The 110,200-nt window shown below is 64.1% G+C and carries 110 protein-coding genes and 1 pseudogene (1 of these 111 cut by a window edge); 54 read left to right on the plus strand and 57 right to left on the minus strand.

The annotated features are described in order from the left end of the window. Positions 1-104 precede the first annotated feature (104 nt). Genes LB515_RS22230 through LB515_RS22240 form a run of 3 tightly spaced genes read right to left on the minus strand, consistent with a single transcriptional unit; the run spans position 105 to position 2,580 of the window. Entirely contained in the window at positions 105-521 is a 417-nt protein-coding gene (locus LB515_RS22230; protein ID WP_224610798.1) for a cupin domain-containing protein, read from the minus strand. A 4-nt stretch (positions 522-525) separates the two neighbouring features. After that, positions 526-1,371, minus strand: a complete 846-nt coding sequence (locus LB515_RS22235; RefSeq protein ID WP_224610800.1) for a phosphoenolpyruvate hydrolase family protein — start codon at positions 1,369-1,371, stop codon at positions 526-528. Between the two features lie 12 nt (positions 1,372-1,383). Beyond that, positions 1,384-2,580 (minus strand): Tm-1-like ATP-binding domain-containing protein, encoded by a 1,197-nt coding sequence (locus LB515_RS22240; protein ID WP_224708982.1) that lies wholly within the window; start codon positions 2,578-2,580, stop codon positions 1,384-1,386. A 209-nt stretch (positions 2,581-2,789) separates the two neighbouring features. On the opposite strand from LB515_RS22240, the gene LB515_RS22245 reads away from it, so the two are divergent. The 7 genes from LB515_RS22245 (at position 2,790) to LB515_RS22275 (ending at position 9,504) form a co-directional block, all read left to right on the plus strand. Next, a complete protein-coding gene (locus LB515_RS22245; protein ID WP_224708983.1) occupies positions 2,790-3,485 on the plus strand; it encodes a TetR/AcrR family transcriptional regulator in 696 nt (231 codons plus the stop codon). Positions 3,486-3,835: 350 nt separating this feature from the next. Beyond that, complete coding sequence (locus LB515_RS22250) at positions 3,836-5,152, plus strand: ABC transporter substrate-binding protein (RefSeq protein ID WP_095769194.1); 1,317 nt, start codon at positions 3,836-3,838, stop codon at positions 5,150-5,152. A 64-nt stretch (positions 5,153-5,216) separates the two neighbouring features. Continuing rightward, positions 5,217-6,122, plus strand: coding sequence for a carbohydrate ABC transporter permease (locus tag LB515_RS22255; protein ID WP_095769195.1), 906 nt, complete (start codon positions 5,217-5,219; stop codon positions 6,120-6,122). Position 6,123: 1 nt separating this feature from the next. Then, complete coding sequence (locus tag LB515_RS22260; protein WP_095769196.1) at positions 6,124-7,080, plus strand: carbohydrate ABC transporter permease; 957 nt, start codon at positions 6,124-6,126, stop codon at positions 7,078-7,080. After that, positions 7,077-7,298, plus strand: a complete 222-nt coding sequence (locus LB515_RS22265; protein WP_224708984.1) for a hypothetical protein — start codon at positions 7,077-7,079, stop codon at positions 7,296-7,298. Before LB515_RS22260 ends, LB515_RS22265 begins: the two co-directional genes overlap by 4 nt. Beyond that, positions 7,295-8,401 (plus strand): ABC transporter ATP-binding protein, encoded by a 1,107-nt coding sequence (locus tag LB515_RS22270; RefSeq protein ID WP_224708985.1) that lies wholly within the window; start codon positions 7,295-7,297, stop codon positions 8,399-8,401. Before LB515_RS22265 ends, LB515_RS22270 begins: the two co-directional genes overlap by 4 nt. Further along, positions 8,401-9,504 carry an ABC transporter ATP-binding protein gene (locus tag LB515_RS22275; RefSeq protein WP_095769199.1) on the plus strand — a complete coding sequence of 368 codons (1,104 nt, stop codon included), beginning with the start codon at positions 8,401-8,403 and terminating at the stop codon, positions 9,502-9,504. Before LB515_RS22270 ends, LB515_RS22275 begins: the two co-directional genes overlap by 1 nt. A gap of 134 nt (positions 9,505-9,638) precedes the next feature. On the opposite strand, the gene LB515_RS22280 is transcribed toward LB515_RS22275, so the two are convergent. Beyond that, entirely contained in the window at positions 9,639-9,986 is a 348-nt protein-coding gene (locus tag LB515_RS22280) for a GFA family protein (RefSeq protein WP_224708986.1), read from the minus strand. A 119-nt stretch (positions 9,987-10,105) separates the two neighbouring features. Here LB515_RS22280 and LB515_RS22285 point away from each other — a divergent pair, with 119 nt between their 5' ends. Next, a complete protein-coding gene (locus LB515_RS22285) occupies positions 10,106-11,401 on the plus strand; it encodes an amidase (protein WP_224708987.1) in 1,296 nt (431 codons plus the stop codon). Between the two features lie 80 nt (positions 11,402-11,481). Here LB515_RS22285 and LB515_RS22290 read toward each other — a convergent pair whose 3' ends face one another. The 4 genes from LB515_RS22290 to LB515_RS22305 form a co-directional block, all read right to left on the minus strand. Then, positions 11,482-12,462, minus strand: coding sequence for a hydroxyacid dehydrogenase (locus LB515_RS22290; RefSeq protein ID WP_224708988.1), 981 nt, complete (start codon positions 12,460-12,462; stop codon positions 11,482-11,484). 180 nt (positions 12,463-12,642) lie between these two features. Continuing rightward, positions 12,643-13,359 carry a FadR/GntR family transcriptional regulator gene (locus tag LB515_RS22295; protein ID WP_140545878.1) on the minus strand — a complete coding sequence of 239 codons (717 nt, stop codon included), beginning with the start codon at positions 13,357-13,359 and terminating at the stop codon, positions 12,643-12,645. A 2-nt stretch (positions 13,360-13,361) separates the two neighbouring features. Further along, complete coding sequence (locus LB515_RS22300) at positions 13,362-14,531, minus strand: mandelate racemase/muconate lactonizing enzyme family protein (protein ID WP_095769203.1); 1,170 nt, start codon at positions 14,529-14,531, stop codon at positions 13,362-13,364. A gap of 46 nt (positions 14,532-14,577) precedes the next feature. Beyond that, complete coding sequence (locus LB515_RS22305; RefSeq protein WP_224546195.1) at positions 14,578-15,465, minus strand: sugar phosphate isomerase/epimerase family protein; 888 nt, start codon at positions 15,463-15,465, stop codon at positions 14,578-14,580. A 401-nt stretch (positions 15,466-15,866) separates the two neighbouring features. On the opposite strand from LB515_RS22305, the gene LB515_RS22310 reads away from it, so the two are divergent. The 3 genes from LB515_RS22310 to LB515_RS22320 all read left to right on the plus strand — a co-directional run bounded on the left by LB515_RS22310 (position 15,867) and on the right by LB515_RS22320 (position 19,326). Beyond that, on the plus strand, positions 15,867-16,922 hold the full coding sequence (locus tag LB515_RS22310; protein WP_224639180.1) for a sugar phosphate isomerase/epimerase family protein: 1,056 nt from the start codon (positions 15,867-15,869) through the stop codon (positions 16,920-16,922). Between the two features lie 145 nt (positions 16,923-17,067). Further along, complete coding sequence (locus tag LB515_RS22315) at positions 17,068-18,255, plus strand: Gfo/Idh/MocA family protein (protein WP_224708989.1); 1,188 nt, start codon at positions 17,068-17,070, stop codon at positions 18,253-18,255. 219 nt (positions 18,256-18,474) lie between these two features. Beyond that, on the plus strand, positions 18,475-19,326 hold the full coding sequence (locus tag LB515_RS22320) for a sugar phosphate isomerase/epimerase family protein (protein ID WP_224709039.1): 852 nt from the start codon (positions 18,475-18,477) through the stop codon (positions 19,324-19,326). 295 nt (positions 19,327-19,621) lie between these two features. On the opposite strand, the gene phnE (LB515_RS22325) is transcribed toward LB515_RS22320, so the two are convergent. The 9 genes and pseudogenes from phnE (LB515_RS22325) to LB515_RS22365 all read right to left on the minus strand — a co-directional run. Next, positions 19,622-20,989, minus strand: a complete 1,368-nt coding sequence (phnE, locus tag LB515_RS22325) for a phosphonate ABC transporter, permease protein PhnE (RefSeq protein ID WP_224708990.1) — start codon at positions 20,987-20,989, stop codon at positions 19,622-19,624. A 1-nt stretch (position 20,990) separates the two neighbouring features. Further along, complete coding sequence (gene phnE / locus LB515_RS22330; RefSeq protein ID WP_224630488.1) at positions 20,991-21,944, minus strand: phosphonate ABC transporter, permease protein PhnE; 954 nt, start codon at positions 21,942-21,944, stop codon at positions 20,991-20,993. Between the two features lie 56 nt (positions 21,945-22,000). Beyond that, a complete protein-coding gene (gene phnD, locus LB515_RS22335) occupies positions 22,001-22,909 on the minus strand; it encodes a phosphonate ABC transporter substrate-binding protein (protein WP_095769301.1) in 909 nt (302 codons plus the stop codon). A gap of 141 nt (positions 22,910-23,050) precedes the next feature. After that, the gene (phnC, locus tag LB515_RS22340; protein ID WP_224532074.1) at positions 23,051-23,908 is read right to left on the minus strand and encodes a phosphonate ABC transporter ATP-binding protein; all 858 of its coding nucleotides are present in this window, start codon (positions 23,906-23,908) and stop codon (positions 23,051-23,053) included. A 116-nt stretch (positions 23,909-24,024) separates the two neighbouring features. Further along, the gene (locus LB515_RS22345) at positions 24,025-24,729 is read right to left on the minus strand and encodes a DUF1868 domain-containing protein (protein WP_263490378.1); all 705 of its coding nucleotides are present in this window, start codon (positions 24,727-24,729) and stop codon (positions 24,025-24,027) included. Between the two features lie 529 nt (positions 24,730-25,258). Then, positions 25,259-25,870, minus strand: a complete 612-nt coding sequence (locus LB515_RS22350; protein WP_224532073.1) for a DapH/DapD/GlmU-related protein — start codon at positions 25,868-25,870, stop codon at positions 25,259-25,261. Continuing rightward, positions 25,867-26,574 (minus strand): phosphonate C-P lyase system protein PhnL, encoded by a 708-nt coding sequence (gene phnL, locus LB515_RS22355; protein WP_224708991.1) that lies wholly within the window; start codon positions 26,572-26,574, stop codon positions 25,867-25,869. The genes LB515_RS22350 and phnL overlap by 4 nt, the downstream gene beginning before the upstream one ends. Before the next feature lie 2 nt (positions 26,575-26,576). Further along, on the minus strand, positions 26,577-27,353 hold the full coding sequence (gene phnK, locus LB515_RS22360) for a phosphonate C-P lyase system protein PhnK (RefSeq protein WP_095769211.1): 777 nt from the start codon (positions 27,351-27,353) through the stop codon (positions 26,577-26,579). A 131-nt stretch (positions 27,354-27,484) separates the two neighbouring features. Beyond that, positions 27,485-28,318 (minus strand): annotated as a pseudogene (locus tag LB515_RS22365) (alpha-D-ribose 1-methylphosphonate 5-phosphate C-P-lyase PhnJ); the annotation flags it as partial. A gap of 59 nt (positions 28,319-28,377) precedes the next feature. Between LB515_RS22365 and LB515_RS22370 the strand changes: the two are divergent. Next, complete coding sequence (locus tag LB515_RS22370) at positions 28,378-28,560, plus strand: hypothetical protein (protein WP_224708992.1); 183 nt, start codon at positions 28,378-28,380, stop codon at positions 28,558-28,560. 2 nt (positions 28,561-28,562) lie between these two features. Here the strand turns inward: LB515_RS22370 and LB515_RS22375 are convergent, their stop codons facing one another. From LB515_RS22375 to phnG, 3 genes are read right to left on the minus strand one after another with little or no spacing between them, the layout of a single operon-like run. Continuing rightward, positions 28,563-29,678, minus strand: coding sequence for a carbon-phosphorus lyase complex subunit PhnI (locus LB515_RS22375; protein WP_140845181.1), 1,116 nt, complete (start codon positions 29,676-29,678; stop codon positions 28,563-28,565). Between the two features lies 1 nt (position 29,679). Then, a complete protein-coding gene (gene phnH, locus LB515_RS22380) occupies positions 29,680-30,291 on the minus strand; it encodes a phosphonate C-P lyase system protein PhnH (RefSeq protein WP_224708993.1) in 612 nt (203 codons plus the stop codon). Continuing rightward, positions 30,291-30,752 carry a phosphonate C-P lyase system protein PhnG gene (gene phnG, locus LB515_RS22385; RefSeq protein WP_224708994.1) on the minus strand — a complete coding sequence of 154 codons (462 nt, stop codon included), beginning with the start codon at positions 30,750-30,752 and terminating at the stop codon, positions 30,291-30,293. Before phnG ends, phnH begins: the two co-directional genes overlap by 1 nt. A gap of 139 nt (positions 30,753-30,891) precedes the next feature. Here phnG and phnF point away from each other — a divergent pair, with 139 nt between their 5' ends. Next, positions 30,892-31,635, plus strand: coding sequence for a phosphonate metabolism transcriptional regulator PhnF (phnF, locus tag LB515_RS22390; protein WP_224708995.1), 744 nt, complete (start codon positions 30,892-30,894; stop codon positions 31,633-31,635). 301 nt (positions 31,636-31,936) lie between these two features. Here phnF and LB515_RS22395 read toward each other — a convergent pair whose 3' ends face one another. The 5 genes from LB515_RS22395 to LB515_RS22415 form a co-directional block, all read right to left on the minus strand. Then, a complete protein-coding gene (locus LB515_RS22395) occupies positions 31,937-32,953 on the minus strand; it encodes a zinc-binding alcohol dehydrogenase family protein (RefSeq protein WP_224708996.1) in 1,017 nt (338 codons plus the stop codon). A 68-nt stretch (positions 32,954-33,021) separates the two neighbouring features. After that, positions 33,022-33,987, minus strand: coding sequence for an ABC transporter permease (locus tag LB515_RS22400; protein ID WP_224532065.1), 966 nt, complete (start codon positions 33,985-33,987; stop codon positions 33,022-33,024). Continuing rightward, positions 33,984-35,537 (minus strand): sugar ABC transporter ATP-binding protein, encoded by a 1,554-nt coding sequence (locus LB515_RS22405; protein ID WP_224708997.1) that lies wholly within the window; start codon positions 35,535-35,537, stop codon positions 33,984-33,986. The genes LB515_RS22400 and LB515_RS22405 overlap by 4 nt, the downstream gene beginning before the upstream one ends. A 157-nt stretch (positions 35,538-35,694) precedes the next feature. Continuing rightward, on the minus strand, positions 35,695-36,690 hold the full coding sequence (locus LB515_RS22410; RefSeq protein ID WP_095769220.1) for an ABC transporter substrate-binding protein: 996 nt from the start codon (positions 36,688-36,690) through the stop codon (positions 35,695-35,697). Positions 36,691-37,029: 339 nt separating this feature from the next. Beyond that, positions 37,030-38,535: a UxaA family hydrolase gene (locus tag LB515_RS22415; RefSeq protein WP_224708998.1), complete on the minus strand. Its 1,506-nt coding sequence runs from the start codon at positions 38,533-38,535 to the stop codon at positions 37,030-37,032. A gap of 355 nt (positions 38,536-38,890) precedes the next feature. On the opposite strand from LB515_RS22415, the gene LB515_RS22420 reads away from it, so the two are divergent. From LB515_RS22420 to gndA, 6 genes are all read left to right on the plus strand, one after another. After that, the gene (locus tag LB515_RS22420) at positions 38,891-39,793 is read left to right on the plus strand and encodes a GntR family transcriptional regulator (protein WP_095769222.1); all 903 of its coding nucleotides are present in this window, start codon (positions 38,891-38,893) and stop codon (positions 39,791-39,793) included. Positions 39,794-39,937: 144 nt separating this feature from the next. After that, positions 39,938-40,285, plus strand: a complete 348-nt coding sequence (locus LB515_RS22425) for a hypothetical protein (protein ID WP_224708999.1) — start codon at positions 39,938-39,940, stop codon at positions 40,283-40,285. An 88-nt stretch (positions 40,286-40,373) separates the two neighbouring features. Continuing rightward, positions 40,374-40,928, plus strand: a complete 555-nt coding sequence (locus LB515_RS22430) for a copper chaperone PCu(A)C (protein ID WP_224606825.1) — start codon at positions 40,374-40,376, stop codon at positions 40,926-40,928. Between the two features lie 29 nt (positions 40,929-40,957). Next, positions 40,958-41,476 carry a YcnI family protein gene (locus LB515_RS22435; RefSeq protein WP_224546244.1) on the plus strand — a complete coding sequence of 173 codons (519 nt, stop codon included), beginning with the start codon at positions 40,958-40,960 and terminating at the stop codon, positions 41,474-41,476. Positions 41,477-41,594: 118 nt separating this feature from the next. After that, complete coding sequence (locus tag LB515_RS22440) at positions 41,595-43,157, plus strand: copper resistance CopC/CopD family protein (protein ID WP_411969164.1); 1,563 nt, start codon at positions 41,595-41,597, stop codon at positions 43,155-43,157. 175 nt (positions 43,158-43,332) lie between these two features. Continuing rightward, entirely contained in the window at positions 43,333-44,820 is a 1,488-nt protein-coding gene (gndA, locus tag LB515_RS22445; protein WP_224639389.1) for an NADP-dependent phosphogluconate dehydrogenase, read from the plus strand. A gap of 133 nt (positions 44,821-44,953) precedes the next feature. Here the strand turns inward: gndA and LB515_RS22450 are convergent, their stop codons facing one another. Further along, a complete protein-coding gene (locus tag LB515_RS22450) occupies positions 44,954-46,000 on the minus strand; it encodes a LacI family transcriptional regulator (RefSeq protein ID WP_095769304.1) in 1,047 nt (348 codons plus the stop codon). Positions 46,001-46,384: 384 nt separating this feature from the next. On the opposite strand from LB515_RS22450, the gene LB515_RS22455 reads away from it, so the two are divergent. The 8 genes from LB515_RS22455 to LB515_RS22490 all read left to right on the plus strand — a co-directional run bounded on the left by LB515_RS22455 (position 46,385) and on the right by LB515_RS22490 (position 54,263). Next, positions 46,385-47,623 carry an ABC transporter substrate-binding protein gene (locus tag LB515_RS22455; protein WP_140674079.1) on the plus strand — a complete coding sequence of 413 codons (1,239 nt, stop codon included), beginning with the start codon at positions 46,385-46,387 and terminating at the stop codon, positions 47,621-47,623. 84 nt (positions 47,624-47,707) lie between these two features. After that, entirely contained in the window at positions 47,708-48,601 is an 894-nt protein-coding gene (locus LB515_RS22460) for a carbohydrate ABC transporter permease (RefSeq protein WP_140845205.1), read from the plus strand. Next, complete coding sequence (locus tag LB515_RS22465; RefSeq protein WP_224548178.1) at positions 48,594-49,526, plus strand: carbohydrate ABC transporter permease; 933 nt, start codon at positions 48,594-48,596, stop codon at positions 49,524-49,526. Before LB515_RS22460 ends, LB515_RS22465 begins: the two co-directional genes overlap by 8 nt. A 2-nt stretch (positions 49,527-49,528) precedes the next feature. Beyond that, entirely contained in the window at positions 49,529-50,629 is a 1,101-nt protein-coding gene (locus LB515_RS22470) for an ABC transporter ATP-binding protein (RefSeq protein WP_224548191.1), read from the plus strand. 24 nt (positions 50,630-50,653) lie between these two features. Continuing rightward, positions 50,654-51,406, plus strand: a complete 753-nt coding sequence (locus LB515_RS22475) for a sugar phosphate isomerase/epimerase family protein (RefSeq protein WP_224709001.1) — start codon at positions 50,654-50,656, stop codon at positions 51,404-51,406. 5 nt (positions 51,407-51,411) lie between these two features. Beyond that, on the plus strand, positions 51,412-52,554 hold the full coding sequence (locus tag LB515_RS22480; protein WP_095769230.1) for a Gfo/Idh/MocA family protein: 1,143 nt from the start codon (positions 51,412-51,414) through the stop codon (positions 52,552-52,554). A 112-nt stretch (positions 52,555-52,666) separates the two neighbouring features. Beyond that, positions 52,667-53,713, plus strand: coding sequence for an L-glyceraldehyde 3-phosphate reductase (gene mgrA, locus LB515_RS22485; RefSeq protein WP_224709002.1), 1,047 nt, complete (start codon positions 52,667-52,669; stop codon positions 53,711-53,713). Positions 53,714-53,858: 145 nt separating this feature from the next. Next, entirely contained in the window at positions 53,859-54,263 is a 405-nt protein-coding gene (locus tag LB515_RS22490) for a Fur family transcriptional regulator (RefSeq protein WP_042640862.1), read from the plus strand. Between the two features lie 241 nt (positions 54,264-54,504). On the opposite strand, the gene polA is transcribed toward LB515_RS22490, so the two are convergent. After that, positions 54,505-57,471 (minus strand): DNA polymerase I, encoded by a 2,967-nt coding sequence (gene polA, locus LB515_RS22495; protein ID WP_224709003.1) that lies wholly within the window; start codon positions 57,469-57,471, stop codon positions 54,505-54,507. Between the two features lie 426 nt (positions 57,472-57,897). Between polA and LB515_RS22500 the strand changes: the two genes are divergently transcribed. The 7 genes from LB515_RS22500 (at position 57,898) to LB515_RS22530 (ending at position 65,791) form a co-directional block, all read left to right on the plus strand. Next, a complete protein-coding gene (locus LB515_RS22500; RefSeq protein ID WP_224606843.1) occupies positions 57,898-59,283 on the plus strand; it encodes a M20/M25/M40 family metallo-hydrolase in 1,386 nt (461 codons plus the stop codon). Positions 59,284-59,419: 136 nt separating this feature from the next. Then, the gene (locus tag LB515_RS22505; protein ID WP_095769235.1) at positions 59,420-60,040 is read left to right on the plus strand and encodes a ribonuclease D; all 621 of its coding nucleotides are present in this window, start codon (positions 59,420-59,422) and stop codon (positions 60,038-60,040) included. Positions 60,041-60,079: 39 nt separating this feature from the next. Then, positions 60,080-60,286, plus strand: a complete 207-nt coding sequence (locus tag LB515_RS22510; RefSeq protein WP_224709004.1) for a hypothetical protein — start codon at positions 60,080-60,082, stop codon at positions 60,284-60,286. Positions 60,287-60,346: 60 nt separating this feature from the next. Beyond that, positions 60,347-60,493, plus strand: a complete 147-nt coding sequence (locus LB515_RS22515; RefSeq protein WP_140836137.1) for a hypothetical protein — start codon at positions 60,347-60,349, stop codon at positions 60,491-60,493. 48 nt (positions 60,494-60,541) lie between these two features. Beyond that, positions 60,542-62,509 (plus strand): acyltransferase family protein, encoded by a 1,968-nt coding sequence (locus LB515_RS22520; protein ID WP_224709005.1) that lies wholly within the window; start codon positions 60,542-60,544, stop codon positions 62,507-62,509. 190 nt (positions 62,510-62,699) lie between these two features. After that, on the plus strand, positions 62,700-64,976 hold the full coding sequence (locus LB515_RS22525; protein WP_224709006.1) for a transglycosylase domain-containing protein: 2,277 nt from the start codon (positions 62,700-62,702) through the stop codon (positions 64,974-64,976). A 65-nt stretch (positions 64,977-65,041) separates the two neighbouring features. Further along, positions 65,042-65,791, plus strand: coding sequence for an SDR family NAD(P)-dependent oxidoreductase (locus LB515_RS22530; RefSeq protein ID WP_095769240.1), 750 nt, complete (start codon positions 65,042-65,044; stop codon positions 65,789-65,791). A 9-nt stretch (positions 65,792-65,800) separates the two neighbouring features. Here the strand turns inward: LB515_RS22530 and LB515_RS22535 are convergent, their stop codons facing one another. Further along, the gene (locus tag LB515_RS22535) at positions 65,801-66,718 is read right to left on the minus strand and encodes a zinc-binding dehydrogenase (RefSeq protein ID WP_224709007.1); all 918 of its coding nucleotides are present in this window, start codon (positions 66,716-66,718) and stop codon (positions 65,801-65,803) included. Positions 66,719-66,842: 124 nt separating this feature from the next. Between LB515_RS22535 and LB515_RS22540 the strand changes: the two genes are divergently transcribed. Next, positions 66,843-67,649, plus strand: coding sequence for an AraC family transcriptional regulator (locus LB515_RS22540; protein ID WP_224709008.1), 807 nt, complete (start codon positions 66,843-66,845; stop codon positions 67,647-67,649). A 6-nt stretch (positions 67,650-67,655) separates the two neighbouring features. On the opposite strand, the gene ybaL is transcribed toward LB515_RS22540, so the two are convergent. Together ybaL and LB515_RS22550 are read right to left on the minus strand one after the other, a co-directional pair. Then, positions 67,656-69,455, minus strand: coding sequence for a YbaL family putative K(+) efflux transporter (ybaL, locus tag LB515_RS22545; RefSeq protein WP_224709009.1), 1,800 nt, complete (start codon positions 69,453-69,455; stop codon positions 67,656-67,658). 213 nt (positions 69,456-69,668) lie between these two features. Next, positions 69,669-70,109, minus strand: coding sequence for a host attachment family protein (locus LB515_RS22550; RefSeq protein WP_095769243.1), 441 nt, complete (start codon positions 70,107-70,109; stop codon positions 69,669-69,671). A 416-nt stretch (positions 70,110-70,525) separates the two neighbouring features. Here LB515_RS22550 and cysG point away from each other — a divergent pair, with 416 nt between their 5' ends. The 6 genes from cysG to LB515_RS22580 all read left to right on the plus strand — a co-directional run bounded on the left by cysG (position 70,526) and on the right by LB515_RS22580 (position 76,264). Continuing rightward, positions 70,526-71,974 (plus strand): siroheme synthase CysG, encoded by a 1,449-nt coding sequence (gene cysG, locus LB515_RS22555; protein WP_224709010.1) that lies wholly within the window; start codon positions 70,526-70,528, stop codon positions 71,972-71,974. Further along, positions 71,971-72,276 carry a DUF2849 domain-containing protein gene (locus LB515_RS22560; protein WP_140547052.1) on the plus strand — a complete coding sequence of 102 codons (306 nt, stop codon included), beginning with the start codon at positions 71,971-71,973 and terminating at the stop codon, positions 72,274-72,276. Before cysG ends, LB515_RS22560 begins: the two co-directional genes overlap by 4 nt. 43 nt (positions 72,277-72,319) lie before the next feature. After that, complete coding sequence (locus LB515_RS22565) at positions 72,320-73,990, plus strand: nitrite/sulfite reductase (RefSeq protein WP_095769246.1); 1,671 nt, start codon at positions 72,320-72,322, stop codon at positions 73,988-73,990. Beyond that, on the plus strand, positions 73,965-74,726 hold the full coding sequence (locus LB515_RS22570; RefSeq protein ID WP_095769247.1) for a phosphoadenylyl-sulfate reductase: 762 nt from the start codon (positions 73,965-73,967) through the stop codon (positions 74,724-74,726). Before LB515_RS22565 ends, LB515_RS22570 begins: the two co-directional genes overlap by 26 nt. Positions 74,727-74,897: 171 nt before the next feature. Next, positions 74,898-75,431: a DUF934 domain-containing protein gene (locus tag LB515_RS22575; protein WP_095769248.1), complete on the plus strand. Its 534-nt coding sequence runs from the start codon at positions 74,898-74,900 to the stop codon at positions 75,429-75,431. A 212-nt stretch (positions 75,432-75,643) separates the two neighbouring features. After that, complete coding sequence (locus tag LB515_RS22580) at positions 75,644-76,264, plus strand: DJ-1/PfpI family protein (RefSeq protein WP_224709011.1); 621 nt, start codon at positions 75,644-75,646, stop codon at positions 76,262-76,264. 23 nt (positions 76,265-76,287) lie between these two features. On the opposite strand, the gene LB515_RS22585 is transcribed toward LB515_RS22580, so the two are convergent. After that, positions 76,288-76,488: a hypothetical protein gene (locus LB515_RS22585; RefSeq protein ID WP_140845241.1), complete on the minus strand. Its 201-nt coding sequence runs from the start codon at positions 76,486-76,488 to the stop codon at positions 76,288-76,290. Positions 76,489-76,706: 218 nt separating this feature from the next. Between LB515_RS22585 and grpE the strand changes: the two genes are divergently transcribed. Beyond that, positions 76,707-77,339: a nucleotide exchange factor GrpE gene (grpE, locus tag LB515_RS22590; protein ID WP_095769251.1), complete on the plus strand. Its 633-nt coding sequence runs from the start codon at positions 76,707-76,709 to the stop codon at positions 77,337-77,339. Positions 77,340-77,440: 101 nt separating this feature from the next. Then, positions 77,441-78,073, plus strand: a complete 633-nt coding sequence (locus LB515_RS22595) for a trimeric intracellular cation channel family protein (RefSeq protein ID WP_224606875.1) — start codon at positions 77,441-77,443, stop codon at positions 78,071-78,073. A gap of 100 nt (positions 78,074-78,173) precedes the next feature. Here LB515_RS22595 and LB515_RS22600 read toward each other — a convergent pair whose 3' ends face one another. From LB515_RS22600 to LB515_RS22630, 7 genes are all read right to left on the minus strand, one after another. Further along, positions 78,174-79,061 carry a GNAT family N-acetyltransferase gene (locus tag LB515_RS22600; protein ID WP_095769253.1) on the minus strand — a complete coding sequence of 296 codons (888 nt, stop codon included), beginning with the start codon at positions 79,059-79,061 and terminating at the stop codon, positions 78,174-78,176. Positions 79,062-79,244: 183 nt separating this feature from the next. Further along, complete coding sequence (locus LB515_RS22605; protein ID WP_224709012.1) at positions 79,245-81,527, minus strand: PAS domain-containing hybrid sensor histidine kinase/response regulator; 2,283 nt, start codon at positions 81,525-81,527, stop codon at positions 79,245-79,247. 123 nt (positions 81,528-81,650) lie between these two features. After that, entirely contained in the window at positions 81,651-82,640 is a 990-nt protein-coding gene (locus LB515_RS22610; RefSeq protein WP_224532229.1) for an MDR family oxidoreductase, read from the minus strand. Between the two features lie 55 nt (positions 82,641-82,695). Beyond that, positions 82,696-83,184, minus strand: coding sequence for a signal peptidase II (gene lspA, locus LB515_RS22615; RefSeq protein WP_224709013.1), 489 nt, complete (start codon positions 83,182-83,184; stop codon positions 82,696-82,698). A gap of 10 nt (positions 83,185-83,194) precedes the next feature. Beyond that, complete coding sequence (locus LB515_RS22620; RefSeq protein WP_140710196.1) at positions 83,195-84,055, minus strand: TrmH family RNA methyltransferase; 861 nt, start codon at positions 84,053-84,055, stop codon at positions 83,195-83,197. Continuing rightward, positions 84,056-85,138, minus strand: coding sequence for a class I SAM-dependent rRNA methyltransferase (locus LB515_RS22625; protein WP_224709014.1), 1,083 nt, complete (start codon positions 85,136-85,138; stop codon positions 84,056-84,058). It abuts the gene before it with no gap. Positions 85,139-85,226: 88 nt separating this feature from the next. Continuing rightward, the gene (locus LB515_RS22630; protein WP_224709015.1) at positions 85,227-85,712 is read right to left on the minus strand and encodes a DUF1772 domain-containing protein; all 486 of its coding nucleotides are present in this window, start codon (positions 85,710-85,712) and stop codon (positions 85,227-85,229) included. Positions 85,713-85,813: 101 nt separating this feature from the next. On the opposite strand from LB515_RS22630, the gene LB515_RS22635 reads away from it, so the two are divergent. Then, positions 85,814-86,524, plus strand: coding sequence for a helix-turn-helix transcriptional regulator (locus tag LB515_RS22635; protein WP_224709016.1), 711 nt, complete (start codon positions 85,814-85,816; stop codon positions 86,522-86,524). A 70-nt stretch (positions 86,525-86,594) separates the two neighbouring features. Beyond that, positions 86,595-86,966 carry a VOC family protein gene (locus LB515_RS22640; RefSeq protein WP_224709017.1) on the plus strand — a complete coding sequence of 124 codons (372 nt, stop codon included), beginning with the start codon at positions 86,595-86,597 and terminating at the stop codon, positions 86,964-86,966. Between the two features lie 52 nt (positions 86,967-87,018). On the opposite strand, the gene LB515_RS22645 is transcribed toward LB515_RS22640, so the two are convergent. The 4 genes from LB515_RS22645 to sppA form a co-directional block, all read right to left on the minus strand. Next, the gene (locus tag LB515_RS22645) at positions 87,019-87,981 is read right to left on the minus strand and encodes an ornithine cyclodeaminase family protein (protein WP_224709018.1); all 963 of its coding nucleotides are present in this window, start codon (positions 87,979-87,981) and stop codon (positions 87,019-87,021) included. A 189-nt stretch (positions 87,982-88,170) separates the two neighbouring features. Then, positions 88,171-88,503 (minus strand): LapA family protein, encoded by a 333-nt coding sequence (locus LB515_RS22650; protein ID WP_224709019.1) that lies wholly within the window; start codon positions 88,501-88,503, stop codon positions 88,171-88,173. A 119-nt stretch (positions 88,504-88,622) separates the two neighbouring features. Next, positions 88,623-88,907, minus strand: coding sequence for an integration host factor subunit beta (locus LB515_RS22655; RefSeq protein WP_027165368.1), 285 nt, complete (start codon positions 88,905-88,907; stop codon positions 88,623-88,625). A gap of 77 nt (positions 88,908-88,984) precedes the next feature. Beyond that, the gene (gene sppA, locus LB515_RS22660; RefSeq protein ID WP_224709020.1) at positions 88,985-89,941 is read right to left on the minus strand and encodes a signal peptide peptidase SppA; all 957 of its coding nucleotides are present in this window, start codon (positions 89,939-89,941) and stop codon (positions 88,985-88,987) included. Between the two features lie 393 nt (positions 89,942-90,334). Here sppA and lptC point away from each other — a divergent pair, with 393 nt between their 5' ends. From lptC to ptsN, 6 genes are all read left to right on the plus strand, one after another. After that, entirely contained in the window at positions 90,335-91,048 is a 714-nt protein-coding gene (lptC, locus tag LB515_RS22665) for an LPS export ABC transporter periplasmic protein LptC (RefSeq protein ID WP_140710212.1), read from the plus strand. After that, entirely contained in the window at positions 91,035-91,625 is a 591-nt protein-coding gene (locus LB515_RS22670) for an LptA/OstA family protein (protein WP_224532219.1), read from the plus strand. Before lptC ends, LB515_RS22670 begins: the two co-directional genes overlap by 14 nt. Further along, positions 91,625-92,443 carry an LPS export ABC transporter ATP-binding protein gene (gene lptB, locus LB515_RS22675; RefSeq protein WP_095769266.1) on the plus strand — a complete coding sequence of 273 codons (819 nt, stop codon included), beginning with the start codon at positions 91,625-91,627 and terminating at the stop codon, positions 92,441-92,443. The genes LB515_RS22670 and lptB overlap by 1 nt, the downstream gene beginning before the upstream one ends. Before the next feature lie 175 nt (positions 92,444-92,618). Continuing rightward, entirely contained in the window at positions 92,619-94,148 is a 1,530-nt protein-coding gene (gene rpoN, locus LB515_RS22680) for an RNA polymerase factor sigma-54 (protein WP_224709021.1), read from the plus strand. A gap of 305 nt (positions 94,149-94,453) precedes the next feature. Further along, complete coding sequence (gene hpf, locus LB515_RS22685) at positions 94,454-95,041, plus strand: ribosome hibernation-promoting factor, HPF/YfiA family (protein WP_224630319.1); 588 nt, start codon at positions 94,454-94,456, stop codon at positions 95,039-95,041. Positions 95,042-95,102: 61 nt separating this feature from the next. Next, positions 95,103-95,567, plus strand: a complete 465-nt coding sequence (gene ptsN, locus LB515_RS22690) for a PTS IIA-like nitrogen regulatory protein PtsN (protein ID WP_042641064.1) — start codon at positions 95,103-95,105, stop codon at positions 95,565-95,567. A gap of 89 nt (positions 95,568-95,656) precedes the next feature. On the opposite strand, the gene LB515_RS22695 is transcribed toward ptsN, so the two are convergent. Together LB515_RS22695 and LB515_RS22700 are read right to left on the minus strand one after the other, a co-directional pair. Beyond that, positions 95,657-95,914 (minus strand): DUF1150 family protein, encoded by a 258-nt coding sequence (locus LB515_RS22695; protein ID WP_036257920.1) that lies wholly within the window; start codon positions 95,912-95,914, stop codon positions 95,657-95,659. Between the two features lie 63 nt (positions 95,915-95,977). Then, positions 95,978-96,403 (minus strand): Hsp20 family protein, encoded by a 426-nt coding sequence (locus LB515_RS22700; protein WP_095769269.1) that lies wholly within the window; start codon positions 96,401-96,403, stop codon positions 95,978-95,980. Positions 96,404-96,645: 242 nt separating this feature from the next. Between LB515_RS22700 and LB515_RS22705 the strand changes: the two genes are divergently transcribed. After that, positions 96,646-97,587 carry a nucleoside hydrolase gene (locus LB515_RS22705; RefSeq protein ID WP_224709022.1) on the plus strand — a complete coding sequence of 314 codons (942 nt, stop codon included), beginning with the start codon at positions 96,646-96,648 and terminating at the stop codon, positions 97,585-97,587. A gap of 164 nt (positions 97,588-97,751) precedes the next feature. Here LB515_RS22705 and LB515_RS22710 read toward each other — a convergent pair whose 3' ends face one another. From LB515_RS22710 to LB515_RS22750, 9 genes are all read right to left on the minus strand, one after another. Continuing rightward, a complete protein-coding gene (locus LB515_RS22710; RefSeq protein WP_224709023.1) occupies positions 97,752-98,366 on the minus strand; it encodes a LysE family translocator in 615 nt (204 codons plus the stop codon). A 94-nt stretch (positions 98,367-98,460) separates the two neighbouring features. Further along, the gene (locus tag LB515_RS22715; protein WP_224709024.1) at positions 98,461-99,912 is read right to left on the minus strand and encodes an amidase; all 1,452 of its coding nucleotides are present in this window, start codon (positions 99,910-99,912) and stop codon (positions 98,461-98,463) included. Between the two features lie 3 nt (positions 99,913-99,915). Beyond that, entirely contained in the window at positions 99,916-100,821 is a 906-nt protein-coding gene (locus LB515_RS22720; protein WP_224709025.1) for a ribokinase, read from the minus strand. Positions 100,822-101,017: 196 nt separating this feature from the next. Then, positions 101,018-101,500 (minus strand): hypothetical protein, encoded by a 483-nt coding sequence (locus tag LB515_RS22725; RefSeq protein ID WP_095769274.1) that lies wholly within the window; start codon positions 101,498-101,500, stop codon positions 101,018-101,020. After that, positions 101,475-102,026 (minus strand): hypothetical protein, encoded by a 552-nt coding sequence (locus tag LB515_RS22730; protein WP_224709026.1) that lies wholly within the window; start codon positions 102,024-102,026, stop codon positions 101,475-101,477. The genes LB515_RS22725 and LB515_RS22730 overlap by 26 nt, the downstream gene beginning before the upstream one ends. Beyond that, positions 101,993-102,385, minus strand: a complete 393-nt coding sequence (locus LB515_RS22735) for a hypothetical protein (RefSeq protein ID WP_095769276.1) — start codon at positions 102,383-102,385, stop codon at positions 101,993-101,995. Before LB515_RS22735 ends, LB515_RS22730 begins: the two co-directional genes overlap by 34 nt. A gap of 23 nt (positions 102,386-102,408) precedes the next feature. Next, positions 102,409-102,882: a hypothetical protein gene (locus LB515_RS22740; RefSeq protein ID WP_224548052.1), complete on the minus strand. Its 474-nt coding sequence runs from the start codon at positions 102,880-102,882 to the stop codon at positions 102,409-102,411. A gap of 237 nt (positions 102,883-103,119) precedes the next feature. After that, positions 103,120-104,025 (minus strand): methylated-DNA--[protein]-cysteine S-methyltransferase, encoded by a 906-nt coding sequence (locus LB515_RS22745; RefSeq protein WP_224709027.1) that lies wholly within the window; start codon positions 104,023-104,025, stop codon positions 103,120-103,122. 327 nt (positions 104,026-104,352) lie between these two features. Next, positions 104,353-104,847: a DUF2244 domain-containing protein gene (locus LB515_RS22750; protein WP_140846281.1), complete on the minus strand. Its 495-nt coding sequence runs from the start codon at positions 104,845-104,847 to the stop codon at positions 104,353-104,355. Positions 104,848-104,869: 22 nt separating this feature from the next. Here LB515_RS22750 and nth point away from each other — a divergent pair, with 22 nt between their 5' ends. After that, positions 104,870-105,679 carry an endonuclease III gene (nth, locus tag LB515_RS22755; RefSeq protein WP_224709028.1) on the plus strand — a complete coding sequence of 270 codons (810 nt, stop codon included), beginning with the start codon at positions 104,870-104,872 and terminating at the stop codon, positions 105,677-105,679. A 12-nt stretch (positions 105,680-105,691) separates the two neighbouring features. On the opposite strand, the gene LB515_RS22760 is transcribed toward nth, so the two are convergent. Beyond that, complete coding sequence (locus tag LB515_RS22760) at positions 105,692-106,147, minus strand: DUF2214 family protein (protein WP_224709029.1); 456 nt, start codon at positions 106,145-106,147, stop codon at positions 105,692-105,694. 188 nt (positions 106,148-106,335) lie between these two features. On the opposite strand from LB515_RS22760, the gene LB515_RS22765 reads away from it, so the two are divergent. Next, positions 106,336-106,896, plus strand: coding sequence for a GNAT family N-acetyltransferase (locus LB515_RS22765; protein WP_095769310.1), 561 nt, complete (start codon positions 106,336-106,338; stop codon positions 106,894-106,896). Here LB515_RS22765 and LB515_RS22770 read toward each other — a convergent pair. The 3 genes from LB515_RS22770 to LB515_RS22780 all read right to left on the minus strand — a co-directional run. Then, entirely contained in the window at positions 106,893-109,370 is a 2,478-nt protein-coding gene (locus tag LB515_RS22770; RefSeq protein WP_224709030.1) for an EAL domain-containing protein, read from the minus strand. The genes LB515_RS22765 and LB515_RS22770 overlap by 4 nt on opposite strands. Before the next feature lie 300 nt (positions 109,371-109,670). Further along, on the minus strand, positions 109,671-110,069 hold the full coding sequence (locus LB515_RS22775; protein ID WP_224532207.1) for a DUF1801 domain-containing protein: 399 nt from the start codon (positions 110,067-110,069) through the stop codon (positions 109,671-109,673). A 78-nt stretch (positions 110,070-110,147) separates the two neighbouring features. Continuing rightward, positions 110,148-110,200: the 3' end of a DUF1801 domain-containing protein gene (locus LB515_RS22780; RefSeq protein ID WP_224709031.1), read on the minus strand. The gene runs 391 nt beyond the window's last position; only the last 53 of its 444 coding nucleotides appear in the window; its start codon lies off the right edge, out of view; the stop codon is at positions 110,148-110,150.

Below are 110,200 nucleotides of genomic sequence, written 5' to 3' on the forward strand. Positions count from 1 at the left end.
CTTGGCGCCTTTCCTCTCCCCCGTCGATCGGGGGAGAGGTGGCTCGGCGAAGCCGAGACGGAGTGGGGGTCGACCAGCGCTGGAACGGGGAAAAGGAAACATCATCATTTGCCAGCCGGCAGCAGCCTGAAATCAGGCAGGTCGCGCAGCGCCAGCTCCGGTCCGGCGGGCGAATAGACGACGAAGAGCTGCATCGGCTGGTCGCCAGTGTTGAGCGTCGAGTGGAAGCGGCTTTCCGGCACATAGATGGTGCAGCCGGGGCCGACCTTCGCTACTACCGGATTGCCTTTCTCATCCTCGACCATCTGCTCGCCATTGCCGGAGATGACGAAGATGATCTCTTCGGCGCCCGGATGGTTGTGGCGGGTGTGGCCTTTGCCCGGCGGCAAGTCGACGACACCGCCGGAAAAGCGCTCGGCGCCGTTCACTTCCGGCGCGACGGTCAGCGACAGCTTGCCCCAGTCGAAGCCGAAGGCGCTGACATCCTTCGGGTAGACGAACACCTTGCTCCTGTCGGCCATTGCCTCATCCCTTCTTTTTCGTGATCGCGACCGTCTTGAAATCCGCTGTCTGCCTGGCGATCGCCGCTTCCGCCGGTAGCCGTTCCATCGAGCTTGCGCCGTAAAAGCCATGCAAGCCCTCGCAGCGTTCGAGAATGTAGCGCGCGTCGTCGGGCATCGAGATCGGTCCGCCATGGCAAAGCAGGATGACGTCCTTGCGCACCGAGCGCGCGGCATCGGCAATGGCGTCGATTTCCTTGACGCAGGCGTCGAGCGTTTTCGCCGAAGTGGCGCCGATCGAGCCGCCGGTGGTGACGCCCATATGGGCGACGACGATATCGGCGCCGGCACGTGCCATGGCGCGCGCCTCGTCGGGGTTGAAGACGTAGGGCGTGGTGAGCAAGTCGAGCTTGCGCGCCTCGGCGATCATGTCGACCTCGAGGCCAAAACCCATGCCGGTCTCCTCGAAACTCTGGCGCATGGTGCCGTCGAACAGGCCGACGGTCGGAAAATTCTGCACGCCGGAAAAGCCCATCGTCTTCAGCTCTGCGAGCAGCAGCGGCATGATGACAAAGGGGTCGGTGCCGTTGACGCCGGCCAGCACCGGCGTCTTCTTGACCACCGGCAGCACCTCATAGGCCATTTCCTTGACGATCTCGTTGGCGTTGCCGTAGGCAAGCAGGCCGGCGGCCGAGCCGCGGCCGGCCATGCGATAGCGGCCGGAATTGTAGATGATGATCAGGTCGATGCCGCCGGCTTCCTCGGCCTTGGCCGACAGGCCGGTCCCGGCGCCGCCGCCGATGATCGGCACGCCGTCGGCGATCATCTTGCGGAATTTTTCCAGGATCGTTTTGCGCGGAATGGCAGCCATGCTTGTCTTGTCTCACTTCTTGGCGATGTCGAGGAAGGCCTCCGCCGCGGCCTTGGCGAAGGCGGGGTCGTTGATGTGCAGCGGCAGGCGCGTCACGGTGCGGTTCCTGGTCGGTTCGATCGTGCGCTCGATGGCCTCAAACAGCACGGCGTCGGCTTCCGGATCGAAGAAGGCGCCGCCTTCGATATCGAGCGCCGATACGCCCTTTTCCGGGATCAGGAAGCGGACCGGACCGTCGCATCGGGCAAGGCGGCCGCCGATCCATTCGCCGATCTTGCGGCATTCCTCGGCCGTGGTGCGCATCAGCGTGACATTGGGATTGTGCTCGTAGAAGAGCCGCCCATGATATTTTTCCGGAATGGTCGGCGGCGCCCAGAAGTTCACCATGTCGAGCGCGCCGACCGAGCCGACATAGGGCAATTTCGTGCGCGCAATCGCGCCGAAGCGATCCTCGGTCGCCGGCAGCACCCCGCCGAACAGGAAATCGCACACCTCGGTCGTGGTGATGTCGATGACGCCGGCCAGCAGACCGCTGTCGGCGAGCTTCTCCATCGAGCGACCACCAGTGCCGGTGGCGTGGAAGACCATACAGTCATAGTCGGGGCGCAATCGGTCGACGATCGCCGTCACACAGGGCGTGGTGACGCCGAACATGGTGAGTCCCAGCGCCGGCTTGCCGGCGGCGGCCGAGGCGGGCTTCGCGGCCATGCCGGCGATCGCCTGGGCGGCATTGTGCAGCACAATGCGGGAGAGTCTGTTCAGTCCCGCCATGTCGGTGACCGACGGCATCATGATGATGTCGGAGATGTCGACGTAAGGCGCGGTATCGCCGGAGGCCAATGTCGAGACCATGATCTTCGGCAGGCCGAGCGGCAGTGCCCGCATGCCGGCGGTGATGATCGAGGTGCCGCCGCCGCCGCCGATGCCGATCACCCCGGCGATGTCGTCACGTGACTGGATGAAATTGGCAAAGGCCGCGCCCATGCCGGCAACGGCGGTGCCGCGATCGTCGATGCCGAGAACAGCGCCGGCTCCCTTGGGATGATGCGCGGCGACCTCGCTGGCAGGGATATCCACCGGGACGGTCGCGCCTCGCGTGCCGATATCGACAAGGACGACCGCGCCGCCGGCCTTGGCGACGGCATCGGCCAGGAAGGCGAGTTCCTCGCCTTTGGTGTCGGCGGTGCCGATCACATAGATGCGCTTCATCCGCGGTTCCCCGTCCGGCATGGCCGGCTCTGCCGCCGGCCTTTTTTGCCCCATCCTTAAGCTCCTCGGCTAAAGCCTCGTCGCTGGTGGGGGCCCGATTTTTTGCCCCACCCTTAAGCTCCTCGGCTAAAGCCTCGTCGCTGGTGGGGACCCGTTATTGACCGGCATTGCGCCATTGCAAATTTTTGAGACGCGCGTATCATATTGATATGAATATCTCACGTCAACAAGCCGCCTCCATCGATGACGCCGCACAGGCGCCGGCCGCCGAGAAGGGGCCGCGCGCCCGCACAAAGCGGCTGATGCTGGAAACGGCGACGAGGCTGATGCAATCAGGCATGACCCCTTCGGTCAGCGAGGTCGCGGAGGCGGCGGAGGTGTCGCGCGCCACCGCCTACCGGTATTTCCCGAGCCAGGCGGCGCTGGTGCAGGCCGTGGTCGATGAAGGGCTCGGCCCTATCCTTACCTGGAAGTCGACATCCGACGATGCCGAGCGGCGCGTGGCAGATCTGTTCGCGACCGCGATGCCGCGCATCGAAGCCTTCGAGGCGACCTTCAAAGCGGCGCTGAAACTGTCCCTCGACCAATGGGCGCGGCGCCAGGCGGGCACGCTCGGGTCCGAGCCGGCCTTCATTCGCGGTCATCGCGTCGACCTGTTGAAGGATGCGATCGCGCCGCTCAAGGGACGCCTGAAGCCGCGCCAGCTCACGCGCCTTGCCCAGGCGCTGTCGCTGATGTTCGGCGTCGAGGTGGTCACGGTGCTGAAGGATATCTGGGGGCTGAACAGCGCCGAGATGGTGTCGGTGGCGCAATGGGCGGCGGGCGCGCTGGTGCGCGCCGCAATGGCGGAATCGGAGGCGAAATCGGCAGGAATGGCTGCGGCGCCTGGGGCGACGATCGGGTAAATCTGGTTCGACCAGATTGTGAGGACGATTTTGAATGTTAAATGGGGTGAGCTGGCCCTTACAAGGGATCGGCGTATCAAGGAGTAGGAAAAACAAGGGAAAACAGGCAGATGCCATAATGGTGGCCTCGTTCGTCTGCGCCTAGCCTCCCAAGAAAGCGCTTGACGTCAAGCGGGAATTGGTAATACCAGATTTAGGACCGATAAAGCGGATCAAAGTGAAGGCTGCGATCCATTTCCGACAGGGTGGGAGGCCTGGACCGGAGAGGTGCCATCACAGGAGGAACTACCAAGGCCGGCTTCGCCGCCGGCTCGCATGAGACGGTAGAATGCGCACAAGGGAGGAAAACTATGCGCAAGATTATGACCAGCGTGATTGCTGGTATTGGGCTGGCGCTTGCCTGCGGGACATCCGTCCGCGCGCAGGATAAAGAACTCACCATCTTCTGGGCGGAATGGGACCCGGCGAACTATCTGCAGGAACTCGTCAACGACTACACGGCCGAAACCGGCGTGAAGGTCACCGTTCAGACGACGCCGTGGCCCGACTTCCAGACCAAGGCCTTCACCGAGTTCAACGCGCATGGCGATGCCTACGACATGGTCGTCGGCGACTCGCAATGGCTGGGCGCCGGTTCGACGCAAGGCCACTATGTCGACCTGACCGACTTCTTCAACCAGCACAAGCTTGGCGACGTGATGGCGCCCGCGACCATCAAGTATTACGCCGAGTATCCGGGCGGTTCCGGCAAATACTGGGCGATCCCGCTGGAAGGCGACGCGATCGGCTGGTCCTATCGCAAGGACTGGTTCGAGGACCCGAAGGAGAAGGAAGCCTTCAAGGCCAAATACGGCTACGACCTCGCGGTGCCGACGACCTATGCGCAGCTGCGCGACATCGCCGAGTTCTTCCACCGTCCGGACCAGAAGCGGTACGGCGTGGCCATCTACACCGACAATTCCTATGACGCGATGGCGATGGGCGTCGAAAGCGCCATCTTCAGCTATGGCGGCGATCTCGGCGACTACGCGACCTACAAGGTCGACGGCATCACCAACTCCAAGGAAGCCGCCGCCGGCCTCGACATGTACAAGCAACTCTACAAGTTCACGCCTCCGGGCTGGGGCAAGACCTTCTTCGTGGAAGACAACCAGGCGATCACCGGCGGCCTGGCAGCGATGAGCATGAACTTCTTCGCCTTCTTCCCGCCGCTGGTGAACAAGGCCACCAACCCCTATGCCGACGTCACCGGCTTCTTCGCCAATCCGGCCGGCCCGGACGGCAAGCGCTTCGCCGCGCTCGGCGGCCAGGGCATCTCGGTCGTCTCGTATTCGAAGAACAAGGACGAGGCGATGAAATTCCTCGAGTGGTTCATCAAGGACGAGACCCAGAAGAAGTGGGCCGAGCTCGGCGGCTACACCTGCAGCCAGGCCGTGCTGAAGTCCGAAGCCTTCCAGAACGCGACGCCTTACAACAAGGCGTTCTACGACACGATGTTCATGGTCAAGGACTTCTGGGCAACGCCTGAATACGCCGAAGTGCTCGATCAGCTGAACCAGAACATCTATCCGTTCGTGGTCGGCGGCAAGGGCACCGCCCAGGAGGCGCTCGACAAGACGGCCGCCGACTGGAAGGCGACCTTCACCAAATACAATCGTTACAAGTAAGTATCGCAGTCAGAATGCCGGAGGAGGTTTCCCCCTCCGGCATTCCTGTTTTCAGGAGACAAAGTTGGCTTCGGTAGCCCTTACCAATCTTGATCCAGCGTCCAGGGCCGCCGCTCGCGGCTGGTCCGATCTGACCATCCGCAACCTGTTCATCATCCCGACGCTGGTCTTTCTGATCGTCTTCAACATTTTCCCGCTGATCTATTCGCTCGGCTATTCCTTTACGAACTTCGCCGCGAACCGCAGCGAACCCTGGCAGTTCGTCGGCTTGCAGAACTATCGTGAGCTGCTGAGCGACGATCACATCTGGTCGAACTTCGTCATCACCGCCAAATACGTGATCGTTTCGGTGGCTGGGCAGATGATCGTCGGCTTCGGCCTTGCGCTTCTGCTCAACCGCAGCTTTCCGATGAAGGGCCTGATCACCACGCTGCTGCTGCTGCCGATGATGATGTCGGCGGCGGTCGTCGGCCTGTTCTGGCAATTGCTCTACAGCCCGTCCTGGGGACCGATCAACTATGTCTTCGGCCTTGGCGACTTCGCCTGGCTCTCCAATCCCGACAGCGCGCTCTACGCGGTCGCGATCACCGATATCTGGATGTGGTCGCCTTTCGTCATGCTGCTGTCGCTCGCCGGTCTCTCGGCCGTGCCGCAGCATCTCTACGAGGCGGCCGCGATTGACCGCGCCGGGTGGTGGTACACCTTCACTCGTATCACCTTGCCGCTGGTTTCGCCGATCCTTCTGATCGCGCTGATCTTCCGCACCATGGAAGCCTTCAAGACCTTCGACATTGCCTACACCATGACCACCCAGCCGACCGCCGAGCTGATCGCGATCCGGCTCTACAAGCAGGCCTTCCAGCAGTGGGATACGGGCAAGTCCTGCGCGCTGGCCTACATCGTGCTGATCATGGTGCTGGCGATCACCAACCTCTACGTGAAGTATCTCAACAAGGTGAAGGAGCGCTGACATGGCCGCCGTCCGCACTTCTTCCGAGGTCGCCTTCAACCGCATCGCCATCGCCGCGGTGCTGATCGCGACGCTGATCTTCCTGGCACCGATCTACTGGATCGCCTCGACGGCCTTCAAGCCGAAGGAGCTCGCCGTCAGCGTCCCGCCCACCGTGCTGTTCGAGCCTGAGGTGACGCCGTTCGTGCGGCTCTTCACCAAGCGCGTGCAGATGCAGAAGCCCGTGGATCCGCAAGTCTACGATGCCGCGCCCTGGTGGGAAAAACGCATCTATGACGGCGGCGAGCGGGTGCTGAAGGTCGGCAAGGACGTGCAGCTTTCGCAATATCCCGACCGGTTCATGAACAGCCTGATCGTGGCTGTGATCAGCACGGTGCTGGCTGTGGGCATGGGAACCTTCACCGCCTATGGCTTCTCACGCTTCAAGATCGCGGGCGAGGCGGACCTGCTCTTCTTCATCCTGTCGACCCGCATGCTGCCGCCAGTGGTGGTCGCGATCCCAATGTTCCTGATGTACCGGATGGTCGGCCTCAACGATTCGCATATCGGCCTGATCATCCTCTACGTTGCCTTTAACCTGTCCTTCTCGGTCTGGCTGATGAAGGGCTTCATGGACGAGATCCCGAAGGAGTATGAGGAAGCAGCACTCGTCGACGGCTACACGCGCATGCAGGCCTTCTTCAAGATCGTGCTGCCCGAGGCCGCGACCGGCATCGCGGCGACTGCCGTGTTCTGCTTCATCACTGCCTGGAACGAATACGCCTTTGCGCTGATCATGACCAACCGGCGCGCCCAGACGGCGCCGCCCTTCATCCCCTCGCAGATCGGCTCCGGCCTGCCGGACTGGACGACGATCGCGGCGGGTACCTTCCTGTTCCTGTTGCCGGTCGCAATCTTCACCTTCCTGCTGCGCAACCATCTGCTTCGCGGCGTGACGTTCGGAGCAATCCGCAAATGAGTTTTCGCTCCACCAACGAGAAGTACCTGCTGCCGGCCTCGCAAATCCTAATGGTGCTGGGCATCGTAGCGCTCTGCCAACCATGGAGCCTCAGCCTGCATTCATACGGTGTGACGATCATCCTGATCGGGCTGATCGGCTTCAACATCACGTCCAAGATCGCACCGGAGCAGAGCGAGGAAACCGGCGCCGCGACGCATGAGGGAGCCCGCCAGTGACGCAGATCGAACTTCGCGGCATCGAGAAATTCTTCGGTGCCGTCCAGGTCATCCATAATCTGAACCTGGCCATCGCCGACAACGAGTTCATCGTGCTGCTCGGCCAGTCGGGCTGCGGCAAGACCACGACGCTGCGCGCCGTGGCAGGGCTGGAGACGATCGACCAGGGCGACATCCTGATCGACGGTAAGCCGGTGCAGCACCTCAAGGCGGCGGACCGCGACATCGCCATGGTGTTCCAGTCCTTCTCGCTCTACCCGCATATGACGGTGTTCGAGAACGTCGCCTTTCCGCTGCGTGCAATGCGCATGAGCAGCGGCGAAGTCGACAAGTCCGTGCGCGAGGTCGCCCGGGTCCTGCGCATCACCGATCTGCTCGACAAGAGGCCGTCGGCGCTCTCGGGCGGCGACATGCAGCGCGTGGCCATCGGTCGTGCGCTGGTGCGGCGCCCGAAGGCGATGCTGATGGACGAGCCGATCGGCGCGCTCGACGCCAAGCTGCGCGAGGAGATGCGCGCCGAGATCAAGCGCCTGCACGTCAAGCAAGGGTCGACCACGATCTATGTCACGCACGACCAGATCGAGGCGATGAGCCTCGCCGACCGTATCGTCATCATGCATGAAGGCTTCATCCAGCAGGTCGGCACGCCGGACGATGTCTATTCGCATCCGGCAAACCTGTTCGTGGCGCAGTTCGTCGGCAGCCCGGTGATGAACATTGCCGAGGTCAATGTCGCGGATCAGGCGGGCACTGCCTCCGTAACCGTCGGCGATGCGCCGGCTGGCTTCGAGTTCCCGCGCCAGCTCCTGTCCAGACTCAACGGGCATGCAGCCAATGGCGGCCTGACGCTCGGCATCCGCCCGGAGGGCGTACTCGTGCGGCACGATGCGGCGCCCGGCTACATGCCAGTCGAGGCGAGCATCATCGAGCCGCTCGGGTCCTTCGACATTGTCGATCTCAGGCTCGGCTCCACGATGCTGCGCGCCCGCACCAAGGCGGGCTACGTCTCGGGCCCCGGTGAGAAAGTCCATGTCCGCATCGATCCCGAGCAGGCGCACTTTTTCGACACGGCAAGCGGCAAGTCGCTGGGAGTAAGGCTGTAATGGCCCATATCGAACTGAAGAACATCACCAAGAAATACGGCAGCCACACCGCGCTGACGGGTCTGAACCTCGACATAGCCGACGGCGAGTTCTTCGTGCTGCTTGGCGAGACCGGCGCCGGCAAGACGACGACGCTACGCCTGATCGCCGGACTGGATAAGCCGACCGAGGGCCAGGTTCTCATCGACGGCGTCGACGTCGCCGACTGGGGCGCGGCCGAGCGCGACGTCGCGCTGGTGCTGCAGCAATATTCGCTTTATCCGCGCTACACTGTGCGGCAGAACCTCGAATTTCCGCTGAAGCCGAAGATCCGCCGGCTGCCGGATGCCGAGATCAAGGACCGCGTCGCGCGCGCCGCCCGCACGCTCAGGATCGAACACCTGCTCGACCGCAAGACCGACCGGCTTTCCGGCGGCGAGATGCAGCGCGTCTCGATCGGCCGAGCGATCGTGCGCAAGCCGCGCGTGTTCCTGATGGACGAGCCGCTCTCGGCGCTCGACGCCAAGCTGCGCGAGGCGCTGCGCACGGAGTTGAAGAACCTTCAGATGCAACTCGGCGCCACGTTCCTGTTCGTCACACACGACCAGATCGAGGCCATGTCGATGGGCGACAAGGTCGGCGTGCTCAACCATGGCCGCATCGTGCAGACGGGCACGCCGCATGAGATCTACAACAATCCGCGCGACACCTATGTCGCGAGCTTCGTCGGCTCGCCGCCGATGAACCTCATCGACGGTAGGCTGGTCAACGACCGCGCGGTGATGGCGCCGGTGAATTTCGAACTGCCGCTCACAATTGGCGCCAAGAGCTTTGGCGGGGGCAGGACGAGCGGCGCGGCCGACGGTCGCCCGCTCGTCTTCGGCATCCGTCCGGAGGACGTCTATCTGGAGAGCGGGGCTCCGGTCGAGGCACGCGTGCACGATGTCGAGAACCATGGCGTGGAAAAGATCCTGACGCTCAGGGTCGGCGACACGATGCTGCGGGCCACGGTGCCGGCCAGGACCGACGTGGCTATCGAAGAGCCGGTGCGCTTTGCCTGGAACCCCGACAAGGTGGTGATGTTCGATAAAGGCAGCGGTGTGAGCCTGCGGCACGCCGGATAGAAGTCGGACTTAGCCGGCGACCTTGCTGGCGGCCTTCCTGATGGGGCCCAAGCCGGCCGCCGAATAGGCCAGTCCGCTCGCCCTTGCGAGCATCGGCCCGGCGGCTCTCAGGAGCGTCGGGTCGTTAATTGGCTTCAAGCCGAGCGGCCGTCGAACTCGAACACCTCGATTGCGGTGATATCAACATCGTCGAGGCAGTTGATGTTGATATAGGCGGACCGTTCGTTGCCCTGGCCGACGTCCTCGGCAAAGGGGTGCATGCCGCATGTGCGGCAGAAGCGATGCGCGATCTGGGCCTTGCCGAAAGTATAGCGGCCGAGGTCGTCGCCCCAGGCGACCAGATTGAGCTTCTCATGCGGCACGGCCCACAAAAGCGCGCCCTTGCGCCGGCAGATCGAGCAGTTGCAGCGCACCGCGCCGCCGATCTCACCCTTGACCTCGAACGCCACCTTGCCGCAGTGGCAGCTGCCTTTGTACAGCATCAGCATCTTTCCATCGCTGGCAGGGTGCAAAGGCACACTTGCCGGGTTATCTCTTCGCCGGCCAAGACCAGGCCGCACGGTTAAAAGACGTTGCAATTTTGCAAGGCCCGACATCGAAAATGCAATCCATCCGCGACCGTCTTGAAATCATCCTGTCACGTCTTGCCAATCGGGCGGGGGATGAGAAGGTCTATACGAAGCTCTATGCCGAGGCCGCGCGGGCAGCAGCCGATGCGTCCGATGCCCGCCGCAAGGCCGGCGTCAGCCTTGGGCCGCTCGACGGGCGCATCGTTTCGATCAAGGATCTGTTCGACGTCGCCGGGGAGCCGACGACGGCCGGATCGCTGATCCGCGCCAGCGCCGAACCGGCGGCGCGGGACGCGGCGATCGTGCAGAGGCTGCGCCAGGCGGGCGCGGTCATCCTCGGCAAGACCAACATGACCGAGTTCGCTTTCACCGCGATCGGCGACAATCCGCATTACGGCACACCAGGCAACGCTGCCGATGCCGGCCTGATCCCGGGCGGCTCGTCATCTGGAGCCGGCGTTGCGATCGGCGAGGGCACAAGCGACATCTCGATCGGTTCGGACACCGGCGGCTCGGTGCGCATCCCCGCCTCGCTCAACGGCGTTGTCGGCTTCAAGCCGACGGCGCGGCGCGTGCCTTTGACGGGAGCCTTTCCGCTGTCGATGACGCTGGATTCGATCGGTCCGCTTGCCCGCAGCGTCGCCGATTGCACGATCGCCGATGCGATCATGGCGGGACAAGAGCCCGCCGGTCCTCAGCCGGGCTCGCTCGCCGGCCTGCGCGTCGGCATTCCACGCGGCGTCTTGTTCGGCGAAACGCAGGCGAAGGTCGCCGAAGCTTTCGAGGCTTGCATCGACAAGATCGGACGAGCCGGCGCCCGCGCCGCCGATTTGTCCATCGACGATCTTATCGCCGAGATGCGCGCGGCAACCAGGCGCGGGACGATCGCGTCCATGGAAGGTGCGGAGGTGCATGCCGATTGGCTGGCGGGCGGCGCCTCTGTGCCGGTCGATCCGCATGTCACCGGGCCATTGGCGCGCGCGCTGGCTGTCCCTGCCTCGGCCTACATCCGGACGATCCGCCGGCGCGCCGAGCTTGTGGCGGCCATGGCGGAACGGCTGGAGACGGTCGATGTTCTGGCATTGCCGACCGTGCCGATGGTCGCGCCGTCCATCGCCGCCATGGCCGGCGACGAAGCTCTGCGCGACAAGACGGAAGGACTGCTCTTGCGCAACACGCAGGTCGCCAACCAGTTCGACCTTTGCGCGATCTCGCTGCTGATGCCCGGCACGAAGCTGCCGGCCGGATTGATGCTGGTGGGCAAGCACGGGCATGACAGTCATCTGCTGCGCATTGCCGCCGCGGTCGAGGCTTTGCTTGGCCAGTGACTGCGCAGGCCATCAGGATGCAAGTCCGGAAAGGCTGGCCCGCATCTCAGGTCTACACCGTCGCGATGCTCGCCGCGGAACTATTCGCCGACCGGAAAACGCCGGCGATAGTGCTCGATAACTTCCGGATTGCGCAGATTGACGGGCAGCTTGCCGGCGAGCACCAGCAAGGCCTCGCCGGCGGCGCCGACACCCATGCGCATCATCGATTCCTCGGTGATGCCGGCCATATGCGGGGTGACGATGACGTTGTCGAAGCCGAAATAGGGATGGTTCGGCGGCAGCGGTTGGGTCGCAAAAACGTCGAGCGCAGCGCCGCCGATGCGGCCGGCACGCAGGGCTTCGATCAGCGCCTCATCATCCACCACCGGGCCGCGCGAGACATTGATCAGCAGCGTGGTGGGTTTCATGCGGGCAATGCGCTCTCGACTGATGAGGCCGCTCGTTTCCTGCGTCAGCGGGCAGCAGAGCACGATGATGTCGCTCTGCTCGACCAGCGCATCGATCGACAGGAAGCCGACACGCTCGGGCGCGGGGCGCAGGCTGCGCGTCGTCGCCACGACATTGAGGTCGAAGCCGTGCGCGGCGATGTGGCCGACAGCCTGGCCGACCGCGCCGAGGCCGACGATGCCGATGGTCTTGCCGGCCAGCTCGCTGGTCGAGTTGGCGTGCTCGCGGCCGGCAAGCCAGCCCTTGGCGCGCAGGTCGCGGTCCATCACGCGGAAGCGCCGCAGCAGCGCAAGGGCGGTGAACATCACATGCTCGGCGACCGAGCGGGCGTTGACGGCGGGCACGTTCGCCACCAGCACGCCGGCGGCGGTCGCGGCCTCGACCGGGATCATGTCCAGTCCGGCGCCGTGGCGGATCGCGGCACGCAGGCTCGAAGCACCCGCAAACAGCTCCGGGGGCAGCGGCGCGCGCACGATGATGATGTCGGCGTCGCGGGCCTCAGCGGTCAGCGTCTTGGGATCGAGCGCGGAAGCGATCGCAAGCCGCCCGGCGCCAGCCAGCATCGCCGTGGCGCGTGGGTGCAGCGGATGCGTCGACAGGATCTTGCGCATGGGGTTCCATTTCCGCATTTGTGCGATGCCAAGCTAAACGTCTGGCTGCAAAATGCTCAAGGGCATTTCGCCGTTTCACGGAAACGGAGAACTGCCCTGTTCCTGTGGGTTGACGCAGTTTCGGACGAAAGGCTACGGCAAAGGTGCCGAACCTGACCGTCCACACTTTCCTGGAATTGCTCAAGCCTTTTCGAGCGCCGCGCTTTTCGGCTCCATTCCGCGGCCTTCGATGATCCCCTTCCAGTAGCTCTCGGCGCCCTGCAAATGAGCATTCATCAGGGCCTGGGCGAGGTTGCCGTCGCGGCGCAGCAGCGCTTCGTAGATCTGGATATGCTCGGCATGCGAACGCACCGAGCGTTCGGGATCGTTGAAATAGATCGGCAGGCGCTGCTCGCCCATCAGGTAATAGACGCTGCAGATATTGTGGAAGACGCTGTTCTTGGTCGCGCGCACGATCTCGAGGTGAAACTCGCGGTCTTCCTTGGCGAGGCCTTCGCCGGCGGCGATGCGCTCTTCGGAAGCCTTCAGGATTTCGCGCAGGCGCTCGAAGTTCTCCTCGGTGGCGCGTGAGCAGGCAAGCTCGGCCGCCTTGATCTCGTGGATCTTGCGCAGCTCGACGGTCTCGTAGATCTGCACCGGATCGAGCGGCAGGCCGGCGCGGGCGAACAGCGCCAGCGCTTCCACGCTCGCCTGCTTGGTGTCGATATAGATGCCGGATTTGGCGCGCCGCTCGACGATACGCATGGCCTCGAGGATGGCCAGCGCCTCGCGGATCTGGCCGCGGCTGACGCCGAAATGTTCCGCCAGCTCTCGCTCGGAGGGCGTGCGGCCGGACTCCTTGTCCGAGTTGGAAAAGAGATAGGCGGCGAGTTCCGCGAGAAGGTTCTTTTCTTTCATCGTCAAATACGTTGCGCGTGCGCCTCCAGGAATCGCTCGGAGATGGTGAATCCCAATCCAGGCTTTTCAGGGATCGCTATCATACCGTCCTTCGCCTCGACAGTCTCCTCGACGAGGTCGTGGATCATCGGGTTGGCGCCGAGCGAATATTCAATGGTGAAGCTGGCGGGCGAGGCGGCACACACATGCAGCCCGGCAAAGAAGCAGGGCGCGCCGGCCCATAGATGCGGCGCGAAGCGCAGGTTGAAGGCGCTGGCGATGGTGCCGATCTTCATCGCCTCGCTGATGCCGCCGCAGAAGGCGGGATCCGGCTGGAAGATGTCGGCCGACTTCAGCACAGCCAGATCGCGGAAAGCATAGCGCGTCGCCTCGCTTTCGCCGGTGGCGATCGGCGTCGATCCCGAGGCGCGCACGTCGGCCATGCCCGGCTTATCGTCGGCGGTCACCGGTTCCTCGAACCAGGCAAGGTCGAGATCGGCGGTGAGGTTGATGAAGCGCTTGGCCTCGGCGACGGTATAGGTGCCGTGCGCGTCGACCATCAGATCGACATCCGGCCCGATCGCCTGCCTTGCGGCGCGCACGCGCGCGGCCGAGACATGTGGGGCGCCGTCCATGGCGCCGATGCGCATCTTCAGCGCCTTGAAGCCGCCCTTGGCGATGTAGGACTGCAACTGCTCGCCGATGGCGTCGGCTGAGGCCCAGCCGCCCGAGGCATAGGCCTGCATGCGCTCGACCTTGCGGCCGCCGAGCAGCCGCCACACTGGCTGCCCCAGCGACTTGCCCAGGATGTCCCAGAGCGCGATGTCGACGGCGCTGATCGCCGCCACACTCATGCCGCGCCGCGCCAGCTGCGGCATGGCATGGCCGGCATGCGCCGCCGTCTCATGCCGCACGCCGTTATAGAGCATTTCCCAGATGATGCCGATGTCGGCCGGATCGCAACCGATCAGCTGCGGGCCGATCTCGTGGTTGAGCATGTGGACGAGCGCGCCATAGCTGCCGGCGCTGCCGGCGGCGTTCTTGCCCTCGCCCCAGCCGACAAGGCCGTCAGCGGTCTCGATGCGCAGAATGGCGGCGTCGAACGTCGTCACCTGACCGAAGTCGCTGCGATGCTGCTTCGCGACTTCGATCGGGATACGAACCCACCAGGCCTGGACGCTCTTGATGCGCATGTTTTCCCTTCGGCCCCTCCGCCCGCCGGGTGGAAGGGACAGGTTTCTACTTGATCAGCGGCAGCAGCGTTTCGGCGGTGATGCGCATCTGGTCGGTGTAGAATTTTTCCGTGAGCACGCTGGAGCCGTGGTCCTGGATGAATTTGAGCTGCTCGGGCGAGATGTCGACCGGATTGCGCTCGACCATCTCCGGATAGGGCGCCGCCGGGGTGCGGTCGACGGGCGCGACGAACTCGTTGGTCAGCGCGCCGTCATAGCCGACTTCCTTCAACGTGCGCACAATCTTCGGCCAGTCGATCTGGCCAAGGCCGGCTGCGAAGCGGTTGTTGTCAGCGACATGGAAATCGAACAGGCGCTTTCCGACCTGACGGATCGCGTCATAGACGTTAAATTCCTCCATGTGGATATGGTAGGCGTCGAGGCAGACGCCGCATTCGGGGCTCACCGCATCGGCGAGTGCCAGCGCCTGGGCGCCGCGGTTGAAGAGGTAGGTCTCGAAGCGGTTGAGCGGCTCGACGGCGATCCTGACGCCGACCTTCTTGGCATGGCTGAAACATTCGCGCGTGGCATCGACCACCCAGCCCCATTCCTCCGCCTCGGTGCCGTCCGGCACGACCTTGCCGACGGTCGCCGGCACCAGCGTGATGATCTCGCCATCGAGCTCGCTGACCATGGTGAGCACGTCCTTGACGTATTGGACGGACCGCTCGCGCTGGCCCTGGTCCCTGGCGGCGAGATTGCGCTCGCCGAGCATCAGAGTCACCGAGCCCCAGCAGCGGATGCCGTGCTCCTTCAGGAGCGCGCGCGTCTCCTTGGTCTTGTACTGCTCGGGTTCGCCGGAAATCTCGATCGATTCGTAGCCGAATTTCTTGATGCGCTTGAGCGTCACCTCCAGCGGTTCCGCCCGCATCCAATTGTGAGTCGAAAGATGCATGGTCTATCCTTCCCAGAATTCGCCTGTCACATTCTACCCCGCGACGCCTCCAGCAGAGGCGGGCGTATGATTCCTCCCCAAGGCGTTGCCAGCATTTTCCTCGAAACTGGTTCGACCAATTGGGCCCTCCATGACCTCTACAGCAAATTTTGATGCACGGCAACAAGTGGGCGGCTGAAGCTCTATCAGCCGAGCAATAGTCTGATTTTACGTGGTAATTCCACTGATCTGTTTGCAAGCTCGGCTCGCCTCCGCGGTTTTCGGCCGCTTGACCGAATTCCGGGATTTGGTAATACCAGAATGGCGCAATGCATAGACGCCGACAGGGTTGACCAAACAGGCTGGCCCTCATTTCAATAGGCGCTATGCTTGGTCGCGAAAACAAACGAGGGAGGATGCCGATGCCGACGACGATGAAGGGCCCCGGCCTGTTTCTGGCGCAGTTCGCGGGCGACGCTGCGCCGTTCAATTCGCTGGGTTCCATCACCAAATGGGCAGCGGGGCTGGGTTACAAAGGCGTGCAGATCCCGACCTGGGACGCGCGCCTGTTCGACCTCGAGAAGGCGGCGTCGTCGAAGGCCTATTGCGACGAGGTGAAAGGCGTCTGCGCGGATGCCGGCGTCGAGATCACCGAATTGTCGACGCATCTGCAGGGGCAACTGGTCGCGGTGCATCCCGCCTATGACGCGCAGATGGATGGATTTGCGCCGCCATCCGTGCACAACAATCCCACGGCACGGCAAAAATGGGCTGTCGAGCAGATGAAGTTCGGCGCCAAGGCATCGCGCAATCTCGGGCTGAACGCCTCGGTGTCGTTCACCGGCTCGCTGGCTTTCCCTTACCTTTATCCGTTCCCGCAGCGCCCGGCCGGCCTCATCGAGGAAGCCTTCGGCGAACTCGGCAAGCGCTGGAAGCCGATCCTCGACGTCTATGAAGACAATGGGGTCGATGTCGGCTACGAGATCCATCCTTCAGAGGACGTGTTCGACGGCGCCACCTTCGAGATGTTCCTCGACGCGGTCGGCGGCCACAAGCGCTGCAACATCAACTACGACCCGTCGCATTTCCTCTTGCAGCAGCTCGACTATCTCGAGTTCATCGACATCTATCACGAGCGGATCAAGGCGTTCCACGTCAAGGATGCCGAGTTCAACCCGACCGGGCGGCAAGGCGTCTATTCCGGCTACCAGGGCTGGGTGAACCGTGCAGGGCGCTTTCGCTCGCTGGGCGACGGGCAGGTGGATTTCAGCGGCATCTTCTCCAAGCTCACCCAGTACAATTACGATTCCTGGGCGGTGCTGGAATGGGAGTGCTGCCTGAAACATCCCGAGGACGGCGCCGCAGAAGGCGCGCCTTTCATCCAGCACCACATCATCCGGGTGACCGAGAAGGCCTTCGACGATTTCGCCGCCGGCACGACCGATAAAAAGCTGCTGCGGGTGATGATGGGGATTTGACTGCAGCTCCCTTGAGGAGGTTCGGACCGCAGGTTCGGGTGGGGTTGAATCCCAAGTCGCAGCGGACTCTTACACCCCACCCCGACGCTGCGCATCGACCCTCCCTACAAGGCGGAGGGTGATGAACTAAAGAGAGAGGACAAGAATGGTCGGCGCATCGAAATCGGAAGCGGGAGGCGGCCCGATCCGCTATGGCATGGTCGGCGGCGGGCAGGGCGCCTTCATCGGCGCTGTGCATCGCATCGCGGCGCGCATGGACAACGACTTCGTGCTGGTGGCCGGCGCGCTGTCGTCGGATCCGGCGCGGGCCAAGGCATCGGCCGAAGAACTCGGGCTCGATCCCGCGCGCAGCTACGGCTCCTATGCCGAGATGGCCAAGGCCGAAGCCAAGCGTCCCGACGGCATCGAGGCGGTGGCGATCGTGACGCCGAACAACGTGCATGTGCCGGCGGCGAAAGCCTTTCTAGAGGCGGGCATCCATGTCATCTGCGACAAGCCGCTGGCGACCTCGCTGGCCGAGGCGAAGAAGCTTGCCGCCCTGGTCGAAAAGACCGGCAAGGTGTTCGTGCTGACCCATAATTACACCGCCTATCCGATGATCCGGCAGGCACGCGAGATGGTGGCCAAGGGCATGCTCGGCGATATCCGCATCGTGCAGTCGGAATATCCGCAGGACTGGCTGACCGAGGACCTTGCCGCCACCGGCCAGAAGCAGGCCTCCTGGCGCTCCGACCCCAAGCAGGCCGGCGCCGGCGGCGCGCTCGGCGACATCGGCACGCATGCCTATAACCTGGCTCGCTTCGTCTCGGGACTTGAGCTCGATACGCTGTCAGCCGATCTCGACGCCTTCGTGCCGGGGCGCCAGCTCGACGACAATGTCAACGTGATGCTGCGCTTCAAGCCGGTCGGCAACAAGCATCCGGCCAAGGGCATGATCTGGGCAAGCCAGGTAGCGCCCGGCCACGAGAACGGGCTGAAGCTGCGCATCTACGGCACCAAGGGCGGGCTGGAATGGGTGCAGGCCGACCCGAACTATCTCTGGTACACGCCGTTCGGCCAGCCGAAGCAACTGCTCACCCGCGCCGGCGCTGGAGCAATGCCCGTGGCGGCGCGCGTCAGCCGCGTGCCGTCTGGTCATCCGGAGGGCTATCTCGAAGGTTTTGCCAACATCTACCAGGAAGCGGCCCGCGCCATCCGGGCGGCGTGCCGGAAGGGCGGCAAGCCGGCTAAGGATGTGGTCTTCCCGACTGTCGCCGACGGCGTCGAAGGCATGGCCTTCATCGAGGCCTGCGTGAAGTCGTCGAAGAAAAACGGGGCCTGGACGAAGCTGTAGGGACGGCTGCGTCGTCCAAGCGAGTCCCCCGGATTGCCAGCCGAATTGCGAAGAGCAATTCGGGGCAATCCGACCTCTCCCCAAGGGGAGAGGAGACAAGCAACGCCGGCGCCGACCTCTTCTCCCCTCGAGGAGAAGGTGGCCGCGGAGCGGCCGGATGAGGGGGAGTGTGGCCCGCCAACGCAAATGGCTGGCCGCAAGTTGGGGAGGGGGATGTCGATGAAAATCGGCATGTGCATGTTCTTGTGGACCACCAGCGTCTCGAAGAAGCACGAGGCGCTGCTGAAGGACATCAAGGCGACCGGTTTCCACGGCGTCGAGATACCGGTCTTCGCGGGCGCGCCCGACGACTACAAGAAGTTGGGCGAGATGCTCGACCGCATCGGGCTGGAGCGTACCGCGGTCTCGGCCATGGGCGATCCGGCGATGAACCTGATCTCGCCGGACGCCGCGACGCGCAAGGCCGGCATCGACTACATGAAATGGGCGATCGACTGCAGCGCCGCGCTCGGCGCGGACACGCTCAGCGGCCCGCTGCATTCGACGCTCGGCGCCTTTTCCGGCAGCGGGCCGACTATCGCCGAAAAGAAGCGCTCGGTCGCCTCGCAACGCGCGATCGGCGACTATGCCGGCAAGAAGGGCGTGACCATCGGGCTCGAAGCGCTCAACCGCTTCGAATGCTATCTCGTCAACACCATGGCCGACCTGTGCGAACACATCGACGCGATCGACCGGCCGCACATCAAGGCGATGTACGACACGTTCCATGCCAATATAGAGGAGGCCGACCCGATCGGCGCCTATACAAAGCATCGCCGGAACGTTGTCCATATCCACATTTCGGAGAATGATCGTGGCGTGCCGGGGCGCGGCAACATCCCGTGGAAGGAGACGTTCTCCGCCATCCGCAAGAGCGGCTATGACGACTGGCTGACGATCGAATCGTTCGGGCGCTCACTGAAGGATCTGGCTGCGGCGACCAAGGTGTGGCGGGATTTCGCGGAAAGCCCGGAGGCGGTTTATCGCGAGGGGTACAGGCATATCAGGGACCGGTGGAAGAAGGCGGCTTAGGGGCCCTGCGCCTGATCCATTTTCTATTTGCCGTGGCAGCGGTTGCCAGGTGGTTCCCCCACTCCGTCTCGGCTTCGCCGAGCCACCTCTCCCCCCTCCGGAGGGAGAGGAAAGGGAGCCTGGTGGCGCCGGGAGAGGAAAAAAGCCTCGGCCTTCGACGACAGGCGCGGATCGGACAGCTTGGCGCCTTTCCTCTACCCCGTCGATCGGGGGAGAGGTGTCGAGCGAAGCTCGACGGAGTGGGGGTCGACCTTTGGCGCAGGCGAGACGATGCTTGCGCTTCTGCGCCACAAGGTTACCCCTGCGTAGCCTGCAGCCGATTGTAATCGTGCAGCGTGCGGCTCAGCCTGCGGCGCAGGAAGTTCGAGATATTGTCGAAGATGAAGACGACGAGCAGCGTCAGCAGCACCATGTAGAAGACGTTGGCCCAGTTCGAATTGGTGCGCATCGCTTCCCATAGTTTCAGGCCGATGCCGCCGGCGCCGACGGCGCCGATGATGGTGGCGCCTCGGGTGTTCGATTCCCACTGGTAGAGCGTCTGGCTGATGAAGACCGGCACCACTTCCGGCAGCACGCCGTAGCGCTGCACCAGCAAGCCGTTGGCGCCGGTCGAAAGCACGCCCTCGCGCGGCTTGTCGTCTATGTTCTCCAGCGCCTCGGAATAGGTTTTGCCGAGCGTACCGATTTCGGTGAAGAAGATCGCGGCGCTGCCGGCCAGCGGCCCGGGGCCGAAAGCGCGAGTGAAGAACAGCGCCCAGATCAGCATGTCGACCGAGCGCATGAAATCGAAGAAGCGCTTCAGCACCTGGCTGAGCAGCCCGCTCGGCGTGATGTTGCGGGCGGCGAAGAAGGCAAGCGGGAAGGCGACGATGCCGCCAAGCAGCGTGCCGAGGAAGGCCATGACGATGGTCTGCAACAGCTTCGTCCAGACATCGCCATGCTGCCACTGCGCGTTGTTCCAGATGTTTTCTGCGGCCAAGGCGAGGTTCGAGGTGCCTGGCTTGACCTCTGGCCCGGAGGCGATGAGCGAGATGACCTCGCCGGCCGATTTGCCGAAGAAGGGCGAGCGGGTGTCGAAGACGAAATTGGCCCAGCCGAGGAAGCGCTTGCGCACCTTGACGCGGTCGACGGTGACGCGCACCTCGCCGACAAAGCCCATCTTGGCGACGATCTCGTCGTCGTGTACGGTCACCCAGTCGGGCACCGGACCTGTCACCACCGGCTTGCCGCCGGTGAGCGACACCGGCACCGTCTGGCCGTTGGCGACGATCGTTGCCCTTGTCTTGTCGAAGGTGACGGACTTGTCCCGGCCGTCGATCAGGACGGTGAAGGTGCCGTCCGGATTCTTGATCACCCAGTCGGGATCAGGATGCTCGCCGAGCGCCGAGAAGCGCGGATATTTCGGCGTGATCTCGGGCTGGTCGAGCCGGAATTCCGGCTGCAGGTCGTAGCTGATCCATTGCGACAGGAAGAGCGGCAGGCGCTCCCAATGCGACTCGCGCAGCACCTGCGGCAGGCTGAAGAACCACAAGGCATAGGCGAGATAGAGCACGGTGCCGGCGATCAGCAGCAGCGGCCAGAAACGCTTATAGGCCGGCCGCTGGAATATCTGCGGATGGCGGTCTTCTATGGTCCTGATTTCTTCGGCAGTCATGGCGGCCATTTCAAGCGCTCATCAGGAAAGCCTGCTCGCCGACGAGCTTGCGGCGCAGCCAGGCGGAGAACTGGTCGACGAGGAAGATGGTGACGAAGAGCAAGAGCACCAGCGCCAGCGTCTTGGCGCCGAAGCCGCGCGAGATCGAAAGTTTCAATTCCTCGCCGATGCCGCCGCCGCCGACCGCGCCCATGATGGTCGAGATGCGCACGTTGATCTCGATCCTGAGCAGCGTATAGGACATGAAATTGGGCAACACCTGCGGCAGGTCGGCGAAGCGCACGCGTTCGAACCAGTTGGCGCCGACAGCACGCAGGCCCTCTTCCGCGCGCATATCGATGTTCTCGTTGATCTCGTAGAACAGCTTGCCCAGCGCGCCGATCGAATGCAGGCCGATAGCGATGATGGCGGCGACCGGGCCGATCGAGACGATGGCTGCGAACAGGCCGGCAATGACGATTTCGGGGAAGGCGCGCAGCAATTCCATGAAGCGCTTGACGATGAGCCGCAGGACCGGGCTCGGCGTCAGGTTGCGCGCGGCGATGAAGGAGAAGGGAACGGCGAAGACGAAGCCGATGAAGGTCGAGACCAGCGCCACGTTCACCGTGGTCAGCATCAGCTCGAAATATTCAGGGATGTAGAAGCCGCCCCAGATGTAGACGCGGCCAAGCGGGAAATTGAATTCCTGCGTGCCCTTGTCGTTGGGCGAGGCGATGTCGAACAGGGCGCGCCAGACATCGTTCCAGTCCTTCGGGACCAGCCAGCTCAGGAAATCGAGGATGTGTGGCAGCCGGTCGAAGAAATGGCCGGCATTGGCCTCGTCGGCGAACCACATGGTCGCGCACATGGCGACAAGCAGCAGGCCGACGCCAAGCGCGGTGTAGAAACGGCGCAGCGATGTCTGGCGCCGCCAGGCATCGGCCTGCTGGCGGGTGGCGTCGGAATGGAGTGTCGCTGATGTCATGATCGGGACATGCAAAAAGGGCGGCGTTTCGAACGCCGCCCTTTTTCCTGATGCCTTTAACCGCCGATGGCGGCTTTGCGGGCTTCGACGATGACGCTGTAGAAGTCAGGCTTCACCGGGACGTAGCCGGTGAAATCACCACCCTCGACGCCTTCGAAGCAGGCCTTGTCCTTGGCCGGCAGCGCGGTGAAGAAAGCGGTGAGCTTGGCGGTCATCTCGTCGCCGAGCGCGGTGCGGACAACCAGCGGGCCGTTCGGGATCAGGCCCGAGCGCCACACTTCGACGAAGTCGTTCGGGTCGACGGCGCCCTTGGCGACTTCCTTGTGGAAGGTGCCGGAGGTGTAGCCGTTCTTGAAATCGCCGATGCCGGAGGAATCGTCCACCGCCACGTCGACCTTGCCGTCGCGCACGGCCAGCACGTTGTTCTCATGGCCGCCGTTGAACTGGGTCGAGGCGAAGTAGGTTTCGTTGGAAGCGCCGGTGTCCTTCGGAATCTGGGTCAGCGGGATCAGATAGCCGGAGGTCGAATCCGGATCGGCATAGCCGAGCTTCTTGCCCTTGGCCGACTTGATGTCGGTGATGCCGGAAGACTTCAGCGCCAGGCCGATCGAGTAGTAGCCGGTCGAGCCGTCGGTCTGCTTGGTGGTGAGGATCGGCGTGACCGCCTTCGGGTCCTTGAGATAGACGCTTGCGTAACCGGACGCGCCGAGCTCGGCGAAGTCGAGCGTGCCGCCGAGCAGGCCCTGGATAACGCCGTCATAGTCGGCGGCCGGGAACAGCGACACCTTTTCGAAGCCGAATTCCGACTTCAGGTGATCGGCGAGGCACTGGTAGTTGCGCAGGCGGTCGGTCTCGTTCTCACCGCCGAGGATGCCGACGCGGAATTCCTTGATATCAGCGGCATGCGCGGCGCTGGCCGCCATGGCGAGCAGCGAAACCGCCCCAAAAACCATCTTCCTGAACATTTTGTCTCTCTCCTGTTGCTCCGGCTGCGCGCCGGCGGCGTTCTGATTTTTCAAGTCTTGCCTTTGACGCTGGCGGGCGATCCGGGTTGCTCTGCTGAAGTCCACGATTTGCCCGCACCGGCTGGGGCCGGGACGGTGGATTCAGTAGCCAGGAAAGGCTGGTTCGAGCGGTCCGGCGGATGCGGTGATCTTCGGCTTGATGGTCACGGCGGTCGACGTGATGGCTTCCGAGATCTCGGCGCCGCTGGCATCGGCGCCATAGACCGTGCGCACGGCATCGCGGTCGAGGTCTTCCGGAGCGCCGTCGAAGACGACCTTGCCGGCGGCCATGCCGATGATACGGCTGCAATAGGCGCGCGCCGTGTCCAGCGTGTGCAGGTTGGTGACGACGGTGATGCCTTCGCGCAGATTGATGTCGCGCAGCGAATCCATCACCACCTTGGCGTTGAGCGGGTCGAGCGAGGCGATCGGCTCGTCTGCCAGAATCACCTTCGGCTGCTGCATCATGGCGCGGGCGATCGCCACGCGCTGCTGCTGACCGCCCGACAGCGTGCCGGCCGGCTGCAGCGCGGTGCGGGCGATGTCGAGGCGCTCGAGCGCTGCCACGGCCTCGGCGCATTCGGTGCGCGTGAACATGCCGAGCAGATTGGAAACCGTCGAGCGATGATTGAGGCGGCCGAGCAGCACGTTGGTCAGCACGTCGAGGCGCGGCACGAGGTTGAACTGCTGGAAGATCATGGCGCAGTCGCGCTGCCAGCGCCGCAGCGGCGATCCCTGCAGGCTGGAAACCTCGGCGCCTTCAAAAAAAATCGATCCTTGGCTCGGATCGATGAGACGATTGATCATGCGCAAAAGCGTCGACTTGCCGGCGCCGGAACGGCCGATGATGCCGACCATCTGGCCGCGCGGGATCGAGATGTTGATATCGCTGACGGCGGTGTTCTTGCCAAATCGTCGGGTTACGCCGCGGATCTCAAGCGTGGCCGATGATGCTGACATACCAAAACTCCAGTCCGTCGCGTTTTTGCAGGTCTGTTAACCTTCGCTAGCGCAGGCCGATGAAGCTGGGGTGTCGGATTGATGTCAGTTTTGTTACGTCCCACAGGCTTGGAGATTCAACCAAGCACCAGCAATTCCTCGAAATGCTTCATGTCCTTGAAGCTGCAGAAGGCCGGAGGCTTGAGCTCGACCACAGGAGCCTCGCGTTCGAGGAACGACAGGCAATCATCGAACAGATCCTGCCAGGCCGCGGCTCGCTCGTCGGCTAGACGGCGGATCTGATAGGCGAAGGTGATGTGGAAGACATAAGCATCGTGGTCCGGATGGCGGTAGCCGAACGGCACCGACAGCGCGTTGCGCCACAGGCGCAGGATGCGCTCGTCCTCAGCGGAAGCACCGGCAACCGTAAGGCCGTTCGGCGTGATGCCGACGGTCTTGATACGAAACGGAGGGCAGGCCTCAAAGCCCTCCAGGCGCTGCAGATAGAGGCGGGTCATGTCGTCGATGCTGGTGTCGAGCGGCACGTCGGAGGGCCAGTAGGGGAGCCGGCGCCGGTATTCGATGATGCCCTGGAACAGTGTCATGTGCAGGCTTGAGACCGGCGTGAAGGCGAGGCGGTCCGCGTCCGGCATGGCGCGGATGCACTCGCGCACCTCGATGATCGCAGCTTGCGAAGGCGAGCCGCCGACGAGGTGACTGACGACCGTGTTGCCGGGCTCGGGGAGGAAGTTGCCCGAGGTATCGTAACGGGTGCCGAGATGCACCGGCGCCGTCGGGTTGGTGCCTTCGAAAAATCCGGCGAGCGAGGGTCTGACGATCATGGCAATCTCCTTTGGGAGAGATGCCTCCTGTCCGAGTCACATGTCAGGGATGTGAATGGTGCCTGCACGAGTATCGTGCCGAACAGATGAGTAGGAGCCAGTCTCGCTGAGGACTGGCACAATCCCAAGATAATCAGCATGGCCGTGGAAACGGCGTCTGACCGTCCCCTTCGCCTAACCTGACGTTCCACGGTCCAGAGACCATCGCCAGCCCGCGCAACAGTATGATGGAAACGATCTCTGGCTTACAGGAAGGCTGCTAGCCTGGCTTTCCGGTAAGGTTGGCGAGGAACCATAAAATATAGAGTGGTACTAATCCTGTCGCCGATAATCCCAGGCCTACCACTATCATAATGATTGAGGAGACTACGTCAGACTGGCCCCAGCGACTAATCTCACGCTTCACTGCCAAAATTCCCAGTACCAACAGGGCCATTCCAACGCAAAAAAGTATTAAGACAATAAAGCCCATACCTGCTCTGTGCCGCTGAGTTTTTCTAAACGATACTTTGGCAAAACATCAATGGCGTCAACCGTATTTCTCCAAAAACGCCTCCGCCGACAGCTCGCGGAAATCGTCGAGCGCAGCGCGCAGCCTTGCATGATCCCAATCCCACCAAGCTAAAGCCTGGTAGCGCTCGGCGGTGCGGCGGTCGAAGCGCTCGCGGATCGGCTTCGCCGGCACGCCGCCGACGATTGTGTAGGGCGCGACATCCTTCGACACCACGGCGCCCGCGCCGACGGCCGCGCCATCGCCGACGGTGACGCCGGGCAGGATGGTCGAGCCATGGCCGAGCCAGGTGTCGTGGCCGATCGTGACGCGTTTGGCGCGGCGCTCGGCGAAGAACGCGCTTTCATGCTCGGCGTCGTCCCAATAGTCCGATGCGCGGTAGGTGAAGTGGTGCAGCGTCGGCCGCCATGTCGGGTGATTGGTGGCGTTGATGCGCACGCTTGCCGCGATGTTGGAGAACTTGCCGATGGTCGCGCACCACACGGCGCAGTCCTGCATCATGTAGGAATAGTCGCCGAGCTCGCATTCGGCGACGCGGCTGCGCTCGGCGATCTCGGTCCAGCGGCCGAGCGTCGAGTTCTCGACCTGCGCCGTTGGATGGATCAGCGGCGCCTCCGAAAGCTTCTTCATGCGGCGATCTTTCCGGCGGCGAAGGCGGTTACGTCGATGACGCGGTCGGCGACAGCCTCACGCACGTCGAGGTCGTGAAAGATGCCGAGCAGGGCAACGCCCGCCGCCTTCTTGGCGGCGATGAGCTCGACCACGACATCGCGGTTCTTCGCGTCGAGCGAGGCCGTCGGCTCGTCGAGCAGCAGGATCGGATGCTCGGTGATGAAGCCGCGCGCGATGTTGACGCGCTGCTGCTCGCCGCCGGAGAAGGTCGCGGGCGGCAAGGCCCAGAGCCGTTCCGGCAGGTTGAGCTGCGCCAACAGGGCACGCGCTCTCGCCCGCGCGCTTTCCCTGTCCTCGCCGCGCTCGACCAGCGGCTCGGCGACGACGTCGAGCGCGGAGACACGCGGCACGGTACGCAGGAACTGGCTGACATAGCCGATGGTATGGCGGCGCACGGAAAGCACGGTGCGCGGGCTGGCCGAGGCGAGGTCGATCAGCCCGCCGCCATGCTGGACGATGATCTGACCTTCATCGACGGCGTAGTTGCCGTAAAGCATCTTCAGGATCGAGCTTTTTCCGGCGCCGGACGGGCCGCCGAGCACGGCGCATTCGCCGGCGCGGATCGAGAAGGAGACACCCGTCACCACCGGCAGCGTGACGCCGTCGCGCAGATGCATGGTGAAGCTTTTGGCGACATCGGAGACAACGAGAGGAGTGGCCATCATCACACCTGCAGGATGGAAGAAACGAGAAGCTGGGTATAAGGCGCGCGCGGATCGTCGAGCACGCGGTCGGTGAGGCCGCTTTCGACGACGCGGCCGTCCTTCATCACCATCATGCGCTGCGACAGAAGCCGCGCCACGGCGAGGTCGTGGGTGACGACGATCGCGGCCAGGCCGAGGTCGGTGACCAGCCCGCGCAACAGGTCGAGCAGGCGCGCCTGCACCGAGACGTCGAGGCCGCCGGTCGGCTCGTCCATGAACACCAGCCGCGGCCCAGTCACCAGGTTGCGGGCGATCTGCAGGCGCTGGCGCATGCCGCCGGAAAAGGCGCGCGGCTCGTCGTCGATGCGGTCCTCGTCGATCTCGACGCGGGACAGCCAGTCGACGGCGGTGGCGCGGATTTTGCCGTAGTGACGGTCGCCGACCGCCATCAACCGCTCGCCGACATTGGCGCCGGCCGACACCGTCATGCGCAGCCCGTCCGCCGGGTTCTGGTGGACGAAGCCCCAGTCGGTGCGCATCAGGAAGCGGCGCTCGGCCTCGCTCATGCGGTAGAGCTCGCGCCATTGGCCATCGCGCATGCGGTAGCTGGCCGTGCCGGAAGAGGGCAGCAGGCGGGTCGACAGGCAGTTGAGCAGCGTGGTCTTGCCGGAGCCGGATTCGCCGACCACCGCCAGAACCTCGCCCGGCCAGAGGTCGAAGGTGACGTTCTCGCAGCCGATGCGCGAGCCGTAGAATTTGGACAGCGCCGAGACGCGGAGCAGCGGTTCGTCGGTCATTCGGCCTCCTTACCCTCCCCCTTGTGGGGAGGATCGGCGCGCAGCGCCGGGGTGGGGATTGAAGAAAGAGAAGATTGGCCGTTTTCCCCACCGGCGCCTTCGGCGCGACCTCCCCACGAGGGGGAGGTAGAGTCGGCGCGGCGCTTCTCGCAATGGTCGGTATCGGAGCAGACGAACATGTGGCCGCCATGGTCGTCGAGGATGACCTCGTCGAGATAGACATTCCCGGCGCCGCAGAGCGCGCAGGGCTGGTCGAAGGTCTGCACCTCGAAGGGATGGTCCTCGAAGTCGAGGCTGACGACGTCGGTGAAGGGCGGCACCGCATAGATGCGTTTCTCGCGGCCGGCGCCGAACAATTGCAAGGCGGGCGAGCGGTGCATCTTCGGATTGTCGAATTTCGGCGTCGGCGAAGGATCCATCACGTAGCGGCCCTCGACCTTGACCGGATAGGCGTAGGTGGTGGCGATGCGGCCGTGCCTGGCAATGTCCTCATAGAGCTTCACATGCATGAGGCCGTATTCCTCCAGCGCGTGCATCTTGCGCGTCTCGGTCTCGCGCGGCTCGAGGAAGCGCAGCGGCTCTGGGATCGGCACCTGGAAGACCAGCACCTGTCCTGCCGTCAGCGGATGCTCGGGGATGCGGTGCCGGGTCTGGATGATGGTGGCGGTTGCCGTGTCGGTGGTGACAGCGACATTGGCGACTTTCCTGAAGAAAGCGCGGATCGAAACGGCGTTGGTGGTGTCGTCGGCGCCCTGGTCGATGACTTTCAGCACGTCATCCGGGCCGATGATCGAAGCGGTGACCTGCACGCCGCCGGTGCCCCAGCCATAAGGCATCGGCATCTCGCGCGAGGCAAAGGGCACCTGATAGCCGGGAATGGCGATGCCCTTCAGGATGGCGCGCCGGATCATCCGCTTGGTCTGCTCATCGAGATAGGCGAAGTTGTAGGTGGCGATGTCGGTCATGGCGATCACGTCCGCTCTCTGCTATGAAATTGGCGCCCAAGACGCGGAAGGACGCCCGAATGGACTCTACCGGTTGGTTGCATCTTGGCGTGCTGCTGCTGGTGTTCGCCGGCTTCGCGACCTTTGCGCTGCGGAAAATGGTTCTCACCGCGCCAAGGGAACCTCCGTACGGCGAGTCCTTCGGTGGCGGCGACTATACTGGCGGCTTCGACGGCGGCGGGCATTCCGGTAGCGGACACTGAAGTCATTCCGCCGCCTCGCGCTTCTCCTCGGCGGCCTTGTCCTCGTTTTCCCGCGCTTCGTATTCGGCGCGCATGCGGCGAACCAGGCCGAGCTCGGCCTGGAAGTCGACATAATGCGGCAGCTTCAGATGCTCGACGAAACCGGTCGCCTGGACATTGTCGGAATGCGAGATGACGAATTCCTCGTCCTGCGCGGCGGCGACGACATCCTCGCCAAGCTCGGTGGCGCGCAGCGCCCGGTCGCACAGCGCCATCGCCATCGCCTTGCGCTCGCTCTGGCCGAAGACCAGGCCGTAGCCGCGCGTGAACTGCGGCGGCGCCTTGGCCGAGCCCTTGAACTGGTTGACCATCTGGCATTCGGTGACGCGGATGGAGCCGAGCGGCACGGCGAAGGGCAGCTCCGGCACGTCGAGCTCCAGCTCGACCTCGCCGATGCGTATCTCGCCGACAAAGGGATGGTTGCGGGCGTAGCCGCGCTGCGTCGAATAGCCGAGCGCCAGCAGAAAACCTTCGTCGCCGCGCGACAACGCCTGCAGGCGGATGTCGCGCGCCATCGGGAATTGCAGCGGCTCGCGCGTGATGTCGCCGGGCACGTGGTCAAGCGGCATCTCGCCATCGGCCTCGATCAGGCCTTCATGGGCGAGGATCGCCGAAACGCGCGGCATGGCCTCCGGCTCGGCCGGACGCTGCGCCGGCATCTCGACCTTGGCGCCGGCGGCAAGCTCGGGATCGAGCAGGCGGTGCGTATAGTCGAAGGTCGGGCCGAGCACCTGGCCGCCCGGCAGGTCCTTGTAGGTGGCCGAGACACGACGCTCGACCTGCATGGCGCCGGTGTCGACCGGATTGGTGTAGCCGAAGCGCGGCAGCGTGGTGCGGTAGGCGCGCACCAGAAAGATCGCCTCGATCATATCGCCGCGCGCCTGGGTAACGGCGAGAGCCGCGAGCTCGCGATCATAGAGCGAGCCTTCGCTCATCACCCGGTCGACGCCGAGCGCCAGCTGCTCGACAATCTGGTCGAGGCGCAGCGCCGGCACCGAACGGTCGCCGCGGCGGCGGTCGGCAAGCAGGCGATGCGCATTGGCAATGGCGGCTTCGCCGCCTTTCACCGCGACATACATGTCATGCCTCCATCGATTTGACGCGGGTGGTGCGCGGCAGGCAGGCAAGGTGGCCGGGCGCCGCCAGGATGATGTCGACGCCGCGCGGGAAACGCTGGTTGTTCTGCTTCCACTGCTCGACGAAATGGCGCGGCATGCCGGGAGGCGCGATCATCGACGTCTTTTCGATCCCCGGACCTTCGAGCAGCAGCGATGGGCCCGAGGCAAGATCGTCGACCAAGAGGATCAGCGTCGTCGAGCGGTCGGGATATTCTTGCGTGCCTTGCGCAAAACCATCGAGCGCCGCCATCTCCTTCGGATTGGCGATCAGGGCGAAATGTGCGTCGGCCGGCGTGTTTGCCGAGGGCGCGCCGGTGTGGAAGCCGAGCCAGGCCTTGACCGCGGCTTCCGCCTGCAGCGGCTGGTCGAGCCAGACCGGCGTGTCGTTGTCGCAGAGCGAGAGCGCCACGGCGCCGGCCGTCGCCGACAGCGGCGCCGGCGGGCGGGCGAGCTGCGGCAGCGGCTGGACGGTGCCGGGGCGGGCCATCGCGTCCATGATGGCGCGGAACACCGCCTGGGCGTTGAAGACCGGCTCTGCGAAGCCGCCGTCGATCGATTGCGTGGCGATATCCATCAGTCCTCTCCGCGCACCATGGTGAAGAAATCCACTTTCGTGGCCGCTGTTTCGACTCGCTTTGTCTCGCGCGCCGCATCGAGCGCCGCGCGCAAGGGCGCGGCGAGCTTTGTCTCGACCGCTTCGCGGTGCGCCGGGTCCTGCCACAGCGCGTCCGCGATCGCCGCTAGCTTGGCTTGTCCCTTGTCGCGGCCAAGCGCATAGGAGTGGCCGACCTGGCCGGAGGGCAGCCGCACCGTGGCGCGGGTGACCGTCGCCTCGCCGACATTGAACGGCGCGCCGCCGCCGCCGATCCGTCCGCGCACCGTCACCAGTCCGGTTTCGGGGCCGCGCAAAAGCTCGGCCTCGGAGGGCAGGCCCGACTCGTTCCACAGGCGAGCGATGTCATCGGCCGCGGCATGCGCCAGCGTCGCCATCAAGGCTTTCCGCCCGGCCTGCTCGCGCGCTTCCTGTCCTCGCATGGTATCGCTCCTTGCATAAAGAAATTTGTCTATTGATATAGACAACTATACAAATTATACTCACTTGGTAACGGGAGTCCATGACGGGTGGATGACAACGGGTGCAAAAGTTTAGGGTGATGACGTTGGGGGCGGTGAAATGACCGGGCTGGCAAGCAGCATCGAGAGGCGCAATGGCGTATCGCTATGGCGGCAGATCGCCGACAGGATCCTGCAGGCGATCGCCAATGGCGATTTCGCCGAAAATGCCGCGCTGCCGCCTGAAGTCGCGCTGGCCGAGCGCTACGGCGTCAACCGCCACACGGTGCGCAGCGCCATTGCAGCACTGGTGCAGGAAGGCGTGCTGAAGGCCGAGCAGGGCCGCGGCACCTTCGTGTTGTCGCGCAAGCGGCTGTCCTATCCGATCGGCGCGCGCACGCGCTTCTCGACCGGGCTGCAGGGGCAGACGAGCGAGCGGCATATCGCGCTGCTGTCGTCATCCACCGAGCCGGCCGGCCGGCGCATCGCCGAGGCGCTGGGCATCGCCAAAGGCGCGGCCGTCATCCGCCTGGAGACGCGCGGCGAGGCCGACGGTCATGCGGTGTCGCGCGCGACGACCTGGTTCGATGCCAAGCGCTTCGCCGGAATCGAGGGGGCAATGGCGGAGACGGGATCGATCACCGCCTCACTGAAGCGCTTCGGCATCAACGATTATCTGAGGCATTCGACCGTGCTGTCGGCGCGCCATGCCGACGCAGACGATCTTGCAGCCCTCGATCTGCAGCCCGGCGCCATCGTGCTGGTCACAATTGCAATCAACGTGACGCTCGACGGTGAGCCAATCCAGTTCGCGGAGTCGCGCTTTCCGGCAGAGCGGGTGGAGCTGAAGTTGTCGGTGTTGTAGGGAGTGCCGGTTTTATACGAGACCCGTGATTTATCGACCCACGCTGATGTCAGCTCAGCTCGGTCGCTTAATTGTCAGCGGCTTCGCGTTTGAGGAGCGCCTTCCCCCACTCCGTCGCCGCTTCGCGGCGCCACCTCTCCCCCTCCGGAGGGAGAGGAAGGGTGCCAGCTGGGATCGCCTCGTGCCTTTCCTCTCCCCCGTCGACCGGGGGAGAGGTGGCTCGGCGAAGCCGAGACGGAGTGGGGGGTCGACCTGTGCGGCGCTCCGTCAATTCGGGCTGAGTTCACCGCCTGTCATGTTATCACCCGACCTCAATGACCGCCTTGATCAGTCCCGACTTCTCGTGCGTCCATCGGGCAAGGTCGCGCGGCGTTCCGGCGAGCGTGGTGCGATGGGTGACGAGCTTGTTCAACGGCACAGCGCCGCTGCGGATCGAATCTGCGACATGGTCGAAATCGGCCTTCAGCGCGTTGCGGCTGCCGACCAGCATCATCTCGCGCTTGTGGAATTCAGGGTCGGAGAAGGTGATGTCGTCCTTGACGACGCTGACCAGCACCAGCGTGCCGCCATGCGCGACGTGGGCGAAGGCCGACTGCACGGACTGGGTGTTGCCAGTCGCGTCGAACACGAGGTCGAACCCTTCGCCGGCTGTTGCCTGTTGGACCAGCTCGGCAGCCGGCGCCTTCGAGCTGTCCAGCGGGGCAAAGCCGAGCTGCTTCTCGGCGAATCCGAGACGTTCGGCGCTCATGTCGAGCAGGCTGACATCCAGCCCGGCGATGCGCGCGAAGATCGCCGTGCCGAGGCCGATCGGGCCGGCGCCGATGACCAGCGTGCGCTGGCCGGGCAGCCCGAGCGATCGGCGCACGGCATGCGCGCCGATGGCCAGGAATTCGACCGCCGCGGCGTCGGCCAGCGACAGGCCGTTCGTCGGGTAGAGGTTCTGCGCCGGCACCAGGATTTCGTCGCACATGGCGCCGTCGCGATGGACGCCCAGCACCTCGATCTTCACGCAGCAGTTCGGCTTGCCGCGCCGGCAGGCAATGCATTTGCCGCATGAAAGATAGGGGTTGATGACGACCGGTTCGCCGACGCTGATCTCGACGCCTTCGCCCTTCTCGACGATCGTGCCGGCAACCTCATGGCCCATGATGCGCGGATAGGCCAGAAACGGGTGCTTGCCTTCGAAGATGTGGTAGTCGGTTCCGCAGATGCCGACATGGCTGACCGCAACGCGCGCCCAGCCGGGCGGCGGTGCGCCGGGCCCGGCGCGGTCTTCGAGGACAAGCTCGCCGGGCGAACGGCAGACAACGGCTTTCATATCGCAAATCCAGGCAAAGAGCGCCGGCGCCGCTCGAGCGGGGCCGGCGCGTTAGTTTCACGTAGGAGTCATTTGCCGCGACGGCGCAGGCCGTCGAAGTAGACGATCACGATGATCAGCAGGCCGGTGATGACGCGCTGCCAGAAGGTGTTGACGTTGAGCAGGTTGGCGCCGTTGTTGATCGTCGAAAGGATGAAGGAGCCGATCAGCGGTCCATGCACGGACCCGATGGCGCCGAACAGCGAGGTGCCGCCGATCACCGACGAGGCGATGGCCTGCAGCTCATAGGTGTCGCCCTGCGTCGGGTTGCCGATGCCGATGCGCGAGGCCAGGAGCACGCCGACAATGGCCGCCAGAAGACCGGACAGGATATAGGCCATGAAGATGGTGCGCGGCACGTTGACGCCGGACAGGCGCGCGGCCTCGGCGTTGGAGCCGACCGAGAACAGGTAGCGGCCCCAGCGCGTGTGGTGCAGGAACACGTAGGACGGAATGGCGACCAGGATCACCATCCAGAACAGGTAGGGAATGCCCGCGAGCGAGCCGCGCGAGAAAGCCTGGAACGAGTCGCTGTTGATGGAGATCGAGTTGCCGTTCGTCATCAGGAGGCCGATGCCGCGCAGCGAGGTCATGGTGGCCAAGGTGATGATGAAGGGCGGCAGGCCCATCTTGACGATGCCGAAGCCGTGGAAGAGGCCGATGGCGACGCCCACCAGCAGCGTGATCAGCACCGCGGCCCAGATCGGCCAGCCGGCGTTGATCAAAAGCGCGACAATGACGGTGGTGAAGCCGACCACCGCGCCGACCGACAGATCGATGCCGCCGGTGATGATGACGAAGGTCTGGCCGACGGCGAGGATGGCGATCAGCGATCCCTGACGCAGAAGGTTGGTGATGTTGAGCGTCGTGGCGAAGGACGGCGTGGCGACGGCCAACACGATCCACATCAGGAGCAGAAGGCCAAGCAGCGTCAGGCCGAACAGGGCGTTGAAATTGCGCTTGGGTTTTTCGGCGGGGATCGCCTCGGTGCTCATTTTTGTCCTCCCGACTTTTCTTGTTTCTCGGCCAGTGCCTGACCCAAAATATCCTCGTGGCTGGCGGTCCGGAAACCATGGGTCGCGACCAGCTTGCCGCGCCGGAACACGTGCAGCGTATCGGCAAGCTCATAGACTTCCGGCAGATAGGACGAGATCAGGATGATGCCGGCGCCCTTGGACAGAAGCGTCGAGAACAGGCGATAGATCTCGGCCTTGGTGCCGACATCGACGCCCACCGTCGGCTCGTCGAAGATGAACAGCTTGGCGCCATGCGCCAGCCATTTGCCGATGACGATCTTCTGCTGGTTGCCGCCCGACAGGCTGGAGGCGAGCGCATTGCGCGTCGGCGTCTTGATGCGCAGGTCGGCGATCTGGCGGTCGGCCTCGGCCTTCTCCTTGGCGCCGGAAATCAGAAAATTGCTGGAGATGCGCTTGTAGATCGGCAGGTTGAGGTTCGTGCCGACCGGCAAATTGAGGCACAGGCCCTGGTCGCGGCGGCTTTCCGGAGCCAGCGCCATGCCGAGCCGGATCGCGTCGTGCTCGGAGTTGACCTGGACCTCCTTGCCTTGCCAGAGAATCTGGCCGGCCGACTTCCTGTGGCGGCCGTAAAGCGTGGTGACGAACTCGCTGCGGCCGGCGCCGATCAGGCCGTAGAGGCCGACGATCTCGCCGGCGCGGACGGTCACCGAGACATTCTCGAAGCCTTTGCCCGAAAGGTTCTTCGTCTCGACAATGGTGGCGCCGGGGGTGAAATGTTCCTTGTGGTAGATCTGCTCGATCGAGCGGTTGATCATCAGCTTGACCAGTTCGGGCTCGTCGGTCTCGGCGATGTTGCGGGTGCCGACCAGAGTGCCGTCGCGCAGCACGGAAACGCGGTCGGCGAGCTCGAACACTTCCTCCATGCGGTGGCTGATATAAATAATGGTGACGCCTTCGCCTTTGAGCCGGCGGATCAGCTTAAAGAGCTGGTCGGCCTCCTTGCGGGTGAGGTAAGCGGTCGGTTCGTCGAAGATCAGAAATTTCGTGCCGCGCACCGTAGCGCGGGCGGCGGCGATCAGCTGCTGCTGGCCGATGGTGAGATCGCCGAGCATGACATGCGCCGGCAAGTCGAAGCCCAGCCCGTCAATGATCTTCTGCGCGTCCTTGATCATGGCGCGCTGCTGCAGGAGGCCGAAGCGTGACTCCTCCTCGCCGAGGAACATGTTGGCGGCGACGGTGAGATGGCGGCAGAGCACCACCTCCTGGTGGACGGCGTTGATGCCCAGCGCCATCGCCTCATGCGGCGTGGCCAAGGCGGTCGGCTTGCCTTCCCAGATCACCTCGCCGGAGGTGCGCGGCATGACGCCGGTCAGGAGTTTTATCAGGGTCGACTTGCCGGCGCCGTTCTCGCCGACGATCGCGTGGATCTCGCCTGCCTTGAAGGCAAGATGCACAGGTTTCAGCGCATGCGTGCCGGGGTAGCGCTTTTCCAGGCCGTTGAGCTCGAGGATCGTCCTGCCCGGTTCCAGCGTGGGGGCCGGATGCAATTCCTGCGCCGTCGACGTCATGACAATCCTCCCAGATTGGCCTCAACCATTGGGTACGCAGCGATGCGTCTGGCGCGCATCTTGAAGGCGGAGCCTAAATCGGGCCGGCGAATTTCCAAATCGCCCCGATGGATGTTTCCGGGGCGCGAGGCCCCGGAAACGACTGTCGCGATGCTGCTCACTTGAGCTTCGGGTTGAGCAGCGCGTCGATCTTGGGATCCTTCATGTTGTCTTTGGTGACGAGGTTCGCGCCGGTGTCGACATTGGCCTCGACCTTCTCGCCCTTCGAGGCGGCCAAGGCGGTCTTGATGCCGTCATAGCCCATCCGGTACGGATCCTGGACGACCAGGCCCGAGATGACGCCGTCATTGAGGAACTTGATCAGCTTTTCGTCGCTGTCGAAGCCGATCAGCGCCACCTTGCCGCCGAGATTGTTTTCGGCGATCGCCTGGCCGACGCCCTGCGCCATGATCAGGTTCGAGGCGAAGATGCCCTTGAGGTCCGGATTGGCGGTGATCAGGTCGGTCGCGATGTTGAGGCCGGTGGTGGCCTGGCCGTCGGCATATTTGTCGGCGACAAGCTCGAGGCCCGGATACTTGGCCTTGATCTGTTCGATGAAGCCTTGCTTGCGCTGCTCGAGCGAGCCGGCGCCGGGAAGTGCCGTGATCAGCGCGACTTTGCCTTCCACCTTGCCGCCGTTGGCGGCGCCGATTGCGGCGGCGAGGCCGTCAGCGGCGACGCGGCCGCCCTGCACGTTGTCGGTGGTCAGGAAGGAGGTGAAGGCCTTGGAATCGGCGCCGGAGTCGATGCCGATGACCTTGACCTTGGAGGCAGCCTCGTCGATCGGCTTGCCGAGCGCCTTGAACTCGGTCGGCGAGATGACGACGGCCGCCGGGTTGCTGGCGACGGCGTTTTCCAGGATCGAGATCTGGCCGTTGACGTCGGTTTCGGCCTGGGCGCCGAGTTCCGGCACGTTGACGCCGAGATCCTTGCCGGCCTTGCGGGCGCCGGCCAGAACGATCTGCCAGTAGAAGGATGTGGTATCCTTGACGATGATCGGAATGGTCACGTCGGCCGCCGAGGCGGGCGCGGAATGCATCGCGCCGGCGAGCATCGAAGCGGCGGCCAAAGCCACGAAGGCGCGGCGGTTGAGAAGGCTGGTCACGAATTTCATTAGGTTCCTCCCTAAGTCGCCTGGTGAAGGTTGCGGAAGCTCCATCTGGATAGGCGCGGCCCAAACAGAACTTTATCAATAAAAAACAGATACCGTTTTTTGATAGAGCATTGCCGTGACCGATGCAAGCGATGTCTGCTGCCGTGCGCGATGCGGGCTAGGGTCCGTTCGGCTCGTCCCTGGGCAGTGCTCGGATGCTCCCGTTCCTCCTTATCGGCATGGAACAATAATTTCATAATTCTGTCAACATGGAATATTTATTCCATAGAAAAAGCCTGCACGGTAGTGAAGGTCGCCTCCTGTTGTCGGTGGCGCTTCCGACGCGATAACGGCCTTTGATTAAAGCGTCGCGCCGAGATGCCACGGCACGAATTCGTTGTCGCCGTAGCCGAACGCCTCGCTCTTGGTCTTGCGGCCGGACGCCGTCTCGATGATCAGCTCGAAGATCTCGCGGCCCATGCCGGCGATGGTCTTCTCGCCCGAGGCGATAACCCCGCAATTGACGTCCATGTCCTCTTCCATCTGGTGATACATGGTCGAATTGGTGGCGACCTTGATCGACGGCGTCGGCCGGCAGCCAAAGCAGGAGCCGCGGCCGGTGGTGAAGACGATGACATTGGCGCCGCCGGCGACCTGGCCGGTGGCCGAAACCGGATCGTAGCCGGGCGTGTCCATGAACACCAGGCCGCTGCCCGAGACTTTCTCGGCATAGCCGAAAACGCCGTTGAGCGGCGTCTGGCCGCCCTTGGCGACCGCGCCCAGTGATTTCTCGAGGATCGTGGTCAGGCCACCGCGCTTGTTGCCGGGCGAGGGATTGTTGTCGATCGAGGCGCCGTGCTTGGCGGTATGGTCCTCCCACCACTTCACAAAGCCGTCAAGCTTGGCGGCGATCTCGGGCGAGGCGGCGCGGTAGGCCAGCAGATGCTCGGCGCCATAGATCTCGGTGGTCTCCGACAAGATGCCGATGCCGCCGCAGTCTGCCAGGATATCGACGGCGGCGCCCAATGCCGGATTTGCCGTGATGCCGGACATGCCGTCCGAGCCGCCGCATTGCAGCCCGACGACGATCTCCGAGACCGGGATCGGCTCACGCTGCAGCTGGCCCACTTCCTCGGCGATCTCGGCCAGAACGCCCATCGCGCGCTCGACCGATTTGCGCGAGCCGCCGGCTTCCTGGATGTTGAAATGCCGCTTTCCCGCGGCCACGCCCTTCTGGCCGTAAAGCGTGAGTTGGTTGACCTCGCAGCCCAGGCCCACCATTAGCACGCCGCCGAAATTCGGATGGCGCGCATAGCCGGCTAAAGTGCGGTGCAGAACCATCATGCCGTCGCCGGTGGCGCTCATGCCGCAGCCCTGGCCGTGCACGATCGGCACGAAGCCATCGATGCCGGGATATTTCGGCAGAAGCGTGCGGTTGGCTTCGTCCGCAATGGCATGGCAGACGGTCGACGAGCAATTGACACTGGCGATGATGCCGATGAAGTTGCGCGTGCCGGCGCGGCCGTCGGCGCGGCGGTAGCCCATGAAGGTGCGCTTGCGGTCGGCCTCGGTGGCATGCTCGGCCTCGCTCGGCGGCACCACCGGCAAGCGGCCGCTCTCGAAAACCAGATTGTGCGAATGAACATGCTCGCCGGGCGCGATGTCTTGCGTGGCGCGGCCGATCGCCTGCGCGTATTTCACAACCGCTTCGCCCGCCGGGATCGGTTTGATCGCCACCTTGTGGCCCGGCTCGATCACGGCAGCCGCGGTTGCGCCGCCCGGCAATGGCGTTCCAATCTCGATGCGCCCGTTGGCAACGGCGACATTATCGGAGGGTGAGAGAAGGATGGTGTTTGCAACGTTCACGGGCGGCTGTCCTGGGTGATCCTGGGAATGCGGGCGGATTGACTTGCGCCCGTTTAAAGGTAATGTCTTTTATCGGGAAAAAACAATTTTGCGTCAATTGTTTTTTCGCTCGGTTGGCGCTCGTCTTTTGGACGCCCGCGCCGCCCGTTTGGCAAGCCGGCGAAAAGCGTTCCGCTTTTCGGAGGCTTGCGCCAGAGCAATTCCAGGAAAAGGGCGTAGCGGCTTTCCGTCCGGAATTGCGCAGAAACAAAGATTTAGCGCAGTTCGGCGATTCCGAGAAACGCTGAACTGCTCTAGGAACACCGATCATATCGCGTTTCCGGCAGGCCGCCGCAAGCGTTGGGGGATACGGGGCATGTCGAAAAGCAACAATGTCTACAAGGACGCCTTCAACCGCTGCCTCAGGTTGCTCGACGAGACCAAGAGCCTGCCGTCGGAGCCTGAGCTCGGCACGCTGCTCGGCGTCAGCCGCACCACGGTGCGCAGCATCCTTGCGCGCATGGAAGAAACCGGGCTTATCGACTGGAACAAGCGTAATAAGACCGTGCTCAGGGCGCCGCGGTCCGAGGACTTCTTCCCCGAGGAGGAGACCGACTCGCTGGCCGAGATCATCGAGCGCTCTTTCATGCGGCGTCTGCTTGCGGGAGGCGCCGAAGCCGGCATGCAGATCAACGAGCTGGAGCTGGCGCGCGAGATCGGCGTCGGCACTACCAGCGTGCGCGAATTCCTGATCCGCTTCTCGCGCTTCGGCCTGATCGAGAAGCGGCGCAACAGCCATTGGGTGCTGAAGGGTTTCACGCGCGCCTTCGCGCTGGAGCTGACCGAGATCCGCGAGATTTTCGAGCTGCGTTCGGCGGCGGCTTTCGCCGCCCTGCCGGAAGATAGCGCGGTATGGGCCGATCTTGACCGGCTGGAACTCGAGCATCGCCAGCTCGCCAGCGAGATCGCCACGCGCTTCAACGAATTCTCCGAGCTCGACGAGCGCTTCCACCGGCTGATCCACCGCGCCTCGCACAATCGCTTCATCGTCGACTTCTACGATGTCATCGCGATGATCTTCCATTACCACTATCAGTGGAACAAGGCTGAGGAGCGCCAGCGCAACGAGGTCGCTATTCAGGAGCATCTCGCCTACATCGCGGCGCTGAAATCGCGCGATCCCGGCAAGGTGGACGCCGCCTGTCGCAAGCACCTGAAGTCGGCGCGCCAGACGCTGCTGACCTCAATTCCCGAAGGGCGGCAGATGCAGCCCGCCTGACAGGCCGGCCGCGATCCACGACGAGTTATCGCGCCGCGTTGCCGCAGCGCGGTTTTGCCGATTTCCCGCGCGCATTCCCCGTGCTACCGTCGACGCGTTTCCGGGAGAGGCTTTGCGTTGGGTATCCGGCTGAGACGATGGAGCATGCCGGCCGCGTTCGTCGCGGCGCTGCTTCTATTGCTGCAGTCCTCTCTCGGCGCTTTCGCCTTCGGCGCGCCTTCGCAGGTCGACGCCTTCGGCAACGTCATCTGCACGCATGAAGGCGCTGTAAAACTCCCCGGCGGCGATCCCCACCAACAACATCTGCCGGCCTGCTGCTCGCTCGGCTGCAACATGGTTTCGGCGGCGCATATGCCGCCGCCGGAGGCCGTCGCCCTGGCCAGGACCCAGCTTTTCGAGGCCGTCGCCTTCCAGCCTCCGGCCTTCCAGCACCAGGATTTCGCCCGCGACCGCTCTCCGGCCAATCCGCGCGCGCCGCCGGCGATGGTCTGATCCGCGGAACCTTCCGCAGGCCTATTCATCCAAAGATCAGACTGTTCGCGGCCGCATTCCGGCGCGATCCCGTACTCATGGAGCAACCATGTCCAATCTTCTTCCCAAAGCGCAAGCCTTCGCCCTTCGCGGCGCGCCGCCGTTTCACCTCCCGCTGCGCGTTGGCCTTGCCGTGCTCAGCCTTTTCTTTCTCTTGGCCTGCATTCCCGCCGCCCTAGCGCATGAGTTCAAGGTCGGCGATCTCGAGATCGAGCATCCCTGGTCGCGGGCGACGCCGCCGGGCGCCAAGGTGGGCGGCGGCTATTTCACCGTGATCAACAAGGGCAGCGCGCCGGACCGGCTGCTGTCGATCTCCTCCGACATCTCCGAAAAGGCCGAACTGCATGAGATGGGCGTCAAGGACGGCGTCATGACCATGCGGCCGGTCGAGGGCGGGCTGGAGATCCCGGCCGGCGGCAAGGTCGCGCTGAAGCCGGGCGCCTATCACCTGATGTTCACCGGCTTGAAGCGGCAGCCGAAGCAGGGCGAGAAATTCTCCGCGACGCTGACCTTCGAGAAGGCGGGCAGCGTCACCGTCGAGTTCGCCGTCGAAGGCATGGGCGAGACGGGCACCGGCGATATGGACATGGATCACGCCGACTAACCCGTCAATTCGAAATCGAGGCACAATTCATGAAGAAGTATGTTTTGGCGGCGGGCGCGCTTTGCGCGCTCGGGACCAATGCCGCGCTCGCCCACATCACGCTCGAAACGCAGGAAGCGGCCGTCGGCTCGACCTACAAGGCCGTCTTGCGCGTGCCGCATGGCTGCGAGGGCAAGGCAACGACCGCGGTGCGTGTGCAGATACCCGAAGGCGCCATCGCGGTGAAGCCGATGCCCAAGCCCGGCTGGACGCTGCAGGTCAAGAAGGGCAAATACGAGAAATCCTACCAGCTCTATGGCGAGACCTTGACCACCGGCGTGAAGGAAATCGACTGGAGCGGCGGCAATCTGCCGGACGAATTCTATGACGAATTCGTCTTCCGCGCTTCGCTGGCGGCCGATCTGCCGGCCGGCCAGATGCTCTATTTCCCGGTGGTGCAGGAATGCGGCGACGCCGCCGAGCGCTGGATCGAGATCCCGGCGGCCGGCCAGGACGAGGACGCCTTGGAAACGCCCGCGCCCGGCATCAAATTGCTGCCGAAGAAATGATCTCTGTTGGCGCGCTCCCTCGGGATGCGCCAACATTTCCAGTTATGACGGCATGAACGCAGCACTGCCTTCCTCGATGAACTGCATGCTTGCCGGCTCGCTTGTCTGGCTGGCGGCAATGCTCGTGACGATGGCGCTGCTCGTCGTGCCCGGCCGCGCTTTGGCGCATGCCGCGCTGGTCGCGACCGACCCGGCTGACGGCGCCGTGCTGACGCAAAGTCCCGGCAAATTCTCGCTGACCTTCAGCGAGCCCGTCTCGCCGCTGGTGCTGACGCTTGTGCGGCCGGACGGCTCACAGCTTGCGCTGACATCCTTCCGCCTCAAGGACCAGACCGTCGAGATCGACAATCCCGAAGCGCTCAAATCCGGCACGCATGTGCTGAGTTGGCGAGTCGTTTCGGTCGATGGTCATCCGGTCGGCGGCTCGGCGCTGTTTTCTATGGGCGCGCCAAGCGCGGCACCAGTGGCGGGTGAGGCCATCGACTGGACGCTGCGGGCAGCGATCTGGCTCGGCAAGCTGTTTCTCTATGCCGGACTTTTTCTCGGCATCGGCGGCGCGTTCGCACTTGCCTGGCTCGCCGAGGACCGGCGCCGCGGCCGACGCTTCGTCATCGCGGCGCTTCTTATCGGTCTCGTCGGAGCGCCGCTTTCGCTCGGCCTGCAGGGGCTGGATGCGCTCGGCGCGCCGCTCGCCCGGTTTGCGACACCGGCTGTCTGGAAGACCGCGCTCGAGACGAGCTTCGTCTGGACGATGCTGCTCGGCCTGATCGCGCTCGGCTTGGCTTTGCTTTCTCTTGCCGGACCGTCGGGCTTGCGCAAGCTGGCGGCGTCCGTATCACTGCTCGGTGTTGGCGCGGCCCTTGCTGCGAGCGGTCACGCCAGCGCCGCCGAACCGCAATGGCTGACGCGGCCGCTGGTGTTCCTGCACGGCACCGCGATCGCCTTCTGGGCCGGCGCGCTGGCGCCGCTCGGCCTCGCGCTGCGGCAGCAGCCGGCGGAAGCGAAGGTCTTTCTGCGGCGCTTCTCGCGCGCGATCCTGCCGGTCGTGGCTGTCCTTGCCGCCAGCGGCATCGTGCTGGCGATCATCCAAGTGCAGCAGCCGGCGGCGCTGATCCATACCGCTTATGGCCGGCTGCTGCTGCTCAAGCTCACGCTGCTGCTCTTCCTGTTCACGTTGGCCGCCATCAACCGCTGGACGTTGACCGCGCCCGCCGAGGCCGGCGACACCGAGGTGCAGCGGCGGATGGCGCGCTCGATCGGCATCGAGGTGGTCATCGTGCTTGCCATTTTCGGCGTCGCCGCCGGCTGGCGCTTCACCCCGCCGCCACGCGCGCTGGCGATCGCCGCCGCGCAGCCGGTGTCGATCCACGTCCATGCGCTGAAGGCGATGGCCGATCTCAGCATCACGCCAGGCCATGCCGGCGAGGTCGCCGCTTCGATTATGATCATGACCGGCGATTTCGGGCCTCTCGACGCCAAGGCGGTGACGCTGGTGCTGTCGAAGCCGGATTCCGGCATCGAGCCGATCAAGTGGCCGGCGAGAAAACCCGGCGACGGCACCTGGCGTATCGACAATCTCGCTATCCCGCTTCCCGGCCGCTGGAACGCCCGGCTCGATATCCTCGTTTCGGACTTCGAGGTGGTGAAGGTCGAGGCGCCAATTAATATTCGCGCAGAGTGAAATTGAGAGTGAATGGTGAATAGCAGGCGATTTTCGTTTCCGCGTCGCGACGACGTTCGCCTGTCCATTTCACTATTCACCATTCACCATTTCGCCCTCAGTCTTCACCCTTGGTCTCACCGACCTCGACACAATTCTGCGAGACGGTTGACGCCGCCGCCAAGGCCCGTCATTCATCTGGGAAAGGCGTTCTCCAGGACGCAGCCTACAAGAAGCATCCGAACGCAGGGAAGAAACGATGGAAAAAGCCGAAATCGGCCTGATCGGCCTTGGCACGATGGGTTCCAACCTGGCGCTCAACATCGCCGAGCACGGGCACCGCATCGCAGTCTTCAACCGCACGCCGTCGCGCACCGACGCCTTTGTCGAGAGTGCCGGTTCGCTGAAGGACATGGTCGTTCCCTGCTACAGCCTGGAGGAGCTCGCCGCCGCGATCCGGCCTCCGCGGCCGATCATCATCATGGTGCTGGCCGGCAAGCCGGTCGACGAGCAGATCGCGGCGCTGCGCGGCGTGCTGTCGGCCAACGACATCGTGATCGATGCCGGCAACGCCAATTTCCGCGACACGATGCGCCGCTTCTCGGAGCTGTCCGGCTCGGGCCTGACCTTTATCGGCATGGGCGTGTCGGGCGGCGAGGAGGGCGCGCGGCACGGCCCCTCGATCATGGTCGGCGGCACTGAGGAGTCCTGGAAGCGCGTCGAGAAAGTGCTGACGGCGATCTCGGCCAAGTTCAAGGGCGAGCCCTGCGCCGCCTGGCTCGGCACCGACGGCGCCGGCCATTTCGTCAAGACCATCCACAACGGCATCGAATATGCCGACATGCAGATGATCGCCGAGATCTACGGCATCTTGCGCGACGGCCTCGGCATGGCGCCGAAGGAGATCGGCAAGGTCTTCGAAGAATGGAACAAGGGCCGGCTCAATTCCTACCTGATCGAGATCACCGCAAAAGTTCTCGCCGCCGACGATCCCAAGACCGGCAAGCCGGTTGCCGACATCATCCTCGACCGCGCCGGGCAGAAGGGCACCGGCAAATGGTCGGTCATCGAAGCGCAGCAGCTCGGCATTCCGGCGACGGCGATCGAGGCGGCGGTCGCGGCGCGCGTGCTGTCCTCGATCAAGGATGAGCGGCAGGCGGCGGAAAAGGCCTATGGCAATATCGGCGTCGAAAAGATTTCCGGCGACAGCGGCGCGCTGCTCAAGGACCTGGAGTTGGCATTGTTCGCCGGCAAGATCGCGGCTTACGCGCAAGGTTTCGCGGTGATGAGCGGCGCCTCCAAGGAATTCAACTGGAATCTGCCCATGCCGACCATCGCCAAGATCTGGCGCGCCGGCTGCATCATCCGCTCGCAGATGCTGGACACGATGGCCGAGGCCTTCGGCTCAGGCAGCGCTTCCACCAATCTGCTGATGGCGCCGGCCTTCATCGCCATGATGAAGGAGGCGCATCCGTCGCTGAGGCGCATCGTGGCGCGCGCCTCCGAGGCCGGCTCGCCGGTGCCGGCGCTGTCGTCGGCGCTCGCCTATTTCGACAGCTACCGCCAAGGACGCGGCACCTCGAACCTGATCCAGGCGCAGCGCGACTTCTTCGGCGCGCACGGCTTCGAGCGCATCGGGGAAGAGGGGGCGTTTCATGGCCCATGGGGGAGTGGGGCCGCCTAGGGCCAGGTGAGGCCGGCCTGCAAATGGCGGCTTCCTGCGCTTCCGGTGCTCACGTACTTTAAGTACGCTCCGCTCCGGTTCTCGGAAGCCACCATTTTCGACTCGGCCTGACCTGCCCCTCAAGTCGCGCCAGTCAGCCGCGATAGGGCAAAACCTCGCTCGGCGTGCTGAGCGATTGCAGCGTGCCTGGATCGGCGCCGCCGATCCAGCCGAGGACGGCGCGGGCGAGCTCGGAGCCGGCGAGCCGGAAATTCTCGTTGACGACGAGCAGCTCTCGCCGGAACAGATGCAGCAATTCCGACGATTGTTTCGACACCACGTCGACGTCGCGGCCGAGCTTCAGCCCGGCGTCCTCTATGCCGGCCACGATGGCGAGCGTCGCGGCGGCGGCGCTGCTGACGAAGCCGTCCGGACGGTCCTTGCGCCGCATCAATTGCGCGGTCCGCATCCTGATCTGCTCGATCGACTGATCGATGGAGACGGTGTTGAACGGCACCTCGCTGGCACCCACCTCGCTCAGCGCATCGGCAAAGCCGGCGACCGTATGGCCGTGATAGGTGAGGCCGACCGGAGGCGTCACCAGGGCAAGCCGGTTGCGGCCCCTGCCGGCGAGGTAGCGGACGGCTTCGCCGGCAAAGGCATAATTGTCGAAGTCGTGATAGGGATGCACCAGCCCCATGTCGGTGCGACCATGCGTGGCGAAGGGAATGCCGCGCTCCAGCATATAGCGCGCCCGTGGATCGTTGGGCTGGGTGCGCGAGATGATGACGCCGTCGGCCGAGCCCGTCTCGACCAGATAGCGCACCGGGTCCAGCGGATCCTGCGAGCGCGAATAGGGCGTGACGATCAGATGGTAGGGCGTGTCGGCGATCACCTCGGTGACGCCGTAGATGATGTCCGAGACGAAGCTCATGAGCTCGTGCTCGGTGTTCAGCACAAGCGATATCACGTTGGTCTTGCCGGTCCGCAAACGTACGCCGGCGCGGTTGGGGCGGTAGCCGATCTGCTTGGCGACGAGTTGGACGCGACGCCTGGTCTCGGCGCCGATCTCGGGCGCATCCTTCAGCGCGCGCGAGACTGTCGTGACGCCCAGCCCGGTCATGAAGGCAAGCGTCTTCAGCGTCGGCCGTTCCTTGCCCGACGTGTCGTCGTCGCCCTTCTTCGTTATCCGTCTATCCATCGTCCCGCCCGTCAGGCGCATAGCAGTCGCGGGGCCGACCGGCAATCGTGCGGCGGTGACATTTGCGCGACCTTCAGTTTGCGGCTCGGCTCAATATACTGAAACGTTACAGATTGCCAATCTTCGTGATCAACCGGCAAGGTCGCGCCGTCGGCATCGTGGATGCGGAGAGGAGCCGAAAGTCGCTGGAATCACAAAGAAATATCGGTCTGGGCCTACTTTTGGCACCAATCGACTGATCTGACACCGACATTGCCGCCTCGGGAGAAAGATTTTGTTCGCGTCACGAAAAAATCTTGACCGGCTTCAAGGCGAGGGGTTGCCTAGGCGGATCATTTGCCGTATCGAAAATCTGTAACGTTTCAGATTCCGGGAGGAGCCGAAATGCGATACAAATTCCTGACTGCTGCCTTTGCCGCGACAGTTGCGCTCAATTTCGCCGGTCCGGCGGCCGCGACCGACCTGGAAGTCACCCATTGGTGGACTTCCGGCGGCGAGGCGGCAGCGGTGGCCGAGCTTGCCAAGGCTTTCGACGCGACGGGCAACCACTGGGTCGACGGCGCCATTGCAGGCTCCGGCGGCACGGCGCGGCCGATCATGATCAGCCGCATCACCGGCGGCGATCCAATGGGCGCCACCCAGTTCAACCACGGCCGCCAGGCGGAGGAACTGGTGCAGGCCGGGCTGATGCGCGACCTCACCGATATCGCCACCAAGGACAAGTGGACGGAGATCGTGCGGCCGAAGAGCCTGCTCGATAGTTGCACCATCGACGGCAAGATCTATTGTGTGCCGGTTAATATCCATTCCTGGCAGTGGCTGTGGCTGTCCAACGAGGCCTTCCAGAAGGCCGGCCTGCCTGTGCCGAAGGACTGGAATGAATTCGTGGCGGATGCGCCGGCGCTGGAAAAGGCGGGCATCATTCCGCTCGCGGTCGGCGGACAGGCTTGGCAAGCCTCGGGCGCCTTCGACGTGCTGATGGCCGCGACCGGGGGCACCGACACGTTCCTCAAGGTCTACAAGGACAAGGACGCCACCTTCGCGGCAGGCCCGGAGATCGCCAAGGTGTTCAAGGCGGCGGACGACGCCCGCAAGATGGCCAAGAACACCAATGTGCAGGACTGGAACCAGGCCACCAATCTGGTCATCACCGGCAAGGCCGCCGGCCAGATCATGGGCGACTGGGCGCAGGGCGAGTTCCAGGTTGCCGGCAAGACGGCCGGCAAGGACTATACCTGCTTGCCCGGCCTCGGCCTGAACGAAGTCATCGCCACCGGCGGCGACGCCTTCTACTTCCCGCTGCTCAAGGATGAGGCAAAGACGAAGGCGCAGGCGGTGCTCGCCGAGACCTTGCTCGATCCGAAGACCCAGGTCGCCTTCAACCTCAAGAAGGGCTCGCTGCCGGTGCGTGGCGACGTCGACCTCAACGCGGCGAACGACTGCATGAAGAAGGGCCTCGCCATCCTCGCCAAGGGCGCCGTCATGCCGTGGACGGACCAACTGCTTTCGCAGGACAGCCAGAAGCAGAAGGAGGACCTGTTCTCCGAGTTCTTCGCCAAGCCGGACATGACGGTCGAAGAGGCGCAGAAGCGCTTCGCCGCCATCATCGCTTCGGCCGATTGATCTACCGGCGCCCCGCCAGCTCCCGGTCCCTGCTAACGGGGGTCGGGAGCATGATGTCCTCATTGCCCCAGCCCGGCTGTCGAGATGAGCAATAGCGAACGTCCCAACCAGCTTTTCCGTAACCTCAATGCGAAGATCGCATCGATTCCGATGGTGCTCACCGCGCTTGTGGTGTTCGTCGGTGGCACGGCGTGGACGGTCCTCTACTCCTTCACCAATTCGAAGCTGCTGCCACGGCTCAACTTCGTCGGCCTCGACCAGTATTATCGGTTGTGGGCGACGCCGCGCTGGCTGATCTCGATCGAGAACCTCCTGATCTATGGCGTGATCTCGCTGGTGTTCTCGCTGGTGATCGGCTTCGTCCTGGCGGCGCTCCTCGACCAGAAGATCCGCTTCGAGGATACGTTCCGCACCATCTTCCTCTATCCCTTCGCGCTCTCCTTCATCGTCACCGGGCTGGTCTGGCAATGGCTGCTCAACCCGGATTTCGGCATCCAGCGCGTCGTGCGCGACCTCGGCTGGACGGGCTTCAGCTTCGACCCGCTCTATAATTCCAGCATCGTCATCTACGGCATTTCCATCGCCGCGCTCTGGCAGGGCACGGGGCTGATCATGTGCCTGATGCTTGCCGGCCTGCGCGGCATCGACGAAGACATATGGAAGGCGGCGCGAGTGGACGGCATCCCGATGTGGAAGACCTACCTGTTCATCGTCATCCCGATGATGCGGCCGGTCTTCATCACCACGCTGGTCATAATCGCTGCCGGCATCGTCAAGGTCTATGATCTCGTCGTGGCGCAGACCAGCGGCGGGCCGGGCATCGCCTCCGAAGTGCCGGCAAAATACGTCTACGACTACATGTTCTTCGCCCAGAATCTCGGCCAGGGTTTCGCCGCCTCGACCATGATGCTGCTCTCGGTGATGATCGTCATCGTGCCATGGGCCTATCTCGAATTCGGAGGCCGCCGGCGTGGTTGATGTCGCTGCCTCCCCATCTGATGCGGGCGTCCTTCGGCGCGACGAAGCTGGGCCTGCCGGCGCGAAGCCGCGGCATGCGCTCTCGCGCCGCAACATCTTTCTCTACGGCACGCTGATCGTCGTGGCGCTCTATTACCTTTTGCCGCTCTACGTGATGATCGTCACGTCGCTGAAGGGCATGCCGGAAATCCGCCTCGGCAACATCTTCTCGCCGCCGGTGGAAATCACCTTCGAGCCCTGGGTGAAAGCCTGGGCGACCGCCTGCACCGGCCTCAACTGCGACGGGCTCTCGCGCGGTTTCTGGAATTCGGTGCGTATCACCGTGCCGTCGGTGCTGCTGTCGATCGCGATTGCCTCGGTGAACGGCTATGCCTTGGCCAACTGGCGCTTCAAGGGCGCCGACACCTTCTTCATCATCCTGATCGTCGGCGCCTTCATTCCCTACCAGGTGATGATCTATCCGATCGTCATCATCCTGCGCGAGATCGGCATATACGGCACCCTGACCGGCCTTGTGATCGTGCATTCGATCTTCGGCATGCCGATCCTGACCCTCTTGTTCCGCAACTATTTCACGTCGATGCCGGAGGAACTGTTCCGCGCGGCGCGCGTCGACGGCGCCGGCTTCTGGGGCATTTATCTGCGCATCATGCTGCCGATGTCGCTGCCGATCTTCGTCGTCGCCATCATCCTGCAGGTCACCGGCATCTGGAACGACTTCCTGTTCGGCGTCGTCTACACGCGCCCCGACACCTATCCGATGACGGTGCAGCTCAACAACATCGTCAATTCGGTGCAGGGCGTGAAGGAATACAACGTCAACATGGCCGCGACGATCCTCACCGGGCTCGTTCCGCTGATCGTCTATTTCATTTCCGGCAAGCTCTTCGTGCGCGGCATCGCGGCTGGCGCAGTGAAAGGATGATGATGGCAGCGGCAATCGCCAATCCCAGCGTTTCGATCCAGGACCTGTCGCTCAATTTCGGTGTGATGTCGGTGCTGAAAACGCTCAATCTCGACGTCGCCGAGGGCGAGTTCATCGTGCTTCTGGGACCGTCCGGCTGCGGCAAATCCACCTTGCTCAACTGCATCGCCGGCCTGCTCGACATTTCGGAAGGCCGCATCTTCATCAAGGGCAAGAACGTCACCTGGGAGGAGCCTAAGGACCGCGGCATCGGCATGGTGTTCCAGTCGTACGCGCTCTATCCGCAGATGACGGTGGAGAAGAACCTGTCCTTCGGTCTGCGCGTTGCCGGCCTGGCCAAGGACGAGATCGCCAAGCGCATCGCACGCGCCGCCGAGATCCTGCAGATCGAGCCGCTGTTGCAGCGCAAGCCCTCGGCGCTCTCCGGCGGCCAGCGCCAGCGCGTGGCGATCGGGCGGGCACTGGTGCGCGACGTCGACGTCTTCCTGTTCGACGAGCCGCTCTCCAATCTCGATGCCAAGCTGCGGGCGGAACTGCGCGTCGAGATCAAGCTGCTGCACCGCAAGCTCGAAAACACCATGATCTACGTCACCCACGACCAGATCGAGGCAATGACGCTCGCCGACCGCATTGCCGTGATGAAGGGCGGCGTCATCCAGCAGCTCGACGCGCCGCAGACCATCTACAACCGTCCGGTCAATCGCTTCGTTGCCGGCTTCCTCGGCTCGCCGGCGATGAACTTTGTCGACGGCCATTTGGAAAACGCGGATGGCGGCTGGCATTTTCTTGCCGATGGTCTGAAGATTCCACTCAGTACCTATGATTTCGATCGGCAGCCGGAACCCGGACCAGCCGTGTTCGGCATCAGGCCCGAACATGTGAGTCTGAACAGCGGCGCCGGCTGGCCATTCTCGGCGGCCAGCAAAGTCGAAGTGGTGGAACCGATGGGCTCCGACACGCTGGTCTGGCTGCAGCTCGCTCAACAGAAATTCAGCGTCCGGGTTACCTCGGAGCGTACGCCCCGGAATGATGAGGCGGTGACTGTCGGCTTCGATCCGATGCGCGCTTCGCTCTTCGACGCCCAGACCGGCAACCGCCTTTAACCTCCCAAGCAGAACGGACAGGACATGAACTGGTCATTCCAACTCTACAGCGCTCGCAATTTTCAACCATGGAACGACGTGGTGAAAATGCTCGGCGAGCTCGGCTACAGCCAGGTCGAAGGCTTTGGCGGCGTCTATGACGACCCGAAGGCGTTTCGCGCCGAGCTCGACAAGAACGGGCTTGCGATGCCGACCGGGCATTTCTCGATCGAGGCGCTGGAGAACGATTTCGACGGCGTGCGCAAGATCGCCGACGCGCTCGGCATCAGGCTGCTGATCTGCCCCTATCTGATGCCCGATCAGCGCCCGTCCGACGCCGCCGGCTGGCGCGGCTTCGGCGAGCGCCTCGCCAAGGTGGGCGAGGTGGCAAAAAAGGCTGGCTACGGCTTTGCCTGGCATAACCACGATTTCGAGTTCAAGGCGCTTGCGGACGGCTCGCTGCCGCAGGACCACATCCTGTCCGCGGCACCGGACATCGGCTGGGAGATGGACGTCGCCTGGGTGGTGCGCGGCGGCGCCGATCCGCTGCCCTGGATCGAGAAGCATGGCAAGCGGATCGTTGCCGTCCACGTCAAGGATATGGCGAAGCCGGGCGAGGGGCTGGACGAGGACGGCTGGTCCGATGTCGGGCACGGCACGATCGACTGGGCGGGCCTGTTCAAGACGTTGCGCGCCAAGAGCGCCGCGCAGTATTTCGTCATGGAGCAGGACAACCCCAACGACATCGAGCGCTATGCCCGCCGCTCAATCGCAGCAGCCAAGAGCTGGCAGGAGTAATCGAAATGGCAGAGAAACTTGGCATCGGCGTCATCGGCTGCGGCAACATCTCGAAGGCGTATTTCTCGCTGGCGCCGCTGTTCCGCGGCATCAAGATGCGCGCCTGCGCGGATATCAACATGGAGGCCGCGAAAGCGCGGGCGAAGGAGTTCAAGCTGCGCGCCGAGACGGTCAACGACCTGCTCAAGGACGACGAGATCGACATCATCGTCAACCTGACGGTTCCGGCGGTGCACTATGAAATCTCCAAAGCGGTGCTCGATGCCGGCAAGCATGTCTATTCGGAAAAGCCGTTCGTCTTGTCGATCGAGGAAGGGCTCGATCTCAAGAAACGGGCCGAGAAGAAGGGCCTGCGCATCGGTTCGGCGCCGGACACGTTCCTCGGCGGCGCGCACCAACTGGTCCGCGATCTCATCGACAGCGGCAAGCTCGGCGCGATCACCAGCGGCACCTGCCATGTGATGGGCCACGGCATGGAGCACTGGCACCCCAACCCGGATTTCTTCTTCCAGCCGGGCGCCGGCCCGGTGCTCGACATCGGGCCATACTATGTCACCAACCTGATCCAGTTGATCGGGCCGGTGAAGCAGGTGGCCGCCTTCGCAACAACGCCGGCCAAGGAGCGCACCATCAGCTCCAAACCGCGGGCGGGCGAGAAGATCCCGGTGAACACTCCGACCACCATCCATGCGCTGCTCGAGTTCGCGAATGGCGCGGTGATCACGCTCAACACCAGCTGGGACGTCTGGAGCCATGGCCACGCGCCGATGGAGCTCTACGGCGAATTGGGCACCGTCTTCGTGCCGGATCCGAATTTCTTCGGCGGCGATGTACGCTTCACCGACTCGGCCAAGCCGGTGAAGAGGCTGCCCAAGTGGAACCATCCGTTCGGCGTGCCGAACGAGATGCACGGCCAGGGCATGATGGCTAATTACCGCACCGCCGGCCTTGCCGACATGGCAATCGCGATTGGCGAAGGGCGGCCGCACCGCTGCTCGATGGAGCTGGCGCTGCACGCCGTCGATGTCATGACCGGCATCCTGCGCTCGGGCGAAAGCGGCAAATATGTCGCCATGCAGACGACCTGCGAGCGGCCGGCCGCGCTCGGCGTCAAGGACGCGAAGGCGTTGCTGGCGAAGAAAAAGTAGGTGGCAACCCCTCTCCCCGTTCCGGCGGGGAGAGGGTAAGGGTTAGGGGCAAGCATCGATTCAAATCAGGTTGGCGGTGGTCGCCACGCCGTTTCGATCCCGAAGGTTCCCCATGTCCTATGTCGCCGCCGAAAACCGCTACGAGAAGATGATCTATAATCGCTGCGGTCGGTCCGGCCTGAAGCTGCCGGCGATCTCGCTCGGGCTATGGCACAATTTCGGCAGCGACACGCCGCACAGGACCAAGCAGGCGATCGTGCGCAAGGCCTTCGACCTCGGCATCACGCATTTCGACCTCGCCAACAATTACGGCCCGCCGCCCGGCTCGGCGGAAATCGCGTTCGGCGAGATACTGCGCACCGATTTCGCTGCCTATCGCGATGAGATGATCATCTCGACCAAGGCTGGCTACGAGATGTGGGCCGGTCCGTATGGCGAATGGGGCAGCCGCAAATATGTGCTCGCCAGCCTCGACCAGAGCCTCAAGCGCATGGGGCTCGACTATGTCGACATCTTCTATTCGCACCGTTTCGATCCCGAGACGCCGCTCGAAGAAACGATGGGCGCGCTCGACTACGCGGTGCGCTCGGGCAAGGCGCTCTATGCTGGCATCTCGTCCTACAATTCGCAGCGCACGCGCGAGGCGGCCGACATTCTGCGCCAGCTCGGCACTCCTTGCCTCATCCACCAGCCGAGCTATTCGATGCTCAACCGCTGGGTCGAGGAGGATGGGCTGCTCGACACGCTGGAGGGGCTCGGCATCGGCTCGATCGTGTTCTCGCCGCTGGCGCAGGGCATGCTGACCGACAAATATCTCGGCGGCATCCCCGAGGGCAGCCGCGCATCCCAGGGCAAGTCGTTGCGACCGGCCTTCATCAACGACAAGTCGATCGCTAATATCAAGGCGCTCAACGCCATTGCCGGCCGCCGCGGCCAGACCTTGGCGCAGATGGCGCTGGCCTGGGTGCTGCGCAAAGGCCGCGTGACCACGGCGCTGATCGGGGCCAGCCGGCCGGAACAGGTCGAGGATTGCGTCGGCTCGCTCAAGGCGCTCGAGTTCTCCGACGCCGAGCTCGCCGAGATCGACAGCCACGCCCGCGAGTCCGACATCAACCTCTGGGCGGCTTCGGCCGAACGCAAGGGACCGCCGCGCAAGTAGCGATCAGCTGGAGAACCATCTCGTCGGGGCGCGTACCAGAAGGGATGTGCTGCGGAAACAGTGGCAAAATCGCTTGTTCGTCGTTATCTCAGGGGAATTGAAGTCGTTCGCGAGATCTGCCGCGAGCGTCGATTGGGCGAACAAGATGACGGCAAGAGATGCGCTGACCAAGAACCAGCTCTGCGTGCTCGAGAAGCTCGAGGCATCCAGCGGACCGCTCAGCGCCTATACTTTGCTCGACCAGCTGCGCGAGCGCGGTTTCCGCGCGCCGCTGCAGGTCTACCGGGCGCTCGACACGCTGGTGAAGTCCGGCTTCGTGCACCGGCTCGAAAGCCTAAACTCCTTCGTTGCCTGCGCCGAGCCGCACGACCACAGCCATTCGATGACGGCCTTCGCCATTTGCGACAATTGCGGCCAGGTGACCGAGATGTCCGACCACGATGTCGGCCACCGGCTGGACGAATGGGTGCGCTCGACGGGATTTGCCGCCAAGAAGGCGGTGATCGAGTTTCGCGGTGTGTGCGCCAAGTGCAGGGCCGAAGCGGCGTAAGCCTTCACTTCGTCATACTAGGGCGGAGCAAGGAGCGAAGCGACGCGCGCAGACCCCTAGTATCCATTCCGTGACATACACGCACCGCCACGGTGCAGAATCTGCATTGACAAGCGGCGTGCTCGGCAAGCTATCCACAACCGCCGCGCACTACGGCGCGCGTCGCGGCATGGATCCTCGGGTCTGCGCGCGTCGCTTCGCTCCTTGCTCCGCCCGTGGATGACGAACGAACGTGAGACGCCTAATGCGCCTCGTCCCAGTTGTCGGCGGCCCGCGCATCGACATGCAGCGGCACCGACATCGAGACCGCCGGCATCGGCGCATTCTCCATCACCTTGCGCACCACGGGGATCGTCGCCTCGACCTCCGCTTCCACCGTCTCGAAGATCAGCTCGTCATGCACCTGCAACAGCATGCGGGCGGAGAGCTTCGCCTTCTCCAGCGCTTCTTCCATATGCACCATGGCGCGGCGGATAATGTCGGCGGCGGTGCCCTGGAGCCTGGCGTTGATTGAGGCGCGCTCGTTGAAGGCGCGCACCGACGGGTTGGAAGCCCTTATCTCCGGATAGTGGATGCGGCGGCCGAAGATCGTCTCGACGAAACCGTTCTCCCGCGCATAGGCCTTGGTCTCCTCGATATAGTCCCGGATGCCCGGAAAACGCTCGAAATAGCGTTTGATGTAGGCGCCCGCCTCCTCGCGCGGGATCGACAGCTGGTTGGCGAGGCCGAAGGCCGAGATGCCGTAGATGATGCCGAAATTGATCGCCTTGGCGCGCCGGCGCACCTCCGAAGGCATGCCTTCGACCGGCACATTGAACATTTCCGACGCGGTGATGGCATGAATGTCGGCGCCGTCGGCGAAGGCCTGTTTGAGCTGCGGGATTTCGGCGACATGCGCAAGCACGCGCAATTCGATCTGGCTGTAGTCGGCCGAGACCAGCTTGTGGCCTTTCTCCGCAATAAAGGCGGTCCTGATCTTGCGGCCTTCCGCCGTTCGCACCGGGATGTTCTGCAAATTGGGATCGGAGGACGACAGGCGCCCGGTCGTGGTTGCTGCCAGCGCATAGGAAGTGTGGACGCGGTTGGTGCCGGGGTTGATGAAACCGGGCAGCGCGTCGGTATAGGTCGATTTCAGCTTGGTAAGCTGGCGCCAGTCGACGATCTTGCGCGGCAGCTCGTGGCCCTCGGCGGCGAGATCTTCCAGCAACTGTGCCGAGGTCGACCATTGGCCGGTCTTGGTCTTCGAGCCGCCCGGCAGCCCCATCTTGCCGAACAATATGTCGCCGAGCTGCTTCGGCGAGCCGATGTTGATGCGCTCGCCGACGATCCCGTAGATCTCTTCCTCGACGCGAGCCGCGCCTTGAGCCAGCTCGCCGGAAAGCCGCGACAGGATCTGGCGGTCGACCGAGATGCCGCGCTGCTCCATGCGGGCAAGCACGGGCACAAGCGGCCTTTCCAGACGCTCATAGACGGAAACGAGGCCCTTGGCGGCAAGCCTCGGCTTCAGCACCCGCCAGAGCTGCAGCGCCAGATCGGCCTGCTCGCCGGCATAGGCAGTCGCGCGTTCGATATCGACCTGATCGAAGCCGATGGCGCTCTTGCCCGAGCCGGCGAGTTCCTTCTTCGAGGCAGGCGCGTGGCCGAGCCATTTCTCCGACAGCGAGACGAGGTCGTGACCGCCGGATGTGCCGGCATCGAGCACGTAGGAGATCAGCATTGTGTCGTCGAACGGACCGATCTCGATGCCGTGCCGGCTCATCACGACAATGTCGTATTTCATATCCTGGACGATCTTGAGGACCGATCGGTCCTCAAGCAGCGGCTTCAGCAGCGCCAGCGCCTTGCGGACCGGGATCTGGTTCTCCAGCATGCCGCCGCCGAGCAGGTCGCCATTGCCGCTCTTGTGGGCAAGCGGCACATAGACGGCGCGGCCAGGCGCGAGCGCCATGGACAGGCCGATCAGGTCCGCCCGCATCGGGTCGGACGAGCTGGTCTCGGCGTCGAACGCAAGGACACCGGCCTCGCGGGCTTCGGCTATCCAGGCCTCGAGCGCGGCCGTGTCGCGAATGGGCGCATAGGCCGAAGGGTCGATCTTGCGGGCGGCTGCCTGCTCCAGCCGCAGGGCAGAGAGGAGCGATGGGGTATCGCCTTGCGGCGGCGCGTCCTCGCCCCTGACCGGCGCAGCCGGTTTTATGGCGTCGCCCTGTGTGGACGCGATCGGCCTTGGCACCGGCGGGGCGCCGGCGCCGACATCGGGGCCATGCGCGGTATCGGCGCGCTCGATGGTGACGGCGGTGGCCTGGACGTCGCCAATGTCGGTTGCGGTCGCTTCGGCGACGCGTCGGGTCAGTGTGGTGAACTCCATCGTCTTCAGGAAGCCGATCAGCTTCGGGCCATCCGGCGCATGCAGGACAAGATCGTCCAGCCCTTCCTTCAGCGGCACGTCGTTCTTCAACGTCACCAACTCGCGCGAGATGCGCGCCTTATCGGCATTGGCGATGATGGTCTCGCGCCGTTTCTCCTGCTTTATCTCCGAAGCGCGCGCCAGCAGCCCGTCAAGGTCGCCGAACTGTTCCAGCAATTGCGCCGCGGTCTTCGGGCCGATGCCCGGCACGCCCGGAACATTGTCGACCGAGTCGCCGGTCAGCGCCTGCAGGTCGATCATCTTTTCGGGCGGCACGCCCCATTTCTCGATCACCTCGGGAATGCCGATCTGGCGATCCTTCATCGGGTCGTACATGCCGACCGTCGGACCGACCAACTGCATCAGATCCTTGTCGGAGGAGATGATGGTGGTATCAGCGCCGGCTTCGCAAGCCAGCCGGCAATAAGTCGCGATGATATCGTCGGCTTCAAAACCCTCCGTCTCTATGCAAGGGACATTGAAGGCTGCGGTCGCCTGGCGGATCAGGCCGAATTGCGGGATCAGGTCTTCCGGCGGCGCAGAGCGGTTGGCCTTGTATTCGGGGTAGAGATCGCTGCGGAAGGTTTTCGACGAATAGTCGAAGATGACGGCGAAATGCGTCGGCACCACGCCGACATCGGTGTTGCGGGCGTCCTGCATCAGCTTCCACACCATGTTGCAGAAGCCGAGCACGGCGCTGGTCGGCAGGCCGTCGGATTTGCGGTTGAGCGGCGGCAGCGCGTGATAGGCGCGGAAAATGTAGCCGGAGCCGTCGACGAGGAAGAGGTGATCGCCTTTTTTCATGCCGGCAGGGATAGCGCGGCCCGGCTTCGCGGTCCATGGCTAAGGCTGTGGAACCCACCGGTTCGGGCAACACCCCTGACACATCCTGTCCGGCTGGAAATTTGCCGCTCACGGGTATGTTACAAAAGTGTAATTTTCGTGCCCTTGAATCGCCATGTTCACAGACCCAAATACACGTCATCGGCAGTTTTTCGCCGAAGTCCGGAGTAAGGCCCGTCCCCCGCCTATCCCGGGCAAACTGCGGCAGCCTATCCCCCCTCTCCGGGCTGCCGCAACGTTTCGAGTAGAGACCGCCGTGGTTCCCCCTCCACCACGGCGGTTCTTTTTTGCCTTCAGGCAAGCCTTTGCCGCTTGGTCCAATGATCGCGGGCTTTTCGTTTTCGGCATGGCCCTTTAGGGTCTGCCCAAAATCGAAAGGCAAAAAGCATGTCCAGAATTTCCCCCGTCCTCGACCGTCTCGACCAGAATCTCGACCAGAGCCTGGAGCGGCTGTTCGGCCTGCTCGGCATCAAGTCAATCTCCACCGATCCGGCCTTTGCCGCCGATTGCCGCGCGGGCGCCGAATGGCTGGTCGCCGAGCTCAAGCTGATCGGCTTCGACGCCAGTGTGCGCGATACGCCCGGACATCCGATGGTGGTGGCGCATCACGAGGGACCGGCGGGCGCGCCGCATGTGCTGTTCTATGGCCACTATGACGTCCAGCCGGTCGATCCGATCGAATTGTGGGAAACCGATCCGTTTGCGCCTTCGATCAAGGAGATCGAGCCCGGCCGCAAAGTGATCACCGGGCGCGGCTCGGCCGACGACAAGGGGCAGCTGATGACCTTCGTCGAGGCCTGCCGCGCGTGGAAGCAGGTGCATGGCAACCTGCCTTGCCGCGTCACCATCCTGTTCGAAGGCGAGGAGGAATCCGGCTCGCCGTCGCTGAAGCCGTTCCTGGAAGCCAACGCGGCCGAGCTGAAGGCGGATTTCGCGCTGGTCTGCGACACCAGCATGTGGAACCGCGAGACGCCGTCGATCTGCGTGTCGCTGCGCGGCATGGTCGGCGAGGAGGTCACCGTCAAGGCGGCCAACCGCGACCTGCATTCGGGCCTCTATGGCGGCCCGGCCGCCAATCCGATCCGCATCCTGGCCAAGGTGCTGGCGGATATTCACGACAAGGACGGCCGCGTCACCATTGCGGGCTTCTATGACGGCGTCGAGGAGACGCCCTCGCAGGTGCTGAAATCCTGGGAGGGACTTGGCGAGACGGCCGAGACCTTCCTCGGACCGGTCGGCCTTTCCATTCCCGCCGGCGAGAAGGGCCGCTCGGTGCTCGAGCTCACCTGGGCGCGGCCGACCGCGGAATTCAACGGCATCATCGGCGGTTATACCGGCAAGGGTTTCAAGACGGTAATCGCGGCGCAAGCGTCGGCAAAAGTGTCGTTCCGGCTCGTTCACAAGCAGGATCCAAAGAAGATCCGCGCCGCCTTCCAGGCTTTCGTGCGCGAACGCATTCCCGGCGACTGCTCGGTCGAATTCCACCCGCATGGCGGCTCGCCGGCGATCCAGCTCTCCTACGACTCGCCGTTCCTGGCCAAGGCCAAGGATGCACTGTCCGACGAATGGGAGAAGCAGGCGGTCACCACCGGCGGCGGCGGCTCCATTCCCGTGGTCGGCGATTTCCAGACCTATCTCGGCATGGAATCGCTGCTGGTCGGCTTCGGCCTCGACGACGACCGCATTCATTCGCCGAACGAGAAGTATGAGCTGACCTCGTTCCACAAGGGGCAGCGGTCCTGGGCGCGCATTCTCGACGCGCTGACCCGCTGAGCGAAGATCACGAAAGCCTTGAGGTTCAACTTTCTGTTGATTTTTCTCCGGATCGCGGCGAGGACGAATTAGCTAACGCGAAGTGCTGCGGCGTTGCGAGGATGCGCAACGCCGCAGGCGCGACCCGGAGAAGAGAATGACCGATATCCGTTTCCACAAAAACGATCTACCCGACCTGTCGCGATACAATGTCGGGGCGGTGGCCATCGACACGGAAACGCTGGGGCTCAACCCGCATCGCGACCGGCTCTGCGTGGTGCAGATCTCGCCCGGCGACGGCAGCGCCGATGTCATCCAGATCGCACCAGGCCAGAAGGAGGCGCCGAACCTCGCCAGCCTGCTGAGAAACAACACGATCACCAAGCTGTTTCACTACGGCCGCTTCGACATCGCCGTGCTCTACCATGCCTTCGGCGTGATGGCCGAGCCGGTGTTTTGCACCAAGATCGCCTCACGGCTCACCCGCACCTATACCGACCGCCACGGGCTGAAGGATCTCTGCGGCGAACTGCTCGGCATCGGCCTGTCCAAGGTGCAGCAATCCTCCGACTGGGCGGCCGAGACGCTCTCGCCCGAACAGCTCGAATATGCCGCCTCGGACGTGCTCTACCTGCACAGGTTGCGCGAGGTGCTGGGCGCGCGCCTGGCGCGCGAGAACCGCACCAAGGAGGCGGACGCCTGCTTCCGTTTCCTGCCGACGCGCGCCAAGCTCGACCTGATGGGCTGGGCGGAGGAAGATATTTTCGCGCATAGTTGAGGGACGAAGGTCCGTCGACCCAGCCCGTGGAGAAGTGAAATGGCAGAGCGCAAACCGATCGCGAGCGCGCCCAAGGACGGCTCCAAAGTCACGATCATGTGGAAGGACCGCGACGGCGTCGTCAACGAATCCGTCGGGCAATATCGCGACGGCGGCTGGTGGGTCTACACCGACAGCGACACGCAGAAGAAAGTCGAACCGACGAGCTGGCGGCCGGCAACCGATGATGGGGACGATGACCAGTAGGTGATCCTCACCTGACAATTTCAGGGCGGGCGCGAGGCTTGGCCGCAACAAGGGGGCGCAATGAGACAGAACACGCTCTATCTCATCATCGGGGCGCTGGTCGCGGTTGTCATCGCGCTCGGCATCTATGTCTATCGCGAGCAGACCAAGCCGAAAGGCGTCGAGCTCAAGATCGACGACAAGGGCATTTCGATCCAGCAGAATTGACCATGGTGACCAGCCGGGAAACCGGCGCGGTGAGGGGCTAGACCGGCTTTGCGAGACGACATTGCGCCGGGGGGATTTCGGCCGGAGATACAGGGGCTGCGCGGGCTTGCCGTCGCCTTTGTGGTGATTTTCCACATCTGGCCGGCAGCGCTTCCCGGCGGCTATGTCGGGGTCGACATCTTCTTCGTCATCTCCGGCTTCCTGATCACCGGCCTGCTCACCCGCATGGCGCTCAGCGAAGACGGCATCTCGCTGGTCGGCTTTTACACGCGTCGGGTCAGGCGGCTGCTGCCGGCGGCGATCGTCGCGCTCCTGGTCACGCTCGCTGGAACGCTGCTGTTCGTGTCGGACGCATGGTGGGAAGAAACCGCCAAACAGGTGATCGCAAGCGCGCTCTACATGCAGAACTGGCGGCTTGCCGAACAGGCCGTGGATTATCTCGGCGCCGAGGACGCGCCGAGCCCCGTGCAGCATTTCTGGTCGCTGTCGATCGAGGAGCAGTTTTACATCGTCTGGCCGCTGCTGATGATGGCGGCGCTGTGGTGGGCCAGGCGTCGCGGACATTCGCCGATGCAGACGCTCGTCTTCGTGCTCGGCGTGGTCATGGCGGGCTCGCTCGCGGCTTCCGTCGCTCTCACCCGATCCGATCCGGCATGGGCCTATTTTGTCACCCACACGCGGGTCTGGGAGCTGGCCCTCGGCGGGCTCTTGGCGCTGACCCTGGACCGGTTCAAGCCGAACGGGCGCGCACGGACAGCAATGGCTGTCGCCGGCATGCTGGCGGCGCTTTCGTCGGCCATGCTGTTTTCAAGGTCGACCGATTTTCCGGGCTTCAAGGCGCTGCTGCCGACACTCGGCGCGGCCTTGATCATTGCGGCCGGCAGCGTACGCATGGGCCGCTTCCGCGGCCTCGACATCGCCATGCTGCGCTATACCGGCGATCGGTCCTATTCGATCTACCTGTGGCATTGGCCGCTGATCATTTTTTATGCCGCGCAACGCGGCGCCATCGGCCTTGCCGATGGTGTTCTGCTGATCGTCGCCACCCTAGTGGTTTCCGAACTCTCCTATCGCTTCGTCGAACAACCCTATCGCCATTGGCGCTCGTCCCTGGCATGGCGGCCGCTGATCGACGGCACGGCGGCGGTGGGGTTGTGCGTGGCGGTGGCCGGCGGACTCGTCTACGCGATCGACCGGCAGCCCATCGACACCGGACTGATCGGAACGCCGAATTATCCGGGACCTGCTGCCTTGCTGGCGAACGCTGCCGTTCCCGACGGTGTCAAGCCCTTGCCGCCCTTGAGCAAGATCGGCAGCGACGTGCCCGTCATCTACAGGATGAGGTGTCATCAGCAGCAGAAGGGAACCGACGCGACCGGTTGCCAGCTCGGCGACCCGGCGGGGACGAGGACCATTGTCGTGATGGGCGATTCCCACGCGGCGCAATGGGTGCCGGCAGTCGAAAAAATCGCCGAAGACAGAAAATGGAGGCTCGTCACCTTCACCAAGGCGGCATGCCCGGTAACCCGGGTCACCATCCTTGACGACGGCAAGCCGTATCAGCAATGCGCGCTGTGGCGGGAGAAAGTTCTCGCTGAAATCGCCAAATTGAAGCCCGATTTCGTGATCACCAGCCAGAGCAACTATACCAGCGTTGCCCAGGGTGCGATGATTGAGGGATTGCGCAGCGTCTGGGGCGAGCTCACAAGTCAGGGCGTGCGCGTCGTCGCCATCCGCAACACACCTTTCAGCCTGTTCGACCCGCGCACCTGCCTGGGCACGGACCCGGCCAAATGCATCAATCCGCGCGCCGAGGTCGAACGGGAAAACATCTACGCGCTCGCCGCCCGGTCAATGGCCGGGGTGACCTTGGTCGACATGAACGATGCGCTATGCAGCAAGGACAGCTGCCCGGCGGTGGTCGGCAACATCGTCGTGCTGCGCGACAACCATCATCTCACGGCAACCTACGCGCTGGCGCTGGCGCCCTATCTGGCCAAGGCAGCGGGATTTTGAGCAACGTCGCAATGAGACTGCCGCAGGGCCGTCGACCTGGCTGCGAACGACACCGCGAGACCGTTGGATTCAGAAAATCCTAAGGGTTTTCAAAAGGCTGCATAAACCCTGCTTTAACCCGCCTTTAAACCGCCGCATCTAATCTCAACCCGAACGCCATCGGCACCCGGGGGCAGGCTAGCAAGAGCGCATGGCGAACCGCAGAGACAGTCGCATCGAACCGAGCTTCGAGGAGGCGCCGCGCGCGAAATCCTCCGAAGGCTTTTCGGTGAGCGAGGAGGATCGCGTCGTGCCGCGCAGCCGTAAATCCACTGCAAAGGGCAGATCCGCAAAGAAATCACGCGGTCGCGGCCGCGACCGCAGCCGGCGGGGCTTGCTTGGCATCGCCACCCGCCTGGTCTACTGGTGCTTCGTGTTCTGTATCTGGGGCGGCATCGCGGCTGCCGGCATCGTCGTCTATTACGGCGCCAAGATGCCGGCGGCGACCACCTGGTCGATCCCCGACCGCGCGCCCAACATCAAGATCGTGTCGGTCGATGGCGGGCTGATCGCCAATCGCGGCATGTCGGGCGGCGAGGCCGTCGGCCTGCACGAAATGTCGCCTTATATCCCCGAGGCGGTCGTCGCCATCGAGGACCGCCGCTTCTATTCGCATTTCGGCATCGATCCGATCGGGCTTTCACGCGCCATGGTCACCAACGTTCTCGGCGGCCATTTCTCGCAGGGCGGCTCGACGCTGACGCAGCAGCTGGCCAAGAACCTGTTCCTGACGCCGGACCGCACGCTGGAGCGCAAGGTGCAGGAAGTGCTGCTCGCACTCTGGCTCGAACACAAGCACAGCAAGGACCAGATCCTCGAAATGTATCTCAACCGGGTCTATTTCGGATCCGGAGCCTATGGCGTGGAAGCGGCTTCGCGGCGCTATTTCGGCAAGAGCGCGCGCGACGTGAGCCTTTCCGAGGCAGCACTGCTGGCCGGGCTGCTCAAGGCACCGTCCAAGCTTTCGCCGGCGCGCGACCCGAGGGCGGCCGAGGAGCGGGCGCAGCTCGTGCTCGCGGCCATGCGCGCGGAAGGCAAGATCAGCGACAAGGAATACAAGGTGGCGCTGAGCGCGCCGGCGACGCGCGCGCCGTCCTACTGGACCGGCTCCGAGAACTATGTCGCCGACACGGTGATGGAGGAGCTTCCCGATCTCATCGGCGAGGTGCGCGGCGACATCATCGTCGACACCACTGTCGACTTGACTCTGCAGAAGCTTGCCGAACAGTCGATCCGCCGGCTGATCGACGAAAGCGGCAAGAAGCTCAACGTCAGCCAAGGCGCGCTGGTGTCGATCGACGATTCCGGCGCGGTGCGCGCCATGGTCGGTGGCTATGATTATTCGACCAGCCAGTTCGACCGCGCCTCGGAAGCGCGCCGGCAGCCGGGCTCGGCCTTCAAGCCGTTCGTCTACATGGCGGCGCTGGAGGCCGGCCGCACGCCGGACAGCGTGCGCAACGACGCGCCGATCAAAATCGGCAAATGGACGCCGGACAATTACGGCGGCAAATACTACGGCAAGGTGACGCTGGCGACGGCGCTGGCCAAGTCGCTGAACTCGGTGGCGGCGCAGCTCACCATGGAAGTCGGGCCCGACGCGGTGGTGGAAGCCGCGCATCGCATGGGCATCCAGTCTGATCTGCAGGCCAACACCTCGATCGCGCTCGGCACCTCGGAGGTGACGCCGCTGGAGCTGACTTCCGCCTACGTCCCGTTCGCCAATGGCGGCTACAAGCCGGACGTCCATTTCATCCGCCGCATCACCACGGGCGAGGGCAAGGTGCTTTACGAGAACAGCGGCGGCAGCGCGCCGCGCGTGGTCAAGGCCGACACCGTCGGCATGATGAATTCGATGATGACCGGCACGGTCGAGATCGGCACCGCCAAGAAGGCGGCCTTCAATTGGCCGTCGGCCGGCAAGACCGGCACCAGCCAGAACTCGCGCGACGCCTGGTTCGTCGGCTACACCGCCAATCTCACCACCGGCGTGTGGTTCGGCAATGACGACGGCAGCCCGATGAAGAAGGTCACCGGCGGCGCCCTGCCGGCGCAGGCCTGGCACGAATTCATGGTGGCCGCGCATGAGGGCGTGCCGGTGCGGCCGCTGCCCGGCACCTGGAAGTCGACGCCATCCGACACGATCGTGCCGGACGAGATCCCGTCGGCGGACGCCTCGCAGCCGCCGCCTGCGCCGCCGGCGGCCGTCGGCCAGTCACAGCCTGCTGCTCGATCGCAGCCTGTCGCCCAGGCGCCCGCACGCCCAGTGCGGACCGCGCGACCTGCCGAGACGGTCGATGCCGCCGGCTTCGATATGCCGAGCGACAGCGGCGAAACCGCCTCGATCAAGCATCCGGTGCCGCCGGGCAATGTCGGCGGCCCGACGAAAAAGCGCCAGACTTCGATCCTCGATATTCTGGGCGGCGGTTAGAGCGGCAACTTCGCCTCTCGCAATGGCAAGCGCCTTCGGCTACATGTCCGGCCGGAGACAAAACCATGGCCGAGACCGACAGCAGAAAAACCATCGTGCTCACCGGCGCCAGCCGCGGCATCGGCCATGCGACGGTGAAGCGCTTTTCGCGCGAGGGCTGGCGCGTCATCACCTGCTCGCGCCAGGCCTTCGCCGAGGATTGCCCGTGGCCGGCCGGCCCCGAGGACCACATCAAGGTCGACCTCGCCGACCAGGAAGATGTCGGCATCGCCGTTTCGGAAATCCGTCATCGGCTTGAGGCGCATGGCGGACAGCTGCACGCCCTGGTCAACAATGCCGGTATCTCGCCGAAGCTGAAAGACGGCAGGCGCATGGACTCGATCGAGACGCCGATGCATGTCTGGCGCGACGTGTTCCAGGTCAATTTCTTCGCGCCGATCATGCTGGCAAGGGGGCTGTTCAAGGAACTCGCCGCTGCCAAGGGCTCGATCGTCAACGTCACCTCGATTGCCGGCACCAGAGTGCATCCGTTCGCCGGCACGGCCTATGCGACGTCGAAAGCGGCGCTGGGCTCGCTGACGCGCGAGATGGCGCATGACTTCGGCCCGCACGGCATCCGCGTCAACGCCATCGCGCCGGGCGAGATCGACACGGCGATCCTTTCGCCCGGCACCGACAGAATAGTCGAGACGATCCCGCTGAGACGGCTGGGCGCCACTTCGGAAGTGGCCGACATCATCTTCTTCCTGTGCTCGGGTCAGGCGTCCTACGTGACCGGCTCGGAAATCCACATCAATGGCGGCCAGCACGTTTGATGGCTGACTTCAGATCATGGTGACAACGGCCTTGCCGCTGAAGCTGCGTTGCCGCAGCGCGTCCAGGGCCCGGCCGATCTCCGTCCACGGCACGGTCATGGCCACGCGCGTTTCGAGCCTGCCGGCCGCGACAAGATCGAGCAGCGCGGCGATGTCGGCGCCGATGGCTGAACCGGACGTGTAATAGGCGAAGGTCTGAAGCCTCGCGCCTTCGTGGCCCGGAACGAACTGACGGAAACCGGTCGGCGTGAGCTCGCCGCTGCTCGAACCGAACATGACGATGGTCCCGCCAGGCGCGATGCGTTCGATCGCATCGGCGAGGCTTTTGCCGCCGACCGACTCGGTGATCAGCGAAAAGGATCCCTCGGCCAGTTCGATCGACTCGACGACCTGCCCGGCGCCCAGATCGCGAAGATCATCGTGGTGCCGGGCCGAAGCGACCGCTGTCACCGAAGCGCCTTGCTCGCGGGCGATCTGGATCTGGAAGCGGCCGACCGCGCCGCTTGCGCCGGTGATCAGGACCCGCTGTCCGGCGAGATTGCCGCCATGGCGCAAGGTCCTGAGCGCCGTCGTGCCGGCCACCGGAAGCGTGGCTGCGGACGCGAAGCTGACCGCGTCCGGCACGACGGCAAGACGATCGGTCGGAATCGCGACCCGTTCAGCCCAGCCGGCCTGGTCGACCAAGGCGGCAACGCGCGTGCCCGCGGTCGGGCCTGAGCCATCGGCCGCCGCGCGCTCGACAATGCCGACGATGTCCTGGCCAGGTATCCACCCGTCAGGTCGGATGCCGAGCAGGCGCAGCTCGCCACGATTCAACGATGTTGCATGAACGGCCACCAATGCTTCATTTCTATTGCAGTTTGGGTGATCGACCTCGGTGAGCTTCAGCCGGTCGGAGCTGTCGGAAGAGATGGCGAGAGCGAGCATGGGCCCGTCCTTTGAAATTGGCGTTTGGGAGTCGCGATCGATTGACGAAGTGGCTGGAGCCTATCGACTTTCGTGGTCGAAGAATCTAGAGATAAAGCCAGATGATCGCTGAAAGCAGTCAAGAATGAGACAGCCGCTTCGCTGGCCCTGGCTGGATTTCGATGTCGACGATGTGGCTGCGCCGGCGATGGCCGTTGGCGTCGATGTCACCGAGACCAGGGCCGAGGTGCGCGAGCATTGGCACCGCAAGGGGCAGCTCGTCTTCGCGCTCGGCGGCGGCGTCACCTGCCGCGTTCCGAGCGGGCTTTGGATGGTGCCGCCGCATTGCGGGGTGTGGGTGCCGAGCCGCATGGAACACAGCAACATCGCGACGGCGAATGCGCGGATTTTCTTCGTCTATATCGAGCCCGGCGCCGCCGACCTGCCGGACCGGTGCTGCACGCTTTCGATCTCGCCGCTGCTGCGCGAGTTGATCATCGAACTGTCGGAGTGCGCGCCGAACGATGCGCGCGGCAACTTCCTGGGAAGGGTGCTGCTCGCGGAACTGCCGCGTATGCCTGTGCAGCAATTGCATTTGCCGATCTCGGCCGAGCCGCGGTTGCGGCGGATCGCCGAAGCGCTGGCCGACGACCCCTCCGATCGCAGCACGTTGGCGCAATGGGCAGACCATGTCGCGCTCAGCGAGAGCAGCCTGGCGCGGCTCGTTGTGAAGGAGACGGGTTTGAGTTTCGGACGTTGGCGCCAGCAGTTGCATCTGATCGTGGCGCTCAGGGAACTGTCCGCCGGCGCCAGCGTACAGCAGGTGTCGGGCGATCTCGGCTATGAATCCGTGACCGCTTTCATCACCATGTTCAAAAAGGCGCTGGGCAAGCCGCCGGCGAAATATCTCAGCGACGTCGCGCAGAATGGCGGCTCCGCGTTCCTGGCCTGAGATCCGTCAAGCGGGCTGCGGGTTGATCTCCATGACAGGTGCGGCCGGATCCGTGGTCTTGCCGGTCACCACCTCGACGATGGTGCGGGCGATCTCGCGCTCGCCCATGATCACGATGTCGGCGCCGAGCCCTTTGAGATGCTCGACCTCGGCGTCGGAATGAGCGCGGGCGATGACGCTGATCGCCGGATTGGCGGCTCGAGCCCGAAGCACGATCTGGCCGGCCTCGAAGGCATTGGGGATGGCGAGGATCAGTCGCTTGGCGCCTTCCGGGTTGGCGGCTGCGAAGACGTCCGCATTGGCAGCGTTGCCGGCGACGGTCTCGACGCCGTCGTCGCGCAGCTTGGCCAGCGTCTTGTCGGCGTCCTCGATCACCAGGAAGGGCAGGGCGGCTTCTTTCAGCGCAGCGCCCACAAGGCTGCCGACCCGACCATAGCCGATGAGGATGGAATGGCCGGCGAGGGTCGTCTTCGGCGGCGGGCCGTCTTCCTTTTCTGGAGCCGCCGACACCGAAGCGACCTGGCCGGGCTCGGTCGCTGGGCCGATAGGCCTTTGCTCTTCGGCGGGCGCGGCCTTGCCGGCGCGCTTTTCCAGCCACGGCTTCATCCAGTCGACAACGAGGAACATCAGCGGATTGAGCAGGATCGAGAGGATGGCGCCAGCGAGGATCAGGTCGCGGCCCTGCTCGGGCAACAGTTTCAGGCCGACGCCAAGCTCGGCCAGGATGAAGGAGAATTCGCCGATCTGGGCAAGGCTCGCCGAAATCATCAGCGCGGTCGCGATCGGATAGCGGAAGGCGATGACGATAACGAAAGCGGCGATCGACTTGCCGATAATGATGATGGCCAAGGTGGCGAGGATCGGCAGGCCGTTGCTGATCAGGCTGAACGGGTCGAACAGCATGCCGACCGAGACGAAGAACAGCACCGAGAAGGCGTCGCGCAGCGGCAGCGATTCTTCCGCCGCGCGGTGGCTGAGCTCGGATTCGCTCATGATCATGCCGGCGAAGAAGGCGCCGAGCGCCAGCGAGACGCCGAACAGCTTCGCCGCGCCGAAGGCGACGCCGAGCGCGATGGCCAACACCGCGAGCCGGAACAATTCCCGGGAGCCGGTATGGGCGACGTAATGCAGGATCCACGGAATGACCCTGCGGCCGACCACCAGCATGACCACGACGAAGGCGGCGACCTTGGCGAGCGTGACGCCGACCACGCCCCAAATGCCGTAGCTGGCGGGCAGCGAAAGCAGGCTCGCATGGTCGTCGACCTGGGGCTGGCCCCCGAGCACGCCGGCGAGCGCCGGCAAGAGCACCAGCGCCAGCACCATGGCGAGATCCTCGACGATCAGCCAGCCGACGGCGATGCGGCCGCGCTCGGTCTCGATCAGCCGCCGCTCCTGCATGGCGCGCAAAAGCACCACGGTCGAGGCGACCGAAAGCGCCAGGCCAAAGACCAGGCCGGCGCCAAGCGACCAGCCGAGCAGCCAGGCAAGTCCGACGCCGAGCAGGGTCGCAAAGCCGATCTGCACGATGGCGCCCGGCACCGCGATGGCGCGGACGGACAGAAGGTCCTTCAGCGAAAAATGCAGGCCGACGCCGAACATCAAAAGGATGACGCCGATTTCCGCGAGCTCGTTGGCGAGGCTGGCGTCGGCGACGAAGCCGGGCGTGTTCGGACCGACAAGGACGCCAGCGACAAGATAGCCGACGAGCGGCGGGATGCGGAAACGGTTGGTTAACGCCCCGAAGACGAATGCAAGCCCCAGACCGGCGACGATGGTGGCGATAAGGGGCGTGTCATGCGGCATTGTCTTTTGCGCGCCTTTCGAAAATTCACGATGTCGGATGGGCGCCCGCCGAGGCCGTCGCCTTCGGCAATATGATGGACGCAGCGGCGATGATGCAACCGCCGCCGCGCAGAATTCGACGCTGAAGTCGGCGCGCACCGGAAATCGGCGCCGCGCCGACAAGAGACGGCTTCGGGACGCGACCCAGCCTCGAAGCCGCTTTTTTTCGGCGCTTTATGCCGCTTGCAACAGGTTCTCGATGTCGGGAATCGTATGGTTCGTGAGTGTCTTCGGGATTTCCGCCTGCACCTTCTCGCAAACCTCCTTGTGCAGCTTCTGGCGCATCTCGCCAAGCACCTGCGGCGGCGCAATCAGCACGACCGCGTCGAACGCGCCGCGGTGCGCCAGCTTGTAGAGCCGGTCGGCAATCTCGACGGCGAAACGCTCCTTGCCGAGACGGTGCCAGTCGGTTTCCTCGACGGCGCTGCGGGGACCCTCGTTGCTCTGGCGGCCCGGCTTGTCGCTGCCTTGCTCACGCGTGGCGGGGTTCTCCTGCTCCATCTCCTGCACCACTTCGAGGTTCGGGAACTTGGCGTCGCCCTGGTTGCGCAGGAAAAGCGCCTTTTCGCCATCAGCCACGATGACCCACAGTCCGTGTTTCAGCTTGATGCTCATGGCGTTCCTCCTTGCTTGCTGCTTGCCGATAGATGGAGCTTGGGATCCGCAAATGGATTGCTAGGCAAACGAGCCGCGAGGCATGATTGTTCCGATCCGGCGATGGCGTCTCGATCGCTTCCGGCAGACTCGGTCGAGCGCCTATCCCGCAGGGTCAGCTTTAATCTACTAACTTAGTAGAATTTAGAATAAACTGTTTTGCGGCTTTCTCGGTCAGGCGCTAAAAATTACGACAGATCAAGGCTGTTTCTTATGCCGCTCCGGCCGTCTCACCGTCAAAGTAGAATTTTTTTCTCTTGGCCTTCGCAGTTGCGAAAAAGCGATTGCCTGCCGTTCGGCGACGCGCGAGTGCTTGCCTTCTGATTTTGGGCGTGGCCGCGTAAAACTGCCAAACTATTCCAATATTGCTCATTGCCATGTCGCCAGCCAACGCCAAGCTCAATGCCTTTCCCGTCTTCATGCGGGTCGACGGCGAAGCCGTAGCCATCGTCGGCAATGGCGAGGAGGCGCTCGCCAAGGTGCGGCTGCTTTCGCAATCGAGCGCGGTGTTGCGCATCGTTGCCGACAATGCCAGCGACGGCCTGCTGGATTTCATCGCGTCGGCCGGCGCTGTTCACATTAACGCAGCCTATGAGGCCGCGCATCTCCAAGGTGCCGCCCTGGTGTTCGCCGCCAGCGGCGACGAGGCGCTCGATCGCCGCGTCGTCGAGGACGCGCGGCGGCTGGGCATTGCGGTCAACGCCGTGGATCGTCCGGAGCTGTGCGATTTCTTCACGCCCGCATTGGTCAACCGGGCGCCGGTGGCGATCGCCATCGGCACAGAGGGCGCCGGACCGATTCTGGCGCAGATGCTGCGCGGGCGCATCGACCGCATGCTGTCGCCGTCGCTCGGCCGGCTGGCTTCACTTGCTGCGTCCTTCCGCGCCGCCGCCGAGACGCTGCCGAAGGGCAATCGCCGCCGCCGCTTCTGGAGCGATTTCTTCGCCGGTTCGCCGGCCAAGGCTATCGAAGCAGGCGACCTCGCCGAGGCGCATGGCGCGGCGCTCGAGCTTTTGGCTCACGATGCTTCGGTCGAGGGACATATCGCGCTGGTCGGCGCCGGTCCGGGTGCGGAGGACCTTTTGACCTTGCGCGCGCATCGCCTGCTGTTGGAGGCCGACGCCATTGTCTACGACGCGCTGGTGCCGGAGGCGATCGTCGCCATGGGCCGCCGCGACGCCGAGCGCCTGCCGGTGGGAAAACGCAAGGGTTGCCATTCCAAGAGCCAGGAAGAGATCAACGCGCTGCTCATCGAGCTGGGCCGCGCCGGCAAGCGCGTGGTGCGGCTGAAGTCCGGCGATCCGCTGGTGTTCGGCCGTGCCGGCGAAGAGATGGCGGCGCTGCGCGAGGCCGGGATCGCCTATGAAGTGGTTCCGGGCGTCACCGCCGCCTTCGCCGCCGCCGCCGATTTCGAGCTGCCGCTGACGCTGCGCGGCGTTTCGTCGTCTATGGTGTTCACCACCGGCCACGATCTCAAGGGCAACTCGCTGCCCGACTGGGCCAAGCTTGCCATTTCGGGCGCGACCGTTGCCGTCTATATGGGCCGTTCGGTGGCGGCGGAAGTCGCCGGCCGGCTGATCGAAGCGGGACTGTCGCCGGATACTGCCGTTGCCGTCGTCGAGAATGCCAGCCTCGGCAACCGTCGCCGTTTCCACGGCACGCTTGCCGACCTGCCGTCGCTGGAGGAGCGCGCCGATCTCACCGGACCGGTGATGACGATCATCGGCGACGCCGTCGCCGGCGCCAATTTTGAACAATCCGAGCCGCTCGCGGCACATAAGCATGAAGGCGCGGCTTCAGCCGTGGCCGAAGGAGTTGAGCAATGAAGGTTCTCACCGCGAACAGGCTCTCCGACGGCATCGCCGTCTGGTACGCCGACGGCGGCTGGGCGGAGACGGTTGGTCACGCCGATATCGCGCATGACAAGACGGCGGAGGACCGGCTGGAAGCGATCGGCGCCGCGGCTGGCGCCAACAATGAGGTGGTCGACGTCAACCTGATCGACGTCACGGTAGTCGATGGCCTGGTCGAGCCGGTGCGGCTGCGCGAAAAGATCCGCGCCGCGGGCCCGACCATCCGCACCGATCTCGGCAAGCAGGCGAGCCCGGAAGCGGCACGCGCGGCTTAAACCCAAGAATAGCAGCGGGCGGACGCGCCCTGAAAGACGAAGCATGTACCGTTACGACGAGTTCGACCAGGATTTCGTTCACGCCCGTGTCGCCGAGTTCAGCGACCAGGTGCAGCGCCGGCTTGCCGGCGAGATCACCGAGGATCAGTTCCGGCCGCTCAGGCTGATGAACGGCGTCTATCTGCAGCTGCACGCCTATATGCTGCGCATCGCCGTGCCCTACGGCACGTTGAACAGCAGGCAATTGCGCATGCTCGGCCACATCGCGCGCAAATACGACAAGGGCTACGGCCATTTCACCACGCGCCAGAACATCCAGTTCAACTGGCCGGCGCTGTCCGACATCCCGGCGATCCTCGCCGATCTGGCGAGCGTCGAGATGCACGCCATCCAGACCAGCGGCAACTGCATCCGCAACGTCACCGCCGACCATTTTGCGGGAGCCGCCGCCGACGAGGTCGCCGATCCGCGTCCCTATGCGGAAATCCTGCGCCAATGGTCGTCGGTGCATCCCGAGTTCTCGTACCTGCCGCGCAAGTTCAAGATCGCGGTGACCGGTGCCGAGCGCGACCGCGCCGCCATCCAGACGCATGACATCGGCCTGCATCTGAAGAAGAACGCGGCCGGCGAGCTGGGCTTTGCCGTCTACATAGGCGGCGGCCAGGGCCGCACGCCGATGGTGGCGAGAAAGATCCGCGACTTCCTGCCGGAGGCGGAGTTGCTGTCCTACTGCACGGCCATCCTGCGCGTGTACAACCTCTACGGCCGTCGCGACAACAAGTTCAAGGCGCGTATCAAGATCCTGGTGCACGAGACCGGCGTGGAGGAGATCACCCGCCAGGTCGAGGCCGAGTGGCAGGAGCTGAGGGACGCCGAGCTCAAGCTGCCGGAAGCCGATATCCAGGCGATCAACGCCTATTTCGCGCCGCCGGCGCTGGTTTCCCGACCGGAAGGCGATGACGCGGTGAAACAGGCCAGGCTCGATTCCAAGAGCTTTTCGGAATGGCTCGACCAGAATGTCGTGACGCATCGCCACCCCGATTACGCGGCGGTGACCATCTCGCTCAAGGGCATCGGCGAGGTGCCCGGCGACGCAACGGACAGCCAGATGGAAGCGGTTGCCGACATCGCCGAGAAATACGCCTTTGACGAATTGCGCGTCAGCCACGAACAGAACCTGATCCTGCCGCATGTAGCGCGCGCCGACCTCAAGGCGGTCTACGACGCGCTGGTCGAGATCGGCCTGGCGACAGCCAATTCCAATCTGATCAGCGACATCATCTCGTGCCCGGGCCTCGATTATTGCGCGCTGGCCACGGCGCGCTCGATCCCAGTAGCGCAGGAAATCTCGCGCCGCTTCGCCTCGCTGGAGCGGCAGCGCGAAATCGGCGAGTTGAAGCTGAAGATCTCCGGCTGCATCAATGCCTGCGGCCACCACCATGTCGGCCATATCGGCATTCTGGGCGTGGAGAAGAAAGGCACCGAGCTCTATCAGGTGACGCTCGGCGGTTCGGCCGACGAAAACACATCCGTCGGCGAGATCATCGGCCGCGGCTTCTCCTCGGATGAGATCACCGATGCCATCGAGCAGATCGTCGATACCTATCTCGGCCTTCGGCTCAGTCCTGACGAACGTTTCATCGACGCCTACCGCCGTGTCGGTCCCGCGCCGTTCAAGGAGGCGCTCTATGCTGGCGAAACCAAGGCCGCTTGACCGGACAGGCGAAGTCGAGACCGGCGTTGCCGCCGAGGCAGCGGGGCTCGACGCGCTGTTGGGCCATCTGAAGCCGATCGAGATCATCGAACGATCGGCGCACGAATTCCGCGGCGCGGTCGCCGCGGTGTCTTCCTTCGGCGCGGACTCTGCCGTGCTGCTGCACATGATTTCGGAGATCGACCGCGCGCTGCCGGTCATCTTCCTCGACACCGGCAAGCATTTCGAGGAGACGCTCGGCTATCGCGACGCGCTGGTCGCCGATTTCGGCCTCACCGACATCAGGGTGATCAAGCCGGAAGAGACCGCGCTCCAACGCGTCGACCCGACCGGCAGGCTGCACGAGACCGACACCGATTCCTGCTGCAATGTGCGCAAGGTCGAGCCGCTGGCGCGCGGCGTCGAACCGTTCCGCGCCTGGTTCACGGGGCGCAAGCGCTTCCAGGCTTCGACGCGCACGGCTTTGCCCGTCTTCGAGGCCGTCGGCTCACGCATCCGCATCAATCCGCTGGCGCATTGGACGACATCGGACCAGGCCGACTATATGCGGGCGCATGCGCTGCGCGAAAATCCGCTGGTCGCCTATGGCTATCTCTCGATCGGCTGCTTCCCCTGCACGCAGCCGGTGCAGCCGGGCGAGGATGCGCGCAGCGGCCGCTGGGCGGGGCACGCCAAGACCGAGTGCGGCATTCATTTGTCGGGGCTGGAAAAGTCGCTGACCGACGCCTCACTTTAGGATACGCCGATATTCAGGTGATGCCGGCCTGCAAATGGCGACTTCCTGCGCTTCCGGTGCTCACGTACTTCAAGTACGCTCCGCTCCGGTTCTCGGAAGCCACCATTTTCGGCTCGGCCTGACCTGAATCTCGACATATCCTTGGGACTCTTTGGAACTTTAGGAATTTTGATGACTGGATCGACGACAGCGGGGACCCGCCTCTGGACCCGTGACGGTTTTCGCGAGGATGAGTGGACCCACGCCGAAAGCGCCGAGGCGCTTGCCGGCAACGGCCGTTTCATCCTGCCTCTGCAGGCTTTTCTCGGGCTGGATGAAGACGTTCGCAAATCGGCCAAGGAGCGTCTCGGCGTCCTGCTGCAGCCCGGCGACGAGCTGGACAAGATAACTGGCCTGCTCGACCAGCTGTCGCTGGTAGCGCTGGCCTTCCCGGCCTTCAATGACGGCCGCTCTTTTTCCAAGGGCGAATTGCTGCGCGCCCGGCATCAATTCAAGGGCGCGGTGCGCGCGACCGGGCAGGTGCTGGTCGACCAGCTGCCGCATATGCTGCGGCTCGGCTTCGACGAGTTTGAGGTCTCCAATCCGGTGCTCTTGAAGCGGCTGGAGGAAGGCCGCACCGGCGGCTTGCCGCTTTACTATCAGCCGGCGGTCGAACCGGAGGCCAAGGGTCCAAAATATTCCTGGCGGCGCAAGCGTCCCAGCTGACGCGGCATTTCATTGGGCGAATGAAATCGCTGTGGTCCGACCAGCGTCACGCATTTTGTTGTCAGCCCAGCTCAAGATAGGTTTGGAAAGCGCGCTGCGCTGGTCTGGTCAGACCACATTGGCGATTCGGGCTTCCGCTTCGGCCGACCTGCCCTTAGAATAGGCCATTACTTCGTACCACGAAATAATGGCCAGCTAAGGGAGGAAGCAGCATGGCAGGCAAGAAGATATTGATGCTCGTTGGCGAGTTCAGCGAGGAATACGAGATTTTCGTCTTTGAGCAGGCCATGCACGCGGTCGGCCACACCGTCCATGTCGTGTGCCCGGACAAGAAGGCCGGCGACGTGCTCAAGACCTCATTGCACGACTTCGAGGGCCACCAGACCTATACCGAAAAACCCGGTCACGATTACATCCTCAACAAGACCTTCGCCGAGGTGAGCCCAGCCGACTACGATGCTGTCTATGCGGCGGGCGGCCGCGGGCCGGAATATATCCGCATCGACAAGCGCGTGCAGGCGCTGGTCAGGCATTTCCATGAAACCGGCAAGCCGATCTTCACCATCTGTCACGGCGCGCAGATCCTGATCGCGGTCGACGGCGTGGTGCGCGGCAAGGAAGTGGCGGCGCTGCATTATTGCGAGCCGGAAGTGACGCTTGCCGGCGGCATCTATATCGATGTCGCGCCGACCGGCGCCCATGTCGACGGCAATCTGGTTTCAGCCAAGGGCTGGCCGGGCCTAGCCGCCTTCATGCGGGAATGCCTGAAGGTGCTCGGCACCGAGATCCGTCACGGCGAAGTGCTGATGCGCGACGACAGGAAGGCGGCCTGAAACTTGTCAGTTGCGGCGCGCGGCTACTGACGCCGCGGGTCGTCCGCGTTCTCCGCCTCGGCGCCGTCGAGGCGGTCAAGCAGGTCGGTCAACTGCCGGGGCATCTCCCTTTCCAGGCGAAATACCGGCAAGGTGCGCAGAAAGCGCTTCGTCGCTTCGCTGCCCGCCTGCCGCCTGATATCGTTGGCCAATTCGGCGCGCCTGTTGCCGTTGTTGCCGTTCATCGTCCCAAAATCCTGTGTCGGCTTCGAAACTCCCGCGGGCGGTTCATGGTTCCCGTGGCAGTGCTCGAGAGCAAGCAAAGCTGCGTGATACGGTAAAGTTTGAATTAATTTGGAACGGCAGCCTGCCGCCGGCCGCCTGCGCTTGCCCCTTGATTTTTGCCCTCCAAACCTCGATATCGGGCGCAAATCCAGAGCAATTCGAAATGACGGGAAACGCGATGAGCGACCAGGCAAAAGACGAACGCACGCCCGAAGAGATCGAAGCCGCCGAGGCTTCCGGCGAGCGTGCGGAGGGCGGCGTCGACGGCGACTACGAAGCGTTGGTGCGGCTGCTGAAGGAAAACGAGGAACTGAAGGACCGTGCACTGCGCGCGGCGGCCGAAATGGAGAATTTGCGGCGGCGCACCGCGCGCGACGTCCAGGACGCCCGCGCCTATGCCGTCGCCAATTTCGCGCGCGACATGCTGTCGGTGTCCGACAATCTGCGCCGCGCGCTGGACGCGATTCCCGCCGAGGCGAAGGCCAGCGGCGACGCCGGCTTCAAATCGCTGATCGAAGGGGTTGACCTTACCGAGCGCGCCATGCTTTCGGCGCTGGAGCGCCACGGCGTGAAGAGACTCGCGCCCGAAGGCGAGAAGTTCGATCCGAACTTCCACCAGGCGATGTTCGAGGTCCCCAATCCGGATGTTCCCGCAGGCACTGTCGTCCAGGTGGTGCAGCCGGGCTATTCGATCGGCGAGCGCGTGCTGCGGCCAGCGATGGTCGGTGTCGCCAAGGGCGGCCCGAAGGCGGCCGCCGAGGCCAAGGTCGAGCCGGGCCCGGTGAACGAGCAGGCCGAGAAGGATGCGTGAGAGGGAGTAGCGAATAGGGAGTAGTGAGTAGGGGCTGATATTTATCCGCGGCTTCGTGCTATTTCCCTACTCACTATTCGCTACTCACTACTCGCTCGCCCATGAATCCCATCGCGTTGCTCGACTATGCCGGCGTCGCCGTGTTCGCGGCGACGGGTGCGCTTGCCGCATCGCGCAAAGAACTCGACATCATCGGCTTTCTGTTCCTGGCCAGCGTCACCGGCATCGGCGGCGGGACGCTGCGCGACGTCATCCTCAACCTGCCGGTGTTCTGGGTCGCCAACAGCGGCTATGTGCTGATCTGCGCCGTCGTCGCGGTGCTGGTCTTCTTCAGCGCCCACCGGTTCGAATCCCGCTACAAGCTGCTGCTGTGGCTCGATGCCGTCGGCCTTGCCGCTTTTTCCGTGATGGGCGCGGCCAAGGGGCTGGCGATCACCGGCTCGCCCGTCGTGTCGGTCATCACCGGCGTCTTGACGGCGACCTTCGGCGGCATTCTGCGCGACCTGCTTGCCGGCGAGCCATCGGTGCTGCTCAGGCCCGAGATCTATGTCACGGCCGCGCTTGCCGGCGCCGCCATCTTCACCCTTGGCGATCTTGCCGGCCTGCCGGCGCTGGCGTCCAGCCTGCTCGGCTTCGCGGGCGCATTCGCGGTGCGCGGCGGAGCGCTTAAATTCGGCTGGTCGTTTCCGGCCTATAAGAGCCGGCCGGGGCGAAGGCCGGAGGATATTCCCTGAGGGAGCGAGGAGCGAATAGGGAGTTGCGAATAGGGGTTGAACGGAACAGATCCCGCCACTTTCTTCTATTCGCTATTCGCTATTCGCTATTCGCTATTCGCTATGCCGCGAAACGCTGCCCTTCGCCGCCATAGTAGTTGACATAGCGGGCGCCGATCTCCTTGACCGGCATGACGACGAAGACGTCGACGGTCGAGAATTCGTGGTCGATGACGCAGCCGTCGCCGATGCGGGCACCGACACGCAGATAGCCCTTGACCAGCGGCGGCATGGCGGCGATCGCCGCCTTGGCGTTCACCGCCTCGATCGGCATCAGGTCCATCGAACAGTAGCGTCCCGGAACCGCGCGAACATCCCAGGCGGAGTTGGTGCGGCAATGATGGGCGAGATAGGTCAGCGCCTCGGCATGCGCCGCCGGCACGATGCCATGGAACGAGGCGCAGCCGGTCATCACGCCGATGTCGTAGTGGTTGATATAGGCCCAGATGCCTTGCCAGAGCGCCTCGATGGTGCGTTTGGAGCGGTATTCCGGCAGAACGCAGGAACGGCCGAGTTCGAGGAAGCGCTGGCCGGGATGCCGCGCAATCAGCTTGGTAAGCTCGAACTCGCCCTCGGAATAGAAGCCGCCGGCCGTTGCGGCGATTTCCTGCCGCAGCAGGCGGTAGGTGCCGACGATGCGGCGGTGCTCAGGGCCGGGAAGGGAATTGTCCAACACCAGAAGGTGATCGCAGAGCGGGTCGAACCGGTCGGCGTCGCGCCGGTCCTGCGCCTGGAACAGGTCCTTCCTCGCGCCAAGCTCGTCGTAGAATACCCGGTAGCGCACTTCCTGGGCGGCGGCGATCTCGGCCTCGTTGCGGGCGAGCCGCACTTCGAGATTGCCGATGCGGCCCAGCGGAGCGCCGCTTGCGACGGCGTCGGCGGTACGGGCGGCGAGCAGGGCGCCGCCGGCATTCGGCCGAGTGTCACATTCAGGCACGACTGTATGCACGAGTGATTCTCCTTCGAGCCATCCCTCTTGGCACGGGGATACGGTGTAGGTGCAACAGGATTGTGACAGTACCGTGATACGACGTGGCGGGCAATACTTTGTCGGCTGGGCAATACACTCAACCGGCTATCTTGTGATCGCGAAAGCCAAGCAAGCCAAGGCGTTCAACGGTTAGAAATTTCCTCAGGCGGCAACCTGGCCCTCGACCGCCTGGACGAGCGCGTCCGGGTCGAGCGGCTTGGTCACGAAACCGCTGGCGCCATGGGCAAGCACGGCATGCCGGGTCTTTTCCTGGCTGTCGGCCGAAAGCACCATGATCGGAATCGGGGGCATGGCCAGGGACTCTTCGTGGCGACGGATGGCGGCGATCGCGTCCAGCCCGTCCATGACAGGCATATGCAGGTCCATCAGCACCACATCGAAGCGGAACTTGAGGCCGGCATCGGTAACGGCATCGACCGCGGCCTTGCCGTTGCCGACGATCTTGACGCGGTGTCCGGCCTTGAGCAGCGTGGCGCGGGCGAGCATGGCGTTGATGTCATTGTCTTCCGCGATCAGCACCGACAGGCCCTGGTCGCGCTTGCGTACCGAGGGGGCACCGCGCGGCTTCGGCAGCGGCTTGGCTAGCGCCGAGCCATGGCTGGTCAACAGCACACGCAGCAGGGTCTCGCCCCGCACCGGCCGGGCCAGGAAGGTGGCATAGCCGCTGGCCCGGAATTCGCCGAGCATGCCGCGATCCGTCGGCGCAATCAGGGTGATGGCCTCGCAGTCGGCAAAGCCAGAATCGCGCAGCCGCTTGAGCAGCCTCCCGTCGCTGTTTTCGAGCGCGGCATCGATCAGAAGGACGTTGCAGCCCGCAGCGAAGGGGGCGGCCTGGCCCGGTGTCGCGGCAACCTCGACGATGCCGCCATGGGCCCTGATCGCGCGGGCGATGGCATCGGCCTCGATGGCGTTTTTCGACACGATCACCGCCCGCCGGTCGGCAAGGATGTTGTGGCGATGCGGCGGCGGCTCGGTCGCGGCGACCGCCGGAAGCTCCAGGACGAATTCGGATCCCTCGCCGAGCCGGCTCGAGACCGAGATCGAGCCGCCCATCGCCGTCGCCAGCCGCTTCGAGATGGCAAGCCCGAGGCCGGCGCCGCCATGCACCCTGGTCGAGGTGCCGTCGGACTGCTCGAATTCCTCGAAAATGCGCTCCATGTCCTCTTCCCGCAGGCCCGGGCCGGTGTCGGCGATGGTGAAGCAGATACGGTCGGTGGTTTCGCTGCGGGCGCGTGCCACGCTCAGCAGCACCCCGCCCGTGTCGGTGAACTTCACCGCATTGCCGATGAGGTTGAGCAGCACCTGGCGCACGCGGCCGGGATCGGCGGTGATCATCTGCGGCACATCGGGCTCGACATGGCAGCCGAGGCCTATGTTCTTGGCGAAGGCCTTTGCGGCCAGAAGTTCGATGATGTTGTCGGCGATCTCACGCAGCGAGATCGGCTGGGGCTCGGGTTCGAAGCGGCCGGCCTCGATCTTGGAATAGTCGAGCAGGTCCTCGATGAGCGCGAGCAGCGCGCTGGCCGAGGTGGAAACGGCGCCGACATAGGTGCGCTGTTCGGGCGAGAGGTCGGTATCGGCAAGCAGCTTCGCCATGCCCATGATGCCGTTCATCGGCGTGCGGATCTCATGGCTGACGGTGGCGAGGAAGCGTGACTTGGCCTGGCTGGCATATTCGGCCCGTTCGCGCGCGGTGATCAGCGAGGATTCGGCGCGCTTGCGGGCGGTGATGTCGCGGGCGATCGCCCGGTGCGAGACCGCGCCCGTGTCCTTGTCGCGCACCGACAATTCGATCCAGGAGAACCAGCGTGGTCCGTTCGGGGTGCGGATCGCGACATCCGTCGAGCTCAGGCATTCATGATCGGAGAAGGCGGCGTCGGGAACGATGCCGACATCGATGCCAAGCTCGGACAAGGTCTTGCCGGCAAGATCGCGCGCATCGAACTCGACAAGCGAGGCAAAGACGCTGTTGGCATAAACGATATGGCCGTCGCGGTCGCGATGGACGACGAGGTCGCCAAGCGCGTCGATCAGACCGCGGAAGCGCTCCTCGCTCTCCTGCATCTCCCACATGCGGTCGGCGAGAGTCTCGATCTCGGCGCGGCTGCGCGCGGCGGTCTCGTCGAGAAGCGCTGCGGTGCGCCGCTCGTCGCGACGGCTGCGCAGATGCATGGCAAGGCCGGCAAAGGCTATGGCGGCGAGGCCGGCCGTGATGATGAGCGGCGCTCCGGTGAGATGCGCGAGCCCCGCCATGATGGCGATGGCGGCAACGATCGTCAGGAAGGGCAGGCCGTCGTGGCTGGCCCCCGGCAGGTCGGGAGCCAGCGGCGGCGCGACGAGCACCTGCCGCTTCGGCGCATCGGGGATGAGCCTGTGAGCGCCAGCGGCTTTACTGTCCTGTCTGATGTCGGAGTCCGCGACCATGCGCAGATCATGCCAGACAGAAATTATGGAAGGCTGGGAGGGATCGTTCGAATTTTAGCTATTTGAGCGGATCCGGCTGTCCGCATGCGCGGGCGAAACCGAGCTTCGCGAGGTCGTTGCGAGCTACATATCGACAACGACACGACCCCTGACCTTGCCTTCGACGATATCGCGCGCGGCGGCGACAATGCCGTCGAAACCGATCGTGCGGGACAATGTCGACAGCTTCTTGGAGTCCAGGTCGGTGCCGATGCGGCGCCACGCTTCCAGGCGTACCGGCTTCGGCGCCATCACCGAATCGATGCCGAGCAGCGAGACGCCGCGCAGAATGAAGGGCGCGACGCTTCCCGGCAGGTCCATGCCGCCGGCCAGGCCGCAGGCGGCGATCGCGCCGCCATAGGAGGTCATCGACAGCACATTGGCCAAGGTATGGCTGCCGACCGAGTCGACGCCGCCTGCCCAGCGCTCCTTGGCGAGCGGTTTCGCGGGCTGGCTGAGCTCTTCGCGCGAGATCACCTCGGCCGCACCAAGGTCGATCAGATAGGGGCTCTCGGCGTTGCGGCCGGTCGAGGCGATGACATGGTAGCCGAGGCTCGACAGGATCGAGATGGCGACCGAGCCGACGCCGCCGGCAGCGCCCGTCACCACCACGGGACCGCGGTCCGGCACGATTCCGTGCCGCTCCAGCGCCATGACCGAGAGCATTGCCGTGTAGCCCGCCGTGCCGACAGCCATCGCATCATGCGCGCTCATGCCCTCGGGCAGCGGCACCAGCCAGTCGCCCTTGACGCGGGCGCGGCCGGCATAGGCGCCGTAATGCGTCTCGCCGACGCCCCAGCCGTTGAGGATTACCTTGTCTCCCTTGCGCCAGTCGGCATGCGAGGAGGAGATCACGGTGCCGGCGAAATCGATGCCTGGAACCAGCGGCCAGCGGCGCACGACCGGGGCCTTGCCGGTGATGGCGAGCCCGTCCTTGTAGTTCACCGTCGTCGCCTCGACGGCGACAGTGACATCGCCTTCCATCAGGTCGGCCTCGGCGAGGTCGACGACATCGACGGACTGCTTCTTGTCCGCATCGCGCGAGACGAGGATGGCTTTGAAGGTGTCGGGCATGATTTTCTCCTCGCCTCTGGCTGATGAGGAAGTCTGCGGTTTCAACAGCGTGAGGTCAATTGCCAAGGTCCTGGGACTTGGCTTCGCGCCGCCAGCCGATCAGTTCGTCGAAGACGACAAGCGCTGCGCCGACCGAGATGAAGGTGTCGGCGAGATTGAAGACCGCGAAGGACCAGACGGGCGTGTGGAACAGGATGTAGTCGATGACGTGACCGTAGACGGCGCGGTCGATGAGGTTGCCGAGCGCGCCGCCGATGATCAGCGCAAAGCCGATACGAGCGACGACATGGTCGGCCGACGTGCGCGTGGCGAGATAGAGCACGAAGGCGACGACGAGCACGGCGATGACTACCAGGCCGGTATCGCCGAAGGACTCGAACATCGAGAAGGCGATGCCGGTGTTGTAGGTGCGAAACAGCGCCAGGAAGGGCAGGAGGTCGACCTTCTCCTGAAAGGCGAGACCGTTCTCGACCAGCTGCTTGACCCACTGGTCGAGCGCAATGGCGATGACGACCAGCACGACGTAAGGCGACCAGGATTTCATTTGGCGGTCCTCATCGGATGTCATTGGCAGGCTCGAGCTTCAACGCGCCGCGCCGGATCTCGAACAACATCACGCCGGTGGCGACCGCCAGATTGAGCGAATCGGCCCGGCCTGCCTGGGGAATTCTGAGCAGCCGGTCGCAGCTTTCGGCGAGACTGTCCGGCAGGCCCTGCTGCTCGTTGCCCATCAGCAGCAGGACCGGTCCCCTGGAGAAATCGACCGAGCGATAGTCGACCGCGCCCTTGAGATGGGTTCCGGCGACAAGGCCGGAGAAATCGCGGCGCCAGGCGAGGAAGGCCTGCTCGGTCGCCCTGGCGACCGGCACGGCGAAGATCGAGCCCATGGTGGCGCGCACCGTCTCCAGCGAGAACGGGTCGGTGGTGTCGCCGACCAGGATGACGCCCTTGGCGCCGACGGCGTCGACGGTGCGGATCACGGTGCCGAGATTGCCGGGGTCGCGCACCCGGTCGAGCGCCACCCAGACATCGCCGTCCCTGGCGCGGATGTCCTTCAGCGGCACCGTCTGCTGCGCGAAGACGCCGACCACCATTTGCGGGTTCTCACGGCGGGTGATGGCAGCGAGCACCTTTTCGGAAACTTCGAGCACCATGCCGCCGGCGGCAACGGTCCGCGCGGCGACTTTTTCGACGGCCGGGTTGCCGCGTCCGGCCTTGGCGAAGACCAAGGTCCTGATCGACCAGCCGAGGTCGAGGGCATCGATGACCAGCTTCAGGCCCTCGGCCATGAAGGCGTTCTGCTGGTCGCGGAATTTTTTGAGCGCCAGCGCCTTGATGTCCTTGACCAGGGGATTGGCAAGGCTGGTGACTTCCTTGACCTGCCCGACAGGGCGAGCGCCGTCATGTGCCGTCATTCAAGCCACCCAGCGCGAGAACAGCGAGGTCGACAGCGCGCGGCCGGCGGATTTCTCGCGAATGATCAGCTCGCCGGATTCGACCGTGCCGCCCATACCGGCGAAGGTATCGCGCATCAGCGCATGGATGGCGAAGAAGGAAGCGCGGATCGAATAGGCGGTGAGGACGACGGCGAGCGGTTTCGGCGTCAGGATCGAGCGGCAAAGCTCGGTGAGGCCCGGCAGGTCCTCGAACAATTGCCAGACCTCGCCCTTGGGTCCGCGGCCATAGGCCGGCGGATCGAACAGCACGATGTCGTAGCGGCTGCCGCGGCGTTCCTCGCGCTCGGCGAATTTCATCGCGTCCTCGACGATCCAGCGGATCGGCTTGTCGGCAAGGCCGGCCATCTCCTGGTTCTCGCGCGCCCAGCCGATCGCCTTCTTCGAGGCATCGACATGGGTGACCTCGGCGCCGGCGCGGGCCGCCACCAGCGAGGCGAGGCCGGTATAGCCGAACAGGTTAAGCACCTTGACCGGGCGTCTCGCCGACGCGATCAGTCCCGCCATATGGTCCCAATGCGAGGCCTGCTCCGGAAAGACGCCGACATGGCGAAACGAGGTGAAGCGGCCGAGATAATCGATGCCGTCATGCTTCATCGGCCAGGTTTCGCCGAGCGGCGTTTTGGGAAACCGCCAGCGGCCGATGCCTTCTTCGTCGGTGTCGCCGGTAAAGATGGCGTCGGCGCGCTCCCAGTCCTTCGCCGGCAGGGCCCGCTGCCAGATTGCCTGGCCCTCGGGGCGCACGATGCGGTAGGGGCCGTATTGCTCGAGCTTCTCGCCGGCGCCGCTGTCAAGCAGGGCGTAATCGGCGTTTGGCGCGACTTCGAGGATCAACGGCAGGCGCTCGGCAGGCAACGCGCCTTCGCGGCGCGCAAGCACGCGCGGCGCCGGCTTGGCTTCCTGCCGCTCCGCCGGCTTTGTTTCACGGCGCTCGGCAGGTGCGGCCTGCTGCCGTCCGGCCGCGAACGCATCACGCGGGCGGGGCTGTTCCGCCCTTGCGGGATGCGGGCGGCCATCGCGGCGTTTGTCGCGAAAAGATTTCAAAAAGGGTCATCTCCGGCGGTTCGGCCCGCTTCTGCCACAGCTCAGCCCACCGGCGCAACAAAGCCTGCCTCATTCAATGGTGCTGTCATCAACCATGCCGGATGCCGAGCAGGCCGAAACAAAGCGAAACGAAGCCAAGCGCCTTCGCCGCGGCCACCGCCATGTGGCCGGTCTCCCAACGCAGCCGGACGGCCTCGAAATTGTCCGGGATCGGTCCGGGCGCCCAGGTCGCAAGAATGTCGTTGGCCGGCTTGACCAGTCCGAACCAGAGCGCCAGCGAGACGGCATAAAGCAGTGTGGCGGCGAGCACGAGCCAGAAGGCTGTCGCTTGGCCGCGCAGCATCCAGGCAAGCAGCGCCGGGCAGAGGATCGCAGCGATATCGAGCGGCGCTCCAATGACGGCAAAGAGCAGGAACTGACCGTTGAAGACCGTCGCCTCTCGCCAGAGCGCCGGCGACCATTTCGTCAGCCTGGGCAGCGATTCCAGCACGTGGGCAAAGGACGGCCCAAGGCTGAGCGCCGCGACGAAAACGGTCAGCACCGACCAGAACAGCAGGATCCCGCGCATCTCCATTGTGGGGAGAACGGGAACGGGACGCGGGCGTTCCGTGGCAGAAGGTCGCTTGCCGCGATGTGCAGGCCAGCCCTATTGTCCGGCACGCCGGTTAGCCATTCATGTCCCGTTCAGCCCGCCTGCTCGACCTCGTCCAGATCCTTCGCCGCCATCGCCGGCCGGTGAGCGGCCGCACGCTTGCGGACGCAATCGGCGTATCGATCCGCACCCTCTATCGCGACATCGCGACGCTGCAGGGGCAGGGCGCGCCAATCGAAGGCGAGGCGGGGCTTGGCTATGTGCTGAAGCCCGGCTTCATGCTGCCGCCGCTGATGTTCAGCGACGAGGAGATCGAGGCGATCGTGCTCGGCTCGCGCTGGGTGGCTAAGCAGCCGGACAAAAGGCTGGCGGCCGCCGCGGCGGATGCGCTGGCCAAGATCGCGGCGGTGCTGCCGGATGATCTGCGCGACGATCTCGACGCGACGACACTGCTCGTCGGGCCGGGCTCGGAAAATGCCGAAGCGATCGACCTCGGCATCGTGCGGCAGGCGATCCGTGACGAGCGCAAGCTTGGCTTCCTTTATCGCGACGCCGGGGGAGCGGCATCGAAGCGTCTGGTCTGGCCGTTCGCGCTCGCCTTCTTCGACAAGGTACGGGTGATGGTGGCGTGGTGCGAAACGCGCCAGGATTTCCGGCATTTCCGCGCCGACCGGATGTCCGGCCTGACAGCGACAGACATCCGCTATCCGCGCCGCCGCCAGGCGATGCTGAAGGAGTGGCGGGCGGGCCTTGACGCGCCCGGCCGGAACGGCGCGAAAGACGCTTCCGGCTGATCGCTGCTGCCAGAATCTGACAGCAGGTTCGCATATCGTCTCCAAGGTTCAGACACTTTGGAGATCAGATATGACCACGCCGAATTTCGTCATCCTCTATGTCGACAGCCCGGAAAAGAGCGGCGCGTTCTACGCTTCGCTGCTCGGGCGCGAGCCGGTTGAATCCTCGCCGACCTTCGTGATGTTCGTGCTCGACAAGGGGTTCAAGCTCGGCCTCTGGTCGCGCCACACGGTCGAGCCGGCTGCGGCGGCAGCAGGCGGTGGGGGCGAGCTCGTGATCGCGGTCGAGAATGCGGCTGGGGTCGACGCCACTCATGCGGATTGGACTGGCAGAGGCCTTAAGGTACTGCAGGCGCCACTAGATCTCGATTTCGGCCGCACCTTCGTTGCCCTCGATCCCGACAATCATCGCCTGCGCGTCTATTGGCCTAATGGGCAGTAGGCAGCAGGCAGCAGGCTATTTTCCCTATTGCCTACTGCCCAATCCCTACTGCCTATTTGAGCGCGTTGTAGACGGCGACGCCGGCGGCGAGATCCTCTAGCGCCGCGCCGACCGACTTGAACAGCGTGATCTCGTCGTCGGTTTGCCGGCCCTGTTTCTCGCCGCGCGCGAGCTCGTGCAGGTCGGCGACAATCGCTTCCGGTTTCAGCACGCCGGAGGCCAGCGGCTGGACGATGTCGCCGGCTTCCTTGGTGGCGCCGGCGCGGGTGTCGACATAGACGCGGGCACGCTTGATCGCATCGTCATCGCTCTCGCGCATCGTCGGCGTGAAGCCGCCGACGAGATCGACATGGGCGCCCGGCTTCAGCAGCGCGCCCTTGACCAGCGGCGTGTTCGAGATGGTCGCGGAAGCGACGATGTCAGCCTCGGCAAGCTCCGCGTCGAGATCGCCGGCGGCATTTGCCGGAAGGCCTTCGGCGCGCAACGCGGCGGCCACTTTTTCGGCATTGGCCGGCGTGCGGTTCCAGATGCGGATGGATGTGATCGGCCTGACCGCCGAATGCGCCTTGGCAAGGAAGGGCGACAGTGCGCCGGCGCCGATCACCAGAAGCCGCGAGGCGTCCTTGCGGGCGAGATAGGAGGCGGCGAGCGCGGAGGCGCAGGTCGTGCGCCACTGCGTCAGCCGCTGGCCGTCGATCAGCGCTTGCGGCTCGCCGGTGACGCCGTCGAGCAAAAGATAAAGGCCCATGACCGCCGGCTTGCCGATGGCATTGTTGTCCGGCGACACGGTGACGATCTTGACGCCGATATGGCCTCCCTCGGAGGTGCCCGCGGCGTTGAAGTCGGTCCAGGCCGGCATCAAAAGCAAGGTCGAGGCGGCGCCGTCCGGCCGTTCGACGCCATGATGGTGGCGAACCGGCTGCACGGCGCCATCGCGAAAAGCCGTGCGCAATGTCTCGACAAGGCCGGGAAAGGTCAGCGCGCGGTCGACCTCGGCGGCCGAAATGGTCAGCATTGAAAGCTCCGTGGTGTCGAAAGGACGCTCGACTATCTTCTACGCAATTCCGGACGGAAAACCGCTACGCACTTTGCCTGGAATTGCTAAAGCGCGTCGCGCTGAAACAGAATCAGGCGGCGCGCTTTAAGCCTTTGTTCGATGCATATCGTTGTCCCAGAACCGCTTCGCACTTCTGGGCGACATGCATTAGTTCGTCGGGTTGGGCAGCGCCAGTCCCTTGGGCGCCACGGGCGTGCGGCTCACCGCCTGGCGCAGGTTTTCCGCCTCGAGGCCGCGCTGGCGCGCGAGCTTGCGATAGCGTCCCTGCTTCACCCAGGTGGCCAGGCTTCCGAGGACCATGCCGATGGCCAAAGCCAGGAACAGGAAGATGAAAAGCGGCAGGCTCAGCGTCAGCGCGGGATTGCCGGGATGAAATGGATCGACCGTGAAGGCGACAGGGCCGCGATTGGCGACGGCGAGCGCGATCAGGATGACGGCCAGCGGCACGAAGACCACGACGAGGACGAAGCGATTGAACATCAAATCTCCATGGAGAGGCTTCTTGAAGCGCGCATGTCCTTGTCCCGAAACCGGTCTCCGCTTCCGGGAGACAGACATGCCTTAGGCGCCGAGACGCCGTTTCGCCGCCGGCCCGGCGCCTATTTGCCGCCGTTCAGCCTTTCGCGCAACTCCTTGCCGGTCTTGAAGAACGGCACCCATTTTTCCTCGACTTCAACGGATTCGCCGGTGCGCGGGTTGCGACCGGTGCGGGCCGGACGGTTCTTCACCGAAAAGGCGCCGAAACCGCGCAGCTCGACCCGGTTGCCCTCAGCAAGCGCGTCGGTGATCTCGTCAAAGATCGCGCCGACGATGTTTTCGACGTCGCGCAGGAAAAGGTGCGGGTTGCGTGCAGCAATGATCTGCACAAGTTCGGATTTGATCATAGAACATTCCCCGTAAAACCACTGCAACCGATTATCAGGATGATTTTATTGCTTTTTCGGCTCGTCCCAACGGCACCTTAAGGGTGCCAGACCGAAACGAGACCGTCAAGAAACAAGCGGTCGGCGCCAAGTTCGTGAATGATATCGCCGCCGGCATCCGGCAGGCCGAGCGCCTTGGCCGCCACTTTTGCCATCGACTGGGAAAACAGGAAACCGCCATGCCTGTCCTTGTCCTTCCACTCGACGACCTTGAGCTTGCTGTCCACGCCCTTCGTCGCCAGCCAGTCGATCGCCTCCTGCTCGCCGCCGACGGCGTCGACCAGGTGGTTGGCCAAAGCCTGGCGGCCGGTGAAGATCGAACCGTCGGCCAGAGCCAGCGCCTGCTCATGCGTCATCTTGCGGCGATCGGCGACGATGCCGACGAACCAGTCGTAGCTGTCGAGGATCAGCTTGCGCACCATGGCGCGCTCGTCGTCATTGGTCGGCTTGAAGGGCGAGGGCGAAGCCTTGAGCGGCGACGATTTCACCTCCTCCAGCTTGATGCCGAGCTTGTCCATGAGACCGCTGACGTCAGGATACTGGATCAGCACGCCGATCGAACCGACGATGGATGTCTTGCGGGCGACGATGTGGTCGGCTGCGCTTGCGATCATATAGCCGGCCGACGCCGCCAGCGTGCCGACTTCGGCCACCACCGGCTTGTCGCCGGCAAGCTTGCGCACGGCGTCGAATGTGGACTCGCCTCCGACCGTGGTGCCTCCCGGCGAATCGATCGACAGGATGACGCCCTTCACCTCCGGCGACTTGCGGATCGATTCCAGCCTTTTGAGCAGCTCCTCGTCCTCGGTGATGGTGCCTTCAATCTTGACCTTGGCGATGTGGGGGACCGCCCGGCCGGTAAAATTGTCGTCATAGACCCAGGTCGAGAAGGCGATGATCGCTGCCGCCAGAACCAGAAACGCGACCACGCGCCAGAACGTCAGCTTGCGGCGCAAGCGGCGGCGGTCGATCAAGTCGTCGGCTCTCATTGCCATTGTCAGCCTCGTGGGTGGTGGGAAAGCACGCTTTTAAAGCAAGCTTCTACACACGGCTACCGTTTCCTGGCGCGGGTCATCCGCTTCACAGAAGGGTGACCCCTCTACTTTCTTGTCCTGATGCAATTCCTGTCGGAAACCGCTCGCAGCTTTCCCGGAACTGTTCCGAAAGGCCCGGCTTCGGCCTCCGGCGGTGACGCCGGGCTCACGAAAAATTAACGCAAGCAGTCCGTATCTGCTATGAAGTACAGGCCGTCTCGCCGAATTCCTTTCGATTTTGCGCGCGGCAGCTGTCACATTTTTGCAGTTTTCCTCCGCTTGTGCTTGCTTGTAGGTGCCGGCATACCACCTATAGGCGGTGTTTGGGCGGGCAAAGGTCCATTAGAAAAAGTCATGTTGGCGCGATCTGACGAAACGAGCGATGCCGGTGAGGCATCGGCTCCCGCGAACCAAGGCGGCACGCGTGGCGATGCGTTCAACCGCGCCCGGCGGCACTCGCGCCGCGTGCGCGTGCTGAAATTCGCGGTGCCGCTGCTCGCGGTCGCGATCGCCGTCGCTTTTCCGGTCTATTCCTACCTCAAAGCGCCGCTGTCGGTCTCGGTGCAGGCCGACGGCACGGCGTTTTCCGATGGCAAGCTGGTGATGGCCAATCCGAAGCTCAACGGCTTCACCAAGCAGAAGCTTCCATATTCGCTGACGGCGACCAGGGCGACGCAGGATGTCGGCCAGCAGGCCGTCATCGACCTCGAAGGCATCAACGCCAGACTGCCCGTCGCCACCGACAACATCGTGTCGGTGGATGCCGCGCACGGTATCTACAATCGCGACGCCAACACGATGGATCTGACCAGCGACGTCAGCGTGACGACGACGGACGGCCTGATGGCGAAGTTCAAATCGATCTTCCTAGACATGGGCAAAGGCTCTATGAAGACGAGCAACCCGGTCGACGTCAGTCGTGGCGGGTCGCGCATCACCGCGGACTCGATGTCGGTCGAGGACAATGGCAGGCTCGTGGTCTTCGAGAGCCGGGTTCGCGTCAACATAGATCCAACTGCGCTGAAGGCAGCGGGGGTAAACGGTGGAGAACAGAATGCGTCGCAGTAAATCCGCATGGCTTCCGGGCGCTGCTTCCGCATTGCTGTTTTTGGCAACGGCGCATTCGTTCGCGCAGTCGAGCGCGACCAGCCAGATTCCCGGGCTCAAGCTGTCGGGTGACCAGCCGATCCAGATCGAAAGCGACAAGCTCGAGGTCCGCCAGGCCGAAAGCATGGCCGTGTTCAGCGGCAATGTGACGGTTAATCAGGGGCCGACCCTGCTCAAGGCCGGCAAGATGACGGTCTACTATGTCAAGGATGCCAATGCCGGCAAAAGTGCCGCGGCCGGCGCATCGGCGATGACGGGCGCCGCCAATATCGACCATCTCGAGGTCGAGAACAAAGTCTACATCAAATCGAACGACCAGATCGCCACCGGCGACACCGGCAAATTCGACATGAAGACGCAGGTGCTGGTGCTTTCCGGCAAGGAAGTGGTGCTGTCGCAGGGCGACAATGTGCTCAAGGGCTGCAAGCTCACCGTGCAGATGAAGAGCGGCCTCGGCAATGTCGAAGGCTGTCCTCGCGTCATCATGATGTTCAAGCCGCAGAAACAGGACGCGCAGCAGGGAGCGTCGAGCAAATAATGGCCGGCGTGACTTCGCTGCTGGCCCGTCTTCCGGGACGGGCAGCCGCACAACCCGCTGCGCCGGCGACGGTCGGCGCCGACAAGGCGAAGTTCAAGGGCACCCTGATCGCGAAGGGGCTGACCAAGAGCTACAAGGGTCGCAAGGTGGTGAGCGGTGTGACGCTCGGCGTGCGCGCCGGTGAGGCTGTCGGCCTGCTCGGCCCCAACGGCGCTGGCAAGACCACCTGTTTCTACATGGTCACCGGCCTTGTTCCCGTCGACGAAGGCTCGATCGAGATCGACGGCTTCGATGTCACCTCGATGCCGATGTACCGGCGCGCCCGCCTCGGCATCGGCTATCTGCCGCAGGAAGCGTCGATCTTCCGCGGCCTGAATGTCGAGCAGAACATCCGGGCCGTGCTGGAGGTGGTGGAAAAGAGCCGCAAGGAACGCGAGCGCACGCTCGACGAGCTGCTCGAGGAGTTTCACATCAGCCATCTGCGCAAGGCGCCGTCCATGTCGCTGTCGGGCGGCGAACGGCGTCGCCTCGAAATCGCGCGGGCGCTGGCGACGCGGCCTGCCTATATGCTGCTCGACGAGCCCTTCGCCGGCATCGATCCGATCGCCGTCGCCGATATCCAGCAACTCGTTCGCCACCTCACGGCGCGCGGCATCGGCGTCTTGATCACCGACCACAATGTGCGCGAGACGCTCGGCCTGATCGACCGCGCCTACATCATCCATGCCGGTCAGGTGCTGACGCATGGCCGCGCCGACGAGATCGTCGCCAACGCCGATGTGCGGCGTCTCTATCTCGGCGAGGGTTTCACGCTCTGACCGCGGGTTTCGACGCATTTCAATGGCCGCGTCACGGCTTTCGGTCATTTTAGCGCTCGATAACGCTCCGGTAAGCCGCAGCTGCTAGCGTTTTGCTTGACAAGCAAAAGCCGGGCCAGTTTCTATGCCCGACCGAAAAATAGTCGACGCGTAGACGAGGCGTTTGAAGTCCATCATGGCGCTGGCAGCCAAACTGCAGCTCAGACAATCCCAGTCGCTGGTGATGACGCCGCAGCTGATGCAGTCGATTAGGCTGCTGCAGCTCACCCATGTCGAGCTCGAGCGCTTCATCGACGAGGAGATCGAGCGCAACCCGCTGCTGGAACGGGCCGAGCCGCAGGACGATGCCGCCGGCGATCTATCCCAGAAAAGCGAGACATCGCCGGAAAAGGGCACCGACGGCGACTGGTTCGAGGGCGAGATGGAGTGGAGCGCGGAAGCGATCTCGCAAAAGCTCGATTCTTCCCTGGAGAACCTGTTTCCAGACGACCCAGGCACCAGCGAGAGGCTGGGGCCGGATCTCACGGCGCAATGGAAGTCGGCCGCCGGGGGCGGCGCGGGCGGAGCATCGTCCGAGGGGTTCGACGTCGGCGACATGGCCGCGGCCGCCATCACGCTGCGCGAACATGTCGGCGAGCAAATCGCGCTTGCCTCCTTGAGCCCCGGCGAACGCCTTATCGCGGGTGAGCTGGCCGAGGGGCTCGACGAAGCCGGGTACCTGCGCACCGAACTCGACGAGATCGCGGTTCGGCTCGGCACGGACGGCGCGGCGGTGGCGCGGGTGCTTGGCGTGTGCCAGACCTTCGAGCCAGCAGGACTTTTCGCGCGCGACCTTGCCGAGTGCCTGTCGCTGCAACTGGCGGTGCGCGACCGGCTCGATCCGGCGATGAAGGCGCTGGTCGCCAACCTCGAGCTTCTGGCGCGGCGGGATTTCCAGTCGCTGAAACGCATCTGCGGCGTCGACGAGGAAGACCTGCTCGACATGCTGGCCGAGATCCGCGCGCTCGATCCGCGGCCCGGCCTGGCGTTTTCGGGCGGCGCGAGCGACGCGATCGTCGCCGATGTCGAGGTGCGCGCCGCCAATGACGGCAGCTGGGCGGTGGAGCTCAATGCCGATACGCTGCCTCGCGTGCTGGTGGACAATGTCTATTTCGCCCGCATTTCGAGCCATGCCAAGGACCAGGCGGAAAAAGAGTTTCTCGCCGAATGCCTGCAGAACGCCAACTGGCTGACGCGCAGCCTCGATCAACGGGCCAAGACCATTCTCAAGGTGGCGTCCGAGATCGTGCGGCAACAGGACGCTTTCCTCGTCCATGGCGTGCGCCATCTCAAGCCGCTCAACCTGCGTACGGTGGCCGACGCCATCGGCATGCATGAATCGACGGTCAGCCGCGTCACCGCCAACAAATATATGCTGACGCCGCGCGGCGTCTTCGAGCTGCGCTATTTCTTCACCGCGTCAATTGCCTCCGCGGAAGGCGGCGAAGCGCATTCGTCCGAGGCCGTGCGCGACCGCATCAAGCAGATGATCGACGAGGAAAAGCCCATCGACGTGCTTTCCGACGACGCCATCGTCGACATGCTCAAGGAAAGCGGGGTCGACATCGCGCGCCGCACCGTCGCGAAATATCGCGAAGGCATGAACATTCCCTCGTCGGTGCAGCGGCGGCGGGAGAAGCGGGCGCTCGCGAACGCCGGCCGCTAGGCCGATGCGAATCTCGACAAGCCCTGGCCGGTGCGAGACGGTGCTGATTTCCCACAATTCCCGAGTTTCATTGACAAGCCGCAATGAAGTGTCTAGAAGCCCGCCCGCATGGAGCAGGGCGGTGATGCCCGCTAGCGAATGGGTCCGTCAGACACGGCCATGGACGGCCAAGAAGGCGACTTGTGATCAACCGGAAAGTTCGGGTCTAAAATCGGCGCGCATGCCGCTGCAAAGCTTGTGCGCGCGCACCACGGGTATAAACTCGGGAACAGTTTGAAGCCTGAGCAAGGAAGGTCAGTTTTCAGATGAATCTACGCATTTCGGGAAAACACATGGACATCGGCGATGCGTTCCGCACGCGCATCAACGACCGGGTCGGCGAGGCGATCGAGAAATATTTCGATCGGGGTTTTTCAGGACATGTCACGGTCATCAAATCGGGGTCGCGTTTCTCCGCCGACTGCATGGTCCGGCTCGATTCCGGCGCTTCTTTGCAGGCGACCGGCGATGCCCAGGACCCGACGCTTGCCTTCGAGGCGGCGGCCGACCGCCTGGAAACGCGGCTGCGGCGCTACAAGCGCCGGCTGAAGTCGCGCAACACCGGCAACGGCAATGGCGAAGAGCCGACCGACATCGCCTACACCGTGATGGCTCCCCTCGCCGACGACGAGGAAGACATTCCGGAGGACTTCGCTCCGGTCATCGTCGCCGAATCAAGCTTGACGCTGCGGACCATGTCGGTGGCTTCGGCGGTCATCGAGCTCGACAACAGCGACAGCCCGGTCTTCCTGTTCCGCAACGCCGGAACCGACCATCTCAACATCGTCTACCGCCGGCCGGATGGCAACATCGGCTGGATCGATCCGTCGACGACCAAAGTCGCGCAAGGATAAAAAGCCAGCCGCGCAAGGGGGCGACGACTGGCGCGGCAGGCGAGCAAGGGATTTTTCAAGCATGGATCTCAGCGATCTCATCAGCGTTCCGGCGATCATGCCGGCGTTGAAGGCGAATTCCAAAAAGCAGCTTCTGCAATTGCTGTCGGAGAGGGCGGCGGCGATTTCGGGGATTCCGGAGCGGGAGGTGTTCGACACCATCCTGCAGCGCGAGCGGCTGGGCTCGACCGGCGTCGGCAACGGCATTGCCATTCCTCATGGCAAGCTCGCCGGCGTGAAGCGGATCGCCGGCGTCTTCGCCCGGCTGGAAACGCCGGTCGATTTCGAGGCGCTGGACGACCAGCCGGTCGACCTGGTGTTTTTGCTGCTTGCGCCGGAAGGCGCCGGCGCCGACCATCTCAAGGCGCTGTCGCGCATCGCGCGCGTGCTGCGCGATGCCGACACGGTGGCCAAGATCAGGGGAACGCGCGACGCGGTGGCGATCCACGCGCTCTTGTCTGATACGCAGGCCTCGCACGCGGCCTGACGTTTTGGGATCGAACCTGGTTTTTGGGATGAAACCCTAGAGGGGCCGCCGGGAGCGGCCCTTTCCATTTCAGACTGCCAGCAATCGCCTTAGTGAATGGCGACAGTGGTCAGGTCGTTCTCCAACGCACCCGCCAGTGCCCGGTCACGGGCGTCGGAAAGCAGAATCGGCTGGCCGTTGGCGGCAAACAGCGCCCACAGCTCCAGGCCGGGCGCGATCTCGCCGAGGCCGGGGAAGCGGCCGCGCAGGTCGTCGCTCGACACTTTCCTGAGATAAGCGACCGAACCTTCGCCGAGATGAGCGAGTTCGCCGCTGGTCATGGTGATCGTTTCGTCAGTTCTGGTCATTTCAAGCCTCCTTGGCGCGAGGACGCCAGGATCGGCCGCCTCGCATAGAGCCATCGGCAAAGGTCAGTCTTTCACCGATATGTTTATTTTCCGTACCATCCGCTCGGACTCCGGCCGATCGAGATCGATCGACAGCAGACCGTTCTTAAGTTCCGCCGCGATCACCCGCATGCCGTCGGCCAGCACGAAGCAGCGCTGGAACTGGCGCGCGGCGATGCCGCGGTGCAGGAATTCGCGCTCGGTGTCGTCAGTCTGACGACCGCGCACGATCAGCTGGTTTTCCTCCGTGGTGACATCGAGGTCGCTTTCTGCAAAACCGGCAACGGCCAGCGTGATGCGCAGCCTTTCGGCCTTGCCGTCGGCGGCATTGAGGCGCTCGATATTGTACGGAGGGTAGCTGTCGCCGGACTTCGCCAGACGCTCAAGCGTCTTTTCCATGGCATCAAAACCCAGGAGAAGCGGGCTGGAGAAAGGCGTCATTCGACTCATTGTTACACTGTCCTCTGAAGAGCGACACAAACTGGAAAAACCCGGATGGCATTTTTCCCGATGGTCTTGATATGGTCCGTCGCGCGATCAAGTTCAAGCCGCCAAATCAGGATGGCGTTTCGTCGAACCGTCATCTTCATCCAGCCTTTCATTGGAGCATGATTTCGTCCGAAAACCGGTTCCCACCTTCCGGGAACCATGCTCTAAAACCCGCCCAAAAAGACTTCCCAAAAGGAATTGAAATGCCCCAGTCCAGAAAGATCATCATCGACACGGATCCCGGCCAGGACGATGCCGTCGCCATATTGCTGGCGCTCGGCAGTTCCGAGCTGGAGATCGTCGGCATCACCGCGGTAGCCGGCAACGTGCCGCTGAATCTGACCCAGAACAACGCCCGCAAGATATGCGAGCTGGCCGGCCGGCCCGACATCAAGGTCTATGCCGGCGCCATCCGGCCGCTGGCGCGTGAACTCGTCACCGCCGAGGAGGTGCATGGCAAGACCGGCCTGAACGGCCCGCAGCTGCCCGAGCCGACCATGCCGCTCCAGGAACAATATGCCGTCGATTTCATCGTCGAGACGCTGATGCGCGAGGAAAGCGGCACCATCACGCTCTGCCCGCTCGGACCACTCACCAACATCGCGCTGGCGCTGATCCGCGAGCCCAGGATCGCGCCGCGGATCAAGGAAATCGTCCTGATGGGCGGCGGCTTCTTCGAGGGCGGCAATGTCACGCCGGCCGCCGAATTCAATATCTATGTCGACCCGCAGGCCGCCGATCTGGTGTTCAAATCGGGCATTCCGATCGTGATGATGCCGCTCGACGTCACCCACAAGGCGCTGACCACGTCCGAGCGCATCCAGGCCTTCCGCAAGCTCGGCACCAAGGTCGGCACCGCGACCGCCGAGATGCTGGAATTCTTCGAGCGCTATGACGAGGAAAAATACGGCACCGATGGCGGGCCGCTCCACGACCCGTGCGTGATCGCCTATCTCCTCAAGCCGGAGCTGTTCAAGGGCCGCCACTGCAATGTCAGCGTCGAGACGACCTCCGAGCTCACCATGGGCATGACGGTGATCGACTGGTGGGGCGTCGCCAAGCGCAAAAAGAACGCCATGGTGATGCGCGACATCGACCATGACGGCTTCTTCGCGCTGCTGGTGGAGCGGCTCGGGCGGCTTTAGCGCCTTTCCTTCCCCCCTTGTGGGGGAAGGTGGCCGAGCGAAGCTCGGTCGGATGAGGGGTGTTCCAGGGAACGCCGACGTCTCACTCCGCTGGAACACCCCTCATCCGTCTCGGCGCTATCGCGCCGATCCACCTTCTCCCACAAGGGGAGAAGGGAGAGGTGCTACTTCGCCTTCGAGAACGCCAGCCACAGCCCGCCACCGACCAGGAAAGTGCCGCTGATGCGCGACATCAGCTTGACGCGGCTGGCCGACAGAACGCGCCCGGCGCGGCCCGCGGCAAGGGCATAGGTCGAATCCGACATGGCGGCGAAGATCATCGCTGTCAGGCCCATGACGACAATCTGCAGCGTATAATTGCCCTGCGGGGCGATGAACTGCGGGAAGAAGGCGCCGAAGAACACCAAGGTCTTCGGATTGCTGATCGCCACCAGAAAACCCTGCAGGAAGAAGCCGCCGCGCGGCTTTTTGGCCGAGCCGTCGGGGTTCAGCGCGCCCTTGGCGCGGAACATCTGCACGCCCATCCAGAAGAGATAAGCGGCGCCGATCAGCCGCACCCATTCGAACCAGTGGCCCATGCCGGCGATCAGCGTGTTGAGGCCGATGCCGACGATAGCGATCATGATGGCAAGGCCGGCCTGGGTGCCGGCGACGTTGGCCAAGCCCGCGCGCGAGCCGTGGCGGATGCTGTTGGCGATGATCAGCGTGACCGTGGGACCCGGCACCAGGATGATGACGATGCAGGCGACGACGTAGGTGGCGTAGAGTTCCAGCGACATGATCTTCCCCCGAACAGGACAGCGCCGACTTGGGCGGAGCGCGATCAATGCACGGGATTGATGCTGGCGCAAGCTGGCCGGGCAGGGCGGCCCGTCATGCAGCTCCCGCCGCCCATGGCAGGGTTGCCTCGTAGGCGGCGCCGGCCTTGAGTACGGCGAGATCGCCGCGCGGGCGGCCGATCAATTGCATGCCCATGGGCCGGCCCTTCTCGTCGAAGCCGGCCGGCACGTTGAGCGCCGGGCAGCCGCCCAGCGTGGCAAAGGCAGAGACCTGCATCCAGCGGTGATAGCTGTCCATAGTTCGCCCCGCGAGCTCGCGCGGCCAGTGGGTGGTCACGTCGAACGGGAAGACCTGAGCGGTGGGCAGCGCGATCAGGTCGAAGCGCTCGAAAAGCGCAAGCAACGTCCTGTGCCAGGACGTGCGCCGGACGGTCGCGGCATGGATCTGCGGGGCGGTCAGGCGCATCCCCTGCTCCACTTCCCAGACGGCCTCCGGCTTCAGAAGCCTGCGTTTTGCCGGATCGTCGTAATGCGCCTTCAGCCCGCAGCCGCTGCTCGCCTGGCGCAATGTGACAAAAGCCTGCCACAGCGCCTCGAAGTCAACATCCGGCACCAAGGCCTCGCTGTGGAAGGAAGCATCGGCGAAGCGGGCAAGCGCGGCCTCGCAAAGGTCAAGCACGCCGGGCTCCGTCGGCAAGCGACCGCCGAGGTCGCCCAGCCAGGCGATGCGGCCGCCTGACGCTTTGGTCCGCAAACCTTCAAGGAACGAGCCCGTCTTGTCGTGCGAAAGCGGTGCATGCGGGTGATAGCCGGCCTGCTCATCAAGCAGCAGCGCGATGTCGCGAATGTTGCGGCCCATCGGCCCTTCGACGCCCATCTGCGAATGGAAGACATCGACGTCCGGGCCAGCAGGCACCAAGCCCTGCGAGGGACGGAAGCCGTAGACATTGTTGTAGGCCGCCGGATTGCGCAGCGAACCGCCGAAGTCGCTGCCGTCGGCGACCGGCACCATGTCGAGCGCCAGCGCCACGGCCGCGCCGCCGCTCGAGCCGCCGGCGGTCAGCGCCGGGTCGAAGGCGTTGAGCGTCGGCCCGAAAACCGGATTGTAGGTGTTGGAGCCGAGGCCGAATTCCGGAACATTGGTCTTGCCGATGATGATGGCCCCGGCCTCGCGGACGCGCTCGACGAAGAAGTCATCCGTGTCGGGAATGAAATCGGCAAAGATCGGCGAGCCGAAGGTGGTTCTGAGCCCCTTGGTCTGGGCAAGGTCCTTGATGGCGATCGGCAGGCCGTACAGCGATCCGGCCTCGCCGCCACGGGCGAGATGAGCATCGGCCCTGCCGGCCTCGGCAAGGACATCGGCGCGCTCGCGCAGCGAGACGATGGCATTGACCTGTGGGTTCACGGCCTCGATGCGGTCGAGGAACGCGCCGACCACCTCGCGAACCGAAAAGCGACGCCGTCTGATGCCTTCAGCGAGTTCAACGGCGGAGAGGCGGCAGATATCGCCGGCCGGCGGCACGGCATGTTTTGTGACGGGGCGCATCGCTCAACGGGTGCCCGCCAAAGTCGCGTCGACATCCTTGGCCAGTGGGATCGCCGGTTGCGCGCCTGGCTTCAGGCAGGCGAGCGACCCGGCCGCGGCGGCGCGGGTGAGCGCATCCTGAAGTGACAGACCGGACGATAGGCCGGCGCCGAAATAGCCGCAAAACGTATCGCCAGCGCCGACCGTGTCGACCGGGGTGATCTTCAGCGCGGGGACGGCAAGGAAATCGCCCGGTGTGGCGGCCAGCACCCCGTCGCCACCGAGCGTGACGACGATGATGCTGCCTGTCTTTTTGGCATAGTCGCGCATGCGGGCCGGGCGGTCGCGCCCCGAAAGCGCGAGGGCCTCGCCATAGAGATCGAACTCGGTTTCGTTGGCGACGGCATAGTCGGCCTTGCCGAGGAGGCCGGCGGCTTCGGCACGGAACGGGGCGGTGTTGAGCACGCTGATGGCGCCCGCCGCGCGCGCCGCGTCGAGTGTGGCCTCGACGGTCTGCAACGGGATCTCGTGCTGCAGGAGCACGACGTCGCCTTTCTTGAGATAGGCCTTGGCGACATCGCCCGGCACCACCGAATCATTGGCGCCCGGCACGACGGCGATGACATTTTCGCCGTCGGCGCCGACCAGGATCAACGCTGTGCCGGTGGAGGCGAAGCTCTCGCCGACACCGGACAGATCGACATTGCCGGCCTTGAGAAGGGCGAGCGCCTCGGCGGCAAAACTATCCTTGCCGACCGCGCCCACCATGCGCACTTGCGCGCCGGCGCGCACCGCGGCCAGCGCCTGGTTGGCCCCCTTGCCGCCGGGCGCGGTGGCGAAGCCGGAGCCGCGCACCGTCTCGCCGGGTTCCGGCAAGCGGTCGACATTGGCGATGAGGTCGAGGTTGATCGAACCGACAACGATAATCAAAAAACTGCCTCCCGGTGAGGCGGGTCAGCCTGTGCTGAAAGGCGGACCTGCTCCAAAACTTCTGCTTTCTTGCGCAATTCCAGGGGAAATGCATGGCGTGTTTTTTCCCCTGGAATTGCAGGCTGGGCGCGAAGCTAGCCGCAAAGCCCGCCGGTTGCCAGATCATGTCGTCGCTGGCGCGGTCTGGCCCACAGCATCATTCGCAACGGACAGTGACCTCCGCCTGGTAACTGCCGGCCGGGAAGATGCCCGGCGATTTCGTGGCGGTCAGATCGACCTGGATGGTATGGGTGCCGTTGGTCAGCCGCTGCGGCGAGCCGCCTGGGTTATCCAGCCCCGAGCCGTCGAGGCGGAAGACTGAGGCGAAAGAGACGTCGGTGTCGCCGCCGCTCGGAGCCGAGGTGAAGGCGATCGGCGCCGGCGCGGAGACGGTATAGCAGTCTAGCAGGTTCAGGATCGAACACAGCGTCGAGTTCGCGATGATGGTGGCGCCGGCGCTCGACCCGCCCGCCTGCTTGGAACCAAATATGTTGATAGAGGGGTTCGACTTCATCGTTCCCGAGGCACCGATCATGATGGTGCAGGTGCCGATGATCGCCGCCTGTGCCGGGAGACAGAAGCCGGCAAGCGCTGCCGTCGTAAGCAGCGCGCGGCTATTTCCTCTTCTTTTTCTTTTCATTGCCGGTCGTGCCTCTGATGCTCCAGCCTTCGTTGGCCCATCCCGCCGATGCGGCCGAGCGAGCCGTAGGAGCCTCGGAAGCCGTGGCAGCGATGCCCGTCGTGCTCCCCGTTGTCTGACCATCGGCGCCAAGGCCCATTTTCAGGAGCTTCAATTCAAGCTGCAGGCGCTCGACTTCCAGCTCGTAGAGGCGGCTGCAATCGACGCGTTTCGGCGTCCGCCCGATCGGGATCACCACGCGGCCGTATGTTGCGATGTCGCTATTGGCCTGATTGCTGCCGTTGTTGCCCCGGATGACGCCGAGGTCGAGATAGGCGCCGCTGCCGGAGACGGCTGAGCGGCAGGTCGTGCCGTCGCTGGCATGAACCTCGTCCTGGCCCTGAGGCAGGCTGACGCCGGGCAGACTGAAACCGGTCTGGTTCTGATTCAGGTTCAGGATGTCCTCGGCAAGCCCCTGACTTACGACAGCCAAGGCGGACAGCAGGGACAAGGTCAGAACCTGCGATGCCCGAAAAACTTTCCGCATATCTGTGCCCTTATCTGGGTCTGCTCGCTTGGAAAGGGGATACTCTCGGTACAGATACGCACCTTGCGCTCGTTCGCGCCGTCGAACGGGACGACCACCAGAACCGGACGCGACGCCTGGCCGGCCAGAAGGAAGGCGCTTGGCGTGATCTTGGCGTCGACCGGCTGGAAATCCTGGTCATAGACATGAATCTCGACACGAATGCGCTGGTTATACGGGTTGCCTGGGAAGACACGAACGGCGAAGGCATCCGCGAAGGATCGTACCTCGCCCCGCATCGGCGTCATCGACTGGCCGGTCGCGGCTATGGGAAACAGCACGGCAGTCAGGCCCGCCGCCAGAATTGCAATCGTTCTCAAGGATCACTCCTTTCGCGACAAGACTATTCGCAGCGCAGCGTCACCGTTGCTTGGTAGTTGCCGGCGGAGAAGCGGTTCGTGCCGCTCTTGGTGCCGGAAAGATTGACGGCGACCGTGGATGTGCCTGGCACCGTCAGGGCCGTCGCAGTGCCGGTTTCCGCAATCGTCTGGGCGCCGGAAGTGGCGAAGGTGGGGGTCCATGTCGTTGCCGTAACGTCCGAAGCCGGCACGGTCGTCGTGGTTACCGGGTCTACGCTGAGCGAGACGCCGCCCGTGGTATCGACCTGAGCGCTGCCGGCTGAGCCGCCGGCATTATGCGAGCTCAGCGACTGAAGATTGCTGCTGACGGTCATCGTACCGTTGGAGTTGATCGTGACCGTGCAGGTCGCGGTAATCGTACCATTGAACAGCACATTTCCGGTGGTGGCGGCCGATGCTGCCTGGCCGCCGCAGGCGGCGAGCACGCTCGCAGCCATGACGGCGCGAAAGAACTTCATTGAGACCCCGCTTTCGAGCCGGATATTGCGGCTCAATGTAGGGTTATCTTCTCTTTATCGTGGTTAATTTAGCGTTAACTGAAATAACAACGGAAAGCAACTTCAAAGAAAGCGGCGATAACCGGAGGTTGTCGCCGGTTGCATTTCATGAACAAGGCTGTTTATTTGTTTGGCTTGTGCCGCTTTATATTTGATGCGCGGTTTTTCGCAAGGAGGCGCGAAAAAATCGATTGTTTTTCAGGACGTCACTTGTCCCGCTTCCCAACCGAGGATGGCGCGCTTGCGCGTCAGGCCCCAGTGATAGCCGGTGAGCGCGCCGGACTTGCCCAACGCCCGGTGGCAGGGCACCACGAACGACATCGGGTTGGCGCCCACCGCCGCGCCCACGGCCCGGCTCGCGCTTGGCGCGCCGATGCTTGCCGCGATCGAGGAATAGGTGCAGGCCCTACCCATCGGGATGCGCAGCAATGCTTCCCAGACGCGAAGCTGGAAATCAGTGCCTATCATCACCACGCGCAGCGGCTGGTCGGCGCGCCATTGCGTCGGGTCGAAGACCCGCGCGGCGTAAGCCTGGGTGGCGGACATGTCCTCGACGTAAGTCGCGTTCGGCCAGCGGCCGGACATGTCGGCGAAGGCAGCCCGCTCGCCGCCGGCGTCACAGAAGGCGAGGCCCGCCAGGCCCCGGTCGGTGACCATGATGAGCGCGATGCCGAAAGGCGAGATGTGATAGCCGTAGCGGATGGTGAGACCCGCGCCCCGGGTCTTATAGTCGCCGGGCGACATCGCCTCATGGGTGACGAAGAGGTCGTGCAGCCGGCCGGGACCGGACATGCCGAGCTCGAACGAGGTCTCCAGGAGCGGCATGCCTGAATCGAGCAGCCTGCGCGCGTGGTCGAGCGTCACCGCCTGCAGGAAGGCCTTGGGCGACAGGCCGGCCCAGCGCGTGAACAGTTTCTGCAGGCCGGTCGGCGTCTCGCCGACTTCCTCGGCCAGCACCTCGAGCGAGGGCTGGTCGCGATAGTCGAGGCTGATCTTCTCGATGGCGCGGCGCACGACGTCATAGTCGCTGCCTTTCGGCGTGATGTCGTTCTCAAGGATCGCGGTTGGTTTCATCCGCGTATTCATGGTCATCTGAGCGTTCATGGCAATATCTCCTTGACCGCGAATATCGGTCCTCCAGAGCTTTGCCACCACCCGAAACTTGCCTTCCCGCCATCCGCACCCAGATAGAGTCAGCTTCGCGCCGAAGAGGACGATCATGACCGTCGAAAAGGTTGATCTGACCGGGGCAAGAGAGACCTTGCTGATGACGCTCTACGGCAAGGCGCTGGAGAGCCGGCTGGCCAATTCGCTGCTCCAGGATCGCTTTGCCGACGAGGCGGTGCGCAGGATCGACTATGATTTCTCAAGGCTCAAGGTCGGCGGCAACCTCGGGCTAAGATTTGCATCCGGGCGAAGACACTGGACGTATCAGCGCGTCTTGGCGGTCGCCAGCGCGCGCGAAAAGGCGGTGGCAAAACTTTCGCGGTCGTCGGGATTGAGGAAGCCGCCAATCGCGACACTCTTGCCTTGCGCCTCGACGGCCATCTTGGTGATGCCGATCTCAGCATGGCGGGCGATCGAGAACCGCGTCCAGAACGGGTTGAAGCGATGGTTTTCCGAGCGGCCGGAAGGCGCTGTCTTGCGAATGTCGAGACTGGTGCGCGAGACCGAGATTTCCTCACGGGCGCGCGCAGCCCGGTAATTGGCGCGGAAAGCGATGTAGACGGCGACCACGTCAAGGCCGAAGAAGCCAAACACCGGCCAGGCGCCATGCGCCAGGAAGAACGCGCCGGTGACCGCCCAGCCGAACAGAAGCGCTCCCATCAGGATCAGGAAGCCGGTGCGGCCGAGCGAGCGGTGCGGCGTCAGCAAGGCCTGGAAAAATGGCTCGTCGGCCTGGAACGAGGCGTTTGTGTCGCTCATGAGGGAATATTATAGGAGGGAAATGGCGCCTCCCAAGTCGAAAAAATCCGCAGCTGTCAAAAAACCTCAGCCCGCTATCCCGGGCAGCGGACGGGCGCCTGGTCGACGGCCGCGAAAAGCCGCCACGCGGTCGCTCTACAGCCCCGCCGAGGTGCATGAGATATTCCGGCGCTTTTCCGTGCAGCGGCCTGAGCCGAAAGGCGAGCTCGACTATGTCAACGCCTTCACCCTGCTGGTCGCGGTGGTGCTGTCGGCGCAAGCGACGGATGCCGGCGTCAACAAGGCGACCAAGGCGCTGTTCGCCGCGGCCGACACACCGGCCAAGATGCTGGCATTGGGCGAGGCCAAGGTCGGCGACTATATCCGCACCATCGGTCTGTGGCGCAACAAGGCCAAGAACGTGATCGCGCTGTCGAAGGCGCTGATAGACGATTATGCAGGCCAGGTGCCGCAGGATCGCGACGAGCTGGTGAAGCTGCCGGGCGTCGGGCGCAAGACCGCCAATGTCGTGCTCAACATCGCCTTCGGCCAGCATACCATGGCGGTCGACACGCATATCTTCCGCATCGGCAACCGTATCGGGCTGGCGCCCGGCAATACGCCGGATCAGGTCGAACAGGGGCTGCTCAAGGTCATCCCCGCCGAATATATGCGCCATGCGCATCACTGGCTGATCCTGCATGGCCGCTATGTCTGCAAGGCCCGCAAGCCCGATTGCCCGGTCTGCGTCATCGCCGACATCTGCAAGTCGAAGGAAAAGACCACCGACGTGCCCGCCCCGCTGGTGCCGATCGCGCCGCTGGATGAGACGTTTCCGGTCGAGGCCGTCTGACTCAGTAAAGTTTTAATATCCGTAGCCGCGCGCCATGGCCGCGGCAAAAACTGGAATGAGCAGGAAGATAAGGCCCTCGGCGCGGACATAGTTCTTCACCGATGCCAGTTCCGCCGCCGGCACCGCGAAAGACGGATTGCCGCTCGCCTGCCTGTTCCAGGAGAGGAAGCGCATAGTCGGCACAATCGACAGCAGGCCGACGATGACGAAGGCCGCCATCTTTGCCCAGAACACCCAATTGTAGACGTAGAATTCCCAGCCCTTCAGACCGAAGAACACCCGGCAGATGCCGACGATGACGATCAGCGCGGCGATGATGCCGTAGTGGCGGTCGATGCCGGCAAGGCGCTTCAGCGTCGCCGCTGCCAAATCGCCGCGCACCAGCACGAACTCGGCGCCGATGATGCCGGCCAGCGAGAACACCAGAAGGTGATGCGCGATCGCCAGCAACAGGTCTGTGGTGTCCATGGTTCTTCCTTCGGTCGACTTGCGTTTCTGGGTCGGCTTCGCGCGCAAACTAGCATCGCCGGGGAAAAAGCCCATAGCGATGCTGCCGTGCCATGGCTTTTATGGCTGGAAGAGCCAACGCATTGGCCTGGCTCTTGATCGAGCGTGCTGTTTTGCTAAGCGCGGTCGCGTCAATGGAGGGCAATGCCATGAGCATCAAGATCGAAGCCGGCGTGCCGCTTCTCGAAACGGCGCGCACCGTTTTGCGGCCGCACAGGCTGGACGATTTTGAAGCCTATGCCGCCATGTGGGCGGAGCCCGCCGTCACCCGTTTCATCGGCGGCAAGCCGCGCACGCGGGAGGAGAGCTGGATGCGCTTCCTGCGCCATGCCGGCCTATGGTCGCTGATCGGCTATGGATTCTGGGCGATCGAGGACAAGGCGAGGGGGAGCTTCATCGGCGAGGCCGGCTTCCACGACCTCAAGCGCGAGATCGTGCCGTCTCTCGAAGGCGTGCCGGAGGCCGGCTGGGCGCTGGCCTCGGAGGCGCATGGCCAAGGGCTTGCGAGCGAAGTCGTGGGGCGGATCGTCGCCTGGAGTGACGAGACGTTCGGACAGGCAAGAACCGTCTGCATCATCGATCCGGAAAACGGCGCTTCGCAGAAGGTGGCCGAAAGGAACGGCTATAAAGAAATTTTGCGGACCACCTACCACGAGAAGCCGACGATCCTGCTGGAACGGCAGGCCGGATCCGGAAAGCAAAGCGCTTAACCCGCCTTGCGGCGCAAGGCCCCTGCCACTCCGTTCCACGCGTCCGCCTTTGCACCTGGATGGCTGCCCAGCACCGTCGTCGCGTCGAATGGCTGAGGCCTCGCTATGGCATAGCCCTGCGCGTAGTCGACGCCGATCGCCTTCAAGGCTTCGGCGATGCCATCGCTTTCGACGAATTCGGCGATGGTGCGTTTTCCCGTCACCTTGCCGATGTGATGGATCATCTCGACCATCGCGCGGTCGATGCGGTCGTCGAGCATGTCCTTGACGAAGCCGCCGTCGATCTTGAGGTAGTCGACCGGCAGATGTTTCAGATAGGCGAAGGACGACATGCCGGAGCCGAAATCGTCGAGCGCGAAGCGGCAGCCCAGGCCGCGCAGATCGGCGATGAAGCGCATGGCCTCGGTCAGATTGGCGATGGCACTGGTCTCGGTGATCTCCAGGCAGATCGTTTCGGGCGCAATGGCGTGCGCGGCGAACTGCTCACGCATGAAGCCGAGAAACGTCTCGTCGCCGAATGTGGCGCCGGAGAGATTGATCGCGCAGGTGGATATCGGCGTCGCGCGCGGATCGGTGCGTCGCGACGCCAATATGGCGAAGGCGTTGCGTACCACCCAGCGGTCGATCGCCGGCATCAGTCCATAGCGCTCCGCCGCCGGAATGAAGCTCTGCGGGGTGACGAAGCTGCCGTCCTCGTCGGTCAGCCTGAGCAGGATTTCGACATGCGCGCCCGGCTCGGCAGCATCGTCCCGCAGCGGCGCGATCTCCTGCGCATGCAGCCGGAAGCGGTTCTCATCCAGCGCGGCATGCAGGCGCTGCACCCAGGCCATCTCGCCGAAGCGCTCGCGCAGCGCCCTGTCGCCGTCGCTGTGGAGCTGGACGCGGTTGCGGCCCTTTTCCTTGGCCATGTAGCAGGCGACGTCGGCGGCGCGCAGCACCTCCTCCAGCGTCATGCCGACATTGGCGACCTCGACCATGCCGATGCTGACGCTGATGTTGAAGGGACGCCCTTCCCAGGAGAAGTGCAGATCCTGGACCGTGGCGCGCAATCGTTCGGCGGTGGCGGCGGCACAATCGGCATCGCAATCGAAGAGCAGCACGCCGAACTCGTCGCCGCCCAGTCTCGCCAGGATGTCGCCGGGCGGCAGCTCGTTGGCGAGCAGCGCCGAGATCTGGCGCAGCAACTGGTCGCCGGCGGCGTGGCCGCAGGTATCGTTGACCAGCTTGAACTGATCGAGGTCGAGATACATCAGCGCGTGCCGGCGCGACTTCTCCGGGTCTTCGGAGATCGCACTCGCCAGACGCTTCTCGAAGTCGCGGCGGTTGACGAGACCGGTCAGCGCATCATGCGATGCCTGCCACGACAGGCGCTCGATATAGTCCTGCTCGCGCGCCATGTCTTGCAGGGCCAGGACGCAACCCAGGATCGAGCCGGAAACGATCAGCGGAGCGCCGTTCAGCGCCACCGGCACGACCGAACCGTCGGGGCGCTCCAGAAGCTGCGGGCGAACATTGGAGCGGCGCGGCTCGCCCGCCAGCAGGCGCGGGATCAGATCGGTCTCCTCGACGCCGCTGTCCTTGTCCACGAGCCGGAACAACGAGGCGACCGATCTGCCTTTGGCGGCGGGTAAAGAGCAGGCAAGCAGCCTTTCCGCTCCGGCATTCATATAGTCCAGCCGCCCCTTAGCATCGGTGCTGATGACAGCCTGGCCGATCGAGGCCAATGTGATCTGAGCCCGCTCGCGCTCGGCGCTGAGGGCTGTCTGAAATGCCTGGCGCTGTTTTATCAGCTTTCGCGTGCGCCAGACGGCGAGCAGGATAAGCAGCGCGGCTGTCGCGAGATTGGCCGCCGTCAGCGCCGTCTTGATGAAGCGCGATCCCTCGCCGAGACTGTCCGAAAAGTCCTTGGCGAGCGGCCCGATCCGGTGGTCGATCTGGTGGATTTGCACTTTCCAGAGAGCGATCTCGGCTGACGATGGCGGCCCTTTTTCGAGCCTGCGATGCATGTCGTCGCCAAGTCTTTGGATGGCGAGGATCATCTCGTCGGCAGCCGTCCAGTGGCGGATCGCCGTGTCGAGATAGCTGACGCCGCGGAAATTCCGGAACAGCCAGATCAGGCCGGCGACATCGTCGGGATGGTTGTTGCCGCCGAGAAAGCCAAGCCTGGCCGCATTCGTGTCGGGCTCAGCCTGTTCGAGCGCAAGCCGCGCGGCGCGATCGGCCAGCGGCACGGCGATGGCCTGACGATATTCGCTGAAATACTCTTCCCGGCCGGTGTCGGCATAAAGGCTGAGGAAATAGATGGCGTGCTTCTGCCCCTTCGACCATTGGCTTTCGCCGCCGACATAGGCGCGGACGGCTGACAACGTGTGGAGGCTGAGGGTCGCAATCAGCGCCTGGATCAGGACGACCGCGACGAAGGGCCAGACCAGCCCGATGAGACGCGGGGCGGCATCGGTCGATGAGAGCTTCATCCCATTCCCATGGCGCGTGCGCAGGCCCCCTCGGTGTCTGTCCGACTGGCTCATCCGCCGGTTGAGACGATGTTCTTCCCCACATGTCGTCCGGTTACTGGCGACATCAATCCAAATAACGTGCCTGGATTAACGGTCGATAAATTTGCCCAGTATTTGTTTCATGAGTTATTGCTCAGCAACAGAAGGACGCTTACACGCTTGATGCCGATATTTCGTGCCTAATATCGGTTTACGGTGCGAGGGCGCGGAAGAAAAGCCGGCTACATCAATCCGATAGCGCCGCGCGACAGTCTCGTCTCAGCGCCTGGTCTTGGATTTGTTGAGCGCAACGGCCTCGCGGACGAGCGCCTTCAGGGCGTCGGCGTCGATCTTGTCGCCTTCCTTGAAATCGATGGCGCGCCGGGTGTTGCCTTCCAGGCTGGAGTTGAAGAGCTTCTTGGGATCGGGCAGCGCCGCGCCTTTGGCGAAGGTCAGCTTGACGACGGCCTTGTAAGTCTCGCCGGTGCAGATCATGCCGGCATCCTCCCAGACCGGGACGCCGCGCCATTTCCATGTCTCGACGGCTTCGGGCGCCGCCTCCCTGATAAGAGCGCGGAGCCGGGCAAGCGTCTCGCCCCGCCAGTCGCCCAGCTCCTTGATCCGTCCGTCGATCAGTTCGGACGCAGACTTGCCGTCCTGTACGTCGCCTTGTTGCATGTCCGGTTCTCCTCGATGCTAAATAAGAGATCGCCACCATGGCCCTTTCGGGGAGATGGCGCTTGATTTTTCGTGCGCTTACATCCGTTCGCCGGGCAGCCGGCTCGCCTGCTTAACCCAGGAGACGACTT

Source organism: Mesorhizobium sp. CA15, assembly GCF_020165215.1.
Taxonomy (GTDB): domain Bacteria; phylum Pseudomonadota; class Alphaproteobacteria; order Rhizobiales; family Rhizobiaceae; genus Mesorhizobium.

What these genes read in the sequence shown, in the direction of transcription:
- LB515_RS22455 (WP_140674079.1), top strand. Translation starts at nt 46,385, where the DNA reads ATGCGATACAAATTCCTGACTGCTGCCTTTGCCGCGACAGTTGCGCTC.
- LB515_RS22240 (WP_224708982.1), bottom strand. Translation starts at nt 2,580, where the DNA reads ATGAAGCGCATCTATGTGATCGGCACCGCCGACACCAAAGGCGAGGAA.
- LB515_RS22475 (WP_224709001.1), top strand. Translation starts at nt 50,654, where the DNA reads ATGAACTGGTCATTCCAACTCTACAGCGCTCGCAATTTTCAACCATGG.
- LB515_RS22435 (WP_224546244.1), top strand. Translation starts at nt 40,958, where the DNA reads ATGAAGAAGTATGTTTTGGCGGCGGGCGCGCTTTGCGCGCTCGGGACC.
- lspA (WP_224709013.1), bottom strand. Translation starts at nt 83,184, where the DNA reads ATGAAATCCTGGTCGCCTTACGTCGTGCTGGTCGTCATCGCCATTGCG.
- LB515_RS22480 (WP_095769230.1), top strand. Translation starts at nt 51,412, where the DNA reads ATGGCAGAGAAACTTGGCATCGGCGTCATCGGCTGCGGCAACATCTCG.
- LB515_RS22400 (WP_224532065.1), bottom strand. Translation starts at nt 33,987, where the DNA reads ATGAGCACCGAGGCGATCCCCGCCGAAAAACCCAAGCGCAATTTCAAC.
- LB515_RS22530 (WP_095769240.1), top strand. Translation starts at nt 65,042, where the DNA reads ATGGCCGAGACCGACAGCAGAAAAACCATCGTGCTCACCGGCGCCAGC.
- LB515_RS22420 (WP_095769222.1), top strand. Translation starts at nt 38,891, where the DNA reads ATGTCGAAAAGCAACAATGTCTACAAGGACGCCTTCAACCGCTGCCTC.
- LB515_RS22700 (WP_095769269.1), bottom strand. Translation starts at nt 96,403, where the DNA reads ATGAGTCGAATGACGCCTTTCTCCAGCCCGCTTCTCCTGGGTTTTGAT.
- LB515_RS22565 (WP_095769246.1), top strand. Translation starts at nt 72,320, where the DNA reads ATGTACCGTTACGACGAGTTCGACCAGGATTTCGTTCACGCCCGTGTC.
- rpoN (WP_224709021.1), top strand. Translation starts at nt 92,619, where the DNA reads ATGGCGCTGGCAGCCAAACTGCAGCTCAGACAATCCCAGTCGCTGGTG.
- phnE (WP_224630488.1), bottom strand. Translation starts at nt 21,944, where the DNA reads ATGACATCAGCGACACTCCATTCCGACGCCACCCGCCAGCAGGCCGAT.
- LB515_RS22585 (WP_140845241.1), bottom strand. Translation starts at nt 76,488, where the DNA reads ATGAACGGCAACAACGGCAACAGGCGCGCCGAATTGGCCAACGATATC.
- LB515_RS22410 (WP_095769220.1), bottom strand. Translation starts at nt 36,690, where the DNA reads ATGAAATTCGTGACCAGCCTTCTCAACCGCCGCGCCTTCGTGGCTTTG.
- ptsN (WP_042641064.1), top strand. Translation starts at nt 95,103, where the DNA reads ATGGATCTCAGCGATCTCATCAGCGTTCCGGCGATCATGCCGGCGTTG.
- LB515_RS22260 (WP_095769196.1), top strand. Translation starts at nt 6,124, where the DNA reads ATGGCCGCCGTCCGCACTTCTTCCGAGGTCGCCTTCAACCGCATCGCC.
- LB515_RS22575 (WP_095769248.1), top strand. Translation starts at nt 74,898, where the DNA reads ATGACTGGATCGACGACAGCGGGGACCCGCCTCTGGACCCGTGACGGT.
- polA (WP_224709003.1), bottom strand. Translation starts at nt 57,471, where the DNA reads ATGAAAAAAGGCGATCACCTCTTCCTCGTCGACGGCTCCGGCTACATT.
- LB515_RS22265 (WP_224708984.1), top strand. Translation starts at nt 7,077, where the DNA reads ATGAGTTTTCGCTCCACCAACGAGAAGTACCTGCTGCCGGCCTCGCAA.
- LB515_RS22765 (WP_095769310.1), top strand. Translation starts at nt 106,336, where the DNA reads ATGAGCATCAAGATCGAAGCCGGCGTGCCGCTTCTCGAAACGGCGCGC.
- LB515_RS22655 (WP_027165368.1), bottom strand. Translation starts at nt 88,907, where the DNA reads ATGATCAAATCCGAACTTGTGCAGATCATTGCTGCACGCAACCCGCAC.
- LB515_RS22345 (WP_263490378.1), bottom strand. Translation starts at nt 24,729, where the DNA reads ATGATCGTCAGACCCTCGCTCGCCGGATTTTTCGAAGGCACCAACCCG.
- LB515_RS22580 (WP_224709011.1), top strand. Translation starts at nt 75,644, where the DNA reads ATGGCAGGCAAGAAGATATTGATGCTCGTTGGCGAGTTCAGCGAGGAA.
- LB515_RS22535 (WP_224709007.1), bottom strand. Translation starts at nt 66,718, where the DNA reads ATGCTCGCTCTCGCCATCTCTTCCGACAGCTCCGACCGGCTGAAGCTC.
- LB515_RS22320 (WP_224709039.1), top strand. Translation starts at nt 18,475, where the DNA reads ATGAAAATCGGCATGTGCATGTTCTTGTGGACCACCAGCGTCTCGAAG.
- LB515_RS22230 (WP_224610798.1), bottom strand. Translation starts at nt 521, where the DNA reads ATGGCCGACAGGAGCAAGGTGTTCGTCTACCCGAAGGATGTCAGCGCC.
- hpf (WP_224630319.1), top strand. Translation starts at nt 94,454, where the DNA reads ATGAATCTACGCATTTCGGGAAAACACATGGACATCGGCGATGCGTTC.
- LB515_RS22405 (WP_224708997.1), bottom strand. Translation starts at nt 35,537, where the DNA reads ATGACGTCGACGGCGCAGGAATTGCATCCGGCCCCCACGCTGGAACCG.
- LB515_RS22350 (WP_224532073.1), bottom strand. Translation starts at nt 25,870, where the DNA reads ATGAAGAAGCTTTCGGAGGCGCCGCTGATCCATCCAACGGCGCAGGTC.
- LB515_RS22670 (WP_224532219.1), top strand. Translation starts at nt 91,035, where the DNA reads ATGCGTCGCAGTAAATCCGCATGGCTTCCGGGCGCTGCTTCCGCATTG.
- LB515_RS22245 (WP_224708983.1), top strand. Translation starts at nt 2,790, where the DNA reads ATGAATATCTCACGTCAACAAGCCGCCTCCATCGATGACGCCGCACAG.
- LB515_RS22395 (WP_224708996.1), bottom strand. Translation starts at nt 32,953, where the DNA reads ATGAAAGCCGTTGTCTGCCGTTCGCCCGGCGAGCTTGTCCTCGAAGAC.
- phnD (WP_095769301.1), bottom strand. Translation starts at nt 22,909, where the DNA reads ATGTTCAGGAAGATGGTTTTTGGGGCGGTTTCGCTGCTCGCCATGGCG.
- LB515_RS22430 (WP_224606825.1), top strand. Translation starts at nt 40,374, where the DNA reads ATGTCCAATCTTCTTCCCAAAGCGCAAGCCTTCGCCCTTCGCGGCGCG.
- LB515_RS22635 (WP_224709016.1), top strand. Translation starts at nt 85,814, where the DNA reads ATGTCCCGTTCAGCCCGCCTGCTCGACCTCGTCCAGATCCTTCGCCGC.
- LB515_RS22525 (WP_224709006.1), top strand. Translation starts at nt 62,700, where the DNA reads ATGGCGAACCGCAGAGACAGTCGCATCGAACCGAGCTTCGAGGAGGCG.
- LB515_RS22490 (WP_042640862.1), top strand. Translation starts at nt 53,859, where the DNA reads ATGACGGCAAGAGATGCGCTGACCAAGAACCAGCTCTGCGTGCTCGAG.
- LB515_RS22425 (WP_224708999.1), top strand. Translation starts at nt 39,938, where the DNA reads ATGCCGGCCGCGTTCGTCGCGGCGCTGCTTCTATTGCTGCAGTCCTCT.
- LB515_RS22295 (WP_140545878.1), bottom strand. Translation starts at nt 13,359, where the DNA reads ATGAAAGAAAAGAACCTTCTCGCGGAACTCGCCGCCTATCTCTTTTCC.
- ybaL (WP_224709009.1), bottom strand. Translation starts at nt 69,455, where the DNA reads ATGCCGCATGACACGCCCCTTATCGCCACCATCGTCGCCGGTCTGGGG.
- LB515_RS22275 (WP_095769199.1), top strand. Translation starts at nt 8,401, where the DNA reads ATGGCCCATATCGAACTGAAGAACATCACCAAGAAATACGGCAGCCAC.
- lptB (WP_095769266.1), top strand. Translation starts at nt 91,625, where the DNA reads ATGGCCGGCGTGACTTCGCTGCTGGCCCGTCTTCCGGGACGGGCAGCC.
- LB515_RS22725 (WP_095769274.1), bottom strand. Translation starts at nt 101,500, where the DNA reads ATGAAAAGAAAAAGAAGAGGAAATAGCCGCGCGCTGCTTACGACGGCA.
- LB515_RS22710 (WP_224709023.1), bottom strand. Translation starts at nt 98,366, where the DNA reads ATGTCGCTGGAACTCTACGCCACCTACGTCGTCGCCTGCATCGTCATC.
- LB515_RS22250 (WP_095769194.1), top strand. Translation starts at nt 3,836, where the DNA reads ATGCGCAAGATTATGACCAGCGTGATTGCTGGTATTGGGCTGGCGCTT.
- LB515_RS22570 (WP_095769247.1), top strand. Translation starts at nt 73,965, where the DNA reads ATGCTGGCGAAACCAAGGCCGCTTGACCGGACAGGCGAAGTCGAGACC.
- grpE (WP_095769251.1), top strand. Translation starts at nt 76,707, where the DNA reads ATGAGCGACCAGGCAAAAGACGAACGCACGCCCGAAGAGATCGAAGCC.
- phnH (WP_224708993.1), bottom strand. Translation starts at nt 30,291, where the DNA reads ATGGATATCGCCACGCAATCGATCGACGGCGGCTTCGCAGAGCCGGTC.
- LB515_RS22300 (WP_095769203.1), bottom strand. Translation starts at nt 14,531, where the DNA reads ATGCGCATCAAGAGCGTCCAGGCCTGGTGGGTTCGTATCCCGATCGAA.
- LB515_RS22315 (WP_224708989.1), top strand. Translation starts at nt 17,068, where the DNA reads ATGGTCGGCGCATCGAAATCGGAAGCGGGAGGCGGCCCGATCCGCTAT.
- LB515_RS22285 (WP_224708987.1), top strand. Translation starts at nt 10,106, where the DNA reads ATGCAATCCATCCGCGACCGTCTTGAAATCATCCTGTCACGTCTTGCC.
- phnF (WP_224708995.1), top strand. Translation starts at nt 30,892, where the DNA reads ATGACCGGGCTGGCAAGCAGCATCGAGAGGCGCAATGGCGTATCGCTA.
- LB515_RS22620 (WP_140710196.1), bottom strand. Translation starts at nt 84,055, where the DNA reads ATGACGGCACATGACGGCGCTCGCCCTGTCGGGCAGGTCAAGGAAGTC.
- LB515_RS22745 (WP_224709027.1), bottom strand. Translation starts at nt 104,025, where the DNA reads ATGAACGCTCAGATGACCATGAATACGCGGATGAAACCAACCGCGATC.
- lptC (WP_140710212.1), top strand. Translation starts at nt 90,335, where the DNA reads ATGTTGGCGCGATCTGACGAAACGAGCGATGCCGGTGAGGCATCGGCT.
- LB515_RS22310 (WP_224639180.1), top strand. Translation starts at nt 15,867, where the DNA reads ATGCCGACGACGATGAAGGGCCCCGGCCTGTTTCTGGCGCAGTTCGCG.
- LB515_RS22630 (WP_224709015.1), bottom strand. Translation starts at nt 85,712, where the DNA reads ATGGAGATGCGCGGGATCCTGCTGTTCTGGTCGGTGCTGACCGTTTTC.
- phnL (WP_224708991.1), bottom strand. Translation starts at nt 26,574, where the DNA reads ATGGCCACTCCTCTCGTTGTCTCCGATGTCGCCAAAAGCTTCACCATG.
- nth (WP_224709028.1), top strand. Translation starts at nt 104,870, where the DNA reads ATGGCGCCTCCCAAGTCGAAAAAATCCGCAGCTGTCAAAAAACCTCAG.
- LB515_RS22235 (WP_224610800.1), bottom strand. Translation starts at nt 1,371, where the DNA reads ATGGCTGCCATTCCGCGCAAAACGATCCTGGAAAAATTCCGCAAGATG.
- LB515_RS22760 (WP_224709029.1), bottom strand. Translation starts at nt 106,147, where the DNA reads ATGGACACCACAGACCTGTTGCTGGCGATCGCGCATCACCTTCTGGTG.
- LB515_RS22610 (WP_224532229.1), bottom strand. Translation starts at nt 82,640, where the DNA reads ATGCCCGACACCTTCAAAGCCATCCTCGTCTCGCGCGATGCGGACAAG.
- LB515_RS22640 (WP_224709017.1), top strand. Translation starts at nt 86,595, where the DNA reads ATGACCACGCCGAATTTCGTCATCCTCTATGTCGACAGCCCGGAAAAG.
- LB515_RS22305 (WP_224546195.1), bottom strand. Translation starts at nt 15,465, where the DNA reads ATGCATCTTTCGACTCACAATTGGATGCGGGCGGAACCGCTGGAGGTG.
- mgrA (WP_224709002.1), top strand. Translation starts at nt 52,667, where the DNA reads ATGTCCTATGTCGCCGCCGAAAACCGCTACGAGAAGATGATCTATAAT.
- LB515_RS22370 (WP_224708992.1), top strand. Translation starts at nt 28,378, where the DNA reads ATGGACTCTACCGGTTGGTTGCATCTTGGCGTGCTGCTGCTGGTGTTC.
- LB515_RS22450 (WP_095769304.1), bottom strand. Translation starts at nt 46,000, where the DNA reads ATGGATAGACGGATAACGAAGAAGGGCGACGACGACACGTCGGGCAAG.
- LB515_RS22550 (WP_095769243.1), bottom strand. Translation starts at nt 70,109, where the DNA reads ATGAGCATCAAGCTGAAACACGGACTGTGGGTCATCGTGGCTGATGGC.
- LB515_RS22510 (WP_224709004.1), top strand. Translation starts at nt 60,080, where the DNA reads ATGGCAGAGCGCAAACCGATCGCGAGCGCGCCCAAGGACGGCTCCAAA.
- LB515_RS22650 (WP_224709019.1), bottom strand. Translation starts at nt 88,503, where the DNA reads ATGTTCAATCGCTTCGTCCTCGTCGTGGTCTTCGTGCCGCTGGCCGTC.
- LB515_RS22280 (WP_224708986.1), bottom strand. Translation starts at nt 9,986, where the DNA reads ATGCTGTACAAAGGCAGCTGCCACTGCGGCAAGGTGGCGTTCGAGGTC.
- LB515_RS22560 (WP_140547052.1), top strand. Translation starts at nt 71,971, where the DNA reads ATGAAGGTTCTCACCGCGAACAGGCTCTCCGACGGCATCGCCGTCTGG.
- LB515_RS22715 (WP_224709024.1), bottom strand. Translation starts at nt 99,912, where the DNA reads ATGCGCCCCGTCACAAAACATGCCGTGCCGCCGGCCGGCGATATCTGC.
- LB515_RS22460 (WP_140845205.1), top strand. Translation starts at nt 47,708, where the DNA reads ATGAGCAATAGCGAACGTCCCAACCAGCTTTTCCGTAACCTCAATGCG.
- LB515_RS22540 (WP_224709008.1), top strand. Translation starts at nt 66,843, where the DNA reads ATGAGACAGCCGCTTCGCTGGCCCTGGCTGGATTTCGATGTCGACGAT.
- LB515_RS22695 (WP_036257920.1), bottom strand. Translation starts at nt 95,914, where the DNA reads ATGACCAGAACTGACGAAACGATCACCATGACCAGCGGCGAACTCGCT.
- LB515_RS22440 (WP_411969164.1), top strand. Translation starts at nt 41,595, where the DNA reads ATGCTCGTGACGATGGCGCTGCTCGTCGTGCCCGGCCGCGCTTTGGCG.
- LB515_RS22375 (WP_140845181.1), bottom strand. Translation starts at nt 29,678, where the DNA reads ATGTATGTCGCGGTGAAAGGCGGCGAAGCCGCCATTGCCAATGCGCAT.
- LB515_RS22500 (WP_224606843.1), top strand. Translation starts at nt 57,898, where the DNA reads ATGTCCAGAATTTCCCCCGTCCTCGACCGTCTCGACCAGAATCTCGAC.
- LB515_RS22775 (WP_224532207.1), bottom strand. Translation starts at nt 110,069, where the DNA reads ATGCAACAAGGCGACGTACAGGACGGCAAGTCTGCGTCCGAACTGATC.
- LB515_RS22770 (WP_224709030.1), bottom strand. Translation starts at nt 109,370, where the DNA reads ATGAAGCTCTCATCGACCGATGCCGCCCCGCGTCTCATCGGGCTGGTC.
- phnE (WP_224708990.1), bottom strand. Translation starts at nt 20,989, where the DNA reads ATGGCCGCCATGACTGCCGAAGAAATCAGGACCATAGAAGACCGCCAT.
- sppA (WP_224709020.1), bottom strand. Translation starts at nt 89,941, where the DNA reads ATGGCAATGAGAGCCGACGACTTGATCGACCGCCGCCGCTTGCGCCGC.
- LB515_RS22730 (WP_224709026.1), bottom strand. Translation starts at nt 102,026, where the DNA reads ATGCGGAAAGTTTTTCGGGCATCGCAGGTTCTGACCTTGTCCCTGCTG.
- phnG (WP_224708994.1), bottom strand. Translation starts at nt 30,752, where the DNA reads ATGCGAGGACAGGAAGCGCGCGAGCAGGCCGGGCGGAAAGCCTTGATG.
- LB515_RS22605 (WP_224709012.1), bottom strand. Translation starts at nt 81,527, where the DNA reads ATGGTCGCGGACTCCGACATCAGACAGGACAGTAAAGCCGCTGGCGCT.
- LB515_RS22595 (WP_224606875.1), top strand. Translation starts at nt 77,441, where the DNA reads ATGAATCCCATCGCGTTGCTCGACTATGCCGGCGTCGCCGTGTTCGCG.
- LB515_RS22645 (WP_224709018.1), bottom strand. Translation starts at nt 87,981, where the DNA reads ATGCTGACCATTTCGGCCGCCGAGGTCGACCGCGCGCTGACCTTTCCC.
- LB515_RS22290 (WP_224708988.1), bottom strand. Translation starts at nt 12,462, where the DNA reads ATGCGCAAGATCCTGTCGACGCATCCGCTGCACCCACGCGCCACGGCG.
- phnC (WP_224532074.1), bottom strand. Translation starts at nt 23,908, where the DNA reads ATGTCAGCATCATCGGCCACGCTTGAGATCCGCGGCGTAACCCGACGA.
- LB515_RS22505 (WP_095769235.1), top strand. Translation starts at nt 59,420, where the DNA reads ATGACCGATATCCGTTTCCACAAAAACGATCTACCCGACCTGTCGCGA.
- LB515_RS22740 (WP_224548052.1), bottom strand. Translation starts at nt 102,882, where the DNA reads ATGAAGTTCTTTCGCGCCGTCATGGCTGCGAGCGTGCTCGCCGCCTGC.
- phnK (WP_095769211.1), bottom strand. Translation starts at nt 27,353, where the DNA reads ATGACCGACGAACCGCTGCTCCGCGTCTCGGCGCTGTCCAAATTCTAC.
- LB515_RS22750 (WP_140846281.1), bottom strand. Translation starts at nt 104,847, where the DNA reads ATGAGCGACACAAACGCCTCGTTCCAGGCCGACGAGCCATTTTTCCAG.
- LB515_RS22470 (WP_224548191.1), top strand. Translation starts at nt 49,529, where the DNA reads ATGGCAGCGGCAATCGCCAATCCCAGCGTTTCGATCCAGGACCTGTCG.
- LB515_RS22515 (WP_140836137.1), top strand. Translation starts at nt 60,347, where the DNA reads ATGAGACAGAACACGCTCTATCTCATCATCGGGGCGCTGGTCGCGGTT.
- cysG (WP_224709010.1), top strand. Translation starts at nt 70,526, where the DNA reads ATGTCGCCAGCCAACGCCAAGCTCAATGCCTTTCCCGTCTTCATGCGG.
- LB515_RS22705 (WP_224709022.1), top strand. Translation starts at nt 96,646, where the DNA reads ATGCCCCAGTCCAGAAAGATCATCATCGACACGGATCCCGGCCAGGAC.